The organism is Sphingomonas sp. TREG-RG-20F-R18-01 (genome assembly GCF_022662475.1).
Lineage (GTDB): Bacteria > Pseudomonadota > Alphaproteobacteria > Sphingomonadales > Sphingomonadaceae > Sphingomonas.
On sequence record NZ_JAKNQQ010000001.1, the window covers coordinates 731738 to 844584 of the forward strand.

At 66.9% G+C, this 112847-nt stretch carries 110 protein-coding genes and 2 tRNA genes (2 of these 112 running past the window's edge); 56 read left to right on the forward strand and 56 right to left on the reverse strand.

Annotated features, from left to right (window positions below):
- From L8K25_RS03765 to petA, 5 genes are all read right to left on the reverse strand, one after another.
- Positions 1-210 carry the start of a hypothetical protein gene (locus L8K25_RS03765; RefSeq protein WP_242137554.1) on the reverse strand. 249 nt of this gene lie to the left of the window's left edge, so 210 of the gene's 459 nt are visible here — the first part of the coding sequence; its start codon is at positions 208-210; its stop codon lies off the left edge, out of view.
- 82 nt (positions 211-292) lie between these two features.
- Positions 293-823 (reverse strand): adenine phosphoribosyltransferase, encoded by a 531-nt coding sequence (locus tag L8K25_RS03770; protein ID WP_242137555.1) that lies wholly within the window; start codon positions 821-823, stop codon positions 293-295.
- 164 nt (positions 824-987) lie between these two features.
- On the reverse strand, positions 988-1806 hold the full coding sequence (locus L8K25_RS03775) for a cytochrome c1 (protein ID WP_242137556.1): 819 nt from the start codon (positions 1804-1806) through the stop codon (positions 988-990).
- Positions 1807-1820: 14 nt separating this feature from the next.
- A complete protein-coding gene (locus tag L8K25_RS03780) occupies positions 1821-3125 on the reverse strand; it encodes a cytochrome b N-terminal domain-containing protein (RefSeq protein WP_242137557.1) in 1305 nt (434 codons plus the stop codon).
- Positions 3126-3135: 10 nt separating this feature from the next.
- Positions 3136-3711 carry a ubiquinol-cytochrome c reductase iron-sulfur subunit gene (gene petA / locus L8K25_RS03785; RefSeq protein WP_242137558.1) on the reverse strand — a complete coding sequence of 192 codons (576 nt, stop codon included), beginning with the start codon at positions 3709-3711 and terminating at the stop codon, positions 3136-3138.
- Positions 3712-3900: 189 nt separating this feature from the next.
- On the opposite strand from petA, the gene L8K25_RS03790 reads away from it, so the two are divergent.
- The 3 genes from L8K25_RS03790 (at position 3901) to L8K25_RS03800 (ending at position 6043) form a co-directional block, all read left to right on the forward strand.
- Positions 3901-4356 carry a tRNA (cytidine(34)-2'-O)-methyltransferase gene (locus tag L8K25_RS03790; RefSeq protein WP_242137559.1) on the forward strand — a complete coding sequence of 152 codons (456 nt, stop codon included), beginning with the start codon at positions 3901-3903 and terminating at the stop codon, positions 4354-4356.
- Between the two features lie 236 nt (positions 4357-4592).
- A complete protein-coding gene (gene hemF, locus L8K25_RS03795) occupies positions 4593-5438 on the forward strand; it encodes an oxygen-dependent coproporphyrinogen oxidase (RefSeq protein ID WP_242137560.1) in 846 nt (281 codons plus the stop codon).
- A 14-nt stretch (positions 5439-5452) separates the two neighbouring features.
- A complete protein-coding gene (locus L8K25_RS03800) occupies positions 5453-6043 on the forward strand; it encodes a GNAT family N-acetyltransferase (RefSeq protein WP_242137561.1) in 591 nt (196 codons plus the stop codon).
- Here L8K25_RS03800 and L8K25_RS03805 read toward each other — a convergent pair.
- Positions 6016-6753 (reverse strand): hypothetical protein, encoded by a 738-nt coding sequence (locus tag L8K25_RS03805; RefSeq protein WP_242137562.1) that lies wholly within the window; start codon positions 6751-6753, stop codon positions 6016-6018. The two genes, L8K25_RS03800 and L8K25_RS03805, sit on opposite strands and share 28 nt — an antisense overlap.
- 8 nt (positions 6754-6761) lie before the next feature.
- Entirely contained in the window at positions 6762-7598 is an 837-nt protein-coding gene (locus L8K25_RS03810) for a hypothetical protein (RefSeq protein ID WP_242137563.1), read from the reverse strand.
- Positions 7599-7733: 135 nt separating this feature from the next.
- Here L8K25_RS03810 and lipB point away from each other — a divergent pair, with 135 nt between their 5' ends.
- The 3 genes from lipB to L8K25_RS03825 all read left to right on the forward strand — a co-directional run bounded on the left by lipB (position 7734) and on the right by L8K25_RS03825 (position 9622).
- Positions 7734-8420 carry a lipoyl(octanoyl) transferase LipB gene (gene lipB / locus L8K25_RS03815; protein WP_242137891.1) on the forward strand — a complete coding sequence of 229 codons (687 nt, stop codon included), beginning with the start codon at positions 7734-7736 and terminating at the stop codon, positions 8418-8420.
- Between the two features lie 89 nt (positions 8421-8509).
- A complete protein-coding gene (locus tag L8K25_RS03820) occupies positions 8510-8776 on the forward strand; it encodes a hypothetical protein (protein ID WP_242137564.1) in 267 nt (88 codons plus the stop codon).
- Positions 8777-8947: 171 nt separating this feature from the next.
- Positions 8948-9622: a hypothetical protein gene (locus tag L8K25_RS03825; protein ID WP_242137565.1), complete on the forward strand. Its 675-nt coding sequence runs from the start codon at positions 8948-8950 to the stop codon at positions 9620-9622.
- 138 nt (positions 9623-9760) lie between these two features.
- Here L8K25_RS03825 and queE read toward each other — a convergent pair whose 3' ends face one another.
- From queE to L8K25_RS03860, 7 genes are all read right to left on the reverse strand, one after another.
- Positions 9761-10393 (reverse strand): 7-carboxy-7-deazaguanine synthase, encoded by a 633-nt coding sequence (gene queE / locus L8K25_RS03830; RefSeq protein WP_242137566.1) that lies wholly within the window; start codon positions 10391-10393, stop codon positions 9761-9763.
- Positions 10394-10397: 4 nt separating this feature from the next.
- Complete coding sequence (gene queC / locus L8K25_RS03835; RefSeq protein WP_242137567.1) at positions 10398-11096, reverse strand: 7-cyano-7-deazaguanine synthase QueC; 699 nt, start codon at positions 11094-11096, stop codon at positions 10398-10400.
- Positions 11097-11310: 214 nt separating this feature from the next.
- Entirely contained in the window at positions 11311-11745 is a 435-nt protein-coding gene (locus L8K25_RS03840; RefSeq protein WP_242137568.1) for a hypothetical protein, read from the reverse strand.
- A gap of 83 nt (positions 11746-11828) precedes the next feature.
- Complete coding sequence (locus L8K25_RS03845) at positions 11829-12776, reverse strand: Hsp33 family molecular chaperone HslO (protein WP_242137569.1); 948 nt, start codon at positions 12774-12776, stop codon at positions 11829-11831.
- Positions 12777-12929: 153 nt separating this feature from the next.
- Positions 12930-13847: an ornithine carbamoyltransferase gene (gene argF / locus L8K25_RS03850; RefSeq protein WP_242137570.1), complete on the reverse strand. Its 918-nt coding sequence runs from the start codon at positions 13845-13847 to the stop codon at positions 12930-12932.
- Between the two features lie 159 nt (positions 13848-14006).
- The gene (locus L8K25_RS03855; protein ID WP_242137571.1) at positions 14007-15206 is read right to left on the reverse strand and encodes an aspartate aminotransferase family protein; all 1200 of its coding nucleotides are present in this window, start codon (positions 15204-15206) and stop codon (positions 14007-14009) included.
- A 288-nt stretch (positions 15207-15494) separates the two neighbouring features.
- Positions 15495-16349 (reverse strand): ABC transporter permease, encoded by an 855-nt coding sequence (locus tag L8K25_RS03860; protein WP_242137572.1) that lies wholly within the window; start codon positions 16347-16349, stop codon positions 15495-15497.
- Positions 16350-16432: 83 nt separating this feature from the next.
- On the opposite strand from L8K25_RS03860, the gene L8K25_RS03865 reads away from it, so the two are divergent.
- From L8K25_RS03865 to L8K25_RS03875, 3 genes are all read left to right on the forward strand, one after another.
- Positions 16433-17173: a GcrA family cell cycle regulator gene (locus tag L8K25_RS03865; RefSeq protein WP_242137573.1), complete on the forward strand. Its 741-nt coding sequence runs from the start codon at positions 16433-16435 to the stop codon at positions 17171-17173.
- A gap of 417 nt (positions 17174-17590) precedes the next feature.
- The gene (gene parE / locus L8K25_RS03870; RefSeq protein WP_242137574.1) at positions 17591-19573 is read left to right on the forward strand and encodes a DNA topoisomerase IV subunit B; all 1983 of its coding nucleotides are present in this window, start codon (positions 17591-17593) and stop codon (positions 19571-19573) included.
- 29 nt (positions 19574-19602) lie between these two features.
- Entirely contained in the window at positions 19603-20826 is a 1224-nt protein-coding gene (locus L8K25_RS03875; protein ID WP_242137575.1) for a hypothetical protein, read from the forward strand.
- Positions 20827-21047: 221 nt separating this feature from the next.
- On the opposite strand, the gene L8K25_RS03880 is transcribed toward L8K25_RS03875, so the two are convergent.
- Together L8K25_RS03880 and L8K25_RS03885 are read right to left on the reverse strand one after the other, a co-directional pair.
- Positions 21048-21122 (reverse strand) — tRNA-Val (locus L8K25_RS03880).
- A gap of 78 nt (positions 21123-21200) precedes the next feature.
- Positions 21201-21578: a response regulator gene (locus L8K25_RS03885; RefSeq protein ID WP_242137576.1), complete on the reverse strand. Its 378-nt coding sequence runs from the start codon at positions 21576-21578 to the stop codon at positions 21201-21203.
- A gap of 110 nt (positions 21579-21688) precedes the next feature.
- Here L8K25_RS03885 and L8K25_RS03890 point away from each other — a divergent pair, with 110 nt between their 5' ends.
- Positions 21689-22546 carry an N-formylglutamate amidohydrolase gene (locus tag L8K25_RS03890; RefSeq protein ID WP_242137577.1) on the forward strand — a complete coding sequence of 286 codons (858 nt, stop codon included), beginning with the start codon at positions 21689-21691 and terminating at the stop codon, positions 22544-22546.
- A gap of 391 nt (positions 22547-22937) precedes the next feature.
- Here the strand turns inward: L8K25_RS03890 and L8K25_RS03895 are convergent, their stop codons facing one another.
- The gene (locus tag L8K25_RS03895; protein ID WP_242137578.1) at positions 22938-23708 is read right to left on the reverse strand and encodes a SapC family protein; all 771 of its coding nucleotides are present in this window, start codon (positions 23706-23708) and stop codon (positions 22938-22940) included.
- Between the two features lie 57 nt (positions 23709-23765).
- Positions 23766-25229, reverse strand: coding sequence for an FAD-binding oxidoreductase (locus L8K25_RS03900; protein ID WP_242137579.1), 1464 nt, complete (start codon positions 25227-25229; stop codon positions 23766-23768).
- 271 nt (positions 25230-25500) lie between these two features.
- Here L8K25_RS03900 and L8K25_RS03905 point away from each other — a divergent pair, with 271 nt between their 5' ends.
- On the forward strand, positions 25501-28686 hold the full coding sequence (locus tag L8K25_RS03905; RefSeq protein WP_242137580.1) for a TonB-dependent receptor: 3186 nt from the start codon (positions 25501-25503) through the stop codon (positions 28684-28686).
- Between the two features lie 88 nt (positions 28687-28774).
- Here L8K25_RS03905 and L8K25_RS03910 read toward each other — a convergent pair whose 3' ends face one another.
- Positions 28775-29539, reverse strand: a complete 765-nt coding sequence (locus L8K25_RS03910; RefSeq protein ID WP_242137581.1) for a hypothetical protein — start codon at positions 29537-29539, stop codon at positions 28775-28777.
- 289 nt (positions 29540-29828) lie between these two features.
- On the opposite strand from L8K25_RS03910, the gene cobA reads away from it, so the two are divergent.
- From cobA to L8K25_RS03935, 5 genes are all read left to right on the forward strand, one after another.
- Positions 29829-30629 carry a uroporphyrinogen-III C-methyltransferase gene (gene cobA, locus L8K25_RS03915; RefSeq protein ID WP_242137582.1) on the forward strand — a complete coding sequence of 267 codons (801 nt, stop codon included), beginning with the start codon at positions 29829-29831 and terminating at the stop codon, positions 30627-30629.
- Positions 30626-30922, forward strand: coding sequence for a DUF2849 domain-containing protein (locus L8K25_RS03920; RefSeq protein WP_242137583.1), 297 nt, complete (start codon positions 30626-30628; stop codon positions 30920-30922). The genes cobA and L8K25_RS03920 overlap by 4 nt, the downstream gene beginning before the upstream one ends.
- A 159-nt stretch (positions 30923-31081) precedes the next feature.
- Positions 31082-32713: a nitrite/sulfite reductase gene (locus tag L8K25_RS03925; protein WP_242137584.1), complete on the forward strand. Its 1632-nt coding sequence runs from the start codon at positions 31082-31084 to the stop codon at positions 32711-32713.
- Positions 32706-33125 (forward strand): DUF934 domain-containing protein, encoded by a 420-nt coding sequence (locus L8K25_RS03930; RefSeq protein ID WP_242137585.1) that lies wholly within the window; start codon positions 32706-32708, stop codon positions 33123-33125. Before L8K25_RS03925 ends, L8K25_RS03930 begins: the two co-directional genes overlap by 8 nt.
- The gene (locus L8K25_RS03935; protein WP_242137586.1) at positions 33118-33873 is read left to right on the forward strand and encodes a phosphoadenylyl-sulfate reductase; all 756 of its coding nucleotides are present in this window, start codon (positions 33118-33120) and stop codon (positions 33871-33873) included. The genes L8K25_RS03930 and L8K25_RS03935 overlap by 8 nt, the downstream gene beginning before the upstream one ends.
- A gap of 101 nt (positions 33874-33974) precedes the next feature.
- Here the strand turns inward: L8K25_RS03935 and L8K25_RS03940 are convergent, their stop codons facing one another.
- Both L8K25_RS03940 and L8K25_RS03945 read right to left on the reverse strand, forming a co-directional pair.
- On the reverse strand, positions 33975-35357 hold the full coding sequence (locus L8K25_RS03940; protein WP_242137587.1) for an RNB domain-containing ribonuclease: 1383 nt from the start codon (positions 35355-35357) through the stop codon (positions 33975-33977).
- Positions 35358-35370: 13 nt separating this feature from the next.
- Positions 35371-36861, reverse strand: a complete 1491-nt coding sequence (locus L8K25_RS03945) for a replicative DNA helicase (protein ID WP_242137588.1) — start codon at positions 36859-36861, stop codon at positions 35371-35373.
- A gap of 438 nt (positions 36862-37299) precedes the next feature.
- Between L8K25_RS03945 and L8K25_RS03950 the strand changes: the two genes are divergently transcribed.
- From L8K25_RS03950 to L8K25_RS03960, 3 genes are read left to right on the forward strand one after another with little or no spacing between them, the layout of a single operon-like run.
- Positions 37300-37782, forward strand: coding sequence for a UPF0262 family protein (locus L8K25_RS03950; protein ID WP_242137589.1), 483 nt, complete (start codon positions 37300-37302; stop codon positions 37780-37782).
- Between the two features lie 16 nt (positions 37783-37798).
- Positions 37799-38488 (forward strand): GH25 family lysozyme, encoded by a 690-nt coding sequence (locus L8K25_RS03955; protein ID WP_242137590.1) that lies wholly within the window; start codon positions 37799-37801, stop codon positions 38486-38488.
- Positions 38485-38964, forward strand: coding sequence for a cytidine deaminase (locus L8K25_RS03960; RefSeq protein ID WP_242137591.1), 480 nt, complete (start codon positions 38485-38487; stop codon positions 38962-38964). The genes L8K25_RS03955 and L8K25_RS03960 overlap by 4 nt, the downstream gene beginning before the upstream one ends.
- Here L8K25_RS03960 and L8K25_RS03965 read toward each other — a convergent pair.
- Positions 38961-39659: a hypothetical protein gene (locus L8K25_RS03965; protein WP_242137592.1), complete on the reverse strand. Its 699-nt coding sequence runs from the start codon at positions 39657-39659 to the stop codon at positions 38961-38963. The two genes, L8K25_RS03960 and L8K25_RS03965, sit on opposite strands and share 4 nt — an antisense overlap.
- Before the next feature lie 95 nt (positions 39660-39754).
- Between L8K25_RS03965 and dcd the strand changes: the two genes are divergently transcribed.
- On the forward strand, positions 39755-40309 hold the full coding sequence (dcd, locus tag L8K25_RS03970; protein WP_242137593.1) for a dCTP deaminase: 555 nt from the start codon (positions 39755-39757) through the stop codon (positions 40307-40309).
- Between the two features lie 9 nt (positions 40310-40318).
- Here dcd and L8K25_RS03975 read toward each other — a convergent pair whose 3' ends face one another.
- The 5 genes from L8K25_RS03975 to L8K25_RS03995 all read right to left on the reverse strand — a co-directional run bounded on the left by L8K25_RS03975 (position 40319) and on the right by L8K25_RS03995 (position 43945).
- Entirely contained in the window at positions 40319-41215 is an 897-nt protein-coding gene (locus L8K25_RS03975; protein WP_242137594.1) for a hypothetical protein, read from the reverse strand.
- Positions 41216-41369: 154 nt separating this feature from the next.
- Positions 41370-41798, reverse strand: a complete 429-nt coding sequence (locus tag L8K25_RS03980; protein ID WP_242137595.1) for a biopolymer transporter ExbD — start codon at positions 41796-41798, stop codon at positions 41370-41372.
- A 29-nt stretch (positions 41799-41827) separates the two neighbouring features.
- Complete coding sequence (locus tag L8K25_RS03985) at positions 41828-42307, reverse strand: biopolymer transporter ExbD (RefSeq protein WP_242137596.1); 480 nt, start codon at positions 42305-42307, stop codon at positions 41828-41830.
- Between the two features lie 93 nt (positions 42308-42400).
- Positions 42401-43207: a MotA/TolQ/ExbB proton channel family protein gene (locus tag L8K25_RS03990; RefSeq protein WP_242137597.1), complete on the reverse strand. Its 807-nt coding sequence runs from the start codon at positions 43205-43207 to the stop codon at positions 42401-42403.
- A gap of 63 nt (positions 43208-43270) precedes the next feature.
- Complete coding sequence (locus L8K25_RS03995; RefSeq protein WP_029623784.1) at positions 43271-43945, reverse strand: energy transducer TonB; 675 nt, start codon at positions 43943-43945, stop codon at positions 43271-43273.
- 222 nt (positions 43946-44167) lie between these two features.
- Here L8K25_RS03995 and L8K25_RS04000 point away from each other — a divergent pair, with 222 nt between their 5' ends.
- A complete protein-coding gene (locus L8K25_RS04000) occupies positions 44168-45040 on the forward strand; it encodes a hypothetical protein (RefSeq protein WP_242137598.1) in 873 nt (290 codons plus the stop codon).
- Positions 45041-45126: 86 nt separating this feature from the next.
- Here the strand turns inward: L8K25_RS04000 and L8K25_RS04005 are convergent, their stop codons facing one another.
- The 3 genes from L8K25_RS04005 to L8K25_RS04015 all read right to left on the reverse strand — a co-directional run bounded on the left by L8K25_RS04005 (position 45127) and on the right by L8K25_RS04015 (position 46528).
- Positions 45127-45453, reverse strand: a complete 327-nt coding sequence (locus L8K25_RS04005; RefSeq protein ID WP_242137599.1) for a Rossmann fold domain-containing protein — start codon at positions 45451-45453, stop codon at positions 45127-45129.
- Positions 45454-45460: 7 nt separating this feature from the next.
- Positions 45461-45832 carry a dihydroneopterin aldolase gene (locus L8K25_RS04010; protein ID WP_242137600.1) on the reverse strand — a complete coding sequence of 124 codons (372 nt, stop codon included), beginning with the start codon at positions 45830-45832 and terminating at the stop codon, positions 45461-45463.
- Between the two features lie 63 nt (positions 45833-45895).
- Positions 45896-46528 carry a glutathione S-transferase gene (locus L8K25_RS04015; RefSeq protein WP_242137601.1) on the reverse strand — a complete coding sequence of 211 codons (633 nt, stop codon included), beginning with the start codon at positions 46526-46528 and terminating at the stop codon, positions 45896-45898.
- Positions 46529-46637: 109 nt separating this feature from the next.
- Between L8K25_RS04015 and L8K25_RS04020 the strand changes: the two genes are divergently transcribed.
- The 4 genes from L8K25_RS04020 to L8K25_RS04035 all read left to right on the forward strand — a co-directional run bounded on the left by L8K25_RS04020 (position 46638) and on the right by L8K25_RS04035 (position 49586).
- Positions 46638-47150 carry an N-acetyltransferase gene (locus L8K25_RS04020; RefSeq protein WP_242137892.1) on the forward strand — a complete coding sequence of 171 codons (513 nt, stop codon included), beginning with the start codon at positions 46638-46640 and terminating at the stop codon, positions 47148-47150.
- Between the two features lie 74 nt (positions 47151-47224).
- Positions 47225-47785, forward strand: coding sequence for a DUF1285 domain-containing protein (locus L8K25_RS04025; RefSeq protein ID WP_242137602.1), 561 nt, complete (start codon positions 47225-47227; stop codon positions 47783-47785).
- Positions 47782-48381 carry a CoA pyrophosphatase gene (locus L8K25_RS04030; protein WP_242137603.1) on the forward strand — a complete coding sequence of 200 codons (600 nt, stop codon included), beginning with the start codon at positions 47782-47784 and terminating at the stop codon, positions 48379-48381. The genes L8K25_RS04025 and L8K25_RS04030 overlap by 4 nt, the downstream gene beginning before the upstream one ends.
- Positions 48369-49586: a CCA tRNA nucleotidyltransferase gene (locus L8K25_RS04035; protein ID WP_242137604.1), complete on the forward strand. Its 1218-nt coding sequence runs from the start codon at positions 48369-48371 to the stop codon at positions 49584-49586. Before L8K25_RS04030 ends, L8K25_RS04035 begins: the two co-directional genes overlap by 13 nt.
- On the opposite strand, the gene L8K25_RS04040 is transcribed toward L8K25_RS04035, so the two are convergent.
- Both L8K25_RS04040 and parC read right to left on the reverse strand, forming a co-directional pair.
- The gene (locus tag L8K25_RS04040; RefSeq protein WP_242137605.1) at positions 49556-51247 is read right to left on the reverse strand and encodes a bifunctional diguanylate cyclase/phosphodiesterase; all 1692 of its coding nucleotides are present in this window, start codon (positions 51245-51247) and stop codon (positions 49556-49558) included. The two genes, L8K25_RS04035 and L8K25_RS04040, sit on opposite strands and share 31 nt — an antisense overlap.
- Before the next feature lie 186 nt (positions 51248-51433).
- The gene (gene parC / locus L8K25_RS04045; RefSeq protein WP_242137606.1) at positions 51434-53695 is read right to left on the reverse strand and encodes a DNA topoisomerase IV subunit A; all 2262 of its coding nucleotides are present in this window, start codon (positions 53693-53695) and stop codon (positions 51434-51436) included.
- Positions 53696-53781: 86 nt separating this feature from the next.
- Between parC and L8K25_RS04050 the strand changes: the two genes are divergently transcribed.
- The 5 genes from L8K25_RS04050 to purQ all read left to right on the forward strand — a co-directional run bounded on the left by L8K25_RS04050 (position 53782) and on the right by purQ (position 58096).
- Positions 53782-54684 (forward strand): alpha/beta hydrolase, encoded by a 903-nt coding sequence (locus L8K25_RS04050; RefSeq protein ID WP_242137607.1) that lies wholly within the window; start codon positions 53782-53784, stop codon positions 54682-54684.
- A 163-nt stretch (positions 54685-54847) separates the two neighbouring features.
- A complete protein-coding gene (gene kynU / locus L8K25_RS04055) occupies positions 54848-56062 on the forward strand; it encodes a kynureninase (protein ID WP_242137608.1) in 1215 nt (404 codons plus the stop codon).
- Positions 56063-56178: 116 nt separating this feature from the next.
- A complete protein-coding gene (gene purC, locus L8K25_RS04060) occupies positions 56179-56958 on the forward strand; it encodes a phosphoribosylaminoimidazolesuccinocarboxamide synthase (RefSeq protein ID WP_010162803.1) in 780 nt (259 codons plus the stop codon).
- A 239-nt stretch (positions 56959-57197) separates the two neighbouring features.
- Entirely contained in the window at positions 57198-57428 is a 231-nt protein-coding gene (purS, locus tag L8K25_RS04065) for a phosphoribosylformylglycinamidine synthase subunit PurS (protein ID WP_242137609.1), read from the forward strand.
- Positions 57425-58096 (forward strand): phosphoribosylformylglycinamidine synthase subunit PurQ, encoded by a 672-nt coding sequence (purQ, locus tag L8K25_RS04070; RefSeq protein WP_242137610.1) that lies wholly within the window; start codon positions 57425-57427, stop codon positions 58094-58096. The genes purS and purQ overlap by 4 nt, the downstream gene beginning before the upstream one ends.
- Positions 58097-58136: 40 nt before the next feature.
- Here purQ and L8K25_RS04075 read toward each other — a convergent pair whose 3' ends face one another.
- The 3 genes from L8K25_RS04075 to L8K25_RS04085 form a co-directional block, all read right to left on the reverse strand.
- Entirely contained in the window at positions 58137-58463 is a 327-nt protein-coding gene (locus L8K25_RS04075) for a Rap1a/Tai family immunity protein (protein WP_242137611.1), read from the reverse strand.
- 313 nt (positions 58464-58776) lie between these two features.
- The gene (locus L8K25_RS04080) at positions 58777-59088 is read right to left on the reverse strand and encodes a hypothetical protein (RefSeq protein ID WP_242137612.1); all 312 of its coding nucleotides are present in this window, start codon (positions 59086-59088) and stop codon (positions 58777-58779) included.
- Positions 59089-59256: 168 nt separating this feature from the next.
- Positions 59257-60021, reverse strand: a complete 765-nt coding sequence (locus L8K25_RS04085; protein ID WP_242137613.1) for a queuosine precursor transporter — start codon at positions 60019-60021, stop codon at positions 59257-59259.
- Positions 60022-60099: 78 nt separating this feature from the next.
- Between L8K25_RS04085 and L8K25_RS04090 the strand changes: the two genes are divergently transcribed.
- A tRNA-Arg gene (locus L8K25_RS04090) sits at positions 60100-60176 on the forward strand.
- 56 nt (positions 60177-60232) lie between these two features.
- Here L8K25_RS04090 and L8K25_RS04095 read toward each other — a convergent pair.
- From L8K25_RS04095 to L8K25_RS04115, 5 genes are all read right to left on the reverse strand, one after another.
- Complete coding sequence (locus L8K25_RS04095; protein WP_242137614.1) at positions 60233-61894, reverse strand: DUF5597 domain-containing protein; 1662 nt, start codon at positions 61892-61894, stop codon at positions 60233-60235.
- A 44-nt stretch (positions 61895-61938) separates the two neighbouring features.
- Positions 61939-63510 (reverse strand): beta-xylosidase, encoded by a 1572-nt coding sequence (locus L8K25_RS04100; protein ID WP_242137615.1) that lies wholly within the window; start codon positions 63508-63510, stop codon positions 61939-61941.
- 38 nt (positions 63511-63548) lie between these two features.
- Positions 63549-66068 (reverse strand): beta-galactosidase GalA, encoded by a 2520-nt coding sequence (gene galA / locus L8K25_RS04105; RefSeq protein ID WP_242137616.1) that lies wholly within the window; start codon positions 66066-66068, stop codon positions 63549-63551.
- Positions 66065-67579, reverse strand: coding sequence for a tryptophan halogenase family protein (locus tag L8K25_RS04110; protein WP_242137617.1), 1515 nt, complete (start codon positions 67577-67579; stop codon positions 66065-66067). The genes galA and L8K25_RS04110 overlap by 4 nt, the downstream gene beginning before the upstream one ends.
- Positions 67580-67710: 131 nt before the next feature.
- Positions 67711-70575 (reverse strand): TonB-dependent receptor, encoded by a 2865-nt coding sequence (locus L8K25_RS04115; protein WP_242137618.1) that lies wholly within the window; start codon positions 70573-70575, stop codon positions 67711-67713.
- 402 nt (positions 70576-70977) lie between these two features.
- On the opposite strand from L8K25_RS04115, the gene L8K25_RS04120 reads away from it, so the two are divergent.
- The 14 genes from L8K25_RS04120 to L8K25_RS04185 all read left to right on the forward strand — a co-directional run bounded on the left by L8K25_RS04120 (position 70978) and on the right by L8K25_RS04185 (position 83772).
- The gene (locus L8K25_RS04120; RefSeq protein ID WP_242137619.1) at positions 70978-72528 is read left to right on the forward strand and encodes an alpha-L-fucosidase; all 1551 of its coding nucleotides are present in this window, start codon (positions 70978-70980) and stop codon (positions 72526-72528) included.
- 42 nt (positions 72529-72570) lie between these two features.
- A complete protein-coding gene (locus L8K25_RS04125) occupies positions 72571-74649 on the forward strand; it encodes a beta-galactosidase (RefSeq protein ID WP_242137620.1) in 2079 nt (692 codons plus the stop codon).
- Positions 74650-74859: 210 nt separating this feature from the next.
- Positions 74860-75681, forward strand: coding sequence for a hypothetical protein (locus tag L8K25_RS04130; protein ID WP_242137621.1), 822 nt, complete (start codon positions 74860-74862; stop codon positions 75679-75681).
- Positions 75678-76547, forward strand: a complete 870-nt coding sequence (locus tag L8K25_RS04135) for a metallophosphoesterase family protein (protein ID WP_242137622.1) — start codon at positions 75678-75680, stop codon at positions 76545-76547. The genes L8K25_RS04130 and L8K25_RS04135 overlap by 4 nt, the downstream gene beginning before the upstream one ends.
- Positions 76547-76915 carry a hypothetical protein gene (locus tag L8K25_RS04140; protein ID WP_242137623.1) on the forward strand — a complete coding sequence of 123 codons (369 nt, stop codon included), beginning with the start codon at positions 76547-76549 and terminating at the stop codon, positions 76913-76915. Before L8K25_RS04135 ends, L8K25_RS04140 begins: the two co-directional genes overlap by 1 nt.
- Before the next feature lie 167 nt (positions 76916-77082).
- A complete protein-coding gene (locus L8K25_RS04145) occupies positions 77083-78576 on the forward strand; it encodes a helix-turn-helix transcriptional regulator (protein WP_242137624.1) in 1494 nt (497 codons plus the stop codon).
- A gap of 119 nt (positions 78577-78695) precedes the next feature.
- The gene (locus tag L8K25_RS04150) at positions 78696-78953 is read left to right on the forward strand and encodes a GlsB/YeaQ/YmgE family stress response membrane protein (protein ID WP_242137625.1); all 258 of its coding nucleotides are present in this window, start codon (positions 78696-78698) and stop codon (positions 78951-78953) included.
- A gap of 64 nt (positions 78954-79017) precedes the next feature.
- Positions 79018-79635, forward strand: coding sequence for a general stress protein (locus tag L8K25_RS04155; protein ID WP_242137626.1), 618 nt, complete (start codon positions 79018-79020; stop codon positions 79633-79635).
- 25 nt (positions 79636-79660) lie between these two features.
- Positions 79661-79969 carry a hypothetical protein gene (locus L8K25_RS04160; protein WP_242137627.1) on the forward strand — a complete coding sequence of 103 codons (309 nt, stop codon included), beginning with the start codon at positions 79661-79663 and terminating at the stop codon, positions 79967-79969.
- A 143-nt stretch (positions 79970-80112) separates the two neighbouring features.
- Positions 80113-80493 carry a low affinity iron permease family protein gene (locus tag L8K25_RS04165; RefSeq protein WP_242137628.1) on the forward strand — a complete coding sequence of 127 codons (381 nt, stop codon included), beginning with the start codon at positions 80113-80115 and terminating at the stop codon, positions 80491-80493.
- Positions 80494-80623: 130 nt separating this feature from the next.
- Positions 80624-82114, forward strand: coding sequence for a PAS domain S-box protein (locus L8K25_RS04170; RefSeq protein WP_242137629.1), 1491 nt, complete (start codon positions 80624-80626; stop codon positions 82112-82114).
- A gap of 128 nt (positions 82115-82242) precedes the next feature.
- On the forward strand, positions 82243-82422 hold the full coding sequence (locus tag L8K25_RS04175; RefSeq protein ID WP_242137630.1) for a CsbD family protein: 180 nt from the start codon (positions 82243-82245) through the stop codon (positions 82420-82422).
- A gap of 56 nt (positions 82423-82478) precedes the next feature.
- Positions 82479-83378 (forward strand): hypothetical protein, encoded by a 900-nt coding sequence (locus L8K25_RS04180; RefSeq protein WP_242137631.1) that lies wholly within the window; start codon positions 82479-82481, stop codon positions 83376-83378.
- Between the two features lie 127 nt (positions 83379-83505).
- Entirely contained in the window at positions 83506-83772 is a 267-nt protein-coding gene (locus L8K25_RS04185) for a CsbD family protein (RefSeq protein ID WP_242137632.1), read from the forward strand.
- Between the two features lie 64 nt (positions 83773-83836).
- Here L8K25_RS04185 and L8K25_RS04190 read toward each other — a convergent pair whose 3' ends face one another.
- The 6 genes from L8K25_RS04190 to L8K25_RS04215 form a co-directional block, all read right to left on the reverse strand.
- Positions 83837-84709, reverse strand: coding sequence for an RDD family protein (locus L8K25_RS04190; protein ID WP_242137633.1), 873 nt, complete (start codon positions 84707-84709; stop codon positions 83837-83839).
- Positions 84690-85721 carry a stage II sporulation protein M gene (locus L8K25_RS04195; protein ID WP_242137634.1) on the reverse strand — a complete coding sequence of 344 codons (1032 nt, stop codon included), beginning with the start codon at positions 85719-85721 and terminating at the stop codon, positions 84690-84692. Before L8K25_RS04195 ends, L8K25_RS04190 begins: the two co-directional genes overlap by 20 nt.
- The gene (locus L8K25_RS04200; protein WP_242137635.1) at positions 85721-87031 is read right to left on the reverse strand and encodes a DUF58 domain-containing protein; all 1311 of its coding nucleotides are present in this window, start codon (positions 87029-87031) and stop codon (positions 85721-85723) included. Before L8K25_RS04200 ends, L8K25_RS04195 begins: the two co-directional genes overlap by 1 nt.
- Positions 87032-87107: 76 nt before the next feature.
- Complete coding sequence (locus L8K25_RS04205; RefSeq protein ID WP_242137893.1) at positions 87108-88064, reverse strand: MoxR family ATPase; 957 nt, start codon at positions 88062-88064, stop codon at positions 87108-87110.
- Positions 88061-89272, reverse strand: a complete 1212-nt coding sequence (locus tag L8K25_RS04210; protein WP_242137636.1) for a hypothetical protein — start codon at positions 89270-89272, stop codon at positions 88061-88063. The genes L8K25_RS04205 and L8K25_RS04210 overlap by 4 nt, the downstream gene beginning before the upstream one ends.
- Positions 89269-89973, reverse strand: a complete 705-nt coding sequence (locus tag L8K25_RS04215; RefSeq protein WP_242137637.1) for a DUF4129 domain-containing protein — start codon at positions 89971-89973, stop codon at positions 89269-89271. The genes L8K25_RS04210 and L8K25_RS04215 overlap by 4 nt, the downstream gene beginning before the upstream one ends.
- 135 nt (positions 89974-90108) lie before the next feature.
- On the opposite strand from L8K25_RS04215, the gene L8K25_RS04220 reads away from it, so the two are divergent.
- The 3 genes from L8K25_RS04220 to L8K25_RS04230 all read left to right on the forward strand — a co-directional run bounded on the left by L8K25_RS04220 (position 90109) and on the right by L8K25_RS04230 (position 94050).
- Positions 90109-90891, forward strand: a complete 783-nt coding sequence (locus L8K25_RS04220; RefSeq protein ID WP_242137638.1) for a hypothetical protein — start codon at positions 90109-90111, stop codon at positions 90889-90891.
- Positions 90892-90971: 80 nt separating this feature from the next.
- On the forward strand, positions 90972-91454 hold the full coding sequence (locus L8K25_RS04225; RefSeq protein WP_242137639.1) for a DUF2141 domain-containing protein: 483 nt from the start codon (positions 90972-90974) through the stop codon (positions 91452-91454).
- 7 nt (positions 91455-91461) lie between these two features.
- Entirely contained in the window at positions 91462-94050 is a 2589-nt protein-coding gene (locus L8K25_RS04230) for an MMPL family transporter (RefSeq protein ID WP_242137640.1), read from the forward strand.
- 191 nt (positions 94051-94241) lie between these two features.
- Here the strand turns inward: L8K25_RS04230 and L8K25_RS22675 are convergent, their stop codons facing one another.
- A complete protein-coding gene (locus L8K25_RS22675; RefSeq protein WP_347341137.1) occupies positions 94242-95288 on the reverse strand; it encodes a VacJ family lipoprotein in 1047 nt (348 codons plus the stop codon).
- A gap of 29 nt (positions 95289-95317) precedes the next feature.
- Entirely contained in the window at positions 95318-95923 is a 606-nt protein-coding gene (locus tag L8K25_RS04240; protein WP_242137641.1) for an ABC transporter substrate-binding protein, read from the reverse strand.
- 295 nt (positions 95924-96218) lie between these two features.
- Here L8K25_RS04240 and ispH point away from each other — a divergent pair, with 295 nt between their 5' ends.
- From ispH to L8K25_RS04255, 3 genes are read left to right on the forward strand one after another with little or no spacing between them, the layout of a single operon-like run.
- Complete coding sequence (gene ispH, locus L8K25_RS04245; protein ID WP_242137642.1) at positions 96219-97178, forward strand: 4-hydroxy-3-methylbut-2-enyl diphosphate reductase; 960 nt, start codon at positions 96219-96221, stop codon at positions 97176-97178.
- Positions 97179-97186: 8 nt separating this feature from the next.
- Complete coding sequence (hpnH, locus tag L8K25_RS04250; RefSeq protein ID WP_242137643.1) at positions 97187-98332, forward strand: adenosyl-hopene transferase HpnH; 1146 nt, start codon at positions 97187-97189, stop codon at positions 98330-98332.
- 53 nt (positions 98333-98385) lie between these two features.
- Positions 98386-98703, forward strand: a complete 318-nt coding sequence (locus L8K25_RS04255) for a hypothetical protein (RefSeq protein ID WP_242137644.1) — start codon at positions 98386-98388, stop codon at positions 98701-98703.
- 8 nt (positions 98704-98711) lie between these two features.
- On the opposite strand, the gene L8K25_RS04260 is transcribed toward L8K25_RS04255, so the two are convergent.
- The 7 genes from L8K25_RS04260 to hpnA form a co-directional block, all read right to left on the reverse strand.
- Positions 98712-99482, reverse strand: coding sequence for a phosphorylase (locus L8K25_RS04260; RefSeq protein ID WP_242137645.1), 771 nt, complete (start codon positions 99480-99482; stop codon positions 98712-98714).
- On the reverse strand, positions 99479-101575 hold the full coding sequence (locus tag L8K25_RS04265) for a terpene cyclase/mutase family protein (protein ID WP_242137646.1): 2097 nt from the start codon (positions 101573-101575) through the stop codon (positions 99479-99481). Before L8K25_RS04265 ends, L8K25_RS04260 begins: the two co-directional genes overlap by 4 nt.
- A 10-nt stretch (positions 101576-101585) precedes the next feature.
- Positions 101586-102854 carry a hydroxysqualene dehydroxylase HpnE gene (gene hpnE, locus L8K25_RS04270; protein WP_277923439.1) on the reverse strand — a complete coding sequence of 423 codons (1269 nt, stop codon included), beginning with the start codon at positions 102852-102854 and terminating at the stop codon, positions 101586-101588.
- Positions 102851-103690 carry a presqualene diphosphate synthase HpnD gene (gene hpnD, locus L8K25_RS04275; RefSeq protein ID WP_242137647.1) on the reverse strand — a complete coding sequence of 280 codons (840 nt, stop codon included), beginning with the start codon at positions 103688-103690 and terminating at the stop codon, positions 102851-102853. The genes hpnE and hpnD overlap by 4 nt, the downstream gene beginning before the upstream one ends.
- Complete coding sequence (gene hpnC, locus L8K25_RS04280) at positions 103687-104526, reverse strand: squalene synthase HpnC (protein WP_242137648.1); 840 nt, start codon at positions 104524-104526, stop codon at positions 103687-103689. Before hpnC ends, hpnD begins: the two co-directional genes overlap by 4 nt.
- Complete coding sequence (locus L8K25_RS04285) at positions 104523-105770, reverse strand: glycosyltransferase (RefSeq protein ID WP_242137649.1); 1248 nt, start codon at positions 105768-105770, stop codon at positions 104523-104525. The genes hpnC and L8K25_RS04285 overlap by 4 nt, the downstream gene beginning before the upstream one ends.
- Before the next feature lie 364 nt (positions 105771-106134).
- Positions 106135-107133 (reverse strand): hopanoid-associated sugar epimerase, encoded by a 999-nt coding sequence (gene hpnA / locus L8K25_RS04290; RefSeq protein ID WP_242137650.1) that lies wholly within the window; start codon positions 107131-107133, stop codon positions 106135-106137.
- Between the two features lie 160 nt (positions 107134-107293).
- Here hpnA and hpnI point away from each other — a divergent pair, with 160 nt between their 5' ends.
- From hpnI to L8K25_RS04315, 5 genes are read left to right on the forward strand one after another with little or no spacing between them, the layout of a single operon-like run.
- A complete protein-coding gene (gene hpnI / locus L8K25_RS04295) occupies positions 107294-108472 on the forward strand; it encodes a bacteriohopanetetrol glucosamine biosynthesis glycosyltransferase HpnI (protein ID WP_242137651.1) in 1179 nt (392 codons plus the stop codon).
- Positions 108469-109914: a hopanoid biosynthesis associated radical SAM protein HpnJ gene (hpnJ, locus tag L8K25_RS04300; RefSeq protein WP_242137652.1), complete on the forward strand. Its 1446-nt coding sequence runs from the start codon at positions 108469-108471 to the stop codon at positions 109912-109914. Before hpnI ends, hpnJ begins: the two co-directional genes overlap by 4 nt.
- 24 nt (positions 109915-109938) lie before the next feature.
- Positions 109939-110136: a hypothetical protein gene (locus L8K25_RS04305; protein WP_010162765.1), complete on the forward strand. Its 198-nt coding sequence runs from the start codon at positions 109939-109941 to the stop codon at positions 110134-110136.
- Positions 110133-110957 (forward strand): hopanoid biosynthesis-associated protein HpnK, encoded by an 825-nt coding sequence (gene hpnK / locus L8K25_RS04310; RefSeq protein ID WP_242137653.1) that lies wholly within the window; start codon positions 110133-110135, stop codon positions 110955-110957. Before L8K25_RS04305 ends, hpnK begins: the two co-directional genes overlap by 4 nt.
- A 15-nt stretch (positions 110958-110972) precedes the next feature.
- Positions 110973-111869: a ferritin-like domain-containing protein gene (locus tag L8K25_RS04315; RefSeq protein WP_242137654.1), complete on the forward strand. Its 897-nt coding sequence runs from the start codon at positions 110973-110975 to the stop codon at positions 111867-111869.
- Between the two features lie 39 nt (positions 111870-111908).
- Here L8K25_RS04315 and L8K25_RS04320 read toward each other — a convergent pair whose 3' ends face one another.
- Positions 111909-112847 carry the 3' portion of an alpha/beta hydrolase gene (locus L8K25_RS04320; protein ID WP_242137655.1) on the reverse strand. 174 nt of this gene lie beyond the right edge of the window, so 939 of the gene's 1113 nt are visible here — the last part of the coding sequence; the start codon falls outside the window, past its right edge; it ends in the stop codon at positions 111909-111911.

The following is a 112847-nucleotide window of genomic DNA, read 5'->3' on the forward strand; positions in this document are numbered from 1 at the left end:
ATAATAATAGTCGTTGTTCCAGCCCCAATACGGGTCCCCGGTATACCCGCCGTAATAGGGATCCCAGCCGGCGCTGGCATAACCGACGCTCACGCCCGAATAGCCATAGCCCTCGTTGCAGGCGGACAGGCCGACGGTTGCGGTCAGGGCCGCCGCAGCCAGCGCGAGCTTGCCGAGCGGACGGGCGGAAAGAGCGTGGAGAAACGACATGGCGGGGCTTTCGATGGGCCCGGCATTGGTCGAGCTTCACCTGGGATAACCCCTGGATCAAGGCGTCGTTCCGCCGCCCCGCTCAGTGGCCCGCGAAGGCAACCAGCGAATCGACCGTGATCCCGTCGCCGCGCAATGCCGCCGCGCCGCCCAGATCGGGGAGGTCGACGAGGAACTGCGCCTGCTCGACCACGGCCCCCGCCTTGCGGAGCAGCCGTACCGCCGCGCGCGCGGTGCCACCGGTGGCGATCAGGTCGTCGACCAGCAGCACGCGCTTGCCGGGCGCAAAGGCATCCGCATGGATCGCGATCCGGTCGGTGCCATATTCGAGGGCGTAATCCTCCGCGATGGTCACGCCGGGCAGCTTGCCGTCCTTGCGGATCAGCAACACGCCTGCCCCGAGCGGGGCCGCCAGCGCCGCGGCGAACAGGAACCCGCGTGCCTCGATCCCCGCGACGAGATCGACCGGGCCGGCGGTGGCCGCCGCCATGCGGTCGATCGATGCGGCAAAACCCGCGGCGTCGAGCAACAGCGTCGTGATGTCGCGGAACATGATTCCCGGCTTGGGGAAATCCGGAATGGTGCGGATCAGGGCCTTCAGGTCATCGTTCACGGTCGGACATCCCTCGTCACGTCGGCCAGGGCCGGGGCCGCCTCGTACCCGGAAGCCAGCGCGCTTTCACGCAAAAACGCGCCACGCAAAAACGGGCGGCCCGGACCCTGTCCGCGCCGCCCGTCCCTACCCGCGATCGGCCGGCGCCGATCGGCGGCTGCCGATCAGTGTTTGATGTCGCGCCAGATGTTCTGGTACGCGCCGTAGGCGAGCGCACAGAAGACCAACAGGAACAGCAGGACCGCGATCCCCGCGCCATGCCGCGCGGGCAGGTTCGGTTCCGCCGCCCAGGTCAGGAACGCCGCGACGTCCTTGGCATTCTGGTCGACCGTCGACTTCGTCCCATCGAGATAGGTCACCTGGCCGTCCTGCGTCAGCGGGGGCGGCATCGCGATGTTGAGGTTCGCGAAATACGGGTTGTAGTACAGCCCGTCGGGCGTCTTCGCGTCGGGGAACTTCTTGAGCAGCTCGGCCGGCTGCGGCGCATAGCCGGTCAGCAGCGAATAGACATAGGGCGTGCCCTCATGCCGCGCCTTGGTGATCAGCGACAGGTCTGGCGGGTTGCCGAGGCCGGGATAATAGACCGTCGGGAACGGATCGGCGGGCGTGTTCGGCCGCTCGGTCTTGTCGCCCGTCTTGGGGTCGAACACTTGCGCCTTGGTCCCCCAGTCGGCCGCGAACTTCTTCACCTGACCCGCCGAATAGCCGAGCTGGGTGAGGTCGCGGAACGCGACGTGCTTGAGCGAATGGCAGTTCGAGCAGACTTCCTTGTAGACCTGCAGCCCCCGCTGGAGCTGCCGCTGGTCATACGTCCCGAAGAAGCCGCTCGAGGCGAGCTCGAGCTCCTTGGGATGCTTGTGGAAGACGTCGGTCGCGGTGGCGGCGACCGGGTCGGTGATCAGTCCCGATACGGAGCTGAACAGGGCCAGCCCGAGGACGAAGACGAAGGCAGCCCCGACGGCCCAGGAAATATAGCGGATCATGCTCGAATTGCCCCTTATTCGGCCGGAAGCGGGCTACCGCTCACCGCACTGTGCGTCGGGCTGGTGCCCCCCTTGCCCGCCAGGACCGCCTCGGTGATCGAGTTCGGCAGCGGCCGCGGCCGCTCGGTCCGCGCGACGATCGGCAGGATGATCAGGAAATGCGCGAAATAATAGGCGCCGCAGATCTGGCTGAGGATCACGTAGATCGGCTCCGCCGGCGATCCCCCGCAATAGCCGAGGACGAGCACGTCGGCGACCAGCACCCAGAAGAAGGTGCGATACACCGGCCGGTAATTTGCCGAGCGCACCGGCGAGCTGTCGAGCCATGGCAGGAAAAACAGCAGCAGGATCGACCCGAACATCGCGAGCACCCCCCACAGCTTGGCCGGAAGGATGAAATCGACGGTGAACGCGCGGAGAATCGCGTAGAACGGCCAGAAATACCATTCCGGCACGATGTGCGCGGGCGTCTGCAGCGGGTTGGCCGGAACGTAATTGTCCGGATGGCCGAGATAGTTCGGCGCGAAGAAGATCAACCCTGCGAAGATCAGCAGGAACACGCCGAGCCCGAAGCCGTCCTTCGCGGTGTAATAGGGATGGAACGGCACGGTGTCCTGCTCGCCCTTGACGTCCACCCCGGTCGGATTGTTCGACCCCGGGATGTGCAGCGCCCAGATGTGCATGATGATGACGCCCGCGATCACGAACGGCAGCAGGTAATGCAGCGAGAAGAAGCGGTTGAGCGCGGCATCGTCCGGCGCGTATCCGCCCAGCAGCCAGACCCGGATCGTCTCGCCGACCACGGGGATCGCCGAGAAGAAGCCGGTAATGACCTGCGCACCCCAGAAGCTCATCTGCCCCCACGGAAGCACATAGCCCATGAAGGCGGTCGCCATCATCAGCAGGAAGATGGTCACGCCGAGCAGCCAGATCATCTCACGCGGGGCCTTGTACGACCCGTAGAACAGTCCCCGGAAGATATGGATGTAGACGACGATGAAGAACATCGAAGCGCCGTTCGCGTGTGCATAGCGCAGGAACCAGCCGCCGTTGACGTCACGCATGATGTGCTCGACCGAATCGAACGCCACGCCACCGTTGGCGGCATAATGCATGGCGAGGACGATGCCGGTGATGATCTGGATGCCGAGCGCGGCGCCCGCGAGCACCCCGAAGTTCCAGAAGTAATTGAGGTTGCGCGGCACGGGATAGCCCGCGCCGACCGCGCCATAGACGAGGCGCGGGAGCGGCAGGCGCTCGTCGATCCACTTGGTGAACCCGCTTTGCGGTGCGTAATGCTTGGCCCAGGGAAAACTCATCGTTCTATCCTCAACCCACCGTGACCGTCGTTGCCGACGTGAACTTATAGTCCGGGACCGCGAGATTCTTCGGGGCCGGGCCTTTGCGGATGCGCGCCGCGGTATCGTATTGCGAACCGTGGCACGGACAGAAATAGCCGCCATACTGGCCGCGATTCTCGCTCGCCACGATCCCCTGCGGGATGCAGCCGAGATGCGTGCAGACGCCCAGCGTGATCAGCCAGTTCTTCTTGCCCTTGGTCCGCTGCTCCAGCGTCTGCGGATCGCGCAGCTCGGATAGCGCGACCTTGTCGGCGGCGGCGATCTCGGCCGGGGTCAGGTTGCGGACGAACAGCGGCTGTTTGCGGAAGGACGTAATGATGCCGGAACCCGCCTCGATCTTCGACAGGTCGACTTCGGTGGTCGACAGCGCGAGCACGTCGGCGGACGGGTTCATCTGGTTGATCAGGGGGATGATGGCGACGACGCCGCCTACCCCGGCTACCGAGATCGCGGCGATGTTGAGGAAATCGCGACGACGCGGCACTTCCTCATGAAATGGAGCGGGATCTTCCCCAAGTGGCACGGCGGAATCGACTGTTGCCATTGATTAGCCCTTGTACCTCTGCCCTCGCCCATCTGCTCACGGCGACGGTCGTTCGTTTCATATTGGGAAAGCCAGAGGCGTATGCCTCCGCCGTCCGATCGTCCTTTGGACGCTGCCATAAGGACATGGCTTGTTAGACGGCGCAACGTCGTTTTGCCAACAGCAATTTAAGCGTGGTAGCGGGCATGAATGCGCATTGCCCTGTACCAGCCCGATATCGCCGGAAACGTCGGCGCCATTCTTCGTCTTGGCGCGTGCCTCGGCGTCCCCGTCGATGTGATTGAACCGACCGGCTTTACCTGGAGCGACAAGGCGCTCGCGCGGTCGGGGATGGATTATGCCGACGTGGTGCAGGTCCAGCGGCATGCCGATTGGGACGCGTTCCTGGCGACGGTGCCGGGACGGATCGTCCTTTTGACCACGCGCGGCGGGACCGGGCTGAATGCCGCGACATTCTCGCCCGGCGACACGCTGCTGCTCGGGTCGGAGGGGAGCGGCGTGCCGGAGTCGGTCCATGCCCGCGCGGATCTGGCCGTGCGGATTCCGCTGGTCGCGGGGATGCGCTCGCTCAACATCGCGGTGGCGGCCGGGATCGGCATCGCCGAGGCACTGCGACAGACCGGCGGGTGGCCGGAGACGGCGTGACGTTTCCTAGTCCGCCCTCCCCGCTCCGTCATTCCCGCGGAGGCGGGAATCCATTAGCGCAACCTTTGATCTCAGCAGGCCTGGGCAGCCAGTATGGATCCCCGCCTTCGCGGGGATGACGTCGGAAGAAAATGGAATGATCGAACGAGCCGCCCCCTAAGCACTTCTACCAATGGCCCGCCGCCGACGCCGTGACGAGTACACCGCCCTTCCCACCACAACAGGACAAGCCACCCGTGGACATCGCCCTCGACCCCGAACAAGCCCGCGCCCGCCACTGGTTCGAGGACCTGCGCGACCAGATCTGCGCCGAATTCGTCAGCATCGAACGCGAGACGGGATCGGACGCGGACTTCGACTACACGGCGTGGGACCGCACCGATCCCGACGGCTCGCCAGGCGGCGGAGGCGTGCGCGGGGTGATGAAGGGCAAGGTGTTCGAAAAGGTCGGCGTCAACGTCTCGACCGTCGGCGGCACGTTCGAAGGCGAGTTCGCCAAGTCGATCCACGGCGCCGCCGAGCACCCGCAATTCTTCGCCACCGGGATCAGCTTGGTCGCGCACATGGCGAACCCGCACGTCCCCGCGGTCCACATGAACACGCGCTTCCTCGTCACGACCAAGCGCTGGTTCGGCGGCGGCGCGGATCTCAACCCGCCGCTGCCCTATGCCGAGGATACCGAGGAATTCCATGCGGTGCTCAAGGCCGCCTGCGATCCCCACGGCGCGGACTATTACGACCGCTATGCCAAATGGGCGGACGACTATTTCTACATTCCCCACCGCAAGGTCCATCGCGGCGTCGGCGGGATCTTCTGCGATCACCTGGAGGGCGCGTTCGACGCCAATTTCGCGCTCATCCAGGACATCGGCCGGGCCTTCCTCGACGTCTATCCGCGGATCGTGCGCCGCCGGATGGACCTTCCCTTCACGTCCGCCGACACCGCGCAGATGCTCGAATGGCGCGGGCGTTACGCCGAGTTCAACCTGGTCTATGATCGCGGCACCTTGTTCGGGCTCAAGACCGGCGGCAACATCGACGCGATCCTGATGAGCCTGCCCCCGCTCGCCACCTGGTCGTAACGGAACCACCGCGCATGGCGCTGATCCCGGTCCGCGAGAATGAAGTCGCCACCGTCGTGACGACGCTCGAGATGCGCAAGCGGCCGCCGCTGCGTCCGCTTCCCGCCGCCCCGCTGCGACTGGTCCATTGGCCCGCGCCCGATCCGGACAGATATCGCACGCTGTTCCGCCGGGTCGGGGCGCCGTGGCTATGGTTCTCGCGGCTGGTGATCGAGCAGGCGGCGTTGCTGCGGATCATCCACGACCCCGCCGTACAGGTCTTCGCCGCGATCGATGCGGCGGGGATCGAAGTCGGGATGGTCGAGCTCGATTTCCGCGAACACGGCGCGTGCGAGATCTCCTATTTCGCGCTGATTCCCGAACTTGCCGGACGCGGGCTGGGGCGCTGGCTGATGGCGGAGGCGCTCGCGCGTGCCTGGAACCAGGACGTCACCCGGGTATGGCTCCACACCTGCTCGCTGGACCATCCCTCCGCGCTCAACTTCTATCGCAAACAGGGGTTCGAGCCGGTCCGCCGCACGGTCGAGACCTTCGTCGACCCGCGCCTGAGCGGACATCTCCCGCCCGAGGCGGCGCCTCACGTCCCCGTGTTGAGACGCCGGTAGAGCGCGACCTGGATCAGCAGCGTCGCGACCATGCCGATCGTCACGCCGGCGGCCGCGCCGACCTCCAGCATCGCGGCGACGACCGGATTGGCGAGCGGCGCGCCCTGCAGCGCCGCGCCGACGCTGCGGAACGGCAACGCCAGAATATCCCCCAGCAACACGGTGATGCACGCCACCCCCAGCAGGATCAGGCCATGCCCCCGGGTCAGCGCGAAGCTGCGCGTGAAGGCCGCGATCACCCCGATCGACGGGGTATCGATCAGCAGCGGCAACGCCAGCAGCAACCGCCCCTGCAGATACAGGCCCGGCAGGAACAGCAGCAGCGTGCCCACGCTGACCGGAAACGACATCAACAGCGACAGCAGCACGACCCGCGGCAACAAGCTGAGCGCGCGCAACACAGCCGCCTGCACCGTCGGGTGCGACCGGTCGAGGTAGAGCGACAGCACCGTCGCGCTCCCCAGCAGCAGCACGATCGACAGGACGATCACGGGCAGGCTGTAGAGTTGCGACCAGGCCTGCACCGCGGCGAGCCAGGCGGTCATCTCTTCCGCCGCCCCCGGGAGTGCCGGCGGCCGCGCAACGAACATCGCGAGCGCCACCTGCGGCACCAGCAGCAACAGCCCGCAGACCCCCAGCAGCACGTCGCGGTCGCGCTTCGCCATCGCCCAGGCGTCGCGCAGCACGGCGCCGATATCGAGTCTCGTCATACCCTGTTTCATGCAGCCTCGAGGATCGGCGCGCGCGCATCGCGCAGCGCCAGGTAGAGTTTGGCGAGGAACACCACCGCCAGAACCGAAAAGAGCGTCGATACCATGGCGACGACCAGCGCGGTGAGGATCGCGGATGCCGACAGCGGCCCCACGCCGCCAAGCAGCAGCCCGAACACCGCCCCCGCCACCATCCGCGCCGCCAGCCCGGCAATCTGCGAGACGACGAGATACAGCAGCAGCACGCCCATGATCTTGAGCGTGGTCCCGCGCGTCAGGGCAAAGGAGCGGCCGAACACCCCCGGCCCGCGCCGTTCCGCGACCATCGTCGCGTTCAGCACCGACAGGCGCGCCACCAGCCACAGCAGCACCGGCAGCAGCACCAGCGTGTAGAGCGTCGCGAACAACACCATCGGTCCATTGATCGCATCGAGCGAGGGCTGTTCGCCGGTCATCTGGGTCACCGGGATGCCGCTCAGCGAGAAACCGACCATTCCCGGCAGGAACAGGACGAACAGCGCGATCAGCGCGAGGACGTTCACGCCGACGACGGGCAGGAAGCGGTGATTCGTTGTGTGGATCGCCCCGCTGCGTCCGGCTGCGGGATCGAGCGCAAGCGCGGTCACCGCGATCGCCCCCCAGTTGCTGGCGAGCGACAGCAGCACGATCACCACGCCGACGACCCAACCGCCGGTCAGCCCGACCGCGCCCATCACCGCGACGAGATTGCCGATCAGCGCCAGCGGGACGAACATGCCGAACACGACGATCGGCGCCAGCGCGGCCAGATGATCCGCGACGAACGCGCTCGTGCGATCCCACACGGTACTCATCGTCGCCATCATGTCGCGTCTCCCCGTCGCTAGATCCCGGAGCCTATACGCTCCCCCCGGGCGAAGGCCATGCCGCGCTGTTAGCCTATGGCCAGACAGCTTGCCAATGACTTGCGCAGCGCGCGCGACTGGCGCAATCGCTGCTGCGTGGACCATCTCCCCGACGCTATCGAGTGGCGCATCGCCACCGCCCCCATCGCCTACGAGGCCGCCGTCGCCGAGATGGAGGCGCGCGCCGTCGCCGTTGCCGAGGGAACCGCGCGCGAGTTGATCTGGCTGCTCGAGCATCCGCCGGTCTATACCGGCGGCACCAGCGCCGACCCCGCCGAATTGCGCGACCCGCAGTTCCCGGTGATCGATACCGGTCGCGGCGGGCGCTATACCTATCACGGACCGGGGCAGCGGATCGGCTATGTCGTGCTCGACCTGACGCGGCGCGGACGCGACGTGCGGCAGTTCGTCCATGCGCTGGAAGGCTGGGTGATCGATACGCTCGGCGATCTCGGCATTGCCGCGTTTCGGGCGCCCGGCCGGATCGGGATCTGGACGATGGCGCCGGACGCTTTGTCCCCAAGTGGTACGGCCGAGGCCAAGATCGGCGCGATCGGGGTGCGTGTCCGGCGGTGGGTGACGCTGCACGGCTTCTCCGTCAACCTGTCCCCGGACCTCGCGCATTTCGGCGGGATCGTGCCGTGCGGGCTCGCGGACTTCGCGGTAACCAGCGCCGCCGCCCTCGGTGCGCCGACCGATTTTGCAACTTTTGACACCGCCCTCGCGTTGCGCCTTCCAGCCTTCCTAGAAACTCATTCTTTGGGGCGGCAAAACATGGCTTGAGGGCCAGACGTAATACGACTAATGTCCACCACGGTTTGGGTATTAAAGGTCTCGAGGCCTACCAATCCATATATCTAGGGAGCTTTCCAATGCGTGCATTCATTTCCAAGGTCGCTGCTGGTTCGATGATCGCTGTTGCAGCGATCGCGATTTCGGCTTGCACCCCGAAGACCGAGACGACGACGACCGACAACACGATGGTCACCGACATGAACTCGACCGACACGATGTCGACGACGACTGCCAACGACACGATGACGTCGACCGACGGCGCGATGGCGAACGACGGTGGCATGATGGCGAACGACACCACGATGACGTCGAACACCACGACCACGACCACGAACGCGATGTAATCCTTCCTTCGGGAATGATGATATCCAGGGCCGTCCGGGAAACCGGGCGGCCCTTTCGATTCCGGCACGGGCTCGAATTGTGGGTTGGTTTGCGACGAAATGATTGGTTAAAAGAGTTGGGCTGCACCGCAAAAGGCCGTAGGCGCCAAAGCGGGATATGAGAGGGAATGAATGACCGTGTTGCGTATTCTGGCCGCGCTGGCCGCCACTTGCGGCGCCGCGCTGGCAACCCCGGCTTCGGCGCAATTCTTTTTCCAGTCGCATGACATGACGGCACCGCCGATTACCGGCGATGAGCCCGGCCAGCTCGCGCTGCCCGACGCGACCCCGGCGGAGGTCCGCGCCAACCTGGTGTGGAACCTGCGCTCGGCGCTGAACGTGGCGGCGTTGCAATGCCAGTTCGAGCCGACGCTGCTCAACGTCGAGAATTACAATGTGATGATCAACAATCACAAGGACGAGCTGAAGTCGGCGTTCGATACGCTCGTCAAATATTTCAACCGCACCAACAAGGGTCTCAAGGCCGGCCAGGCCGCGCTCGATCGGTTCGGCACGCGGACCTATTCGTCGTTCACGACGGTGGGCGCGCAATATGGCTTCTGCCAGACCGCCTCGCAGATCGCGACCAACGCCGCCTATGCGCCGCGCGGCGAGCTCTACAAGGTCGCGATCAACGACATGGGCACGCTGCGCAATTCGCTCACCCCCTGGGGCGAACAGCGGTTCGCGCGCCGCCCGCGGATCGAGAACCGCGTCTCGGTCCCGCGCCTCGACGAGATGTGCTGGACCAAGCGTGGCGAATGGGTCGAACGCAAGTGCGGCGCGTACACGCTGACGCCGCGCTGATCCGGTCCTGATGGGTCTGGCCGGGGGGCTTTCGGTCTCCCCGGCGCAGGCCGGCGCCGCCACGTTCCCGCAATGCAACCGTCGCCGGCCCGACGGCCTCGCCCTTCGCCAGGGTGCCGCTTCGTCCCGGCAGCGCGCTTACCGCAGCCCCAGCGCCTTGTGCGCCTGCAGCGTCAGCCGCCACTTCGGCCGCTCCATCACGAGATCGATCGCCGCGGCGTGATTTTCCGCCGCCGCTGCGCTGTCGAGCGGCTGGATCAGGTGATGCGCGAAATCCCACGTCTCCAGCGCGACGACGTCGCTTCCCGGCTGCGGCCATACCAGCTTGAGCTCGTCCCCGCTGCGCTGAACGACCACGCTGCCCGCCTTGGGACTGATGCAGACCCAGTCGATCCCCGGATGCGCCGCGAGCGTACCGTTGCTTTCCATCGCGATCTCGAACCCGGCCGCATGCAGCGCATCGACCAGCGCATCGTCGATCTGGAGCATCGGTTCGCCGCCCGTCAGCACGACGAAGCGTTCGACCACGCCCTCCCCCCAGAAGGCCACCGCGGCGGCCGCCAGCGCTGCCGCGTCGGCGAAGCGCCCGCCGCCCGCGCCGTCGGTTCCCACGAAATCGGTATCGCAGAACTGGCAGATCGCGCTGGCGCGGTCCTGTTCGCGCCCCGACCACAGATTGCATCCGGCAAAACGCACGAACACCGCGCGCCGTCCCGCCTGGACGCCCTCTCCCTGGAGCGTCAGGAACATCTCCTTGACCGCATAGCTCATCCGATCAGACCGCGTAGCGCGTCGGGTCGGGCAGGCCGGCGTCCTCGAACCCCTTCTTGCGCAGGCGGCAGCTGTCGCACGTCCCGCAATGCAGGCCCTCCGGCGTCGGATCGTAGCACGACCAGCTCATCCCCGCATCGAGGCCGAGCGCCGCGCACTCGCGCACGATGTCGGCCTTGGTCATGTGTTGCAGCGGGGCGTGGATCCTGAACGGCTCGCCCTCGACCCCGGCCTTGGTGGCAAGCTCGGCCAGTCCCTCGAACGCGGCGATGAATTCGGGGCGGCAATCGGGATAGCCGGAATAATCCAGCGCATTGACGCCGATGAACAGGTCGCGAGCGCCCGCCGCCTCGGCCCAGCCCAGCGCGAGGCTCAGGAAGATCGTGTTGCGCGCGGGGACATACGTGACCGGTATCCCGGGTTCGACGCCCTGTTTGGGAACGGCGATATCGGCGGTGAGCGCGGATCCGCCGAAGGCAGACAGGTCCAGCGGCAGGACGATATGCCGCTCGGCCCCGAGATGCTCGGCGATCCGCGCGGCGGACTCGAGTTCCAGCCGGTGCCGCTGGTTGTAATCCACCGAAAGCGCGAAGAGCCGGTATCCATCGGCCCGCGCGCGCGCTGCCGATACCATGGAGTCTAGACCGCCCGACACCAGCACGACGGCTGCCGGGGCGACCTGCGGGGTCGTTTCATCTGTCATGATGCGCCGGTAGGTAAGCGCCACCCTCCCGAAGCGCAAGCGCCGCCCCGCCTGCGGGATCCTCCCCCGGCAGATGGCCAAAAAAAATGGGCCGCCCGTAAGCGACCCAGGGGATGCCCGATTGGGGGGGCGTATCAGGAGGAAAGCCTTCCATCACGGAATGCAGTCTCTGCTCTACGCGCGAATCGTAAACTTACTCTTAACGATGCGCGGCTCAATGTGCCTTTGGGTCACCCGCACACACGCCGACGTAGCGCGCCTCGTACGATTCCTCGAACGGCGCGCCGTTGATGATGCCCTGCGTATCCATGTTGAAGGACCGTGGCGTGGCGACCTTCACGCTCGTCTGGCCATGGCTGTTGTGACAGATGAAATGGACCGTGGTGGTGTCGATGTCGTTCTTGACCACGGCATGCTGGCACTGCTCCATCGGATGCTCGTAATGGATCAGCGTGCGCGGATCGGCGAGGCACAGGGTGCGCGACACGCCGTCGTCGACGGTCTTCAGCTGCCATTGGCCCCGCTCGACCCGCGCCAGGGCGGTCAATGCGGGCTTGGCGCCGGGCGCAGCGACGGCGAACCCGGTTCCCAACGCCAGCGCGATCCCGCTGGCGCATACCAGCGTCGTTCCCCGTCTCGTCCATCTCATCGCGTCGACCCCGATCGGCCCGCCATACGCCCGCTGCGTCGTGGCAATGGCCCCAGTCCCTTATCTGGGGACCTCCGCCCGACTTACAATGACGGAGACGTAACAATCTCCAGCGCTGCCGGCACCGGGAACTTGCGCGCGCAGAAGGCGCAGTCGACCACGATCATCCCGTCGTCGTCCGCCATGTCGCGCTGTTCCTCCGGCGGGAATTTCGCGAGCACCGACGCAATGTAGTCGGGCGAGCAACGGCAGCCGCGGACGAACCGCGTCTCGCCCTGCACGCGGACCTCGGTCTCCTCGTTGAACAGCCGCCACACGAGCATCTCCAGCGACAGCGCGGGGTCGGCGAGTTCCCCGGGCTTCATCGTGCCGCCCAGAATCGCGACATGCTCCCACTCCGGATGGTCGAGCCGGGTATGGATCCGGTCGCGCCCGTCCTCGCCCTCGGGGAGATGCTGGAGCAGCAGCCCGCCCGCCACGCGCCCGTCTTGCCCGAGCGCACCGGTGCCGACGCGGATCAGCGTCGGGATCTGTTCGGACTGGAGGAAATAATGCTCCGCCGCCGCGCTCAGCGATTCGCCGTCGAGCGGGACGATTCCCTGATAGCGTTCGCCGGTGTCCGCCTGGTCGAAGGTGATCGCGAGATAGCCCTTGCCGAACAAGGCAAACAACGTCGGGTCCTTGGGGGCCTCGGCGAGGCGGTCCGCGTCGAAATCGACATAGCCGCGCAGTTCGCCGCCGCGATAGTCGCACACCAGCAGCTTGACGATCCCGCCCTCGGTCTGCGCCTGCATCGTGAGCTGGCCGCCCGCGTCCTTGAGCGTCGAGCCGATCAGCGCGGCAAGCGTCAGCGCCTCGGTCAGCAACGCCTCGATCGGCGCGGGATAGGCGTGCGCGGCGAGGATCGTGTCGAGTACGGGCGCGAGCCGCACGATCCGGCCGCGCGCATGGCGCGCGGGGATGGTGAAACCGATCGCGCGGTCGGTGTCGGCGGGGGTCGTGGGAACGGGGCTGGCGGGAACGGGGGTCATGATTTTCTCGCGGCGATTACGTCACCTAACCGTTCGCCCTGAGCGAAGTCGAAGGGCCCGCGCCACGCATGGGGCTTCGACTTCGCTCAGCCCGAACGGTGGGGAACTAAACGGGACAACAGAACCAAAGAGATAGGAACCCCCAGCCCCCAATCAACCGATCTGCCCGAAGCACCACCGCAGCACCGATTTCTGCGCGTGCAGCCGGTTCTCCGCCTCGGGCCAGATCAGCGACTGCGGCCCGTCGATCACCTCCGCGGTCACTTCCTCGCCGCGGTGCGCGGGGAGGCAGTGAAGGAACTTCGCGTCGGGCTTGGCGGTCGCCATCAGCGCGGCGTCGACCTGATAGGGCCACATCGCCTTCAGCTTGGTCTCGGCATGGTCCTGCCCCATCGAGATCCACGTATCGGTGACGATCACATCCGCGCCCTCGACGGCTTCCTTGGCGGTGCCGACGATGCGCGCGCGGCCCTTGCCGAGCGCGACGTCGCTGTCGGCGGGTATGAACCCCTGCGGGCAGGCGGCGACCACGTCGAACTGCATCAGCCCGGCGGCTTCCATGATCGACGCGAGCACGTTGTTGCCGTCGCCGAGCCATGCGACCTTGAGGCCGGGGAGCGGCTTGCCCGCCTCCATCAGCGTCAGCAGGTCGGCCATGATCTGGCACGGGTGCGAATTGTCGGTCAGGCCGTTGATCACCGGAATGGTCGCATGGCGCGCCATCTCTTCGAGCTTCTCATGGTCGTCGGTGCGCAGCATGATCGCATCGCAATAGCCCGACAGGACGCGCGCGGTATCCGCGACGGTCTCGCCGCGCCCGAGCTGGGTCGTGCCCGCGTCGAGAATGATGCTGCTGCCGCCCAACTGGCGGATCGCCATGTCGAAGCTGACGCGTGTGCGGGTCGAGTTCTTCTCGAACACCATCGCGAGCGTGTGCCCGGCAAGCGGCGCGTCCGCATCCGCCTTGCCCTTGGGCCAGCCCGCGCGCGCGGCCTTGCGGTCGAGCGCATCGGCGAGCATCGCGGCGACGCCGTCGGGGCCCGCGTCGGACAGGCTGAGGAAATGGCGCATGTTACATTCTCCCCCGGGCACCGGGGGAGGTGGCGAGCGCAGCGAGACGGAGGGGGTAAGGGCTGGGCGCAACAATTGCCGTCGCGACCCCTCCACCGTTCGCTGAATGCTCACGGTCCCCCTCCCCCGCTGCGCGGGGGAGGATTTCCGAGAACCCGCTCACGCCGCCGCCGCCATCGACGTGAACGCCCGCGCGCCGTCGGTCAGCTTCTGGACGAACTCGGCGATATGCGCTTCCTCGATCACCAGCGGTGGGAGCACGCGGACGACATTCTCCCCCGCCGCAACCGTCAGCAGCCCGTGATGATCGCGCAGATGCGCGACGAAATCGCGCGCGACCGCGGCGTCCTTGAGCTTGATGCCGAACATCAGCCCCTTGCCGCGGACGCCCTCGAAAAGCTGGTCGTGATTGGGGATCATCTGCTCGACCGACGTGCGCAGCCGCTCGCCCATGGCCGTCACATGCTCGAGGAAGCCGGGTTCGAGCATCACGTCGAGGATCGCCTCGCCCGCCGCCATCGCGAGCGGGTTGCCGCCATAGGTCGAGCCATGCGTGCCGAACACCATGCCCTTGGCCGCTTCCTCGGTCGCGAGACACGCGCCGAGCGGGAAGCCGCCGCCGATGCCCTTGGCCGAGGACAGGATGTCGGGGGTGATGCCGTAATGCTCATAGGCCCACATCTTGCCGGTCCGGCCATAGCCACACTGGACTTCGTCGAGCACCAGCAGCAGGCCGTGCTCGTCGCACGCCTTGCGCAGACCCTGAAGGAACTCGGTCGTCGCGGCGGAGACACCGCCCTCACCCTGGACCGTCTCGACCATGAAGCCAGCGGTCGTGTCGTCGATCAGCGCGAGTGCCGCTTCGAGATCGTTGAACGGCGCATAGGCGAAGCCCGGCAGCAACGGCTCGAACCCGTCGCGCATCTTGGGCTGGTTGGTCGCCGAGATCGCGCCCATCGTGCGCCCGTGGAACGCATTGTTGAAGGTGATCAACGTGGTGCGCTGCGGATTGCCGGTGACGAAGTGATAACGCCGCGCGGCCTTGATCGCGCATTCGACCGCCTCGGTGCCCGAATTGGTGAAGAACACGGTGTCGGCAAACGAGCTCTCGACGATCCGCTGCGCGAGATGCTCGCCCTGCGGGCTACCGTAGAGGTTGGAGACGTGCATCAGCGTTGCGGCCTGGTCGGCGATCGCCTTGACCAATTTGGGGTGGCCGTGGCCGAGCGCGTTGACCGCGATCCCGGCGGCGAAGTCGAGATATTGCGCGCCATCCTCGCCGTAGAGATAGACGCCCTCGCCGCGCACCGGACGCACGCCACACCGTGGGTAAACGGGCATCAGGGCTGGGGTCGACACGACGCGTCTCCTTCAAAAAGCAAAAGGGCGACCTGTACGGTCGCCCGATCACGGTTTTTACGGAGATTGGGGGCGGAGCGCAACACCGTGTGTTGGGCGCTTTTGCTCGGGTCGATGCAGGAAGGGATGATCGCACAAAGCCACAAAGACACGAAGGGTAAAGAAGGCAGATATGATGCTGCCGCAGGCAAAATCGACCGGCAGGCGCGCCACGCAGCCTCGTCAGCCTTCCTCTTCGTGTCTTTGTGCCTTTGTGCGATCAAACCCTTCTAAGACCGCCAAAAAACGTCAGTTCTTCAACCGCCACCCGCTCCGCAGCAGCAGATAGCACAGCAGCCCGAGCACGATGTCGATCGCCAGAATGATCACCGACCCCAGCAGCACCGGCGCATCCGCCGTCCCGAGGAACCCGTAGCGGAACCCCGAGATGATGTAGAAGAACGGGTTGGCATGGCTGAACGCACGAAACGCCGGCGCGAGCTTGTCGACCGAGTAGAACGTCCCCGACAACAACGCCAAAGGCGTGATCACGAAGTTGGTCACCGCCGCCGCATGATCGAACTTATCCGCCCAGATCGACGTCAGCACGCCCAGGAACGACAGGAACGCCGCCCCCAGGAACCCGAACCACAGGATCGCGAGCGGATGCCGCGGCGTGACATGCACGTCCGGATAAATCGCCATCGCCAACCACACCACGAATCCGACGATGAACGCCCGCGTCATCGCGCCACCGACCAGCGCGGTCAGCAATTCCATCGTCGACAAGGGCGGCTGGAGATAATCGACGATCGTCCCCTGGATCTTGCCGACCATCAGCGAGAAGCTCGCATTGGCAAAGGCGGGCCCCATCATCCCCTGGCTGATGATCAGCCCGGGCGCGATGAAATCGGCGAACGGGATCTCGACCCCGCCGACCAGAACCGGGCGTTTCGCGCCGGTTGCGATGGTAAACACGACCAGAAACAGCAGCGTCGTGATGGCTGGCGCCCACACGGTTTGCAACTGCACCTTGAAGAAGCGGCGAACCTCCTTGATATAGAGCGTTCGCAGACCGCCCCAATTGACGCTCCGGATGACCGGGACGCCGGGGGCGTTCATCGCCGTTGTACGAATTTCGCCGATTGGGGGCTGGCTGCTCATGGCATCGTCGCTAAAGACTGCCGCCGCCGCCCGCAACCCGGATTAGAGGTTCGGCGACCCGAGACGATTGGAAACGAGAGCAGATGAGCTGGACCGACGAACGCATCGATACGCTGCGCAAGATGTGGGAAGCAGGGCAGACCGCGAGCCAGATCGCCGAGGAACTCGGTGGCGTCAGCCGTAACGCGGTGATCGGCAAGGCGCATCGCCTGGGTCTCCAGTCGCGCCCGTCGCCGGTCAAGCCCAACGACGGCTCGGCCAAGGCCGCCGCTGCCGCCGCCGCGCCCGCCGCTGCCGCGCCGTCCGCGCCGGCCGAACCCAAGCCCGCCCCCGCCCCGCGCGCGCCGGTCGAGCGAGTCGCGCCGCCGGTCGCCGCGGCACCGCCGCCCCCGCCGCCCGCACCGCGCCCGGCGGTACAGGACGAGATCGAGGACGAGACCGACGACGAGGAGGCCGAGGCGCCCGCCGCACCGGTTCGCCCCGCGCCGCCGATCCTCCGGTCGGTCGGTCCCGGCGGCTTCCTGCGTCAGGCACCCGGCGAGCAGCAGGCCCCGATCACGCCGGCGCCGCCGCGTCGGCTGGTTCCGGCCAAGCCGTCCGCCGACATGGCGGGCAAGACCACGCTGCTCGATCTCAACGACAAGATCTGCAAGTGGCCGATCGGTCATCCGGGTGAGCCCGACTTTCACTTCTGTGGCGAGAAGGTGAACCCGGGCTTCCCTTATTGCGTCGGGCATTGCGGCCACGCCTATCAGGCGCAGCTCCCGCGCCGCGACCGTCGCCCCGCGCCGCCGCTGCCGTTCGGCGGTCCGCGCGCGCGCTGAGCCACGACGGGACGTACGAAAAAGGGGCCGCGCACCATCCGGTTGCGCGGCCCCTTTTTTTGGGTTGCCGCATGGGCGCACCGTTCCCCGAGCAGGCGGGAGCCCAGGGTTCCAGACGCTCCGCCTGTAACCCTGGGTCCCCGCCTGCGCGGGGAAACGGAGACGCCCGACTGTGCTCAGAAGCGGAACGTGTCGTCGCTGCGACGGACGTCGGTGCCCGCCGTATTGGGCTGCGAGCACGAACGTGTTACGCATTGAAAACGCCCGGTTGTGCTGCGTCAGCGCCCCAGGAAACGTCCCCGTTGCAGATGGCTGCACCAAACAGGAATTAATCCCGATGTGGTGCCATCGGGCCGCCACGGACCTTTTCCGCGATGCCGCTTGGCAGTTTCGCCCTGCCCGCCGTATAGCGTTCGCATGTCCGACGACCTGTTCGCAGCCAGCCCCAAGCACGTCCCCACCGATTACGATGCAGCGTCGATCGAAGTCCTCGAAGGGCTGGAGCCGGTGCGGCGGCGGCCGGGCATGTATATCGGCGGCACCGACGAGCGCGCCTATCACCATCTCGCCGCCGAAGTGCTCGACAATGCGATGGACGAGGCGGTCGCGGGCCATGCCACGCGGATCGAGATCGAGCTCGCGCCGGGCAACCGGCTGACCGTCTCGGACAATGGCCGCGGTATCCCGGTCGATCCGCACCCGAAGTTCCCCGGCAAGTCCGCGCTCGAGGTGATCCTGTCGACGCTCCATTCGGGCGGCAAGTTCGATGGCAAGGCTTATGCCACCAGCGGCGGTCTCCACGGCGTCGGGGTCAGCGTCGTCAATGCGCTGTCGTCCGACACGGTGGTCGAGGTCGCGCGCGGGCGCGAGCTGTATCGGCAGAAGTTCGCGCGCGGCGAGACGCTCGGCCCGCTCGAACATGTCGGCGCGGCGCCCAACCGGCGCGGGACGACCGTCGCCTTCACCCCCGATACCGAAATTTTCGGCCCCGACATGGGGTTCAAGCCCGCGCGGCTCCACCGCCTCGCGCGGTCCAAGGCGTATCTGTTCGCCGGCGTCGAGATCCGCTGGAAATGCGCCCCCGAGCTGATCAGCGACGACACGCCCGCCGAAGCGGTGTTCCAGTTCCCCGGCGGCCTCGCGGATCATCTGCGCGAGCAACTCGGCACCCGCGAATGCGCGACGACCGAGCTGTTCGTCGCGCGGCAGGATTTCCCCGGCACCGCGGGCCGCGTCGAATGCGCGGTCGCCTGGCCGCTGTGGAGCGACGGGTCGTACAGCTGGTATTGCAACACCATCCCCACCCCTGACGGCGGCACGCACGAGCAGGGCCTGCGCGCCGCACTGGTCAAGGGGATCCGCGCGTTCGGCGATCTGGTCGGCAACAAGAAGGCCAAGGACATTTCCGCCGAGGACGTGATGACGGGGAGCGAGCTGATGCTCAGCGTCTTCATCCGCGATCCGCAATTCCAGAGCCAGACCAAGGACCGCCTCACCTCGCCCGAAGCGGCGACCTTGGTCGAGCGCGCGGTGCGCGACCATTTCGACCATTTCCTCAGCGACAATATGGACCGCGGCAAGGCGCTGCTAAGCTATGTCGTCGAGCGGATGGACGACCGCCTCGCGCGAAAAGCCGAGCGCGAGGTCAAGCGCAAGACCGCGACGTCCGCGCGCAAGCTGCGGCTGCCGGGCAAGCTGACCGATTGCTCGTCCAACGGGCCCGAGGGCACCGAGATCTTCATCGTCGAGGGCGATTCGGCAGGCGGATCGGCCAAGCAAGCGCGCGATCGCAAGACGCAGGCGATCCTGCCGATCCGCGGCAAGATCCTCAACGTTGCGTCGGCGACCTCGGCCAAGATCCACGCCAATCAGGAAATCGCCGATCTGATCCTCGCGTTGGGGTGCGGGACACGCAAGGACTGCAACCCGGATCATCTGCGCTACCAGCGCGTCGTCATCATGACCGACGCAGACGTCGACGGCGCGCATATCGCGACGCTGCTGATGACCTTCTTCTTCCAGGAAATGCCCGAGATCGTCCGCGCCGGGAACGTCTTCCTCGCACAGCCGCCGCTGTACCGGCTGACCGCGGGGACGAAGAGCCTCTACGCGATGGACGACGCGCACCGCGCGCAGCTCGAGGCGACCGAGTTCAAGGGCAAGAAGGTCGAGATCGGGCGATTCAAGGGCCTCGGCGAGATGAACCCGATGCAGCTGCGCGAAACCACGATGGACCCCAAGACCCGCTCGATGCTGCGCATCACGCTGCCGCAGGAATATGAGGCGCGCGCGGGGGTGAAGGATCTGGTCGACAGGCTGATGGGGACCAATCCGGCGCATCGCTATGCGTTCATTCAGGAAAACGCTGCCCGGATGGACGAGGACGCGATCGACGCATAGTCTTGCCCGACGAATCGGGAGTCCGGGCGATGGCAGCGACGTGGTGGTCGGTTTTCAGTGCGCTGCTCGTATCGGCCCCGCTCGCGGCGCAGACCCTGCCGCCCCCCGCCGCTGCCGATCGCGACATCGTCGTCGTCGGGAGCCGCGCACCGGACCTGCGCAAGCGTCTGGACGATTGCCTCGCCGCCAGCTGCAAGCCCGACCGCGATATTGCGATCACGCTGGACCTTGCGCAGGCGCAGTTCGAGGCGGGGCATTATGAGGAGGCGCAGGCCGCGCTGCTCGCCGCGCGCCACCGAACCGCGCGGTTCGCCCGGGAATATCCGGTCGCAGTGGCCAATCTGTTCCATGCCAGCAGCGTGATTGCCGCGCATCTCGGCGATCAGGGTCGCGAATGGTCGAACGCGCTCGATACGGTCAGCGCGATGAAGGCCGGCATGCCCGAGACGGATCCGCGCGTCTTGATGGAGCGGATCGGGCTTGGCGACGCTTATGCCAGTGCCGGGCTGTTCAGCGAAGCCGAGGTGCAATATCGCGCGGTCGCGGGCCGCGCGCGCAAACTCGGACTGGTCGAGACCGAAGGGCTGGCGCTGCTTCGGTACGCAACGCTCAACACCCGACTCGCCGCGCAGGTCTATGCCTTTTACGGTCCGATCGCCCGCAGGGCGATCGGCGCATTGCTCGAACGGCGCGAACCGGCGCTGCAGCCCATCGTCGCGTGCGCTGACCAGTTGAACATCCAGTTGGCCGCCCTGACCGCGAGCGACGCCGAGCTCGACCGACTGATCGCGCGCTATCCTCGGCAGCCCGCCGGCGCGCCCTCGGTTCTGCTGCACGCCCCACCGGTCCTGATGACCGCGACCGGGCAACGCCGCCCCAATGGCACGGCGGCGGACAGCTACGCGCTGTTCAAGGAGATCCCGCCGCCGGTCTTCTCGGCCAACCTGGATTATATGTGGATCGACGTCGCCTACACGATCGGCACGGACGGCCGGGTCCACGATGCGCATGTCGCGGCGCGCGGCAATCGGGTGTCCGGCACCGGCGATTGGCCCGAACAGATCGTCCAGGCGATCGCGGCGCGGCGCTATGCGACCCAGACGACGCCCGGAAGGGGACGCGAGCGCTTTACCTTCACGTCGAACATGACGATCAAGACCGGGTCCCGCATCCCAATCCACAGCGGTATCCCGCGGCTGGTCCACGCGGACCTGGATCCCGACGCCGTTACCCCGCCGCCCGCCTCGTCCTGAGCGAGCACCCAGACCGTAGCGCCGGAGAGCCGCGGGCCTGGGTTGGGCCAGACAACGGCGACGCGCACCCCGCTTACGTCGCCATATGCGCAGCACGGGCCGACCGCGAAGACCCAGCTCGCCCCGGCGCGGCGGACGCACAGGCTCGCCAGCCCCTCCGCGCACATGTCGTCAGCGAAAACAAAAAGCCCCGCCGATCCAGAGGATCCGCGGGGCTTTAATGGTGGGCGTGGCAAGGATTGAACTTGCGACCCCTGCGATGTCAACACAGTGCTCTACCACTGAGCTACACGCCCACTTCGCTGCGGCAGTGCCGGGCGAGGGGTGGCCTTTAGCGAAGGCTTTCTGCCCACGCAAGCACCACGTGCGCCGATTCAGAAATTTCCGCCGACCCGTTCCAGTTCGAACATGCGGTCCACCTCCAGCACGAGGTCCCGCAGGTGGAAGGGCTTGGACAGGACGCGCGCCTGCGGCATCGACTTGCCCGCCTTCAGCGTCACCGCGGCAAAGCCGGTGATGAACATCACCCGCAGGCTCGGCGCAATTTCGCTCGCCTTTTGCGCGAGTTCGATGCCATCCATCTCGGGCATGACGATGTCGGTCAGCAACAGGTCGAAATGCTCGTCTTCCAGCAACGGGATCGCCGCCGTCCCGCGATCAACCGCTGCGACCGCATAGCCGGAGCGCTCAAGCGCGCGCGTAAGATATTCGCGCATCACCTGATCGTCTTCCGCCAATAAAATCCGAATCATGCCATTCCGTCCTGACGGGCCAAGGCGCCCGCATTTGCGGTAATGTATGCGCGAAGGGCTTAAGATTTTCCAGCCGGATCGGCGGAGCGGCTGTGCTACGATGGGGCGATATGACGCCGCCCCTGCCCTCGTTCGACCTTTTCGGCGATCCCACGCCAGCGAGCCCGGTCGTCCTGTCCGTGCCGCATGCGGGTCGCGACTATCCGATCGCGCTCCAGGCGGCACTGCGGGTCCCGCTCGCCGCGACGACCGTGCTCGAGGACCGTTATGTCGACGCGGTGGCGCGGATCGCGCACGGTCGCGAGACGATGCTCATCCAGCGCCGCGCGCGCGCCTGGATCGACCTCAACCGCAGCGAGCAGGAACGGGATCCCGCGATCGACGAAGGCGCCCGGGCGGCGGCGATGCCGATCGCGTCGGCCAAGGTGCGCGGCGGGTTGGGTCTGGTGCCGCGCCGCGTCGCCGGCGCAGGGGAATTATGGCGCGGACGGTTTGCCGCGAACGACATCGCCGCGCGCATCGCAGCGGACTACCGGCCCTATCACGATACGCTGGAGGCCGCGCTGCAGGCGGCACGCGCGCGCTTCGGAGTCGCCGTGCTGCTCGACATCCATTCGATGCCCAGCCTCGGCGCGGGCGCGCCGCGTATCGTGATCGGTGACCGATTCGGCCGTAGCGCCGATGCCCGCTTCGTTGCCGCGCTGGAACGCGTCGCGAGCGCCGCCGGCATCCCCTGCGCGCGCAATACGCCTTATGCCGGGGCGCACGTGCTCGACCGGCATGCCCGTGGCGGCGTGGTCCATGCCATCCAGCTGGAGTTCGATCGCACGCTGTATCTCGACCCGGCCGGCGACCTCCCCGGCGATGGGCTCGCCTCGACCGCTTCGACGCTTCGCGCAATGATCGACGCACTCGCCGAAGAGGCCATGGGCTGGCGCGGGCAGACGCTGCCGATCGCCGCCGAGTAACCCGCCGCGCACAAAAAAACCACCGCATGCAGAGCACGCGGTGGCCAAGGTTCAGGGAGGAGACACTCCCGGAGGAGCGTCGCGCGGTCCCGCGAAAGGGGGGAACACGAAACCGCGTGAGAACGATATAGGTAAGCGGTTTTCGGGGTTCAAGGGCGAAATTCAACGCCGTTCCGGACTTTTCCTCGATCGCGTCCTGCCCGTACGAGGACGGGCAATTCCGGCGACCGTTGCCGCGCAAAGGCTCCGCGCCGAGCCCCTTCCCCTGACGAAGGCAACACGGTGCCGGCAGCCCGCTGCCGCCGCAATTTTTGAGCGGCGCGGTCCGGTCCGGGACTGCCGTTCCGTCGAGGCGCAGGGGCGGGCCGGCATCGCGCCGGCCCGGGATCGCTCAGTTGATCAGCTGCGGCGCGGGGACCTTGCCGAGCTTGACCTGGCGGTCGAAGATCTGCGGCAGCGTCGTCAACGAGAAGAGATGCGCATAGACGAGCGGCAGCAGGCCCGACTTCTGGATCTTGCGCAGCTGGTCGCCGCGCAGGTCGTTGAGCTTTTCCTCGTTCACGATCTGGAAGCCACGGTAGATGAACGGCTGGTCATTGCCCGCCATGTTGAGCGTGAACTCTCCATCCATCAACAGGTCGAGCTCGCGCAGCTCGGTCATGAAATTCGCCGTGCGCGCGCCGGCCTGCTCGAACTGTTCGTTGAAGCCCAGGATGTTCTGGACGAGCTCGGTCGGCTTGCCCTCGGCAAACAGCGCCTCGCCTTCGTCGAACGCGCCGATCGTGTTGCTGGTCGGATCGAAGCAGAGCGACAGGTCCTGCGCATCCGGGCGAAGGCGCGCGAGCATGAACGGATACCGGCGGATGTAGGCCGGGACGTACACCTTGTCCTCGATCAGCTTGCCATCGTCGCCGACGAACACGTTGACGCCCTCGTTCAGGCCCATCAGCGCGATCGGGATCGCGTCCGTCCCCAGGGTGAACACGATCGGCAGCCACGGCTGGGTCGCGACGAATTCGTCGACGGTGACCGGGATGGCATGCTGGTTGACGAGGAACGGTGCCGCGTCGGCGGCATTGAAGCGGAAATTGGCATGCGCCTCGCTCGAAAGCGGCTCGAGCGCATTGTAGAACAGGGGAAGGGCTTGCGGCGCGCTGGCCATGATCGTCTCCATGATGAATGTAGCGCGCAGGTCCCCCACGCCTTACGGACGCTGGCTCTATGGCGCGCGCGCACTTTCCGCAAGGCCGAGGAGCTTGCCCGGGTTCATCAGCCCCTGCGGATCGAGCCCCGCCTTGATCGCGTGCAGCGCGGCCAGCCGAGCCGGCGAGGACAGCCGCGCGAGCTCGTCGCGCTTCATCTGGCCGATACCGTGTTCCGCCGAGATCGATCCGCCCGCCGCGACGACGAGATCATAGACCATCCGGCTCGCGGGCGCGCCGACGTCCTGCCGCCAGCGTTCGGCGGCAGCGCGGTCGTGCTGCAGCCCGGCGGGCGCGTTGACGTGGAAATGGACGTTGCCGTCGCCGAGATGGCCGAAGCCGGTCGCATGGACGCCGGGATAGGCCGCCTCGACCGCGGCGGCGGCGCTGACCATGAAGTCGGGCATCGCATCGACCGGGACCGAGATGTCGTGCGCGATGGTCGGCCCCTCGGCGCGTTCCGCTTCCGAGATCGAGTCCCGCAACCGCCAGAAGGCGATCGCCTGCGCCTCGCTGGCAGCCACCACCGCATCGCGCGCCAGACCATCCGACAAGGCCGGGCCGAGCAAGGTTTCCAGCGAGTCGCGCGCGGGCGGCTGGCCCTGCGCCGTCGCATATTCGATCAGCACCAGCCACGGATACCGGCCGTCGAGCGGTGCGCGGGTCGCGGGGATGTGTTTCAGCACGAGGTCCATGATCTCGCCGGGCACGAGCTCGAAGCTCTCGATCGCATCCCCCGACCGTCGCTCCAGCACGCGCAGCAGCGCCAGCGCCGCATGCGGGCTGTCGACTGCGATCCATCCGGTCGCCCGGTCCGCCGCAATCGGGACCAGTCGCAGCGTCGCCGCCGTCACCACGCCAAGCGTCCCCTCGGCACCGATCAACAGCTGGGTCAGGTCATAGCCGCGATTGTCTTTCCGAAGCGGTGCCAGGCCATCCTGGACCTGCCCGTCCGGCAACACGATCTCGAGCCCCGCGACGAGCGCGCGCATCGTTCCGAAGCGCAAGACCTGTGTCCCGCCGGCATTGGTCGAGACCAGCCCGCCCACCGTCGCACTGCCGCGTGCCCCGAGCGTGAGCGGAAAGCGCATACCCTCCGCCTCGGCGGCGGCATGCAGGTCGGCGAGGATCACCCCCGCCTCGGCCACGACCAGCGCGGCATTCGCATCCATCCGCCGCAACCGGTTCATCCGCCGCAGCGACAGGATCACCGCCGAGCCATCGGCGGGCGGGGTCGCCCCGCCGACCATCGACGTGTTCCCGCCCTGCGGCACCAGCGACACGCCGAGGTCGCCCGCAAGCCGGACGATGCCGGCGACGCCAGCCGTGCTGTCGGGCGACAGGATCGCCGCGCTCGCGCCATGATAGCGACCGCGCCAATCATCGAGCCACGGCGCGATATCGGTCGGATCGGTAATCACCGCCTTGGGGCCAAGCAAGGCACGAACGGCATCGACGAGACGGGTCTGGGGAGATGTCACGCCACCGATCTAGGGCGGATCACCGGACGTTGCCAGCGCGTCCTGTCGGCTGAAGGTATTCGGGCTGACGAAAGGAACCGCTCGTTGCGCACGGCCTGACACAGCTTTCGGGTGGTAGCGGTACCTCATACACGAACATTGTGTCGTTTATGCAACATGTATTTGCAAAAGTTACTGTATGCGTTGCGAGACTGTCACACTCGCTTGCATCGCCTTCATGAAACGTCCGATTATCCTCCCAATCACAGGGCAAGATAACAAGGGGACCATCATGAAACTCAACCGTTTTCTGCAGGCCACAGCGCTAGTTAGCGTTCTGTCGGCACTTCCTGCAGCGAGCTTCGCGCAGACCGCGACCAGCGGCGACGGACGCGCATCCACCCAGACGACGACGACCGTGGGGGCCTCCACGGACGGCACCGACACCGCAGCGCCCCAATCTGCGCCGCAAGACATCGTGATCACCGGCTCGCGCATCAGCAGCCCGAACGCGACGTCGACCAGCCCGATCACGACGATCACGCCGACCCAGTTGCTCGCAACGTCGCGCGTTTCGATCGGCGACACGCTCAACACCCTGCCGCAGTTGCAGAGCACGTTCAGCCAAGCGAACTCGACCCGCTTCCTCGGCACCGCCGGCCTCAACCTGCTCGATCTGCGCGGCCTCGGCACGCAGCGCACGCTCGTTCTCGTCAACGGCCGCCGTCACGTCGGCGCGGACATTCTCAACAACGCCGTCTCGGTCGACATCAACACGATCCCGTCGGACCTGATCGAGAGCATCGACATCACCACCGGCGGCGATTCGGCAGTGTACGGGTCGGACGCGATCGCGGGTATCGTCAACTTCCGTCTGAAGGACCATTTCCAGGGCCTGGAAGCGCGCGTGCAGGGCGGCATCAGCCAGCATGGCGATGCCGGTTCGTATTTCGGCAGCATCCTGGGCGGCAAGAACTTCGCCGATGGTCGCGGCAACATCGCGGTCGATCTGGAATATGCGCGGCAGAATAGCCTGTACGCCTCCGACCGTTCGCGCCTGCAGCAGGTAGACGGCTTCGTCACGACGCAGGTCGACGCTCCGGGTATCGCCACCGGGCAGACATTGCCGAATTTCAACGGCGTTCCGGACAACATCTTCTTCCGCAACATCCACTCCGCGACGATCGCATCGGGCGGCCTGGTGACCTTCGCAAGCCCGACCGGCGCGTGCGGGACGGATAACACTGCGAAGCGCTTCTCGTGCAACTATCTGTTCCAGGGTGACGGCTCGCTTGTCCAGGAGAATGGCGCACGCGTCGGGATCGGCACCAACACCAGCTCGCCGAGCGGCTCTTCGTTTATCGGCGGCAACGGCGATACCAATCGTGAAGGCCAGCTTCTTCAGATCCAGCCGGCACTCGATCGCTACTCGGCCAACCTCGTCGGCCACTTCGAGATTTCGGATGCGATCGTCCCGTTCGTCGAGGCATCCTATTCGCGGACCGAGACTTATGGCCAGGGCAGTTCCGGCCCGGCGTTCATCACCGGCGGAACGCTCGCCGGGTACGATACGTCGACGTTTGAGCGTCCGCGCCTCGACAACCCGTATCTGAGCACGGCCGCCCGCACGACGATCACCAACGCGCTGATCGCCGGTGGCACGGATCCCGCGACGATCACGGGTGCGACCCGCTTCACGCTCCGCAAGAACCTCGTCGACCTGGGGGTCCGCTCGGAACAGTCCAAGCGCCAGACCTACCGGATCGTCGGCGGCGTGCGCGGCACGTTCAACGGCGACTGGAAGTATGAAGTCGCCGCCAACTACGGCGAGTTCATCGAAGATACGCGCGTTCTCGGCAACCTCAACGTCCAGCGTTTCCTGCTGGGCATGGATGCGCAGCGCAATGCCGCCGGCAACATCGTTTGCGGCTCGCAGATCACCCCGTCGCGTGGTGGCACCGACATCGGCGGCAATCCGGCAATCCTTGCCGCGGACATCGCCGCCTGCCAGCCGATCAACCTGTTCGGCAACGGCAACATCTCCGATGCGGCAAAGCGTTATGTCCTGCAGGACACGGTCTCGCACGGGAAGATCACGCAGCTTGACGTCTCCGCGTTCGTCAACGGCGACACCAGTGGCTTCTTCAACCTGCCGGGCGGTCCGCTCCGCTTCGCAGTAGGCGGGGAATATCGTCGGGAAACCAACTTCTTCAAGCCGGATCCCTTGGTCGAACAGGGATACACCTTCTACAACGCGCTGCCGACCTTCGCCCCGCAGGCTTTCGAGGTGAAGGAAGCCTATGGCGAAATCCAGATCCCGGTCTTCAAGGGGATGCGGTTCGCAGAGGATCTGAGCTTCACCGCCTCTGGTCGCGTTTCGGACTATAACAGCAACGCAGGCACGGTTTACACCTACAACTTCGGTGGCAACTACTCGCCCGTTCCGGACATCAGCTTCCGCGCTTCTTATGCCCGCGCGGTCCGTGCCCCGAACCTGTCCGAGCTTTATTCCTCGCAGAGCCAGAACTTCGCGTCGGTCAACGACCCGTGCTCGGCCAACTTCATCGCAACCGGCACACAGTATCGCGCCGCAAACTGCGCTGCGGCCGGCATCCCGACCAACTACAACTACCTGTATCAGCAGACGCTCGGCATTCTCAGCGGGGGCAACCCCAACCTGAACGTCGAAAAGTCGGACTCCTACACCTACGGGATCGTCCTGAAGCCCCGCTTCACGCGTGGCCTGACGCTGTCGGTCGACTATTACAACATCAAGGTGGCCAACGTGATCACCGCGCCTTCGGCGCAGCAGATCCTCAACAGCTGCTATGATTCGCCTACCGGCAACAACCAGTTCTGCGGCCTGTTCCAGCGCGTCGCGGCTGGCCAGACCGGACCGAGCGGGGAAGAGCAGTATCGCGTAATCGAAGGCAGCCTGCAGCAGACGCTGCTCAACTACGCCAGCCTGCGCGTCCGCGGCCTCGACGTGAACCTCAGCTACCAGCACGACTTCGGTTTCGTGAAGGCGAGTTCGGTGCTGGTCTATACCCACCAGTTCGAGAATGCGCAGTTCATCGATCCGAGCCAGCCGAACTTCGGCGACAATCTGCTCGGCGAACTTGGCAGCCCCAAGGACAAGGTGTACTGGAACCTCAACGGCGCGTTCGGGCCGTTCGAAGTCAACTACCAGCTCAACTATCTGGGGAAGATGGCGGCCGGCTTCATCGAGGATGTCCAGTCCTACCAGGGGCGTCCGCCGCAGAATGCGGACCGCTACAGCATTCCCTACTATCCTGAAGTGTTCTACATGAACGCGCGTTTCGGGATCAACATCCAGGGCGGGTCGCAGTTCTACTTCGGCATCGACAACCTGACCGACCGCGTTCCGCCGCTGGGCTCGACCGGCATCGGTGGTGGCACCGGCATCTACGAGCCGATCGGCCGCCGCTTCTATGCGGGGTTCAAGGCCAAGTTCTGATCGCCTGATCAGGCTGATACGACCGGGGGAGCGATCGCAAGATCGCTCCCCCTTTTTTGTCATCGTTGCAGATCGGCGCGGTGGCCGGTCACATCGGGGGCGTAAGGCCGTCCTTGCCGATCGCGACGAACTTCGCGCCGGGTGCATCGGCGGTCTTTACGACAAACACCTTCTGCCCCTTGGCGAGCATCGAGCGCTGCGTCGGTTCGAAGCGCACGATCGGCGTCCCGGCCGGCACCAGCACCTTCGCGGTCCCGCCCTTGTACGAAATCGTCAAGCTGGTTTCACCCGACGTCCCCGCGGTGGAGGAGACCGTGCCGTTGGTCATCCCGCTCTGTTCTTGAACGGTGCCGTTGGTCATGCCGCTCTGTTCTTGCACGGTGCCGTTGGTCATCCCGCTCTGCTGCTGCACGGTGCCGTTGGTCATGCCGCTCGCACCGCCGCCACCGTTACCGCCGCTCGCCGCGACGACACCCGGAACGTCCCAGCCGTAATGGCCCTCGCCCGACCCGCGCATCGCCTCGGGGAAGATCACCAGCTCGACCGCGCGCAGCGCACTGTCCGGGCCGGACGTCGCGGTGCCGATGAAGTCACCGGTCTTGAGCGTCGACAGGCTCGACCCGACGACCCAGGCGAAGCCTGTCTTGCCGTCGATCGGCACCGTCGTCGTCTTGCCGTCATAGCCCTGAATCGTCACGCCATTGGTATCGACCGACTGGACCACGCCGCGCACCCGCGTCGCCGCGGGGGTTGCGCTGCTGGTGGTGGTGGCGGTGTCGGTCGTCGTCTTGCTGCCGCAACCGGCGAGCAACACGGTCGCTCCGGTCAACAGCATGAGCGTTTTCTTGATCATCGGATGGAATCCTCGACTGGGGGGTACACGCAAGTCAGACACTTTGCCGTATCGGGCTAGGCGCTTGGGCGGTACGTCACAAGCGACGTGCTGCGTATCGCCTGCTTCCCGGCCATCATCACGCGGAATGGGGCGGTCCCGCGCCGGCCGAGCGTTGTCAGGCGGACACGCGGATGAACCCGGCATGACGACGGAGACGCCAGACCGAGCCGGACAATGAAAGATTGCCTACCTCGCCCCAAAGCATCCTTGAATTGCCGTGGCGCCTGGTCCAGCCCATCTGACAGCGATGGCAACCCTTCTCGATCCCACCGCCCGCGGGCGAGTCATCCTCGTCGGCGCGGGGCCCGGCGACCCGGGCTTGCTCACCGTCCGCGCGGTCGAGGCGCTCCGGCAGGCGGATGTCGTCGTGCATGACGGGCTGATCGACCCGCGCGTGCTAGATCTCGCGCCGGCCGACGCGCAACGCATTTCGGTCGCCAAGAAGCGCGCGCGACATACGCTGCCGCAGGAGGCGATCAACGCGCTGATCATCGCGCATGTGAAGACCGGGAGCGTCGTCGTGCGGTTGAAGGGCGGCGATCCGTTCATCTTCGGGCGCGGCGGCGAAGAGGTCGAGGAAGTCCGGGCGGCTGGCCTGCCGGTCGAGGTGATCCCCGGCGTATCGGCGGCGCTCGGTTGTGCGGCGGAAGCGATGCTCCCCCTCACCCACCGGGACTATTCGAGCGCGGTCAGCTTCGTCGCGGGCCAGTGCAAGGGGCTGACCGACCAGGACTGGTCGGGGCTCGCGGGCAAGGGCCGGACGCTGGTGATCTACATGGGCGTGGCGACCGCGACCGACATTGCCGACAAGCTGATGCGCGACGGCGTCGCGCCCGACATGCCGGTCGCGGTGCTCGAGCGTGGGACGCTGGACGGGCATCGCGCGATCAGGACGCTGCTCGCCGACCTCGGGCCGATGGTCTCGCGCGAGCAGGTCGCGTCGCCCGCGATCATCGTCGTCGGCGAGGTCGTCGAGCTGTCCGACGCGGAAGACAAATTGGGGTCCTGGGCGCGCATCGCCGGGACATTGGCGGAGACTGTCGCGTGAAACTGCTGACCGGAAACGACTTGCCCACGGGCGATGTGATCTGGTGGACCGGCAACGGCTGGTCGCGCCATATCGAGGACGCGGGTGACGTGACCGACCAGGGCGAGAGCATCGCGCGCGCGCAGGAAGGCGCACAGCGCGTCACCGGCCCCTATGTGATCGACGCGACGATGACGCCCGAGGGGCCCCGCCCCGCGCACATCAAGGACCGCGTCCGCGCGCTCGGGCCGACGGTGCGGCCGGACCTGACGCTCAAGCCCGCCGATCCGAATGCGGGGAGCTGGGTGATATGACGCTCAGCTTCCGTCACCCCGGCGAAGGCCGGGGCCGCCAGGTTACCGCGCGGAACCGCCGTCCGACGCCCAACATGACGGCCCCGGCCTACGCCGGGGTGACGGCGTTTCATCTTCCTCACCCAGCCTCGGCAACAACTGCGGCGACGGGAGTTTACCATGTATAAATATGACCAGTACGATCAGTCGATCGTCGATTCCCGCGTCGAGGAATTCCGTGACCAGGTGAAGCGCCGCCTCGCGGGGCAGATCACCGAGGACCAGTTCAAGCCGCTCCGGCTGATGAACGGCCTCTATCTCCAGTTGCACGCCTATATGCTGCGCGTCGCCATCCCCTATGGCACGCTCGACGGGCGACAGATGCGGATGCTCGGACACATTGCGCGCAAATACGACCGCGGATACGGTCATTTTACGACGCGTCAGAACATCCAGTACAACTGGATCAAGCTGTCCGAAGCACCCGACATCCTTGCCGAGCTGGCGACGGTCGAGATGCATGCGATCCAGACCAGCGGCAATTGCATCCGCAACATCTCGTCCGACCAGTTCGCCGGCGCCGCCGCGGACGAGGTCGCCGATCCGCGCGTGTGGGCCGAATTGCTCCGCCAGTGGAGCACCTTCCACCCCGAGTTCAGTTATCTGCCGCGCAAGTTCAAGATCGCGGTGATCGCCGCGGACGAAGACCGTGCGGCGATGCGGCTCCACGACATCGGCATCCAGCTGGTCGAGCGCGACGGCGTTCTCGGCGGGCGCATCTGCGTCGGCGGTGGCATGGGCCGTACCCCGATGATCGCGCCCGAAATCAAGGACTTCATCACCGCGGATGATCTGCTGAGCTATGTCGAGGCGTGTCTGCGCGTCTACAATCGCTACGGCCGCCGCGACAATATCTTTAAGGCGCGGATCAAGATTTTGATCCACGAGCTCGGCGCGGACGAATATCGCCGCCAGGTCGAGGAAGAGTTCGCGCACGTCAAGTCGCTCGGGCTCGATCCGCCCAAGGCCGAATTCGACCGCATCACCGAGATGTTCGCACCCCCCGCCTTCGCCGCGCTGGTTCCGCAGGCCGACACCGCGCCCAACCCCGCGTTCGACGCATGGCGCGCGCAGAACACCGTCGCGCACAAGCAGCCCGGCTATGCGATCGTGACAATCAGCCTGAAGCCCACCGGCGGCATCCCCGGCGATGCGTCGGCCGACCAGATCGACGTCATGGCCGACCTGGCAGAACGGTTCAGTTTCAATGAGTTGCGCGTGACTCATGCGCAGAACATCGTTCTGCCGCACGTCGCCGTAAGCGACCTTCACCATGTTTGGAGCGCGCTCGATGCGGCCGGTCTGGCGCCTGCCAACGTCGATCTGATCAGCGACATCATCGCCTGCCCCGGCCTCGATTACTGCAGCCTCGCCAACGCCCGCTCGATCCCGGTCGCGCAGAAGATCGCCACCCGCTTCGCCGACCCGGAGCGCCAGCGCGATCTGGGCGAGCTCAAGCTCAAGATCAGCGGCTGCATCAACGCCTGCGGGCATCATCATGCGGGCCATATCGGCATCCTCGGCGTCGACAAGAAGGGCACCGAGAATTACCAGCTCCTCCTCGGCGGTTCGGGCGCGGAGGACGCGAGCCTCGCGCGGATCACCGGCCCCGGCTTCAGCGAGGACGGCATCGTCGACGCGGTCGAGACCGTGACCAACGTCTATCTCGAGAAGCGGGAAGCGGGCGAGCGCTTCCTCGATACCTACCGCCGGCTCGGCATGGATCCGTTCAAGGAAGCGCTTTATGGATAAGTCCGCCATGTCGATCGGCTCCGACGAGCCAGCGGTCACGCTCGACGCGTTCCTCGAGGACCAGACCAACGCCACCGCGGTCCGCCTCGAGGCGGGCGAGGACGCACGCGCGCTGCTCCCGCACCTCGACCGGATCGCGTTGGTCGAGATTAGCTTCCCGAGCTTCCGTGACGGCCGCGGCTATTCCGCCGCGCGCATCCTGCGCGAGGCGGGTTACACGGGGGAGTTGCGCGCGCAGGGGGACGTGCTGGTCGACCAGATGCTGTTCATGAAGCGCTGCGGCTTCGACAGCTTCGCGCCCGAGGCGGAGATTGACCCCGCGACGCTCGAGGCGGCGCTGACCCGCTACGACCATGTCTATCAGAAAGCCGCCGACGGTCAGGTCCCGGTGTGGAAACTGCGGCATGGCTAGCAGCGCGCGCCGCCTCGACCTGATCGACGTCGCGCCCTTCTCCCCCGACGATGCGGCGGCGATGGAGGCGCGCTATGCCGGCGTCGGCACCGGTGACCTGCTCGGGGAGTTGCTGACCGGCGAGCTCAAGGGGCGCATCGCTGCGGTCTCGTCGTTCGGGGCGGAGAGCGCGGTGCTGCTCCACCTGATCGCGCAGGTCGACCGCGACGTCCCGGTGATCTTCCTCAACACGCAGAAGATCTTCGGCGAAACGCTGGCGTATCGCGACCAGCTTTCAGAGATGCTCGGCTTCACCGATCTGCGCGTCTTCCGGCCCGACCCGCATCGGCTTGCTGAAAAGGATGCGACCGGGTTGCGCTGGAATTACGACCCCGATGGCTGCTGCGACCTGCGCAAGGTCGAGCCGCTGCGCCGCGCGCTCGCGCCGTTCGATTCGTGGATTTCGGGGCGCAAGGGCTTCCAGGCGGGGACGCGGATCGCGATGCCGCGGTTCGAGGAAGACGAGGGCCGGCTGAAGATCAACCCGCTCGCCGACTGGGACAAGGACCGCCTGGAGGCCTATTTCGCCGAGCACCGGCTGCCGCGCCATCCGCTCGAAGCGCAGGGCTATCCGTCAATCGGCTGCGCGCCCTGCACGTCCAAGGTCCAGCCGGGCGAAGACCCGCGCGCCGGACGCTGGCGCGGGTGGGACAAGGTCGAATGCGGGATCCACGTGCCCGAAAAACCGGGCGAGGAACCGGTTTTCTGATCCGCAACGTGCTCCTGCGCAGGCAGGAGCCCAGGGTAACTGAGCGCTGAGCGTGCAACTCCGGGTTCCGGCTTGCGCGGGAAAACGGCGCCAGGCCTCCCTCACCCCCGCTCGAACGTCAGCACCCGCTTCTCCGCATCCGCCGCGCGCAGCACCACGTCGATCCGCTCCCCCGGCACCACCCCCGTCGCCGCCACGCGCGCCACCACGGGCTCGTCGCACAACTGGATCCGCGCGGCGCGTGCCTCGACATCGGTGACGACCGCCGCGAACGTCTCGCCGACCGAGCCCGCCAGCATCACTGCCTCGGCCAGATCGATCACCGCGCGGTCGATCCGCCCGCCGATCGCATCGGCGCGCGCCATCACCGTCGGCAGCGTCTCGAACGCCGCGGTCACCGCCTCCGGCACCGGCTGCCCGCTGGCGATCGCAAGAGTAGCGCGGATCACATAGCGGTCCGCCAGCCGCCGGAGCGGCGCGGTCGCGTGCGCATAGGTCGCCGCCATTGCCGCGTGCCATGGCACGACGCCGTCGCGATAGGGTGCGTAGCTCGCGCCGCCGCCGTTGCGCCGGATCGCGGTCATGAACGCGGCCTGCTTCGGATCGTGCCCGTCGAGCCGCCGCTCGATCGCATCGAGCGGCACGTCGGCCGCCCAGTCGATCCCGAGCGCCGCCGCGGTGATCCGCAACCGCGCGACCGCATGATCGTCGGGCGCGGCCATCACGCGGAACAGCCCGGTCTGGTGCGCGAGCAGCAGGTCCGCGACCGCCATGTTGGTGGCGAGCGACAGCGCCGCGTTGCGCGCCTCGGACTCCAGCCGCGGCGCGAACCGCAAATCGAATCCACCGTCGGGCAAGGCGCTGACTTCCTGTTCGGGCGGATCGACCCGCGATGCCCCGCGCCGCGCCTCGGCGGCCTGCACCCGCGCCGACAGCTCGGCGAACCCGTCGGGCAGATCGGTATCGCGGACACTGTCATAGGCGAGTTTCGCGCCGCTCCGGATGATCGCGCGCTCGGCCCCGTCGAGCTTGACCGCACCATCGGGCGCGACCCGGACGGTGAAGATCACCGCGGGCCGTGGCCCATCGGGCAAGAGGCTCGCCGCCTCCTCCGCGAGCACCGGCGGATACAGCCCGGCCTTGCCATCGGGGAGGTACAAGGTTGTCCCGCGCTTCCACGCCTCGACGTCGACCGGGTCGCCATCCGCCACGAACCACGCGACGTCCGCGATCGCATAATGGAGCAGCATGTCGTGCCCGCTCCGTTCGATCGCGAACGCCTGGTCGAGGTCGGTCGACGTCGCCGGGTCGAGCGTGACGAAACGCATCGCGGTGCGATCGACATGCTCGGTCGGCGCGCGCTGTGCCGCCGCAGCCGCCGCCGCCTCGACCTGTGGCGGAAAGCCGTCCGGCACGGCGAATTCGCGCCGGATCGCAAGCAGCCCCCGCTGCAGCGCATGGCCCGAATCGATCAGCGTCTTCACGAAGCCCGCAGCCTCAGTAGCCGACGTAATCGCTGAAGCGCGTGACGCTCGGCTCGAACTTGAGGATCACCTTGCCGGTCGCGCCGTGACGCTGCTTGGCGACGATCAGCTCGGCGAGGCCGAAGACGCGCTCCATCTCGAGCGCCCATTGCGCATGGTCCTCGAACACCTTGGGATTGTCGCCCTCGACCGGACGCTTGGGCTCACGCGCGGCGACGTAATAATCCTCGCGAAACACGAAGAACACGATGTCGGCGTCCTGCTCGATCGACCCCGATTCACGCAGATCCGAAAGCATCGGGCGCTTGTCCTCGCGGCTTTCGACCGCGCGGCTAAGCTGCGACAGCGCCATCACCGGAACGTTCATGTCCTTGGCAAGTGTCTTCAGCCCGCGCGAGATCTCCGAGATTTCCTGCACACGGTTGCCGTCCGAGCTCTTGCCCGATCCGGTCAGCAGCTGGAGATAGTCGACGACGACCAGCCCGATCTCGTTATTGTGCCGCCGCTGGAGACGCCGCATCCGGGTGTGGAGTGCGCCGATCGTCAGTCCGGCGGTATCGTCGATATAAAGCGGCAGGTTCTCGAGGTCCGCCGCCGCCGCCGCGAGCTGGTTGAATTCGTTGCGGCTGATCTTGCCCATGCGCAGCGCTTCGGAGCTGATCCGCGCCTGCTCGGACAGGATACGCGTCGCGAGCTGGTCGGCGGACATTTCGAGGCTGAAGAACGCGACCTTCGCGCCGACCGACTCGCTTGGCTTCAACCCGTCCTGCATGTCGCGCATCCAGCGCGCGGCGGCGTTGAACGCGATGTTGGTGGCAAGCGAGGTCTTCCCCATGCCCGGACGCCCGGCAAGGATCATCAAGTCGGAATGATGCATGCCGCCGATCTTGGCGTTGACGCTGTCGAGCCCGGTCGTGATGCCCGACAGGCCACCGCCGCTGTTGAGCGCCTTTTCCGCATTTTTGACCGCGAGCGTCGTCGCTTGCGCGAAACTCTTGATCGCGGTCTCGCTGCCGCCGTCGGCCGCAACCTTGAACAGCTCTTCTTCCGCCGCCTCGATCTGCGCGCGCGGGTTGACCTCCTCGGAGGTGTCCATCGCGCGGTCGACCAGCCCGCGGCCGACCGTCACCAGCGTCCGCAGCATCGCGAGATCGTAGATCTGCTGCGCGAACTGGCGCGCGCCGATCAGCCCGGCGCCGCTGCCGGTCAGCTGCGCGAGATAGGACGGGCCGCCCAGCTCGCGCATCCCGGCATCCTGTTCGAACATCGGCCGCAGCGTGACCGGGGTCACCAGCATGTCGTTGCCGCGCAACACCTTGATCGCGCTGAAGATGCGGCCGTGGAGCGGTTCGAAGAAATGTTCGGGCTGGAGCTTGTCGACGAGATCGTCGGCGAGCCGGTTGTCGATCATCATCGCGCCGAGCATCGCGGCTTCGGCTTCGACGTTCTGCGGGAGCGAAACGGCTTCGGGGACGACGGGCGGAGGAGCGAATGCGGTGGCCATGCGCGCGGTTTGGACCTGTCGGACCGTCGGCTCAAGCATGTTGCGCCGGGCCGCACGTCGCAGCTGTGGATAAGTCGGGGATAACCACGGGACGATCGGTGCGTTTCGTGGGGATGACTGGTGGATAAGCAGGCCTGGCAGCAGACGCGTTTCTCGGAACGCGCACCCTGGTCGCTGCCCATCGCCCGGCTTGTCCCCGGGCCACCTTGGCCTGCGCGTCCACCCCCAGAAAAACAGCAAGATGCCTTCCGGCGCGCGGCCGCGATACGGTGGTGGGGAAGTCCGGCAAAAGCCCTGCATAAGTCCGGCATAACGTGGTCACAAACCTGTGGATAAGTCCGGGATAACCCAAGCCGTACGCCGCTCGTGGTTCGCACCGTCCGCGACCCGCGCTAGAATGCGTTGATTCTCCCCACCCTTCCCCTCTACGGCTGGTGCATGGCCGATCCGCGCATCATCGCCGTCACGCTCGACGAACGCACGATCCTGTGGCGGTCGGCCGATATCGAGCAGGAACGGCGGATCGCGATCTTCGATCTGATCGAGGGCAACCACTTCGCACCGCAACGCGAGTATCCCGACGGCTATGCCGGGCCATACCGGATCGCGCTCGCGGTCGAGGAAGGGCGGCTCGCCATCGCGATCCACCGCGCGGACGAATCGCTGCTCGAGACCTATGTCCTCGCGATGGGCCGGTTCCGCCGTCCGATCCGGGATTACTTCGCGATTTGCGATAGTTACTACCAGGCGATCCGCAATGCGACGCCCGCGCAGATCGAAACGGTGGACATGGCGCGCCGCGGCATCCACAATGAAGCGGCGGAATTGCTGCGCGAACGGCTGGCCGGAAAGATCGAAATCGATTTCGACACCGCCCGGCGCCTCTTCACGCTGATCTGCGTCCTCCACATCAAAGCATAATATTAGGGGTAAAGTGTTGACCGTTCGCCGTTTGGGCAGACTGGTCGCGCTGTTCGCAGGTGTCGCCGTGGCACTCGGACTGGGCGCGATCGGGGCATGGGTGTATGCCATGGGCTGGAAGCCGGGCGCACCGTACACATTCCAGGGGATCGACGTCTCCGCGGTCAACGGCCCGGTCGACTGGTGGGCGGTCAAGCGCAGCGGCGCGGACTTCGCCTACCTCCGCGCAACCGTCGGCGCCGACCGGCGCGACACCCGGTTCGAGGAGAATTGGGCCGCAGTCGCCGAGACCGGGATGCGGCGCGGGGCACTGCATCGCTACTCCCTGTGCAAGCCGGCGGTCGACCAGGCGAACAACTTCAACACGACCGTGCCGCGCGCCGACGATGCGCTGCCCGCGGCGGTGGTGCTCGATTTCGCGGCCGATTGCACCGCGCGACCGGCGCCGGCGGCGGTGCTCGCGGGGCTCCGCCAATATCTCGAGATGGTCGAGGCGCACACCGGCAAGCCGGTGCTGATCAAGGTGACCAGGCCGTTCGAGTCCGCTTATGGCGTGACGGCGGCGCTGCCGCGTGGAGTCTGGGCGGTGCAGAATTACCTCGCCCCCGATTATCCGGCGCGATCATGGCGGATGTGGCAGGCCAATGCCGAACGGCGTATCGAGGGCGTCGAAACGCCAGTACATTGGGATGTCGTACGACCATGACGCAGCACGCCTCGACTGACAGCGCTACCGGCGCCGCGCTGATTGCCGCCGCTCGCGGCGCGGCGCTGAACGCGCATGCGCCCTATTCGCGCTTCGCCGTCGGCGCCGCGGTGCTGCTGGCCGATGGCCGCACGGTGACCGCCGCGAATTTCGAGAATGCCAGCTATGGCCTGTCGCTCTGCGCCGAGACGGTCGCGCTGGCGATGGTCAGCAGCGCGGGGGATCTCGCGCAAGTCATCGCGATCGGCGTGATTGGCGGAGCGATGGACGCCGCCGGACGCCCGATCGGGACGGCCCCGGTCGGCCCCTGCGGCCGGTGTCGGCAGGTCATCAACGAGGCGGCGCAGATCGGTGGGCATGACGTGACCGTCTGGTGCGGTGCGGCCGAAGGCGACGCGATCGAATGCTATCCGCTATCGGTGCTGCTGCCGCATGCCTTTGGTCCCGCTGATCTCGGCCTGGGCCCGACTCGCTAACGCACGGCTTCGGCAAACACGCGATCGACGTCGCCATGCGCGGCGCGAAGCAGGGCGTCGACCCGCTTGCGGCCGTAATAATAGAGCAATGCCGGATGCGCGCGATGCTCGGCTTCGAGCGCTGCGGCCTGCGCATCCGACAGGCTGCCGCCGCCGCTGACGACATCGCAATAGCCCTCGCGCAGCCAGGCGGGGTAGCGCAGGTCCGCCAGCAGGCCGTAGCGCGCACGGATCAGTGCATGGGTACGCTCGTGCGCAAGAACGTCCGAAAACGCGCGACGGCCGCCGATCGCCTGCCCGTTGAAGACGAGGTCGTGCGTCGGATCGCTTCGATTGACGACGATCACGTCGCCGAACGGACGCGAAAAGGCAAACGCGCCGGACGAGCCCAACGCCAGCAACCGCCACCGCCACCCCCCGTCGGTCAGGAAGATGCGCCGACCATACCCCGACTGGTACAGCGCACTGTGGCGCAGCATCGCATCGCTCCGCGTGAGCAGCGCCGGCATGGTGGCGGGTAGCGGCTGTTCGGTATAAAAGATGGTATCGCCAATCGCCTGCCGATGGGGGAATGCCAGGACCTCGGGCACGAGCGCGACCGTTGCGAGCACGGCCGCTGCAATCGCGATGCCTCCCTGAACCCGTCTCCACCAGCGCCGCATCGCTGCCCCCTGCCCTGCCCCGAGGCTATCCATGGTTGGCACGCCCCGCAACAACGTGCCTTGCCCACACCGTCTTTTCCGGCGAAACGCCACCACGGCCATCGCGCCCTATCGAAGGAAAGAGACGCATGTCGATCATGTCCGACCGCTGGATTCGCACGCAAGCGCTTGAGCATGGCATGATCGAGCCGTTCGTCGACGGCCAGAAGCGTGACGGGTGTATCTCCTACGGCCTGTCCTCCTACGGCTATGACGCGCGCGTTTCGGACGAGTTCAAGATCTTCACCAACATCGACAGCGTGATCGTCGACCCAAAGGACTTCGCCGCGAACAGCTTCGTCGACCGCAAGACCGATTGCTGCATCATCCCGCCCAACAGCTTCGCCCTTGCGCGGACGGTCGAATATTTCCGCGTGCCGCGCGACGTGCTGGTGATCTGCCTCGGGAAGTCGACCTATGCGCGCTGCGGGATCATCGTCAACGTCACCCCGCTCGAGCCCGGGTGGGAGGGGCATGTGACGCTGGAATTCTCGAATACCACGCCCTTGCCCGCGAAGATCTACGCCAACGAGGGCGCTTGCCAGTTCCTGTTCCTCGAAGGGAACGAGCCGTGCGAGACCAGCTATGCCGACCGGGCGGGCAAATATATGGGGCAACGCGGGGTAACCCTTCCGCGCTTGTGAGCGGCAGCCCTAGCGGATCGGGGTCGGCTCTGCGGGCGCTGCTTGCACGAGTCGCGTCAGCATCGCGGGCAGCGACCGGCGCGCGGCAAGCTGCAGGGGTACCCAGGTCGCGGCGCTGACGAACTGCAGCGCGTAGCCGGGTGGCGCGGAGACGGCATAGGTCTTGCCTACCGTCCCGGGCGAATTCGGGACCTGCGTCAACGGCTTGCTCCGTTGCGCGTCGAGGCCCGCCCGAATCTCGTCCATGCCGCCGCGGCACAAGACGTCGTCGTTCGCGCGCACTGCCGTGGTTGCGGCTTCGATGTTCAGCGACGTGTTCGCAATGGTCGCGCGAGCGGCCATCGGCAGTCCGCGCAGATAGGCCAGGATCGCGCCATTCTGAGCGAACACTTGGTCAACCCGTCGCCCCGGCGCGGTCCGGTCTGCACATTTCACGCCATCCACGACGGCGAGATCCAAACCGTAGAGCATCACCATCGCCGCGCTCTGCTTCAATCCATCGCCCGGTGCACCGGGCACCGCGCTGCCGAGTCGCCACAAGTCGTTCATATACGCATAGGCGATGACGAAGCCCGCGCCGCCGTGAAGGTGCGCCTGCGCCCAGTTCATATCCAGGACGATCTCCGGCGCGGCCTGCGTAGCGCGCAACCTGGCGGTCAGCGCCTGCCAGTCATGCTTGCCGAGCATCGCGTCGAGCGCGGCGGCGTCCGCGGGCATGGCGCGCCCCGGGGGTGCCATTACCGGGGCGAGTTGCGCTCGCAGCGTCGCACCGTCCGTCCGCGGCGGCAGGATCGCCTGGGCCGATGCGAAGGCTGGCACGATGCCGGACCCGAACGCCAATGCTACGACTGTCCGGATACTCCAGAGCGGGACGACCCGTGCGCCGTTGGCGGTTCTGCGCTGCATTGCCACGCGATCCTTCCCCGTGATCCGTTCGTCGAGATGTTTACCGAGCATAGGGCATGGCTGCGCTGCGTGCGATACGAGCCGCGGCCGATCGCGACAAAAAAAGGGCGGCCCCGAAGGACCGCCCCGATTCGTTCGCCGTGGCGACGTTTGATCAGAATTCGCCGCGATACTGCTCGTTGCCGATGAAGCCGAGCTTCGACACGTTCGACCGCTTGATGATCGCCAGAACCTGGTCGACCTTCTCGTAGCGGGCCGCCGGATCCGGCTGGAAGTGCAGTTCCGGCTCCGGGTTCAGCTGGGTCGTCTGCGTCAGATACTGCTGCAGCGTTGCCCCGTCGGTCGGTGCGCCGTTCCACAGGACCACGCCGTCCGGCGTGATGACGATCTTGTTCTTCTGCGGGTCCACCGGCGGCTTGACCTGGTTCGGGTCGTTGATCGGAAGATCGACCTTCACCGCATGCGTCTGGATCGGGATCGTGATGATGAACATGATGAGCAGCACGAGCATGACGTCGATCAACGGCGTCGTGTTCATGTCCATCATGGGCTCGCCTTCGGCGCCGCCTGCACTGATTGCCATGCTAATTACTCCTCGGTGCTAGCGCACGCTTACGATGACGGACCGCCGGTGGGAGGCGGTTCGGAGATGAAGCCAACCTTGGCGAAGCCGGCCGACTGCATCGTGTAGATCGCGCCGCCGATGCACCGGTACGGCGTTTCCACGTCACCACGGATATGCGCCTCGGGCAGGTCCTCGGTCGTCAAGTTGGCGGCACCGCCGGCCTTGTCGACGATTTCCTTCAGCTTGTCGGTCGCGCGCTTGAGCAGCTCTTCGTGGCTCACGCGGGTCAGGCCCCAATAGACGGCACACGCGCCGCTGGGATCGCGCGTGATCGAGAGCGAGACGTTCTCGGGCTTGGTCACGGTCGGGTCGTACCGCACGTCGGGCAGCTTCAGCTTGACGCTCTGCACAATCGCCGGAACCGTGATGAGGAAGATGATCAGCAACACCAACATGACGTCCACGAGCGGGGTCGTGTTGATGTCGGACATCGGGGCGTCTTCTGCACCACCAGTACTAATCGCCATGAAAGGCCATCCTATCCGTATCAGTCAGGCCACCCGGCACGTCCGGGCGGCGAGAAAATCGGGGCCGTCCGGATGGACGGCCCCGGGTCGTCCTTAGACGCGCGTCTGAACGCCACCAGCCTGGCCGGCGGTCGTCGTTGCCGGAGCAGCCGCCTTGGTGCCACCGACCGGCGGGGTACCCTTGACGGGTGCCGCGCGCGACGCTGCCGGGCGGACCGCGCCGTCCGAAGCGAGGTAGCCCAGAACGTCGGTCGAGAACGCGCTCAGATGCTCTGCGATCGCCTTGTTGCGGCGCTGCAGGAAGTTGAACGCGAGCACTGCCGGAACCGCGACCACCAGACCGAAGGCGGTCATGATCAGCGACTCACCGACCGGGCCTGCGACCTTGTCGATCGATGCCTGGCCAGCCTGGCCGATGCCGATCAGCGCGCGGTAAATACCGAGCACCGTACCGAACAGACCGACGAACGGTGCGGTTGCGCCGACCGTCGCGAGGAAGGCGAGACCGCCGCCGAGCTGCGAGTTGATCGCAGCTTCCGACCGCATCAGCGAACCGTGCAGCCAGTCATGCGCCTCGACCGGATCGGTCAGGCGGCCGTGCTGCTCCTGAGCGGCCAGGCCGTCGTCGACGATCTGCTTGTAGGCCGAGTTCTTCTCGAGCTTGGCAGCGCCCTCACGCAGCGAGTTCGAGTTCCAGAAGGTCGCGCGAACGCGACGGCCCTGGTTGATGATCTTCTGCTGCTCGAAGATCTTGGTGAACAAGATGTAGAGCGTGAAGAACAGGAAGATGGTGAGGATGGCGGCCGTCGTCCACGTGACGGGGCCGCCCTGCTTCATTGCGTTCATGAAGCCGAAATTGTCTGCGGCCGATGCTCCGGCGGCGAGGATGGTGGTCGACATTGAGGGTACTTCCTTCTCGATTATGAAGCCATGCGACCCGCCGGGAGCCGCACGGCCGGATGATTATTCGGGCAGACGCCAGACGACGTTGCGCGATTGGCCACTGGTCCGCATCGGCGCACCGTTCTGATCCAGCGCAGGCGTGTACCGCCCACGCCGCGTCAACGCGCTGCAGGCGGCGCGATCGAGCGACGAATTGCCGCTGGACGCGACGATCGTGCAATTCTCGACACGGCCTGCCGGGCTGATGTCCCACCGAATCTTCGTCGTACCCTGGGCCTCGGCGCTCAGCGCGTCGGACGGATAGTCGTCGTTGGTGATCCAGTCGGCCGGGTTCCCCTTCGGACCAGCAGCCTTGCTGACCGTCGGCGCAGCGGGCGGCGCCGGAACGGGAACAGGCGCAGGCGCTGCAGCCCGCACCGTGATCGGTGCGGCCGGGGGCGGCGTGATGACGGTTGTGACCGGCGGCGGCGGAGCCTGCACGCGCACGATCGGCGGCGGCGACACGACCGGCGGGGTCTGCAGCTGCGGCTGTTCGGGCGGCGGGGGCGGCGGCTTGTCAGGCGGCGGGGGTGGCGGTTCGACGACGTCGAACGTGTTTAGCTTCTCGGTAACCTTCTTGATATATTTGAAGGTCAACCCGTTCACGAAGCCCCACGCAAACAGTGCGACGATGACCGAAACGATCACGATCGACACGGCGCGGCTGCCACTTGTATTGCGATCAGCGTAAGCCATTCAGAAACGAAACTCCTCTATTCCGGCACGACGGTCCAAGCCCGATCCGTAACGTCCGCTCGTTATCCGGCCTGTCATGGGTTAATGTATCCTGGACAGGCCGTAACCTCTATCGCGCCGAAAACGACGACGCAAACGCTTTGTCTCACGCAACAAACGTACAACCACTGCGTGGCAGAATTATTTCTGTTTAAAACTGGTACGGTCAGGTAACGCATCCGCATGACGAATGCTCCGAAATGGCTCATCGCCGCCACTGTCCTGACCACCGCTCCGCTCCTTGGTGCAACGCAGCAAACGCCTCTGAAACCGCTGGATTCTGCCGTTTTGCCGCAGGCCCCCGCCATACCCTATGCGGACTATGCGGACCTTGTCGTGGCGGCACCGGTGATCGTCGACGCGACCATTCGGAGCGACGTGCGGCTCAAACCCGCCGAAGCGCCGGACGTGCCACAAAACGCCGCGCGGCTGTATGTCGAGGCCGATGTCACCGCGCTGATTCGCGGAACCGGCGCCGTGCCGCCGAGAATCGGGTATACGATCGATGTGCCCCTGGATGCCCACGGTCGCCCGCCGCGCTATCGCAAGACGCGGGTCCTTCTGTTCGCGCGGGGCGTCGCCAACAACCAGGGCCAGATCCAGTTGGTCCGCTCGGATGCGCAGCGCAACTGGACCCCGGCCGCCGACGCACTGACCCGACAGATCGTCCGCGAGGTGCTCGCCCCCGACACGCCGCCGACGGTGACCGGGGTGGGCAACGCCTTCTTCACCGCGGGCGACTTGCCGGGCGACGGCGAGACTCAGATCTTCCTGACGACCGCCGACAGCCGCCCGATCTCGCTCAACGTGTTGCGGAAGGCCGGGCAGCCGCCCCGCTGGTCGGTGGCACTGACCGAAGTCGTCGACCAGGCAGCCCCGCCGCCTGCGGCCCGAACCTTGCTATGGTATCGCCTCGCCTGCAGCCTTCCCGCAACGCTGCCCGACACCGCGCTGCACGGCAGCGAGGGCGACAATGCGATCGTGCGCGAGGACTATGCCACCATCCTCAGCGGCCTGGGCGCCTGCGATCGGACCGCCGTGGCGGGGGCACGATAGCGCAGACGGGAGCCGGGAACGTCCTGACCACGTCCCAATCGGACGCCCCGGCCATGCTCAACGCCGATCGAACCGACCGCTGGCGCTCAAATGACCCGCAGGCACTGGCCCGTCGTCGACTGCGCGTCCGCAAGGTAGGACGCAGCGGCGACGACCCGTTCTTCCGCCGCCCCTTCCGCGACGTCGACCGCCGCGATCCGGACCGGGGCCAACGCGACCGCCAAGGGTCCCAGCGCAGCCAGCAGCATGGCCCGGTCGATGGCGGCGACGCCCGGCTCGATCAGCAGCACGACCGTATTGCCCTGCCCTGCCGCGCGGAGCGCCGCGATCACGTCGGTCGTGCGCGATGCCGCCGTCGCCACGACTAGAGCGGCGTGCGGACCGACCGCCGCGGCGACCGCCTTGCTCAGCATCCGCCGATCATCGCCGGTGTCGGGTCAGCGTGATCCCGATCGATTCCCCCGCCTCGGCAATCGCGAGCTTGACGATCGTCACCTCGACCCGCGTCACGCGCGTGTCCTGCAGGAACAGCGTCTCGCAGATGTGATCGGCCACGGCCTCGATCAGCGTGAAATGGACTCCTTCCGGCAAGGCCGTCGTCGCGGCATGCTTGAGGTCCAGATAATTCTTCGAAGCGCCGAGCGGGGTATCCGGCTCGTAGCGCTCGGGCACCGTCAGATCGACCGTCAGCGAGATCCGCAGCGGCTGCGGCAAATGGGTTTCCTCGGAATAAATGCCGGTCAGCACCTGCACTTCGAGGTCGTGCACATTCAGTGTCAGTCGGTCGTCCAAGGCGAGCCCTTCAATCGGTACAGGCGCGCGCCATAGCAGATCGGTGGCGCAGGGGAACCGCCCTCACGCCGTCGCGCTGGGCCGGGCCGACGCCGCCGCATGCCACCGCCGCAGGTGCGCCGCCCCATCCGGCACCGCCAGCTTCGCCGCCTTGGCGAAATCGACCGTCACCAGGGCCGTGATGTCCGCGAAGCTATAGGAATCGGTCGCGATCCAAGACCGCCCCGCGAGGTGCGCGTCGAGCGCGCGTACGAACGTATCCCACAGGATGTGCCCGCGCTCGGCCAGTTCCGGGATCTGCGGGATCGCCGGCCACTTCCCCGCCACACCCCGGTCGCGAAAGGCCTCCCGCTGGTTGCGCAGGACATAGACGACGCCGGCATAGCCCTCCGCCTCGATCCTTCGGGTCCAGCCCTCGATCCGCGCAACGTCGAGCGCCGTTTCGCCGAATAGCGCGGATAGCGCGCCGAGCGCTTCGAAATAGCGACAGATGGCCGCGGATTCGCACAGGATCTCGCCGTCGTCGAGTTGCAGCGCTGGAACCACGCCGCGCGGGTTGAGCTTCAGGTACGCCTCGCCCAGCTGTTCGTCGCGGCGCAAGTCGATGCGTTCCCGATCGACCGTAATCTGTTTCTCCGCCAAGTAGATGCGTACCCGCCGCGGGCTTGGCGCCCAATCCGCATCGAAGAGTTTCATCGTCGGGACTCCTTCTTTCTTGCGTTCGGCGGAGTGAAGGCTAAAGCGCGCAGCCCCGCCGGTCCATCCGGGACTGTGCGTCGGCGAGGACGTGCCCGTGGTCAACTCCGTGATCGACATCGTGCCGATTGCCGACATCGCGCCCGACCGGATCGAGCACCTGCTCGATCAGGCGTTCGGCCCGGCGCGTCACGGCCGCACCGCCTATCGCATCCGCGAAGGCATGGCGGCGATACCGACCCTCAGTTTCGCTGCGTGCGATCGCGGCGCGCTGATCGGCACGATCCAGTGCTGGCCGATCCGCTTCGTCGGGGACGACGGCGTTGACGTGGACATGGTACAGATCGGTCCGGTCGCGGTCGATCCCGCGCGCCAGCAAGCCGGCATCGGGCGGACGCTCACTGCGCACGCCCTGGACCGGGCAGCGCAATCCGGGCTGGCCGATGCGCTGACGCTGATCGGCGATCCCGAATATTATGGCCGGTTCTTCGGCTTTGATGCGCGCCGGACTGCCCTGTGGCGAGTCCCCGGCCCGGTCGAGCCGCATCGCCTGCTGGCGCGCGGCGCGGCCGTTCCGGCCCGTGCGGGGCTGCTTGGACCAAGGATTCCCGCGCTCGCCTGATCGGGGAATGCGGCGTGCCGTCCCGGCACCGCTTTACGCACCGGCTGCGCTGTCCTACCGCCTGCGCCATGCCCATGGAGCCGATCCCCGACCTCGCGTCCCTCTCGCTCGCCGACATCGCGCGGTTGGCCGAAGAGCACAAACTTCCGCCCGTCGACCGCTGGAACCCGACCCATTGCGGTGACAGCGAAATGCGCATCGCCCGCGATGGCACGTGGTTTCATCAGGGATCGCCGATCGGGCGGCCCGCGATGGTGCGGCTGTTCTCGACGATCCTGCGACGCGAACCGGATGGCGGCTACGTCCTCGTCACGCCGGTCGAGAAGCTCGACATCGTCGTCGAGGATGCGCCGTTCGTTGCCGTCGAGATGAAGGCCGAGCGTGCCGGCAAGGACGCCGTGCTCGCGTTCCGGCTCAACACTGGCGACATCGTCACCGCTGACGCCGAGCATCCGCTGCGCTTCGAACCCCGCGACGATGGGCCGCGCCCCTATTTGCGCGTGCGGGGCGACCTCGACGCCGTCGTCGCGCGTTCGGTCTATTATGATCTGGCGCAACGCGCGATCGACGGTGCCGACACCCCGCCCGGCGTTTGGAGCGCCGGCAGTTTCTTTCCAATCGAGCCTGAAGCATGACCCTTATCGATCGATTGCGCCACGCGCTTGAAACCGGCCCGGCCGAAGACGCCGTGCTGTTGACCGGTGATCATGTCGACACCGATCCGCTTCCCTCCGCCCTGTCGCAGGCGGCGGTGCTGGTTCCGGTCACCGATCGACCCGAACCCGGTGTCATCCTGACGCGACGCACCGATATGATGAGCCGCCACGCGGGCCAGGTCGCCTTTCCCGGCGGCAGGATCGATCCCGACGACACCGATGCGATCGCGGCCGCCCTGCGCGAAGCCGAGGAAGAGATCGCCTTGCCCCGCGACGCGGTTCATGTCGTCGGCGTGGCGGACCGGTATCGCACGGTGACGGGGTTCGAGGTGACCCCGGTGATCGGCGTCGTGCCGCCCGATCTGGTCTTCACCCCCAATGCCGCCGAAGTCGCCGCCGTGTTCGAGGTGCCGCTCGGCTTCCTGCTCGATTCGGGCAACCACATCGAGGCGAGCGTCGAGTGGCAGGGGCGCAACCGGCATTATTACGAGATTCTCTGGGGCGAGCACCGGATCTGGGGTGCGACCGCAGCAATGATCGTCAACCTGTCACGCCGGCTGCGATGGAACGCGTGATGCTGCCCGCCGCTGCCTGGCGGGAACGGGCGGACCTGATCGAACTCTGCCGCGTCCTCGGGGCCGACACCGGCACAACGCGGGTGGTCGGCGGGGCGGTGCGCGATACGTTGCTGGCCGGTGCGGTCTCCGACATCGACCTCGCGACGCGCCACGCCCCGGAAGACGTACTGTCGCTGCTGCAACGCGCACGGATCAAGGCGGTGCCGACCGGCCTCGCGCACGGTACGATCACCGCGGTGCTCGCCGATGGACCAGTCGAGGTGACGACGCTGCGCCGCGACCTGACGACCGATGGCCGGCACGCCGTGGTCGCCTTTACCGACGACTGGCGCGAGGACGCCGCGCGGCGCGACTTTACGATCAACGCGCTCTATGCCGATCCGATCACGGGCGAACTGTTCGATTATTTCGGCGGAATCGACGATCTCGCGGTCGGACGCGTGCGCTTCATCGGCGATCCGCTGCAGCGAATCGCGGAGGATCACCTGCGGATCCTGCGCTTCTTCCGCTTCCACGCGCGCTTCGGCGAGGTTGCCGACGCCGACGGGCTGGCCGCCTGCACGTCGCGCGCGAACGACCTGATGGCGTTGTCGCGCGAACGGATCGCGGCGGAACTGCTCAAGCTGCTGGTCGCCCCCGGCGCGGTCCCCACGCTGACCCTGATGATCGCGCACGGCATCCTGCTGCCGGTGTTGCCCGAGATCACGCAGGCCGGCGTTACCCGGCTTAACGAGGTGGCGGGCTATGAAACGGCGGCGGCGATCGCCCCCGATCCGTTGCGCCGGCTGGCGGCGCTGCTCCCGCGCGATCCCGCGCTGGGCGAAGCGATCGCGAATCGCCTCAAGCTGTCGAACGCGCAACGCAAGCGGATCATGTCTGCGCTCGGCGAACCGGGGGGCACCCCGCCCGCGCTGGCCTATCGCCTCGGGCGCGACGGTGCGCTCGACCGCTGGCTGCTGACGACGACCGGAAGCGCGGCGGTGACGGGCGCGCAGGCGATCGCCAAGTTCGCCATTCCGACCTTCCCGCTGACGGGCGGCGCCTTGGTTCAACGGGGAGTCGGCAAGGGGCCCGACGTGGCCCGGATGCTGCGGCAGGTTGAGGACGCGTGGATCGCGGCGGGATTTCCGGATGCGCATCGCACCGCGCAATTGGCCGACGCCGCGGTCGATCAGTGGCGGCGGTCGACCAGCATCGCATAGGCGGCATCCGCCTCCAGCGGACGCGCAAAGAAATATCCCTGGCCAAAGCTGCACCCCAGGGCCGCAAGCGTCTGGGACAGTTCGACCGTCTCGATCCCCTCGGCGGTGGTCTGCATCCCGAGGGCCTGGGCCAGGCTCAGGATGGCGCGGACGATCGCGATCTTGTCACGGTCGGCGAGCATCCCGGTCACGAAGCTGCGATCGATCTTGAGCACGTCGATCGGCAGTTTCTGAAGATAGGCGAGGTTTGAATAGCCCGTCCCGAAATCGTCCATCGCGATCGTGGTGCCGAGCGCCTTCAGCGCGTGCATGATCCCGGCGATCCGGTCCGGGTCGCTGACCAGCGCGCTTTCGGTGAGTTCCAGGGTGAACCGTTGCCCGCTCAAGCCGTTACAATCGAGCGCCGCCTGCACCACGGGCGCGATCGTATCGCGCTGCAACTGGATTGCCGACAGGTTGACCGCGAGCTTTACCCCGCAGTCGCCGCCGAGTCGCGCATCCCAGCCCGCCAGCGTCGCCGCCGCCTCCTGAATCGCCCACCGCCCGAGCGGCACGATCAGCCCGGATTCCTCGGCGACCGGGATGAAATCGTTCGGCGAATATTCCGTCCCCTGTTCGTCGCGCCAGCGTGCGAGCGATTCGAACGCGACCAGCCGCCCCGTCGCGAGATCGACGATCGGCTGATAGCACAAGCGCAGCTGGCCGCGCTCGATCGCGCGACGCAGCGCGGTCTCGATCCCGAACTGTTCGCGGGCGATGTCGAAGGCCTGGGTCTGATAGGCTTCCGATTTTCCCGTCACCTTGGATCGCTTGACCGCGAATTGCGCGTGGCGGATCAGTTCCTCGGCATCGTCGATCTCGGCCGCCCCAAAGGCGATGCCGATCGAGCAGGCGACACGGATCTCGAAGTCGGACAATCGGAACGGCGTGGCGAGCGCGCCGAAGATGCGTTTTGAAACCTGCTCCGCATCGATCGCGCCGTCCTCCAGCGTCAGCAGGATCGCGAATTCGTCGCCGCCGGTGCGGGCCAGCACGTCTTGCGCACGCAATGCTCCCTTGAGGCGGCGAGCGACGGTGATCAGCAGTTCATCCCCCGCCATCGATCCGAGGCAGGCGTTGACGCGGCTGAAGCGATCCAGGTCGATGACCAGCACCGCATAGCGGTCGCGCTTGAGCGGGTCCTCGATCAGCATTTCGAGCCGGTCGCTGAACCCGGCCCGGTTCGGCAGGCCGGTCAGGCTGTCCGTCAGCATCTCCCGGCGCAGATTGTGTTCGGTCCGCAGCTCGGCGGTCTGGTCCACCAGCGTCAGAATGCAGCGTTGTTCGGGGTTGCGGATCAGCCGCGCCAGCGTCGCCTGGTAATGACGACCGTCGACGACGTCGCCGAAGTCGATCCGGAATTCCGCACGCAGCGATTCGCCGCGGATGAACGCGACGATCTGCGGCTCGATCTGCGCGATCAGCGACGGGCGCCGTTCGGCCGGCCCCAGACCCGCGGCATCGAACGCGCTGTTGGATGCCTCGACCCGCACACCGCCGGGCCCGAGGACGACGAGCACCGCCGGAATCGGCAACAGATCGATCGCGCGCGACACCAGCATGACCGACAAGGCATTGTTGTCCATCGCGATCAGCGCACCGACCACGGGATCTTCCACCAAGACAGGATGAGTCCTGAGCGCCATTGGGATCGTGCTAGGGCCGAATAGTTAACAAGCCGCTGCAACGGCGCGTTTCAGCCATTTCGTCGGGGATACCGCTGGATAGAGCGCGTCACCCGTGCATGCACGTCCCACGACGTCGCTCGAACCGCGCGACGATGCCCGCCGCCCCCGGCAAACGCCCCTTCAGCCGAAGCGATTGTCCCGCGGGAACCCGTTCGGCGGCATCCGGCCGGCAGCCCCGCGCGCCGCGCGCCACGGGCCGAGGTCGGTCTCGGTCCGCACGCGGCCGCTGTCGCCGCCCATTCGCCAGCTCAGCCCGCTTGCAAAGACGAAGGTGATCGCATCCGACAGCCCGCCGTCGCGGAAACGCATCAACTGGACCCCCTGCCCGCGCGTCAGCTCGGGCAGTTCGGCGATCGGGAAGACCAGCAACCGGCGATTGTCACCGATCGCGCCGACATAATCGTCCTCTGCCGCAACCGGGCGCACGATCTTGAGCTTCGCGCCGAGCCGCGGGGTGACGACCGTCTTCCCCTTGCGGGTCTCGGCATGGATGTCAGCGGTGCGCACGATGAACCCGCGACCGTCGGTCGCCGCGACCAGCCAGCGATCGGACAGACTCGCGCGGAACACGCCAACGATGCCGATATCGCCATCGAGATCGATCATCAGCCGAAGCGGCTCGCCGAACCCGCGCCCGCCCGGCAACTTGTCCGCAGGGAGCGTAAAGAACCGTCCGTTCTCCGCCGCGACGACGACCTTGTCGGTGGTCTGCGCGTGGAAATCGAACAGCGGCGCGTCGCCGTCCTTGAACTTGACCGCGGCGACCCCGGCGGCATCGACATGCCCCTTCATCGCGCGAATCCAGCCGCGTTGCGACAGGATCACCGTGATCGGCTCGCGCTCGATCATCGCGTCTAGCGGAATGTCGCGCAGCGGGGCCGCCTGCTCGATCTTGGTCCGCCGCCGCCCGAGCGTCGTCTCGGGGCCGTAGCGGTCGCGCAGTTTGCCGAAGTCGCGCTTCAGCCGCGTCCGCTGCTTGGCCTCGCTTGCGAGCAGCCCCTCGAGCCCGGCGCGCTCGCGATCGAGCGTGTCGCGTTCCTTGCGCAGCTCCATTTCCTCGAGCCGGCGCAAGCTGCGCAGCCGCATGTTGAGGATCGCCTCGGCCTGACGGTCGTTGAGCTCGAACTCGGCGATCATCACCGGCTTGGGTTCGTCCTCAGTGCGGATGATCTCGATCACGCGGTCGAGATTGAGGTAAGCGACGATATAGCCGTCGAGCAGTTCGATCCGGTCCGCGATCTTGCGCAACCGATGCTCGGCGCGCCGCCGCAGCACGATGAACTGGTGCTGGACCCACTCGTTGAGCGCCTCCGCCAGGCTCATGACGCGCGGAGTCCGGCTCGCGTCGAGCACGTTGAGGTTGAGGCTAAAGCGGCTCTCGAGATCGGACAGCTTGAACAGGCTCTCCATCAACACGACCGGGTCGACCGTGCGGCTGCGCGGCTCGATCACGATGCGGATCACCGCGTCCGATTCGTCGCGGACGTCCGCCATAATCGGCAGCTTCTTGTCGTTGACGATCGCGGCGAGCTGCTCGATCAGCTTGCCCTTCTGCACGCCATAGGGGATTTCGGTGACGATCGCGGTCCACGTGCCGCGCCCGAGATCCTCGACCTGCCAGCGCGCGCGCACCCGAAAGCCCCCGCGCCCGGTCGCGTAGCTCTCGGCAATCGCGGCGGGCGAATCGACCACCAACCCGCCGGTCGGGAAATCGGGCCCGCGGACGTGATCGAGGATGTTGAACCCGGCGAGGTCGCCCGACCGGTCGATCAGCGCGATTGCGGCGTCGTAGAGTTCGGCGACATTGTGCGGTGGGATGTTGGTTGCCATCCCCACCGCGATCCCCGCCGCGCCATTGGCGAGCAAATTGGGGAAAGCGCCGGGGAACAGCTCGGGCTCCTGTTCCTCGTTATTGTACGTCGGCTTGAACGCGACCGCGTCTTCGTCGAGACCTTCCATCAGGTCGATCGCGACCTGCGTCAGCCGGGCTTCGGTGTAACGGAAGGCGGCGGCGTTATCCCCGTCGATATTGCCGAAATTCCCCTGCCCCTCGACCAGCGGATAGCGCACCGAGAAATCCTGCGCGAGCCGGACCATCGCGTCATAGACCGACTGATCGCCGTGCGGGTGGTATTTGCCGATCACTTCACCGACGACGCGCGCGGATTTCTTGAACGCGCTGCTCGGGTCCATCCGCAGCGCCCGCATCGCCCACAGCAAGCGGCGGTGCACCGGCTTCATCCCGTCGCGCAGATCCGGCAGCGACCGCGCGGTGATCGTCGACAGCGCATAAACGAGATAGCGATCCGACAGCGCGCTATCGAACGGCGCGTCGGCGATCGCGTTGAAGGGATCATTGGGGTCGATGATGTCGGTCGCCATCTGTTCCGGGTAGCAGGCCGGGGCCGTCCGCGTCCACTGCGACGCTCGGCCTTCGACAAGCGTCGGATGCCGTCGTATCGATGGCAATGATGCTGAGATTCGCTTTTGCCGCCGCCGCGCTGCTCACCGCCACCGCGCTCCCCGCGCAGGATGCCCCCAAACCACTGCTCAAATGGCCGGACCTGACCGAGCGCGCCAAGCCGCAGCCCGATGCGACGGTCGATTACGGCAGCGATCCTTATGAGAAGGTCGACGTCTGGGTGCCCAAGGGCAAAGGACCGTTCCCGACGGTGCTGATGGTCCACGGCGGCTGCTGGACGACCAGCATCGCGGATCGCACGCTGATGAACTGGATCGCGGACGACCTGCGCAAGAACGGGATCGCGGTGTGGAACGTCGATTATCGCGGCGTCGACCGGCCCGGCGGCGGCTATCCGGGGACGTTCGCCGATGCCGGCACCGCTGCGGATGCGCTGCGCACCAACGCCCGGAAATTCCATCTGGAGACCCGCCGCGTGGTCGCGGTGGGGCATTCGGCTGGCGGGCACCTGGCGCTGTGGCTCGCCGCGCGGGGGCGGATCGCGAAGACCAGCGCGCTGTACCAGCGGCACCCGCTGAAGATTGCGCACGTGATCAGCCTCGGCGGCCTGCCTGATCTGGAGGCGACCGCCGCCAGCCCGGACAATGGTTGCGGCGTCGCGGTCGTCGCCAGGCTGGTCGGTGCGCCCGGGGTGCGGCCTGATGTCTATGCCGACACCTCGGTCCCGCGGCTGCTGCCCGACGCGGTGAAGCAGGATCTCGTCAACGGTCGGGAGGACAAGATCATCCCGCTGCGGATGGGGACGGCGTATGTCGCGACGGCCCGCGCGAAGGGCGACCGGGCAGACCTGCACGTGATCGACCACACCGGCCACGTCGAACTGATCGCCCCCGAGACCGCCGCCTGGGCCGAGGCCAAGACGCTGATCCGCGCAGCCTTCCCGCAATGACCGCCCCCGCTACCCCGACGCACGGCCAAGCCGCATCCCCCCCGTCACCCCGGCGCACGCCGGGGCCGCCATGTCGGGCGCACATCCTGCGATCACGCGCGAACAGCCAGCCGGCCCCGGCCTTCGCCAAGGCGACGCGCTATTGCGACGGAAGGACTGAAACGTGACCCCCACCGAAGCGCGCGCTCGCGACGCCGCAGATCCCCTGCGCCCCTATCGCGACGCGTTCCACCTGCCCGACGGCGTGATCTACCTCGACGGCAACTCGCTCGGCCCGCTCCCGCGCGCGACTCCAGCGGCACTCGCCGACATCGCCGAGCGGCAATGGGGCGACCGGCTGATCCGCAGCTGGAACGAAGGCTGGATCGAGGCGCCCCGCCGCGTCGGCGCGAAGATCGCGAAGCTGATCGGTGCCGCCGAGGACGAGGTGATCGTCGCCGACTCGACCTCCGTCAATCTGTTCAAGCTGCTCGTTGCCGCGCTCCGGCACGCCGCGCCGCGCACGACGATCCTCAGCGAGACCGGCAATTTCCCGACCGATCTCCACATCGCCGAGGGCGCCGCCGGCTGCGTCCCCGGCGCGCGGCTGGAGGCGGTGGCCCGCGAAACCCTGGCGGATGCGCTCGGCCCGGATACCGCGGTGCAAATGCTCACCCACGTTCATTACAAGACATCCGAGTGTTTCGATATGTCCGCCTGGTCGGCACGCGCGCATCAAGCAGGTGCGCTGACCCTCTGGGATCTCAGCCATAGCGTTGGCGCAATCCCGATCGACCTGACCGGCGCCGGCGCGGACATGGCGGTCGGCTGCGGGTATAAATATCTCAACGGCGGTCCCGGCGCGCCCGCCTTCCTGTTCGTCTCGCGGCGCTTGCAGGACACGCTCGCCAGTCCGCTGTCCGGCTGGATGGGCCACGCAGCACCGTTCGGCTTCGCCGACGCCTATGCCCCGGCTCCCGGCATGACGCGCTGGCTTGCCGGCACGCCGCCGATGCTCGGGCTCGCCGCGCTCGAGGCGGGGCTCGACGTGTGGCACGGTATCGACCAGCAGCAGGTCGCGCAGAAGAGCGCCGCATTGTTCGATGTGTTGGCGGACATTGGCGGCAAGCTCGGCCTCGCGTGCGTCAGCCCTGCCGACCCGGCCCGCCGCGGCAGCCATATTTCGTTCCGGCACCCGGACGCCTATGCGCTCTGTCAGGCGCTGATCGCGCGCGGCGTAATCGGCGATTTCCGCGATCCCGACATCCTCCGCTTCGGACTGACGCCGTTGTACCTGGGTTTCGAGGACGTGGTCCGTGCCGGCGAGATCCTCGGCGACATCCTTTCCTCCGGCGCATACCGCGACCCGGACTTCCAGCAGCGCAACACCGTGACCTGAGCGGCCAAGCGATCGATTGCACCCCCGGCATCGATCCGGTATAGGCGTGGTCTTCCCGCCCCGGCCCGCGTGATCCGCGTTGCCGGGGCCGCTCATTTCCAAGGGTTAGCGCACATATGGCACGCCGCCGCCAGATCTACGAGGGCAAGGCCAAGATCCTGTACGAGGGTCCTGAGCCGGGTACGCTGATCCAGTATTTCAAGGATGACGCCACCGCTTTCAACGCCCAGAAAAAGGGCACGATCAGCGGCAAGGGCGTGCTCAACAACCGGATTTCCGAGCACATCTTCACGCTGCTCGGCGCGATCGGCGTGCCGACGCACTTCATCCGCCGCCTCAACATGCGCGAGCAGCTGATTCGCCAGGTCGAGATCATCCCGATCGAAGTCGTCGTGCGCAACGTCGCTGCGGGCTCGATCTCGACTCGCCTCGGGATCGAAGAAGGCACGCAGCTGCCGCGCACGATCATCGAATATTATTACAAGGACGATGCACTCGGCGATCCGATGATTACCGACGAGCATATCGCCGCGTTCGGCTGGGCCGGCCAAGAAGAGATGGCCGACATCGCCGACCTGGCGATTCGCGTGAACGACTTCCTGTGCGGCCTGTTCGCCGGGATCGGCATCCGCCTGATCGACTTCAAGCTCGAATTCGGGCGCGTATGGGACAATGACTATCCCCGCGTGATCCTCGCCGACGAGATCAGCCCCGACGGCTGCCGTCTGTGGGACATGACCACCAACGAGAAGCTCGACAAGGATCGTTTCCGGCGCGATCTCGGCGGCGAAGTCGAGGCTTATCAGGAGGTCGCGCGGCGGCTCGGGTTGCTGCCCGAGGAAGCCGATGGCGCGGTGCTCGACATGGAACAGCACCGGCTCAACAAGGGCAAGTAAGCCATAGGGCTGACTTGCTCCGTCTTTCTTCCCCGGCGGAGGCCGGGGCCCAGGCGGACAGGTTCTGGTAACGGGTACAGCGCCCGCCATAACCCGCCCCCGACTGGGCCCCGGCCTTCGCCGGGGAAGTGGCATTGAGGGTGCGCGACACGCGATCCCCGCGCATCCACCCCCTTGCGACCCGCGCCGCGGGCGAGCATAGCGACCCGCATCCCCTACCGTCGCAGCAGGACATATCTATGAAGCTCCGCATCTTCGTCACGCTGAAGCCCGGCGTGCTCGATCCGCAGGGTCGCGCGATCCACAAGGCACTCGGTGGCCTGGGGTTCGAGGGCGTCAACGACGTCCGCGCCGGCAAGCTGATCGAGCTCGAGGTCGAGGACAGCGTCGAGGACGCGCAGATCGACGCGATGTGCCGCAAGCTCCTCGCCAATACGGTGATCGAGAATTACCGGGTAGAGCGCGCATGAAGACCGCGGTCATCGTCTTTCCGGGCTCCAACTGCGACCGCGACGTCGCGGTTGCCTTGCGCGAGGTGAGCGGGACCGCGCCGACCATGGTGTGGCATGGCGACACCGCGCTCCCCGACGGAATCGACCTGGTCGCGCTGCCGGGCGGCTTTTCGTACGGCGACTATCTGCGCTCCGGCGCGATCGGCGCGCGGTCGCCGATCATGCAGGCGGTGACCGCAGCCGCCGAGCGCGGCGTGTCCGTGCTGGGCATTTGCAACGGCTTCCAGGTGCTGACCGAGGCCGGTTTGCTGCCCGGCGCCCTGATGCGCAATGCGGGCCTCGATTTCGTCTGCCGCGAAGTCCCACTGACGGTCGAAAACGCGCAGAGCGGCTTCACCAGCCGCTATGCCGCGGGCGAGCGGATCATCATCCCGGTGGCGCACCACGACGGCAATTATTCGGCCAATGCCGAAACGCTCGATCGTCTCGAAGGCGAAGGCCGGGTTGCCCTGCGCTATGCCGAGCCGGTCAACGGTTCCGCGCGGAACATTGCGGGCGTCCTGAACGCGGCGGGCAACGTGATGGGATTGATGCCACATCCGGAACGTCGCATCGACGGTGCTGCGCACGGTGGCGCCGAGGGTCGGCGGATGTTCGAAGGCCTGCTGGAAACCGTCGGCGCATAACCGGTCAACGTCGGAACTGCCGCTCCGACGCTGGCCGGGTTCATTTGCGCTTGCAGGGGAATTCCGCCTTCAGCGCCGTCCGGACCACGAAGGTCGGTGCACTATCCCAGACCTCGCGATGGGTCCGCAGGTACTTGCGCGCCACCGCGACGGCCCGGATCGTCGACGCGCGGGTTGGCGACGGACAGATTTGGTGCGACAGCGACAGCGCGTCGAATGCGCCGAGAATGTAGCCGGTGCAGAACGTCGCGGCCGGATCGGCGTCCTTGCCCTTGCAACGCTCCGCAAGGTCGGCGGTTTGCAGGGAACTGACCACCACCGGCGGCGGTGAAGACGCGGCCAGCGCCAGTACAAGCAACATCATCATCGTTCCTTCGCCTCGTCGAAGCGTCGCTTCCTAGCAGGACGGCGCCCATGGCGACAGCGGGCCGCCGTCATCCGCGGCGGCAAAGGCCGAATGCGCCACCCTGCGCGCGGGCGACGAGACGGCCCGGGTGACCGCAGGTCCTAGCCCCGCCAGACATCACGATACGGACGTCGATGCCGTCTCCGGCATCGGCGTCCGTATCGCCCCGACCGCGACGCTCGCAACGCGCGCAACGATCCGGCCGCCTTCATGACACGCGACTGGCGTGCCCGACGAAGCGACCGGTTACTGCAGGAGCGTTGCGATCATCGGCTCAACCGCGCGGCTTGCGCTGGCGCCGCTGCATCTGCTGCTGCATCTGCTGGTCGAGGCCATCGACCCGGCCGTTGATCTGGTCGATCCGCTGCGCATTCTGCTGCGCCTGGCCTGCCGCGGCCTGTGCCTGGCTGAGCGCCTGGCCGGACGTACCCTCGACCGTACGCACGCGACCGTCGATCCCGTCGATGCGCGAGTTCACGGTGGCGATCTCCCGGTTGACGTACCCTTTGGTGGCACAACCGCTAACACCGATCGATCCGACCAGGATCATCGCGACGACTGTAGCCTTTGGAAAATTCGGATGCATATACTCGTCTCTCCGTAATATTGGGGTGGCGATAACAAGCTCGGGCGCGACGGGCTTGGCAATCGTTAATGGTTAAGATGTGCGTCTTATACGGCAGGGAGCCTGCCGTAGCCCCTTGCGCGGGCTCCCTTCGGGATGCGGGACGCAGCCGAGCAGGCCCGCAGCCGGCTAGACCGAAGCCTTGAACGGCGAGAAATCCGTGCCCCGATCGTACACGTCGATCCCCTCGCGCCGCTTGAGGAAGCCGACCACCAGATACGTGAAGGGGGTCAACAGCACTTCCCACGACACTTTGAGCAGGAACTGGCTGAGCATCACCAGCAGCATGTCGTGAAACGGCCAGTCGGGCGCGCCGGCGAAGGCAAGCGGATAGAAGATCAGACTGTCGAACCCCTGCGCGACGATCGTGCTACCGATCGTGCGGGTCCACAGCATCCGTCCCGCCGTCAGGATCTTGAGCTTCGCCAGCACGAAGCTGTTCGCGATCTCGCCGACCCAGAAGGCGATGACCGACGCGACGATGATGCGCAGCCCGGTCGCGGCCGCCGGGTCCACGAAGATCGATCGACCGAAGACATATTCATAGGCGCCCTGCCCGCTCCAGCCCGACGCCGACGGCAATGCGACGACGATCTGCTCCATCAGCGCCAGGAAGATCAGCGCGCCGAACCCGGCCCAGACGCAGCGACGCGCGCGGGCGTAGCCATAAACCTCGGTCAGCACGTCGCCGATCACATAGCTGACCGGGAAGAACAGGATGCCCGCGCCAAAGGGCCACGGCCCGATCCACGGCAGGTCGACGACCGATCGCTTGCCCGCGCCCACCACGTTGGAGAGCAGCAGGATCACGACGAAGGCGACCATCACGAAATCATAATAGCGGAACGCACGGTCGCCGAGTTCGCGCGCAGTGATGCTCTTCGGTGCGTTCATCGGTCCCCATTCCTCCGCACGCCCGGTATGAAGACCGTTTCGCAGCCGCGCAATCCACGCTACAGGCGAAGCCAGTGCGCGCCCGTAGCTCAGTTGGATAGAGCAAGGAGCTTCTACCTCCTCGGTCGGGGGTTCGACTCCCTCCGGGCGCGCCAATCTCTTCCACGGCCGCGCCCGCCCGGATACCGCCGCTATCGTCAGCCGTCGCGGTTTAGCGATAGTGGCCCATCGTCACCTTCAAGACCTGCGGATGGCTGACGAAATTGAGCCCATAGTCGGTTTGGTCACCGTTCCACACCCGGCGCATCCGCCATTTGCCGTTGTCGAACGTGCCTTCCTCGACGCGGACGACAATCCCATTGGGACCGGTGCCCGGCGCCCCGGCAAGCGAGACGCGAACGTGGTCGCCCATCACGAGGAATTCGTTCGCCGACAATTGCGCGACCGCGACTCCGCCGACCGGCTCCTTGCCCCACGGCGCCTGGTCGCTCTTAAGCCATTCCCAGTCCTTCATGCCGAACTGCCATTCGCCCCAGGTCGCGGTGATCGTCCAGTCCCCCATGCGCGTGGATTGGACGGCACCATCGTCGGGCTTTGCGGCGCCCCAGGTCGGCTTTTCATAGGCGATGCGCGCCCAGTCGCGCATCATCGACCCGACCGCGGCGTACGGCAGCGCGAACGCGCCCACCGTGGTGGCCGAAAGATCGGCCGCGCCGAGCGGATAGTTGGCATAGCCGGTATCATCCATGCCGAACGGCGCGAAGCCGATCGCCCCCCGACCGAGCGCTGGCCAGAAGAACCGCGCGAAATCGCGCGTGTTGCCCATCTCGGGCACCATCAGCGGATTGTCGGCACGGGAATATTGATCGAGATATTTGATCACATTGGCGCTGGTCTTGTCATAGATATCGGGCGCCTGCAGATCGATCGCGGGCGCAGCCGCCTTCCAGATGTCGAGCACGTCCTGCTGGGGACCGCCGCTGGCCACGCCGTATGGGTCCGGAACGTTGGACGGTCCCGATAGCGAGGCGTTGACGTACATCGGCAGCGCCTTGATCGCCTTGCCCGCTGCCGCGATCGCGTTGACATAGCTGCCGACATACCAGGTGTTGAACGCCCGGTCGGCCTGCGCGCCGAACGCCGCGCTCCAGGTGCCCGACTTGTGCAGTCGTTGCGCCAGGCCGGTCGGAATCGGCTTGGCGAACAGCGCATCGGCGGTCGCGGAGAAATCGCGCGGGTTCTTGTAGCTGCCGGTCTCATTCTCGACCTGCACCATGATGACGGTGTTCTGCGGATCGTGATCGCGCAGATAGGTCATCAGCTGGACGAACGCCCGCTTGTCCGCCGCCAGCGTCGCCGCACCGTGCGCGCTGAGCACGCCGTGATCCTTGCCGTCCTTGGTCTTCATGCGCGGGAAGCGGCGATTGTCGAGCTTCACCCAGTCGGGCGTGTAGGAGAAAGACGTGTTCTTCCACGTCCCGAACCACAGCAGAACGACGCGCTTGTCGTGGGCGCGGGCCTGGTCGAGCAAGGTCTGCAGGAAGCTGAAATCGAACGAGCCCTCGCGAGCCTCGACCTGCTCCCAGGCGACCGGCACCTCTACGGTATTGGCGCCGAGCCGATCGAGCACCGGCCAGGCCGTGGCGAGCGGCGCCGGATAGTTGCTCGAATTATTGACCTGCGCACCGAGCATGAAGAAGGGAGCGCCATCGACGATCAACGCGTGATGCCCGTTGCGGCTCTCGATCCGCGGCAGCTCGTGCGAAGCCTGTGCCGAAGCGGTGCCGCCTGAAAGGAGCAATCCGGCGGACAGCAACGACGCCATCGCGGCGCGTCGGTGCCGCATGGTCCGGCCAGGGCGGGGGGTGTTCATCGGGATTCTCCACATATCTCTAAGGTCGGTCGCGCCAGGCCGGCTCAGCGCCGCGGGGTGGGCTCGAGCGTCATCAACACCACGTCGTTGGTGGCGAGCGGCACTGTGGCGGCATAGCGTCCGCCCGCGCCGATCCGCACGACACGGTCCTGCTCGGGCTGGTCCAGCGTCAGCGCCTGCAATCGCGCGATCTGCGCCGCGGTGAGCGCCTTCGGGAGGCCCATGTCGATATAGGCCGAATAAGCGTCGTTGTGACGATAGCCGGTGCGATAGGTCCGCAACCGATAGCTGCCGGGCGCGAGGCCGGCGAACTGCACCGCCGCCGGCGTCTGCGGCGTCGCCGGCACCAATCTGGTGTAGAACGGGTGGTTGCTGACCTTCTGGTCGGGCTGGTGCCAATCCCACAGGACGACGCTGGTGCGCCGCCCCTCGCTCGCCGCCCAACTGTGGGCATCGACCGTCGGCACGGCCTTGCCGCGCAATGCGTTGAGATATTTGTACGCGAACCAGGCCGGCTTGCGGATGCCCTGCGGGTTCATCAGGCCGAAGCCACCCTGAAACGGCGCGGTCGGTGGCCCCGGTTCCTCGAACAGATCGCTATAGGTCCAATAGCTCATCCCTTGGACGCTGCCCTGCACCGCCTTCAACTTGCTGAGGATGTAGGGCGCGCTGACATAGCTGTCGTGGACCGGGTCGCGCGGGGTGTAGCTGGTGCTCCACTCGGTGAAATAGAGCGGGAGCGTCGGGAAGCGCGAGGCGGCGATCTCGGCGCGGACCTTGCGCACGTCGGCGATGATTGCATCGGGCGCGGGCGACAGCTTGGTGTCGCTCTTGCCCTGCTCGTCGAGGAAGCCGCCCTCGACGCCATAGGTATGCGTCGTGACGAAATCGACCGGCGCGCCGCTCTTGGCGACATGGTCGAGAAATTCGGGGACCCACGCCGCACCGGCGGTCGACGGCCCGCCGACGCGCAGCGCCGGATCGACCGTCTTCAGCGCACGTGCGGTGACGTCGTAAAGCGCGAAGTACGCCTGCTTGTCGGCCTTCTCCCAGAAGCCGTCGAGATTGGGCTCGTTCCACACCTCGAAATACCAGCTCCGCACCTCGGCCGCACCGTAGCGCTGCTGCAGGTGGCGCGCGAAGGCATCGATCAGCGCCGCCCAGCCGTCGAGCCGCGGGTGCGAGGTGTTGCCCTTCCAGTAGAAGATCGATGCGTCCGACGTCTTGAGCGCCTGCGGGGTAAAGCCGAGCTCGACGAACGGCCGGATGTGCCGCCGCAGCATGTCGTCATACAGCCGATCGATCCCGCTCCAGTCGTACACCGTTCGCCCGTTCTCGATCCGGACCGTCTTGAGCACGTCGTGGAAGATCGCGTGGAAACGCAGGTAGCGAAAGCCGAGCTCGTCGGTCGCGATCTTGAGCTGTGCCTGGCTGTCCGCGCGCATCAAGGTGCCGGGATAATCCGAGCCGACCGACAGGTCGTAGAAGCGGTCGACCGGCCCCTCTGCCTGCGCAAGGTCCACCGTGACCACGCGCTGCGGCGCGGCGAACGCCGGTAGCGCTACCAGGGTCGCGGCCGCGACAGCGCCGCCTCCATACAAAGCGATCCGTCGCATAGTACCAACTCCCGTAGTTCTGCTGCGCGTTCGGCGCGTTATGACGTAGGCGCCTGGGCAGCGGTCAGCCTTACCGATGCGGGCAGGACCGGACTCCCTTGCCCGCTGGCGGCGACCGCGTCGACCATGATCGCACCCGGGCGACCGGTCGATTGCACGATCAACTGCGCAAGGCCGTTGAACAAGGCGCGTTGCGGCGCGGTATCGCTTTCCAGGCTGTTGGGATTGCCGTTGCCGACGCCAAGGAGCTTGCCTGCCCCGGTCACGCGGAACCGCAACGCGTCGTTTGCGGTCGGCACCGGGCGCCCACGGGCATCCAGCAGCTCGACCGTCAGCACCGCGACATCGCGCCCGTCCGCCGCAATCGTCATACGGTCGGCGGCCAGGCGGAGGCGGCGCCCCGGGCCGGTCGTTTCGCGACGTTCGCGCAACACGACCTGGCCGTTGCGCCGGCCGGTCGCCTCGATCACGCCGGGGACATACGGCACTTGCCACGCGACATGTTTGAGGCGCGGCATCGGCTTGCGACCGAGGCTCTGCCCGTTCAGCAACAGCTCGATGTCGTCCAGGTTGGAATAGACCCAGACCGAAACCGGCTTCCCCTCCTGCCCGGCCCAGTTCCAGTGTGGGAAGAGATGCAGGCTTGGCGCGGTGCTCCACCAGGCCTTGTAATAGTAATAATAGTCCTTCGGGAAACCACACAGGTCGACGATCCCGAATTGCGAGCTGTTGGATGGCCAGGCATAAGGTGTGGGTTCGCCGCGATAATCGAACCCGGTCCAGGCGAATCCGCCAGCGAGCCAGTCATGCGCGCCATACTGGCTCCACCACTGCTCGGGCGTCGTGCCCCAACCGACGACACCGTCATACGAACTCATGGTGTGTCGCGCGGCATCGGTGCGATATTCGCCGCGCGTAGCAATCGCGCTCGACGTTTCCGATCCGTAGATCGGCCGAGCCGGATGCGCCTTGTGGAACGGCTCCGGAAATTCCGGGTGGTAGTTGAATCCGACGATGTCGAGCGGTTCGGATGGCCCTGCCTCGTTGTTCCAGTTGACCGCCGCCGTGACGGGCCGGGTCGGATCGAGCGCATGGCAGCGATCGACCATCGCCTGCGCGATCCGCGTCCCCTGCGGCGCCAGCGCGCCCTGCTGGAGCAGAAATTCCTCGTTGCCGATCGACCAGCCGATGATCGACGGCGAATTGCGAAACCGCTTCACCATCCGCTCCAGCTCGGCCATCCCGCTCGGGTTCGAGCTCATCTGGCGCGTCTCGCACAGCATCATCACCCCCATCCGGTCGCACGCCTCGACCCATTCGGGCGTCGGCATGTTGTGCGACGTGCGGACGGCGTTGCAGCCCATGCCCTTGAGCACGCCCAGCCGAAACGTCTGCAGACGATCGGGCAAGGCCGCGCCGACGCCGGCATGATCCTGATGGTTGCACGTCCCCTGGATCTTGATCGGCGTGTCGTTGAGGAAGAAGCCGCGATCGGCGTCGAAGCGCGCGCTGCGAATGCCGAAGCTGACTGTCTCGGAATCGCGGACCGTGCCGTTCGCGACGACCTTTACCACCGCGGTATAGAGATTGGGCGTGTCCAGCGACCATAAGGCCGGGTTCGTCACGCGCGCGCTGGTGCGGTACATAGCCGATCCCGCTGGCGCGATCGTCTGGACCGGCGCCGTTGCCCGCGCGACCACGACACCGCGGGCGTCGACGATCGTCCAGTCCAGCGCAGCATCGGCGGGGATGCGCGCCATATTCTCGACGGTGGTGACGAGGTCGAGCATCGCTCCGCCCGCCCCGGGTACGGCCCGCACGACGGTCTCCCACGCGCCGAAATGGACCGGGTCGGTCTTGCTCAGCCAGACGTGGCGATACAGGCCCGCGCCTTCGTAGAACCAGCCGTCGCCGAAACTCGCATCGACGCGAACCGCGATGACGTTCGTCCCGCCATACTCGAGGAAGTCGGTGCAATCGAAACGGAACGGCGCGTATCCATTGTCGTTGCGACCGATGAAGCAGCCGTTGACGAACACCAGCACGTCGCGCATCGCACCGTCGAATTCGATCGTGATGCGCCGCCCGAGATCGCTTTTGGGAATATTGAAGCTGCGCCGATACCAGCCGACGCTGGTCGCCGGATAGCGCCGCCCGAGCGGGCGATAGCCATGCGAGCGCAATTGCGAATCCCCCGCGCCTGTGTCGTCCTGCACGAACGGCAGCTCGACCGCCCAGTCGTGTGGCAAATCGAGCGATCGCCACGCCTTGTCATCGAACGCCGCCGTCGCGATCTTGATGATCCCGGTCTTCGAGAAATCGGCCTGACCGATACCGAAATCGAAATCCTTCGACGGGTCGCTCCCGTGGCCGAGCGCAAAGCGCCAATCGCGATCGAACCGAATCCGCTCCCGCGGCGCCAGCGCTGCGGGACTGTCCGCGACGCGCGGCGCGCTGCCGTCGGGCTGCGCGGCGGCACGCCCGGGTGGCGATAGCGAAGCGACCGTCGGTAGCGCCAGTCCACCACCCACCAGCAGTCGGCGCGTTATCTGCGTCATGGCTTCGGCTCCCGGCCCATTGGCGCGACGCGAACGCCGCTGAGAAAATCGCGATGGGTTGGCAACACCGACACGCCCTGGCGTATCACCGTGCGCATGCGCTCCAGCTGCGCGCGGACGTGTGCCTCGGGCCATGCGTCCGCGAGCGGGTCATGCCCGCGCGGGACGAGGCCTTGGCCAAGCATCACCGAGAGCCAGCTCGTATCGCGGAACAGCTCGCCCGGATCGAGCAGGACCCGGCCCAGATTGGCGAACACCGCCATCCGCTCCGCCAGGCTGTCGGGGATCGCCATGGCGCGCGTGTGGCGCCAGAACGGCGTGTCGTCGCGGCGCGTCTGCTTGTAATGCAGGATGACGAAATCGCGCACCGCCTCGACCTCGGTCTGCATCAGGCGGTTGTAGAGGTCGATCTCCGGCTGCGCGAAGCCGTTGCCCGGAAAGAGCGACATCAGCGTGACGATGCCGCGCTGGATCAGGTGGATACTGGTCGATTCGAGCGGCTCGATGAAGCCCGCGGCCAGCCCGAGCGCGACGACGTTCTTGTTCCAGGACAGCCGGCGGCGCCCCGTCGTGAATTGCAGCTTGCGGGGTTCCGCGAGGGGCGCGGCATCGAGACCCGCGCGCAATTGCGCTTCGGCGGCATCGTCGTCGATGAACTCGCTGCAATAGACGTGGCCGTTGCCGACCCGGTGCTGCAGCGGAATGCGCCAGCGCCACCCTGCGCTCCCGGCGTGCGATCGGGTATAGGGCAGCGGAGCGCCTGTGACCGCGGTCGGCACGGCAAGCGCGCGGTTCATCGGCAACCAGTGCGACCAGTCGAGGTAACCGGTCCCGAGCGCCTGCTCGATCAACAGTCCACGGAAACCCGAGCAGTCGATGTAGAGATCCGCCGCGAGGCTCTGGCCATCGGCGAGCTGGACGCGATCGACGAAGCCGCTTTCGCCGTCGAGCGTCACATCGACGATCCGCCCCTCCACCGACGTCGCGCCATTGGCGATGGCGAGTTCGCGCAAGACACCCGCATACAGCACGGCGTCGAAGTGGAGCGCGTAGGACATTCGCGACAAGACGTTGCGGGGGTCATCGCTCGGACGGCCGAACTTGCCCGCATAGGCGGCAAGCGTGCACATCGAATAGTCGGGGAGCGCGCCCGCGCCGGTGCGCAGCCAGTGATGATGGAAGGCGACCCCGCCGAGATCGGCGCCATAACTGCCAAAGGGATGAAAGTAGCGCTCCCCGAGCGCCCCCCAATCGCGGAATTCGATCCCGAGCTTATAGGTCGCCTGCGTGCGCCGGACGAGTTCGTCCTCGTCTAGCCCCAACAGCGCGTTGAGTTGCAGGATCGGCGGGATCGTCGCCTCGCCGACGCCGACCGTGCCGATCTCGGCGGACTCGACGACCGTCACCGCCAGCGCCTCGGCCGGAAAGCTCTTGGCGAGCACCGCCGCCGCCATCCAGCCGGCAGTGCCGCCGCCCACGATCAACACGCGCTTTACCGGTTGGTGTCGCATCGGCCGCCCTGTTCCGTTCGCCCCGGTCTAAACGAAATCACGCGCACACCGCCAAAAACCTTGGCGGCCACGGATCCCGTGGCCGCCGAAGGAAGGAGAATGCCGGATCGTTGATCGATCTAGCAAGCGCATTACAGCCCGACACGCAACCGGACCGATACGCGCCGATCGTTGATCTGGTAGTTGCGCAGATATTGCGGCTGGCCCTGGTAACTGTAGTTGACGGTGTCCGTGAGGTTCTGACCGTCGAGCGTCAGCGATATCCGCTTCGAGAAATCATAACTGATCGACGCATCGAGCGACCCATAAGATTTGAAGTAGATCGGGATGTTCGCGGCGCCGTTCTCGCTGATCGAATCGAGGAACTTGTCGCGCCAGTTATAGGCCACGCGGGCGTTGATCCCGTATTTGTCGTACAGCGCGATGAGGTTGTAGCTGTTGCGCGACAGGTTGATCAGGGGGATCGACTTGCCGAGCAGCTCGGCGGAGGTGGCGCTATCGGCCAGCGTATAGTTCGCCGAGACACCGAACCCGGACAAGGCACCCGGCAGGAAATCGAAGAACTTCTGACCGGCGATTTCAAAGCCCTGGACATACCCCGTCGCGATGTTCGCCACCGACGATACGTTGAACTGCACGGCCCCCACGCTGGGGATCGTCTGCGTTTGCAGGTAGTTGGTGTTGGCAATGACGTTGCGCAGGTTCTTCTTGAACCCCGTCAGCGAAATATAGCCGTCCTTCTGGAAATACCATTCGAGCGACGCATCGAACGACGTGACCTGTTCCGGTTTCAGGTTGGGATTGCCTGATACCGACCCGGTTCCCTGATAGGGGTTGGTCGTCGCATTGTAGGGTTGATTGGAGTTCACCGTCAGCGGCGTCGCATCCGAAGCGTTGTAGGTCTGCGACAGCGTAAAGCTGGGGTTGAGCTGGTTAAAGGTCGGACGGAAGATGTTCTTCGAGAAAGCCAGCCGTGCCTGCAGCTTGGGCGCGACATGGAAACGCACGTTGAGGCTCGGCAGCCAGAAAGCGTATTCCCGGCCGCCGCTATAGGGCGCTACGATCGACGTGCTGGTCGGGGTCGCCCCGCCTGCCGTGCGATAGCTCAGCACCTGGAAGCCCTGGCCGCTCTCGCTCGTGCGCACATAGCGCAAACCGGCATTGCCGTCGAAATCGACCCCCGCGAGCGTCGTTCCGAACGCCGCACGGAAATACGCCGCGTAGTCGTCCTCCTTCACGGTGCTGGTCGTCGATTGCGTCGGATCATCCAGCGATCCGAAGCCGATGGTCTGGCCGCTGATCTGCTTGATATGTGCGAATGCCGACTCGGGATGCTGCGCGTCGTACAGGTTCCATTGCAGGATCGGCCCGAACACCGAGCTCGTGCCGGCACCGCGGAACAGCGTTGCCTGGCCGGGATTGTTCTCGACGAATTCGGGATGCGCCGACACGGGATGGCAATTGGCCGCGCTCGACCAGTTGGCGCAAGTCCCGCCGATCGTCTGCCAGTTGTTGATGTTGGTGTCGCGATTGATCGCGGTCTTGCCGCTGTAGCGCGCGCCGGCGGTCAGGCTGTGCAGGAACCCGCCGTCGTCGAAGTCCCAGGTCAGGTCGGCACGGACGCTGTCGCCCGTGGCGGTGTTCCTGGTGCGATCGGGCTGAACCGCGGTGAAGCCGTAGTTCGCCGGGTCGGCGAAGAAGGTCGAGGCCTTGCCGGTCGCCGGGTCCGTCGCGAGCTGCGTGGGAAAGGCACCCCGATTGTCGAACGTATAATTGTAGGTCGCGTTGAACACCCCGGCGACCCCGTTGGTGCTGGTGTAGGGGTTGATCGTCAGGTTGAGCGAATCCTGATCGACCTTGGCGTCGATGTGCTGATAATCGACGCCCAGATGCAGCCGCCGGGTGATCGCCCATTTGGCGCCCGTGCTGTAATCAGTGGTGCGCGTCTTGCGGGTCGACCCGTAGGTAACCGACGATCCGCCTGGATTGGCCAGCGAGCCCGACGTCGCGACACCGTTCACGACGGTGTACGTCCCGGTCGGAGCGGCACCCTGGTCGGTCGCGAAATACGACACGCCGGTATCGCGGAACCGATAGTCGCTGGTCAGTACCTGCGCGTAGATGTCGAGATTGCTGGCCGGTCGCCATTGCAGGACGGCCGACCCGCTGATCCGCCGCCGATCGCCCTGCGCGACGTTGAAGCCGCCGCCCTGCTGCACCTGGATATCCTGGTTGAGATAGCCCGGCACCGCCGAGGATTGCTGCGGCGAGCTGTCGGGGCTGGGGTTCGGCCCATGGTAGATGTACGGCTCGACCTGATCGAGATCCTGCCGGAACGACGTGGTCTGGAACGACCCGTTCAACAGGAAGCCGATCTCCCCGATGCCGGTATGCCAGCGATTGCTGTACAAGGCCGAGAAGCCGTAGCCGTTCTTCTTGGCGAGATCGTAGCGCGTCGCCGATCCGGTCGCCGAGACGATCTGGCCCGACGCATCGAACGGCATGCGCGTGCGCAGATCGATCGTGCCGCCGAGCGACCCTTCGATCATCTCGGCCGAGGGGTTCTTGTAGACGTCGAGGCGCGACAGCAAGTCCGGGCCGACATCCTCGAACGACAGCCCGACGCCGCCATTGGCCGAGAAGATATCGTGGCCGTTGAGTTCGGTGCGGACTTCGCTCAGCCCGCGGATCGCGACGGCGCTGCCTTCGCCGAGATTGCGCTGGATCTGGATTCCGGGGATTCGCTGCAACGCCTCTGCGACGTTGCTGTCGGGAAACTTGCCGATGTCCTGGGCCGTGATCGAATCAATGATCTGCTCGGAATTCTGCTTGATCGCCTGCGCGGAGGCGAGGCTGCCGCGCAACCCGGTCACGACGATATCGACCGGCGCGGAAGCATCGTCGGCCTGCCCCGCGGGCGCGGCGGCGGTCGTCACGGTTCCGCTCGGCTGCGGATCGGGCGCCGCCTGGGCCTGCGCCTGGGCAAGCGTCGACATGCTGCAGATGCTGACGGCCAGCCCCGAAACCCCAGCAAGAATGCGTATCGTATCCCTCATCGATCCCCTCCCCATGTCCCTGTCCGGGCTCGCGAGCTGCATACCGCACATCATCACATATGAAAACAGGAATTTATAAGTGCTATCCCAAGCGTGTTTTCGACAGGTCGTGGCTTGCATCCAAGAGAGTTATATTGCACCCATGAAAGCGTTCCTGGGCTCCGTTGCGAGCATGGACCGGGAATGGAATGACGGAGCTGCGCCGACAGGGTCGCAACGTGGCGTTCCGTGGGTTGCTGCGGCTGCGCGTGGCAACGCCGCGACGGCGCGGGGGAAAAACCGGGCGGCAACGGCCGCTCGGGCGATCCAACTGGATGGCACGTCCATCCGCGGGAGAGAGAGATGACGACCTTTAGCAAGCGCGAGATCCTGTGCGGACCGCTCGCCGCCCTCGGCGCCGGTGCGCTAGGCCGCGCCGCGCCCGCGCTGGCCGCACCGCGCGCAATGGCGCCCGGGGCGATTGCCAACGGCCGGTTCAATGCGACGCATGCATCGCTCGCGACGTACAGCACGCCCGAATGGTTCAAGGATGCGAAGTTCGGGATCTGGGCGCATTGGGGGCCGCAGGCCGTTCCGGGCCGCGGCGACTGGTACGCGCGCTGGATGTACGTCCCGGGCCACCCGCATTACGACCATCATCTCAAGACCTACGGTCATCCCTCGGAAAGAGGGTATAAGGACATCATCCCGCTATGGCGGGCCGAGCGCTGGGATCCCGAAGCGCTGATGGCGCGCTACGCCAGCGCCGGCGCGAAATACTTCGTGTCGATGGGCGTCCACCACGACAATTTCGACTTGTGGGCGTCGAAGCACAACCGCTGGAACGCGGCCGCAATGGGGCCGAAGCGCGACGTCGTCGGCGCCTGGCAAACCGCCGCGAAGCGGCAGGGCCTTCGCTTCGGCGTTTCCGAACACCTCGGCGCGAGCCACAATTGGTGGTATCCCAATCATCTGTATGACCAGTTCTGGCCGAAGCTCGGCATTCCCTATGACGGCGCCAATCCGGCCTATGCCGATCTGTATCACGACAATCGCACCGAGCCGTTCATCGACACCAAGGCGAGCTGGTACACCACCAACCCCGCGTATCATCAGTTGTGGCTCAGGCGGATCCGCGACCTGGTCGACGGGTATCAGCCCGATCTGCTCTATTCCGATGGCGGATTACCATTCGGCGCGGTCGGCCGCAGCCTGGTCGCGCACCTGTACAACAGCAGCATCGCGCGGACCGGGCAGCTGGAAGCGGTGTACAACTGCAAGGATTCCGGCACCGGAGAGTTTTTCAAGGAAGGCATGGTGCAGGACGTCGAGCGCGGCGTGCTCAAGGGGATCAACCCGCTTCCCTGGCAGACCGACACGTCCAACGGCGACTGGTTCTACAGCGACGACGTCAAGTACAAGACGTCGAACGAGATCGTCACGATGCTCGCCGACATCGTCAGCAAGAACGGCAACATGCTGCTGAACGTCGTCCTGCGCGCCGACGGGTCCCTGCCGCCCGAATCCGACCGCCTGTTGAGCGACCTCGCCGCGTGGATGGCCGTGAATGGCGAGGCGATCCACGGCACGCGCCCCTGGACGCAATTCGGCGAGGGGCCGACCGAGGCCGCGGAGGGCATGTTTAAGGAAAAGGCTGACTATTCCCCGCGGGACATCCGCTTCACGACCAAGGGCAACCTGCTCTACGCGATCACGCTGGGGGAACCACGGGGCGTCACCGAGATCACCGCGCTGCGCAGCGGCGCGGCGCATTCGCAGGGGCGCGTGGTCGGGGTCGACGTGCTCGGTGCCGGGCCGGTGCCCTTCCGCCAGACCGCCAGCGCGCTGTCGATCGACGTCCCCGCGCGGCTGCCGACCCGCCATGCCAGCGTCTTCCGCATCCACCGGGCCTGACGCCACCCCCCGATACGCGATACGCGATACGAAGGACCTGCCATGAATCGTCGCCCTGCTCGCCTAGCCGGAATTGCGCTCGCGCTCGCGCTCTCCAGCGGCCTTGTGCCGAACGCGTTCACCCCGTCGGCACGCGCGCAGAGCGCGGTCGGCCATCCCGACTGGCCCGGCATGGGAACGCTGTTCGTCGGCACCTGCTATCAGCCGATCGATCGCAGCCCCGAACAGATCCGCCAGGACATTGCGATCATGAAGCGCGCCGGCATGACGATGGTGCGCATGGGGGACTTGTCGTGGGACTCGTTCGAGCCGGAGGAGGGCCGCTTCGACTTCAAGTGGTTCGACGACGTGATCGCGCAGATGCACGCCGCCGGGATCCGCGTGATCGTCGACATTCCCGGGCAGCCCGCACCGATCTGGCTGCACAAACACTATCCCGGCGTCGATATCGTCAACCAGGACGGCGTGCGCCTCAACGCCGCGAGCCGCTATTGGGACAATATCAGCGACCCCGACTATCGCCGCCTGGCGGCGCGCCTCGCGCAGAAGATGATGGCGCGCTACGCGCACAATCCGGCGGTGATCGCGCTCGGCTATGACAATGAGATCGGCAATGGACACATGTCCTATTCGCCCGCCGATCGGACGCGCTTCGTCGCGTGGCTGAAACGCCGCTACGGTACGATCGCGGCGCTCAACACGGCCTGGGCAACGCAGCGCTGGTCACGCCGGATCAACAGCTGGGACCAGGTCGACCTGCCCTATGAACGCGGCCCCGGCCCGAACGAACGCTATCTCGACCTCCACCGCTTCTGGTCCGACGACACGGTCGGCGCGCTCGAGGAGCTGGAGGCGGTGCGCAAGCAATTCGCCCCCAATTTGCCCGTCGCCTCGAACTTCTGGCCGAACGCAGGATCCAAGGGATTCGACTATCTGCGCGCCTGGGACAAGATCTCGACCTATGGCGCGCAGGGCTTCTATCCAGGTGATCCGGTCGGCGCCGCGTTCGACGTGATGTCCAACCGCGCGGGCCATGACACACCGATGTGGTTCAACGAATTCACCGCCGGCGGCGGCGGCTATTACGGCACGCCCGGCCGGTCGCGGATGTGGGCCTATTTCGGGCTGATCTATTATACGCAGAGTTTCCTCGCCTGGACCTTCAACTCGCACAGCGGTGGCGAGGAGCAGGCACTGTTCGGGCTGGTCGATCATGACGGCCGGCCATCCTGGAAGGTCGACGAGTTCGCGCAGCTCGCGCGCGAGTTCAAGACGCTGAAGACGCTCGGCTTCCCACGCTACGATCCGCCGCAAGTGGCGGTGAACTTCACGTACCAGAGCTATTGGCTGACCAGCCCGCCCCCCGGCCCCAATACGATGCAGGAATATTTCAAGGGTGATTACAGCAAGTTCGAACAGGCGGCCTATCGCCCGCTGTTCGAGGACAATATCGACGCCGCGGTGATCGATTTCGGTCACGATTCGCTCGCCAGATACAAGCTCGCGATCCTGCCGAGCGCCTATGTCATGGACGCTCCGACAGCCGCCGCCGTGCGGAAATATGTCGCGAATGGCGGAACGGTGATCATGACCGGCTATTCGGCGAAGGTCGATGAGACCGGCAAATGGTTCGAGACGCCCCTGCCCGGTCGCCTTGGCGATGTGTTCGGCGTCCGGACCAACGCCTTTTACCGGTCCGAGCAACCGCTGAAGGTTTCGTTCAAGGGCCAGACGCTGACCGGCAGCGACCCCTATTACGAAATCCTCGAGCCCAGCACCGCGACACCGCTCGCGACGTTCGACAATACGCCGCAGAAGAGCCCTGCAATCACGATCAACCATTACGGCAAAGGCCAGGCGATCTACGTCGCCACCGCGCCGCAGTCCGAACTGCTCGGCCCGCTGGTTCGCTCGTTATATCCCGCGCTGGGGATCAAGCGTGGTCCCGACACCCCCGCCGGTGTCATCGCTCGTGACGTCGATGGGCGTACGCTCTACGTCAATACGACACAGGCTCCGGTCACCGTATCGTTCACCGGCACGAAGCGGGGCATATTGTCGAAACAGTCCCACGCCGGCACGCTCGCGCTCCCGCCATATGGGGTGGAGCTCGTTCAGTAGGACCCGGCCGCCGATCCGCTACCTAGGGAAAGCCGCGCGTCGTCCGGGGAGCGTTCCCGACCATCCGTCGCGCGTTGCAAGTTCTTCGCATCCTCGTCCGCGCGCGCTGCCCACCCGAATGGACCCTTGGTGCCCCCGGCGTGTTCCTGATACCGGTTAAGCCGAAGTACAGGCGTTCACCGCAAGGGTCGCGCGGCAAGGAACAGGGCGATGGCGATCAATCCTCCCACGAAATCCGTGGCTGCCGACATGGATCGGATTTTCCGGCCGCTGAACGATCGAAGCGTGCCGGCAATCCCGCTGACGGACCGCCCGGTACCTGCGCGCCGGTGGCGGAGGGGACGCGCCGTGACGTTCGCGGCGCCCGCGCTCGTGCTGCTCGCGACGACCGCGCTTGCGATCGGCTATGTCCGCCATGCGCAAACGCCCCCGTCCAGGGCCGCCGCCACGCCCCCGGCAAAGGCTTATGCGGCAGTCGTACCGACGTCCCCCACGCCACCGCGGCCGATGCCGTCCGATATGCCGACCGGATCGGACGATGCGTCACCGATGCCCCAAGAAAATGGCGGCGGGGACGTGACCATGGCGAACGCGGCTGCAGCCGCCGGATCGGTGCCGCTCGCGAGAATGCCGGCAGCCGTTTCGCCACGGCCGAGACCGGCCGTACGACCGGCCTATGCCGCCACCAGAACCCGCTCCGCGACGCCTGCGGCATCGGCGCCCGGCAACCGCGTTTCACCGTCTTTCCGCGCGCGCACCGATGCGGAGGATGCCGCGAGCGCCGGCCGATGCCCACCCGGAAGCAACGAGGATCGCTGCATCTATCAGGACGTCCTGGCGGCCGACGCGCGGCTTCGGCGTGCCTATCGCCAGGCGCGGCAAGGCGGCGTGCCGACGTGGCAACTCACCGAGATCAACCAGCGCTGGCGGCGCGCGCGCGACCTGGCGCAGGATGATCCGGACGGGACGATCCAGCGGTATGACCGGCTCGCCGATCAGCTCGATCGGGCGCGCCAGGGGAACGGTGAGTGACGATCGACGCCGCAATGCCAGCGAGCGGTGTACGGATCTTGCGATCGCCGCATGGGTCCCCCGCGGCCCGCGCACGGTCGACCGACGGCCGGGTCATTTTCGCGATTGGCGATATCCACGGCTGCTATAGACAGCTGTCCGCGTTGCTCGAGGCGATCGTCGCGGACCTTGCGACGCTTGCGAGCGCAGCGCCTCCGTTGTTGGTCTTTTGCGGGGATTACGTCGACCGTGGCCCGGAAACATCGAATGTCCTAACCGCGCTGATCTGGCTTGCGCGCCACCCCGCGCTCGATGTCGTTTTCCTGCGTGGCAACCACGAGGAGATGCTGCTGGGTTTCCTGGAACAGCCTGGTGAAAGTCTCGCGTGGCTGCGGCGCGACGGCGCGCGGACGCTGATGTCGTACGGGGTCGCGGTTGCGGAATCGGACAGCGACACGCTGGAGGAAGACTGCGTCGCGCTACGCGATCAGTTGCTGGACCAGATGCCTGCGTCGCACCTCGAGTTCCTGCGCGCCCTGCCGATCCGGCGCGTGTGCGGCGATTACGTCTTCGTCCATGCCGGGCTGCGGCCCGGCGTATCGCTCGCGCGCCAGGAGGACGAGGATTGCCTGTGGATCGGCAAGGAGTTCCTGCGGTCCGACCACCGCTTCGAAAAGGTCGTCGTCCACGGTCACAGTTGGAACTCGGACGCACCGGTGGTCACGGCGAATCGGATCGGGATCGACACCGGCGCCTATGCGACCGGCGTCTTGACCGCCGTCCGGCTGGACGGATCCAGCATCGCGTTCATACAGGCGCGCGTCCCCGCCGCCGAATCCTTTGAGGTGCGGCCCCGCCCAATCGAGGATGGTCGAGGAGAATCATAATGTTACGACTGCGCCTCTGCGCCGCCATCGTGTCGATCCTGACGCTGGCAACGATCATCATCGCCATCATGTCGGAGGCCGGGATCGGCGTCACGGTCGCGTTGCTCGCGGCGGCCGCGTGCCTGGCGATCGTCGCACCGTTCGATGCCCCGACGCCCCAGCGACGCAACCGGGTGCTGGCTGCCTGCGTGGGCTATCTGGTGGCGACCTTCGCCGCGCTGGCGTTCGCGCGCGGGGCCGTGGCTGCGAGCATCCTGATGATCGCGCTGGTCGTTCTGCTGCAACTCGGCGTGGGGCTGACCTGCTGGGCCTTCGCCACGAGAAAGCGGCGCCGCATGCCGCAATCGCGCCGGTATTTCGACAATTGAGGAAGCGTCGCGTTAGGATGGGGCACGCCGTGCGACGCCCCGGTTCGGACGGCCCGCGGATCGACCGTGACCAACCGCACGCCCACGCCGGACATGCCGCGACCGTCGCGGGCGCGGTCCGCGCGGCGCCGGCCCGCCGGGCCGTTTGACAGGGAAGATCCAGCCGCATGACCACGACCGCAGCACCACGCGACGAACAGCCCGACCGGGAGCAGCTACATCGCATCGTCGAGGACCTCAGCGACGGCGTGATCCTGATCGAGCCCGACGGCCGGATCGTCTGGGCGAACGCCGCCGCGCTTTCGATGCACGGCTGTACCGCCCTGTCCGAGCTGGGCGGTACTGCCGACGCATATCGACACCGGTTCGACCTGCGCCTGCGCAGCGGCCAACCCGTCCCCCCCGCCGCCTATCCGATCGCGCGGCTGTGCCGCGGCGAGGCGTTTCACGATGTCGTGGTAAATGTCCGCCAGGCGCACCAGGCGGAACCCGACTGGGTGCACCGGGAGCGCGGTTTCGTGCTCGATCGCGCGGGCCAGCCGGATTGCCTGGTGCTGATCATCTGCGACGCGACCGAAGCGTTCGAGGCGGAGGAACGCTTCGAAAGCATGTTCAACGCGAACCCCGCGCCGGCGGTGATCGTGCGGCTGGCGGACCTGCGCTACGTGCGGGTCAACGAGGGGTTCCTGGACCTGTCCGGCTGGGAGCGGGACCAGATCGTCGGCCGCTCGCTCTACGATTTCGACATCCTCGACCAGGCGGCCGAGAAGGACAAGGCAAAGGCCCGGCTTGCCGAAGGGGATATCATCCCGCAGATGGAAGCAGACCTGCCGCTCCCCAATGGCGACACGAAGCTCGTCCTGCTCGCCGGCCACCCGGCGGAAATGCCCAACAACGAGCCGTGCATGATCTTCACCTTCGCCGATCTCGAGCCACGCCGACGTGCCGAAATGGCGCTGCGCCAGAGCGAGGAGCGATTCGCCACCGCGTTCCGCTTCGCGCCGGTGCCGATGCTGCTGACCAGCCTGGACGGGCATCGCATCCTCAACGTCAATCACGCCTTCCTCGCGCTGACCGACTGGGGCCACGACAGCGTGGTAGGCCGCAAGCCCGCCGAAATCGAACTGTTCGAAAGCTCGGCCACGCGGCGCGAGATTGAAAGGAAGGTCTCCGAAAGCGGGTCGTTCCGCGGCTATGAGCTGCAGGTCAAGACGCGGACCGGATCGCTGGTGACGTGCATCGCGTCGGCCGAGACGGTGTCGATCAACGGCCAGTTCTGCATCCTCGCCGCGTTTCAGGACATCAGCGACCGCAAGCGCACCGAGCTCGACCTGATCGCCGCGATCGAGGGCGCCATGCAGGATTCGAGCTGGCTGAGCCAGAAGATCATGGACCGGATGGCAGCCCTGCGGGGTAAAGCCGCCAAGGGCGCTTCGGGCAGCCCGACCGTCGATCTCACCGCGCGCGAACGCGAGGTGCTGGCCCTGATCACCAAGGGCAAGACGGACGATGCGATCGCCAGCGCGCTGTCGCTGAAACGCAATACCGTGCGCAACCACGTGGCGCGCCTGTACGCGAAGATCGGCGCGCACAGCCGCGCCGAGGCGATCATCTGGGCGCGCGACCGCGGGCATCAGCTGGAGTTCGAGACGACCAACTAATCGACGCGATTGGTGTCGAGGCACCCATCGAACGGGTGCCCGCGCATCTTTGGCCAACCCTGCCGCCGCCTTAACTTCTCCTCATCCGGGCAGTCGCCCGGCTTGAGAGGAGAACGTCAATGTCCATTCTTGCATGGATCATCCTTGGCCTCGTCGCCGGCTTCATCGGCAGCAAGGTCGTCAACAAGAGCGGTGAAGGACTGCTGCTCGACATCGTCCTCGGTGTCGTGGGCGCCGTGGTCGGCGGGTTCCTGTTCAACCAGTTCGGCGCAGCCGGCGTCACCGGTCTGAACGTCTACAGCCTCGTGGTCGCCGTCATCGGCGCGATCGTCGTGCTCATCCTCTATCACCTGGTGGTCCGCGGCACCGCCCGCTGAACCCTTGCCACGCAACGACACATACGCCCGGACGACTATCGTCCGGGTTTGGGAGAGACATATCATGACACAGACCATCACAGGCTTGTTCGACCGCTACGACGACGCGCGCCGCGCGGTGCAGGATCTCGAAGCCGCCGGCGTCGCCCATCGCGACATCAGCATCGTCGCGCATGACAAGCACGACGACGCGGGTACCGACCGTGCCTCCAACATGGCCGAGCCTGCCGCAGAGGATGCCGGCGCTGGAGCCGGGATCGGGGCCACGATCGGTGGCGTCGGCGGGCTGCTCGCGGGTCTCGGCCTGCTGGCGATCCCGGGCATCGGCCCGGTCGTGGCGGCCGGTTGGCTGGCGGCGACGGCCGCAGGTGCAGCCGGCGGTGCGCTGGTCGGCGCAGCCGCAGGCGGCCTGGTCGGCGCGCTGACGCATGCCGGCGTTCCCGAGGACGACGCGCATGTTTATGCCGAGGGTGTCCGCCGCGGCGGCACGCTGGTCACCGCAAAGGTCGACGAGCCGATGGCAGCCACTGCCCGCACGATCCTCAGCGACGACCGCACGGTACAGGTCGCCGAGCGTCGCCAGGCATATCAGTCGCAGGGCTGGAACGCATTCGACGACACCGCGCCGGCTTACTCGGACAGCGAGATTGCTGCCGAACGGGCGCGCTACACGCGCACCTGATCCCCGCATCGAAGGAGTATAAGACATGCGTATCACGACACCGATCCTGCTCGCCGCGGCACTCGCCGCCGGCCCCGCGCTCGCCCAGACGTCCCCCGCCAAGAACAATGTGGCGATCAAGGACGCGCATACCGTCGACGACGGTGCGTCGCGCAGCGGCGCCAACTCGTTCACCCAGGCGCAGGCACGCGAGCACATTGCCAAGTCGGGCTTCACCAATGTCTCGGGGTTGACCAAGGACGCGCACGGCGTCTGGCGCGGCACTGCCAAGAAGGGCGCGCGTACCCTTCATGTCGGGCTGGACTTCAAGGGCAACGTCTCGACCGGCAAGTAACCTGAAGACCGCGGCAGCGCGGCGTTGACGCGCCGCGCTGCCGCTCTAATCCGATGCGACGCGGCGTCGCGCGGGTGGCGGTCTGCGAAACGCCATCGGGTGCAACCGAGGATGGTCTCATGGGCGATCGGACGAAACCTGCCATGCTGAAGCGTCTCTATAATTTCGGATGCAAGCTCTCCGCCTGGGGTTCGACGCTGGCGGGCCATCCGATGGCGATCCTGATCGTCGCGCTCGGATGTGCGACCTGGTTCATCGTCGGCGGTGCGGCCGCCGAGAATACCCTGACGCTCGTCCTGTCGGTGCTGGCGATCACGCTGACGCAGATGGTGCTCAACCAGCAGCGGCTGAGCGAACGCGCGCTCCACATGAAGATCGACGAGTTGGTCTTCGCGATGAAGGGCGCGCGGAACGAGATCGCCGGCATCGAGGGCAAGACCGAGGAAGAGCTCGAGGCGCTGCGTCGCACCGGCGACGTGGCCGAACACGAGCTCGCGGCGCGTCACCTCGGCCAACCCGGCTGACCGACGGTCCAGGCTCGCGCCATCCCGCGACGATGGTGATGCAGCGGGATCGGAAGCCCTTGGTACCCACATCGCCGGTCCCGCGTTATCCGCCGATCCGCATCCCGCGGCCCGCATGGAAGACGTCGCAATGCCTGCCTTACATCGTACCGGTGTCGATCTCCGCCGGCTCCAGCAGATCGTGTCCGGACTGACCGAAGGCGTCGTGATCGTGTCGCCGGAGCAGGACATCGTATGGGCGAACGAAGCGGGTCTGCGGATGCACGGTGTCGAACGCATCCCCGACCTCGGCAGGACGGTCGACGACTATCGCCAGCGGTTCCGTCTGCGGTATCGCAACAACCACTGGCTCGATCCGGCCGACTATCCGATCGAACGCGCGGTCGCCGGGGAAGCGTTCAGCGAAGTCGTCGTCGAGGTCGTCCGGGAGGGGGAGGACGAAGCGCGCTGGATCCACCAGATCCGCAGCCTGGTCCTGACCGACGGCGACGACCGGCCGGACCTGCTGGTCCTCGTCATCCAGGACGTCTCGCTGCGGTTCGAGGCCGAGGAACGGTTCGAGCAGACCTTCAAGGCCAATCCCGCGCCCGCCGTCATCTGTCGCCTGTCCGACCAGCGCTTCGTCAAGGTCAATGCGGGCTTTCTGGAAATGACCGGCTGGGAACGGGACGACGTCCTCGGGCACACGGTCTATGAACTCGACGTGCTCGCCGACGTCACCGATCCCGGTCTCGCCAAGCAGCGCCTGCGCGAGGGGCGGACGATCCCGCAGATGCAGGCCGACCTGCACCTGCCCGGCGGTGGCCGCAAGCTGGTGATCGTCGGTGGCCAGCCGATCGACCTCAACGAACAGCCGTGCATGCTGTTCACCTTCGCGGATCTCGAGCCGCGCCGCCGGATCGAAGGCGAATTGCGGGAGAGCGAGGCGAGATCGCACCGCATGTTCGAGCTCGCGCCGATCGGGCTCGGCGTCGCCACGCTCGACGATCACCGCTTCCTGCAGGGGAACGCCGCGCTGCTGGACCTCACCGGATATACGGCGGACGAATTGCAGCAGCAAACCGCCGGATCGCTCAAACTCTGGGAAAACGCCGCCGCGCGGGCGGACATCGAGCAGGCGATGCGCCAGGACGGCGGGTTCCAGGCACGCGACGCGTGCCTGCAACGCAAGGACGGCGCGCGGATCGACGTGCTGATCTCCACCGGGATCTTTCCGATGCATGGCAGCGACTGCGTGTTGTGGGTGGTCCAGGACATCGCCGAGCGGCGCCAGTCCGAACGCGAGCTGATCGGGGCGATCGAGACGGTGATGCGCGATACCAACTGGTTCAGCCGCACGATCGTCGAGAAGCTCGCCAATCTGCGTGCGCCCAGTGCGCAGCAGCATGTCGCCGAGGTGTCCTCGCTGACCGGGCGCGAGCGCGAAACGCTTAGCCTGATGTGCGAAGGGCTGGACGATCCCGCCATTGCGACGGCGATGGGCGTGTCGCGCAACACGGTTCGCAACAACGTGGCCCGCATCTACGGCAAGCTCGGCGTCAATCGACGCGGCGCGGCCATCATCTGGGCGCGCGAGCGCGGTTTCCCGCTCCCCTCCACCCGCCGCCCGGCGTCGCGCTAACGGATACGGCATGGTAAATCTGCACCAGACGATTTGGTGCAGGCGGCTCTAGGGCGCGCCCGTTCCGGTACTATTTCTCTCCCTCAACGACGGCGCGTGGGCGCGGCCGGAATGGAAGGGACGGCACGATGGACGACCACATCGAAGGCGCTGCCAAGCAGGCGATCGGCTCGATCAAGGAAGCGATCGGCAAGATCACCGGTGACCGGGCAAGGCAAGCTGCGGGCGCCGCCGAAAAAGCGGCCGGCCAAGCGCAGGCCGCCATCGGCAAGGCCAACGCCGCCTCGCACGACCTCCAGAAAAATTAACCGTCCCGTTGGCGTCTTCCGCTGAACGGCGACGTCAACCCAACAAGGAATATCGAATGGCACAATCCTACGTCGATCCGGTCCATGCTGCGGACCACGGGCACGCCCCCGGCGCTGCCGTCCTCCATCGCTCGCGCATGTCTTGGCAGGCGGTGTTCGCGGGCGTGACCATCGCGATCGCCATCCAGATCGTTCTCGGGCTGCTCGGGACCGGGATCGGCATGAGCCTGGTGGATCCGGTCAACGGCTCGACCCCGAGCGCGAGCGGCTTCGGCATCGGTGCCGCGCTGTGGTGGGTGGTCAGCACGATCGTCGCGCTGGGTGCCGGCAGTTACGCCGCATCCCGCCTTGCTGGCCTGAACGAACAGTTCGACGGCTTCGTCCACGGTCTGGTCATCTGGGGCGTGACGCTGATCATCACGCTGTACCTGCTGACCTCGGCGGTCGGGTCGATCATCGGCGGCACGTTCCGCACGATCGGCGGCGTCGCGAGCGCCGCCGGGACCAGCATCGGCGCGTCCGCGCCGACCGTCGCCAAGGCGGCCGGCATCGATGTCCAGGACCAGGCCGCGGCCTATCTCGACACGGCCCCGGCCGACCCGGCCCAGATGACGCCGCAGGAAGCGCAGAAGGAAGTCGCCAAGCAGTTGCCGGCAATGGCGCGTGGCGGTGCCGAAGGGAATCAGGCCGAAGCGCGGATCGTCGACATCGTCGCCGCGCAGCGCAAGATTCCCCGTGCCGAGGCCGCGGCGCAGGTAGCGCGCGCCAAGCAGCAGTTCGTCCAGGCCAAGGACAATACGGTCGCCACCGCCAAGACCGCAGCCGATGCCGGCGCAAGCGCGGCAGCCGGGACGTCCTTCACCGCGGTCATCGCGCTGTTGCTCGGTGCAGGCGCAGCCGGTTTTGCCGGGGCCGCCGCGACGCGCCGCCGCGGTCATGAGGTCCGCCGCGCCTAACCGGCGCCGGCAAGGACGCGCGCCTGCCCCCCGGGCGCGCAGGGAATGGCGGTCACCGCCTGTAGCGTAGCCTTTGCGGCGGCCGTCATTCCCCAAATTACACTGCCCCCCCTCACAGGAGACGATCATGGACACGCATCAGGTTACCGGCGAAATCAAGCACACCGCAGGCGCACTCGAAGAAGGCTTCGGCCGACTGACCGGCGATCGCACGACCGAAGTATCGGGCGCCGCGCGCAAGGTCGCAGGGCAGCTCGAGGGCGCTTACGGGGATGCCGTCAGCGCAACGCGCGCAACCGTCGAGCACAGCCCGCTGCTCGCGCTCGGGATCACGGCTGCCGCAGGCTTCCTGCTCGGCGCGCTCGTCACCGGCCTCAGCGCCAGCAAGGGCTAAAGCCCGGCGCTCCGACACCCGATCGGCACCGGCGCGCCCCCCGCGCCGGTGCCGGTCTTGCAGGTCAGCGCGGCGCGTTGGCGATGAACTTGTCGGGGCGGCGCTTGCCGATCAGCAGCCCGCGTTCCAACCGGACGCACAGGGCCGCGTAATATTCCGTCAGGAACCCGCGATCGTCGCCATCATCCGGCAGATCGGCCTTGCGGCGAATCGTCGCGGCCACCGTCGCCACCGCCGCATCGCTGCCGCTGCGCAGGACGGTCTCCAGCGTCTGCAACTCGAATTCGCCGTATAGCCCCAGCGCCGCTTCGGAAAAGACCCGGCGGGCCGGCACCTCCGGTTGCGCGAGGTCGGACTCGAGCCGTTCCGTCGCGGTTCGCACGACCCATGTTCCCGCGAGCAGATCGCCGACCCGCAGCCGGTCGCGATTGAACAGCGGGAAAAACAGGAAAATGCCGCTCCAGCCGAGCGAAAAGAGCGTCAGCGCCGCATCGGCCTGCCCCTCCAGGGATCGCTGGCCGAGGAAGGTCAGCGGCAGGAACAGTTCGATCTCGCGCATCGCGTTGCGCGCGATCACCGCACCGCCGGTCAGCCGCGCGCCATCGCGCGCGACCACCCGCAGCCCCATGATCCGCTTGCCCGGCGTAGCCCCGCGCCCGCCCATTTCGAACAGCGTGAACCAGCCGTTGCGCAGGACGAAGCACCCGAGCAGCCAGATGATCGCCAGGCCGCTGGCGTGGGCCGAAAAGAACAGCAGCAACAGCACGATCGTCGCCGCGACGAGCAGGGCGATGATGGCGACCGCGTCGATCAGGAACGCGGTCGCGCGCGCCCCGGCCGTCCCCAGTTCGAGCCGCAGATCGACTCCTTCCGGCGTCACGAAGCTGCGCCGCAGCGACGTCGGGCGCGCCGCGCGGTCAGGCCGGGGCGGTCGCATCGGCGCTCCTCGGCAGGTAGAAATACAGCAGCCAGGCGACCAGCATGCCGGTTCCGATCGCATAGCGCGTCAGGTCGTCGGTCAGCACCTGCCGCCCGATCCCTTCCAGAATCCCGGCGATCGACAGCATTACGACGGTTCCCGCCATGGCGATCGCGCCCGTCCGCCCCGCCGCCACCGCCGCATCGTTGCGCGTCCTTCGCCCGGGGAAGGCGATCGCGGTGCCGATCCGGAAACCGGCGGCGCCCGACAGGATGATCGCGAACAATTCGGTCGTGCCGTGGATCATGATCCACCCGGTAAAGCCGACACCCAGCCCCTTCGGCACGAACACCGCCATGAACGCCCCCAACATCAGGCCGTTATAGGTGATGAGCAAGGCGGTCGGCACCGCGAAGGCGAACCCCAGCGCAAAGGACAGGATCGCGATCTGCGCATTATGGGTGAACAGGAACGCCGCGAAGGTCGCCAGCATCTCGCGGTGCTCGGTCGTGTAGATCGTCTTGCGGAGCGTCTCGACCGAGGCGGACGGATCGCGGCCGCCCGCCATGCCATCGCCGACGATCGCGAAGAACCAGGCGGAGTCGCCGCGCACGAGCAGATAGCCGACCACCGCCCCCGCCACCGTCAGCAGGAACGAAACCAGCGTCTCGCGCCAGAGCGATTGGACCGCCATCGGCCAGCCATGCGTGAAGAACCGCCCGAGTTGCCCGAGTGCCGACGTCTGGACGCCGTAGATCTGGAAATAGGCGCGGGTGCACAGCTGCTCGAGATACCCGACCAGCGCGCGGTCCAGCGAGGTTTCGCGCGCGACCGACAGGGACGACAGCGTCGTGCGGTACAGCAGCGGCAGCGCGAGCAGATCCTCCTGCGACACGGCGCGGATCGACCGTTTCTCGATTCGACGGATGATCGCGTCCAGCCGCTCCCATTCGGCGGCATGCGCCGCGCGAAAGCGGGTGGCGTTGACCAGCACCGGCTGGCCGAGCGACGGGGCGGCGGCAGTCGCCATCAGAGCAGGTTCCTCCGTTTGAGCGCTACATAGCCCGCCACGAGCCGTTCGCCGACCCGGTCGTGTTCGGCCTCGATCACATGCACCCCGACATGCTCCAGGCGCGCGAGCACCAGGCGGCGGTCGCGCAGCAGCGCCGCCGCGGTCACCGCGCGCGTCACGTCATCCGCGGTCGCGGGCGCGCGGTCCGCGATCGCCTCGACGTCTTCGTCGCGCAGCACGACGACCAGCAGCAGATGCGTCTTCACGATCCGCATCGCCGCCCGCACCAGAAAGTCCGCGCTCGTCAGGTCGGTGAATTCGGTGAACACGACGATCATCGAGCGCCGCGTCAGCCGCGTGCCGAGCGTCGTCAGCGCAAAGGTGTAATTGGTTTCCTCGCCGCTGTAGTCGATCTCCGCGGCGAGCCGCTGAAGGTTGGCGAAGGCGGGCATGCCCGACACCAGACCGCTCGCGATCCGCGGGCGCGAATCGAACGCATGGAGCGCAACCCGGTCGCCGAGCTTCAGCGCCACCCACGCCGTCAGCAACATCGCCGACACCGCGCGATCGACGCGCGGCAGTCCCGCCACCGGTTCCGACATCTGCCGTCCCGAATCGATCGCGAAGACGATCTGGTTGTTGCGTTCGGTGCGGAATTCCTTCGCGTGCAGCTTGCGATGCCGCGCCGACTGTTTCCAGTCGATCGCGCGCCGGTCCATGCCCGAACGAAACTCGACGAGCGCATCGAAGTCGGTCCCGTCGCCGCGATCGACCTGCGTCAGCAGGCCCTCCAGCGCGTGGCGGCGAAAGATCTCCGCACCCTTGTCCTTCAGCGCGCGAATATCGGGCAGCACGACGATCCGCGTTGCGGTCGCGATGCTGCGCTGATGCCACACCAGCCCCCATCCCCCGCGCCAGCGCAGCCAGACCCGCTCGATCCGACCCGTTCCGCGGCGCAAGGCGGTCAGCGCGACCAGCACCGCCCCCGTTCCGCCCCGCAGCGCGACCCAGGCGCGCGCATCGTCCGCCGTTTCGAACACCAGGCCGACCGCCAGGGCAATTTCGACGCTCCGCGGGGGGGACGCGCCGGCAAGCACCACGGTTACGGTCGCGTCGATGGTCTCGCCGACCGATGCGGTCGCTGGCGCGTCGATCCGCGCCGTGGCGGTACGTGCGCCCGTCACCGCGTCGACCGCCGCCAGCAGCAGCACCGCCAGCGGCCACGCCAGCCCGGCATACCAGCGCTCCGGCATCAGCACGCCGATCACCAGCGCAACCGGCGCCCCCGCCGCCGCTGCCAGCACCGCCATGCGCGTCGGATAGATCACGCGCGCCGTCTCGCGCGCGTCGTGCCGCCGCGCCGGCAGCGAAGACGCACGATGCGCCTGACCTCGGCCGCCAGGCTCACCGCGGCGCTTCGATCGTTTCGATGATCGTCGCGACGACGTCCTCGATCGCGCGCCCGTCGATTTCGGCGGCGGGCGAGAGGATCAGCCGGTGCCGCAGCAACGCCGGCGCCAGCGCCTTCACGTCGTCGGGGATCACGAAATCGCGTCCATCGATCGCGGCCCGCGCGCGCGCCGCGCCCGCCAGCATCGCCCCCGCGCGCGGCGATGCGCCGCTTTCCAGATCGGCGACCCCGCGCGTACCCCGTACCAGCGCCGCGATATAGTCGATCACCTCATCGACCAGCCGCACGCTCGCGACCGTGTCGATCGCCGCGCCGATTGTGGCTGCATCGGTGCGCGGTTCCACGCCCCATTCCTCCGGCGCCATCGCCTGCTGCTGCGCGCCGTGCGTCGCGATGATCCGGCGCTCCTCGGCGGCGGAGGGATAGTCGACGGTCTGCTTGAACAGGAACCGGTCGAGCTGGGCCTCGGGCAAGGGATAGACGCCCTGCTGCTCGATCGGGTTTTGCGTCGCCACCACCATGAAGCGCGCGCCCAGCGGCAGGCTCTCGCCGTCTATCGTGACCGTGCGCTCCTGCATCGCCTCCAGCAGCGCGGCCTGGGTCTTGGGCGGGGTGCGGTTGATCTCGTCGGCGAGCAGCAGATCGGTGAAGATCGGACCACGCGTCAGCGTGAAGGTGCTGGTCTGGAAATTGAACAGGTTCGCGCCGATGATGTCGCCCGGCATCAGGTCGGGCGTGAACTGGATCCGCCCGAAATCGAGACCGACGACGCGGGCGAAGGTCCGCGCCAGCAGGGTCTTGGCGGTTCCAGGTGGTCCCTCCAGCAGCACATGGCCGCCAGCGAACAGCGCGACCAGCAGGATGTCGACGCTTGCCTCCTGCCCGACCACGGCCTTGCCGATCTCCCGCCGGATCGTCTGCGCGAGGTCGCGCACGTCTTCTACCGTCACCGTGTCTTCTCCCATAACCATTGGTGCAGCGCCTGCGCCGCCGCCAGCATGTCGCGCGGATGCCGCGCCGCCCGGGCGTCCTCGGCCAGCGCGGTGAACCGCGCACGCCCTGCCAGGGCGTCGAGATACCCGTCGAGCGCGCCGTCGCGCAGCCGGGCGGGCACGCCAAACACGCCGACCGCCCGCTCGCGCACGACATCGGCATAGCGGTCGCCCAATCCCCCCTGCCGCCCCGCCTTGCGCACCAGCGCGGCGGCATTGTCGATCAGCGCGGCCTTGCCGAACGCAATCGCGCGGGCGCGCCGGCGCGGCGCGGCGAACGAGGCGGTCGCCTGGATCCCAGCAAGCAGCAGCGCGGCCGCAAGCGCAAGCGTCATCGCGAGGAACGGCGGCTCCAGCGCTAGCTTGAGCGGACTGGGGGAACGGCCGAAACCGTTGAGCGTGACGTCGAACACGATCGAAGTCGCGCCGGTCGAATTGAGCCAGTCGAGCAGCGCGAGCGCCGCCCGTGCCTGTCGGGCGTCGCGCATCCCGAGGTTGGACAACAGGTCGGGATCAGCGAGAACATAGAGCGGGCGGCTGCCGACCTGCGCGAGCACGACATGCCCGGCCTGATCGCTCAGCACCGGGCGCATCCCCGGCCCGGTGATCGTCTGCATCGCGCGCGGTGCGGTGAAGCGCAGCGTCGCGGGCATCCACCCCAACGTCTTCAGCGGCTGCCCGCCACCGCGATAGTGCCGTACCCGCAGCGGATATTGCGGGGCGAGCACGCCCTCCGGCTGCGCGGCGGGCAGGACGGCGATGTAATCGGCCCAGCCGTCATGCCGCTGATCCTTCACCGTCAGCCATTTCGGCAGGACGACGAGCGTCGGCTTGACCGCGCGCTGCGCCAGGACGGCGGTCATGTCGGTGGCGGCGCTTTCGGGGGTCAGCACGACCAGATCCTCGGTCCCCAGCGCATGCGGGTTGCGGACGATCTGTGGATTGCGGCCGGTCGCCGCGGCCAGACGGACGAGCCCACTGAACCCCACGGCCGCGTTGGACAGCGCGTGCGCCCCGCCGTTGCGACCCGACCGCCAATCGGGCGCATAGGCGCCCAGCACCACCATCCCGACGAATGCGGCGATACCGACGACCAGGAGGATGGCGACGGTGCGAACCCCGAACGCCCCCTGCTCCGCAGTCCGCGCGATGGCGATATCGCTCATGCGCGCCAGGTCCCGGGCAAGGCGAAATCGGCGTAAGCGGCGCGCGCGCGCGCCCAGTCCGTGGCATCGACCGGGCGGTTGCCGAACAGGCTGCGTTCCACCAGCGCCGCAATGCCGGCGAACAACCCCCGCGCCGCGGGCGGAACCGCATCGGCCGCGCCCAGTTCGCGGCTGGTCAGCGCGGGACGGACGAGGCGGGGCCGGCGGCGCGCGATGTCGTCGACCGACCGGATCAGCAGCAGATGCACCGCCTCGGCGAAGCGCCCTTCGTCGGCCAGCGCATCGGCCTCGCGCAACCACGCGCGGGCCGGGCCGGACTCGGGTTGCCAGTCGGGTGCCTGGTCGAGCGGGGCCGCCTGGCGGGCGCGGGGGCGGTACGGCCAGCGCCATTCGCCATGCCGGATGCGTTGATAAGCCATCCACGCCACCACCAGCGCCAGCGCGACGATCACCGTCCACAGGAAGATCCTGGCATAAGGCGCGGCCGGCATCTGGCGCGTGATCCAGCCGAGCAGCCGCCCGAGCGGTTCGAGCACGCGTCCGAGCCAATGCAGGAATTGCGACACCCACTGCGGCGGCTGTGGCGGCGGAGTCGGCTGTCCAAGCACGAACTGGACGTTCGGGTCAGCCCTGAGCGCCGCATGGGCGGCAGCGAACCGGTCGCCATCGGCGGCCGCCTGTTGCGCTGTTCCCCCGCTCACTCGGCTTCCCCTGGCAGCACCCGTCGCTACGCCCCGAGCCTAAACCAACACGCGGGGCGCGCAATCGCCAAATTGCGCTTTACAGCAATCCGTGGCCGCCTAGGTTCGGTGGCGCATCGTGCGCAGAGGGGTTCCATGGCCACCGTCCCATCCGTTTCCGACCGTCGCGTGTCGCTTGGCCGGGTGCTGAACCGCGCGTTCGCCGCTCTGGGCGCCAATGCGGTCACGATGTTCGGCATTGCCTTCCTGTTCAGCGCGCTGCCGATCGCGCTGCTCAGCCTGTGGCAGTCGGGCATGGGGCCAACCCGCGATTTCGGCACGAACGCCGTGATGATGGGCGCCATCTATCTCGCCAGTTTCGTCCTGACGCAACTGGCGCAGGGCGGCCTGGTCCGCGCGACGATCGCGCATAGCGATCAGCGCCGGGTCTCGTTCGGCGATTGCATCGCCACCGGCGCCCGCTTCGCCCTGCCGCTGCTCGGGCTTGGTTTGCTGCTGGGCCTGGCATTGCTGGTCGGCTTCGCCTTCTTCATCGTCCCGGGCGTCATGCTCTATCTCGCCTGGGCGGTTGCGGTTCCGTCGCTGGTGGTCGACCGGTCGGGCGTATTCGCGGCGTTCGGGCGCAGCGCGTTCCTCACCCGCGGGGCACGCTGGAACATCTTCGGTCTGGGGCTGCTGCTGCTCGTGCTCTATTACGTGCTGATCGCGGCGGTCGGGGTCATCACGCTCGCCGTCACGGGGCTGCCCACGGTCGCGCGGGGGATCGAAGGCTTCACGACCCTGTCGACGCTGCTGACCGCCGTATCGACCACGATCACCACCGCCACGGTCGCCGCGATCCAAACGTCGCTCTACGTCGAGCTGCGCGACTGGAAGGACGGACCGCAGGTCGATCAACTCTCGGAAATCTTCGCCTGACGCCGCCGCCGTGGCGGGTCGAGACCGTGCGCAAGCAATGCGGTCTTAATCTTGGCCGAAATTCCGGCTAGAGGCGCCGCATGACGTCCCTTGCCGCTCCGCGCCGTGCGCGATCCCGCTCCCTGCTGTGTCTTCCCGCGGCCGCCCTGCTTACGGTCGGCGCTGCGCCATCCGGCGGCGTGCTGCACGTCCAGGTCGACAATGTCCGCGCGCGGACGGGCCGGGTCCATGTCGACCTGTGCACCCAGGCCCAGTTCCTCAAGGATTGCCCCATCGCCGCGGACAGCGCCGCGCAGGTCGGAATGACGACCGTGACGCTGCGCGATCTCAAGCCCGGCCGCTATGCCGCGCAGGTCTATTACGACCAGAATGGCAACGGGAAGGTCGACCGCGCGCTGTTCGGCATCCCCAAGGAAGGCGTCGGCTTTTCGAACGATGCCAAGATCCGCATGTCGCCCCCGAAATGGGAGGAGGCCGTGTTCGACTATGACGGGCGCGAACGAACGATCCGGTTGAAGCTGCGCTATTTCCTGGGCCCGAACGCCCCCGCGGCACAGCAGTAGCCGCGGCATGATCGCCCGCCTGCTCCAGCGGCTCGTCGCGCTCGGCGTGCGAACGCCGTTCGCGGTCCTCGGCCTGTGCCTTGCCCTCGTCACGGGGGCGATTCTCTACGCCGCGGGGCATTTCGCGATGACGACCGATACCGCGGCGCTGATCTCGCCCACGATCGGCTGGCGGCAGCAGGAGAAAGCGGTCGAACAGGCGTTCCCGCAGCTCAAGGACGTATTGCTCGTCGTCGTCGACGGCAAGACGCCCGAACTGGCCGAAGCCGCGACCGCCAGGCTCAGCGCCGCGCTCACCGCCGACACGAAGCATTTCCGCACCGTCCAGCGGCCCGATGGCGGCGCGTATTTCGACCGCGAGGGGCTGTTGTTCGGTTCGGTCGACGACGTGCGGAGCTCGACCAAGGCCTTGATCGATGCGCAACCGCTCCTCGGCCCGCTCGCGAGCGACCCGTCGTTGCGCGGGATCGCGGGAGCGTTCTCGACGATGCTGACCGGCGTCGAGCGCGGCGACATCCCGCTCGCGCGGATCGCGCGCCCGATGCGGACGATGGCGGACGCGCTCGATGCCTCGGCGGCAGGGAAGCCCGCCTATTTCTCGTGGCAGGACCTGTTCGCGGGCACCGGCCAGACCGCCCCGCCCCGCCGCCGCCTGATCCTCGCGCAGCCACGGCTCGACTATGGCGCGCTCCAACCCGGCGAGGACGCGGTCGGCGCGATCGTCGCGCAGGCGGCCGGGCTCGGGCTCGATCCGGCGCATGGCGTCACCGTCCGCACCACCGGCGAGGTCCCGCTCGCGGACGAGGAGTTCGCGACGCTCGAGGAGAATATCGGCTGGGTCGGTGCGGTGATGGCGCTGGCGATGGTAGTGACCCTGTGGTTCGCGGTGCGCTCGGCCAAGATCGTCGCGGCGATCCTGCTGACGATCGTCGCGGGACTGATCGTCACGACCGCGCTCGGGCTGCTCGCGGTCGGCGCGCTCAACCTCATCTCGGTCGCGTTCATCCCGTTGTTCGTCGGGCTTGGGGTCGATTTCGGGATCCAGATCGCGGTGCGCTTCAACGCGGAACGGCTGGAGGGTGCGGGCACTGGCCCCGCGCTCGAACGCGCGGCCAGTGCGCTCGGCGCGCCGCTGGCGTTGGCGGCGGGGGCGGTGTTCCTCGGGTTCGGGGCGTTCCTGCCGACCGACTATGTCGGGATCGCGGAGTTGGGGATCATCGCGGGGCTCGGCATGCTGGTCGCGCTCGCGGCGAGCGTCACGCTGCTTCCGGCGTTGCTCATGCTGTTCAAGCCCGGAGCACCACGCCGCGAGGTCGGGTTCGCCGAGGCAGCACCGCTCGACCGCTGGTTGCACGCGCATCGCAAGACGGTGCTGTGGGCGTTCGCGCTCTCGATGGCGGGGAGCATCGCGCTCCTGCCGTTCGTCCAGTTCGACTTCAACCCGCTGCATCTGCGTGCCAAGGACGGCCCGGCGATGCGCGCGCTGGCGGACCTGATGCGCGACCCTCTGCGCACCCCCAATACGATCAACGTGCTCGCCCCCAATGCGCAGGTGGCCAAGGCGCTCGCCGCAAAGCTGTCCGCGCTGCCCGAGGTCGCCGAGGCGGTGTCGATCGACGGTTACGTCCCGCAGGATCAGGATGCGAAACTCGCGCTGGTGCAGGATGCATCCTTGTTGCTGGATGCGACGATCAATCCGTTCGACCTCGCGTCCGCGCCGGGCGATGCCGACAACGCCGCCGCCTTGCGCAAGACCGCGAGCGATCTCCGCACCGCCGCTGCCGCGCATCCGGGCGCCGCCGCTGCCGATGCGACCCGACTCGCGACCGCGTTCGAGCGGCTTGCGGCGGGTGCGCCCCGGCTCCGCGTCGCCGCGACGGCGCTGCTCGTCCCGCCGCTCGGGACGATGCTCGACCAGATCCGCGCGGCGCTCCAGGCGGAGCCGGTAACGCGCGAGACGCTCCCACCCGAGATCGCGGGCAATTGGGTGGCGAAGGATGGGCGCGCGCTGGTGCAGGTCTTCCCCAAGGGCGACAGCAACGACAATGCCGTGCTCCGCCGCTTCACCGCCGCGGTCCGCACGGTCGCGCCGACCGCGAGCGGCCTGCCCGTCGCGACGCAGGAGGCCGCCCGGACGGTCGCCTGGGCATTCGTCGAGGCGGGGATCCTTGCGCTCGCGCTGGTCAGCGTGTTGCTCTTCGTGGTGCTGCGCGACGTTCGCGAGGTCGCGTTCACGCTCGCGCCCGTGGTGCTGTCGGGGTTCCTGACGCTCGGGAGTTGCGTATTGATCGGGCAGCCGATCAATTTTGCCAACATCATCGCCTTCCCGCTGCTGTTCGGGGTGGGCGTCGCATTCCACATCTACTTCGTGATGGCGTGGCGCGGCGGCGCGACCGACCTGCTCCAGTCGAGCCTTGCACGCGCTGTGCTGTTCAGCGCGCTCGCGACCGGGAGTGCGTTCGGGAGCCTGTGGCTGTCGCATCATCCGGGGACCGCGAGCATGGGGAAGATCCTGATGATCTCGCTCGCGTGGACCTTGGTGTGCGCGCTGATCTTCGAGCCGGCGTTGCTGGGGCCGCCGCGCAAGAAGGCGTGAAGGCTCAGCGACGCGGAGCCCGGGCGTTCATCGCGCCACGGTCGTCATTTCCGCGAAGGTAGGAATCCATTCCCTATGTCGCTCGGTAACAGGCACGGTCTGCCAGTATGGATCCCCGCCTCCGCGGGGATGACGGAAAAGGGCGGAAGACGTTGCCGGTTCCAGACGGGCAATTTCAACCATAAGTCCGCTTACCGGGATGGAGCGACCGGTGCCGGTGTCGCCGCCGGGTCCTGCAACGGATCGGCCAGCGGATCCGCCGCCCGCGGAGTCGCGGGCGCAGGCGTCGGCGGTTCGGCAACCCGCGCGGGCGCCGCCGGATCGGCCAAAGGATCCGCCAACGGATCGGTCGCCGCCGCCCCGGGCGTCGGCACCGCTACCGGTGCCCCACCCGCCGGATCGGCCAACGGGTCCGCCAGCGGATCCGACAGCGTACCCGCCGCCGCGCCCTGTCTGCCATGCGTCTCCGCGATCCGCCCCGCCCGGTCCTGCAGATAGGACGAGCGCAGCGTCGCGTACGGATCGACCGCACCCGCGACCAGCGCGTTCAACTCGCCATCCGCCTCGACCCGCAGATCCAGCCCGGTCAGCACGCCTTCCGAAATACGATATTCCGCGCGGTCGAACGGCGTGCCGATCGTGAACGCGAGCGTCTGGCTCTCCGCGATCCCGGCACCCAGGTCGCGGAAGTCGCTCGGCCCGAAGAACGGCAGGAAGATGTACGGCCCCGGTCCGACGCCATAATGGCCGAGCGTGTCGCCGAAGCTGTTGTCGCGGTGCGGAAGCCGGAAATCCTGCGTCTTGGCGACGTCGAGCAGACCGCCAAGGCCCACCGTCGTGTTCACCACGAACCGTCCGAGAGTCTTCACCGCGCGCTTTGGCTTGAGTTGCAGCACGTCGTTGGCAAAGACCAGCGGCTCGCCGACGTTGGAGAAGAAGTGCCGGATGCCCTCGCGCGCGACCTTGGGGACGACCGTCTTGTAGAGCATCGCGACCGGGCGGAACAGGATCCGGTCGAACAGCTGGTTCACGGAGAACATCCGGCGGTTGAACCCCTCGAGCGGATCGCCCTTGGTGCGGTGATGCCGCGCGCGTCCCGTGTCCGGGGCCTGCGCCGCCCCCGCGCGCACCGCGGTTGCCGCCCCGGGGCGCGGTGCCGACGTGTCCGCAGCCGCCTGGACCGGCATTCCCTGTGCCGCGAGCGGTGTCGCGATCAGCGCCGCCGCGACCGCAAGCACGCTGCATTCCCCCCGGAGTCCCACGATGCTTAGCGACCGCTCTTGGTGGCGAGAACGTCGAGATGCGCGATCAGCGCCTTGGCGCCACCCTTGGCGAACACGCTAGCGAAATCAGCGCGGCGGGTCGCGAGTTGGCTGATCGCGTTACGATAATAAACGTCGATCACGCGCCACTTGCCGCCGCTCTGGCGCAGGCGATAGGCGATCGGCACGGCATCGTCCTTGGGCGCCGACAGCGTCGTGCGCACCAGCTTGTCCGCACCGCGCGTCTCGATCCGCGGGTCGATCGTGATCGTATGGCCGGACCAGCTGCTGAAGTTGGTGGCATATTGCGACACCGTCATCCGCCGCATCGCCGAGACGAGCGCGGTCTGGTCGGCGGGCGCGACCTTGACCCAGTCCGGCCCGACCGACAGCCGGGTGATCAGCGGGATGTCGAACGTCTGGTCGACCACCGGGCCGATCTTGCTCGCGCGCCCCTGCAGACCGAGGCTGCTGCCGCCCTTCATGATCGCGAGCAGGCCGTCGTCGAGCGTCTGCACCTGTGCGCGCGCCGGATCTGCGGTCTGCGCCAGCGCTGGGGCGGCGACCGAACACAGCACGCCGGCCACGACGGAACGGATAGCAAAAGTCATGCAAGAACTCCTTGGGGAGACGGAACGACCGCACCCCGCTGTGGGCCGCGCGGTATCATTCCATGTGCGCTAGCACAAACCGCTGTAGCCCCGATGAACGACCAGAATCGGCCACGGATCCGGCGCGAAACTGGCCGCGGATGCCAACATGGTGATAAATGAAGGAGATTTCATGCTTTCGCATATGTTGCAGCGCGACTAGAATATCTATCTGGGGCGTGCGTGACGAACCAGCCCGGTCCTTCTATGGCGGGCATCCGGTTTCAGCACGAGAGCGGACGGAAAGGTTTTTTGCTTGCAAGTGATTCTCGCCAACCCGCGCGGGTTCTGCGCCGGCGTTGTTCGCGCGATCGAGATCGTCGAACGGGCGCTCGATCGTTATGGTGCCCCGGTCTATGTCCGGCACGAGATCGTCCATAACCGCCACGTCGTCGACACGCTGCGTGGCAAGGGCGCGGTGTTCGTCGAGGATCTGGACGAAGTGCCCGAGGGCGCGATGACGGTCTTCAGCGCGCACGGCGTCGCCCGCACGGTCGAGGAAGAGGCCAAGCGCCGCAACCTGCCCGTATTCGACGCGACCTGCCCGCTCGTCACGAAGGTCCATCTGCAGGGCCGCCGCTATGCCAAGGCCGGACGGACGCTCGTGATGATCGGGCATGAAGGCCATGCCGAGGTGATCGGCACGCGCGGACAGGTCGACGTCCACGTCCACCTCGTCTCGACCGAGGAAGACGTCGCCGCGCTCGACCTGCCGCTCGATACGCCGCTCGCGTACATCACGCAGACCACGCTCAGCGTCGACGATACGCGTGGCGTGATCGCGGCGCTCGGCAACCGCTTCAGCGACCTGATCGGCCCGGACGTTTCCGAAATCTGCTACGCGACGCAGAACCGCCAGAGCGCGGTGCGCGACCTGTGCAAGGTCGCGGACCTGATCCTCGTCGTGGGGTCCGAAAACAGTTCCAACTCGAGTCGCCTGCGCGATCTCGGCGCGGACGAGGGGCTGCCGAGCTATCTCGTCGCGGATGGCAGCGCGATCGATCCTGCCTGGTTCGAGGGGATCGAACGCGTCGGCCTGACCGCGGGTGCCTCCGCCCCCGACGAGCTGGTCGACAGCGTGATCGCCGCGTTGCGCAAGCTCGGCCCGGTCGAGGTCAGCCAGCTCGCCGGCGTCGACGAATCGATCCAGTTCGGCCTGCCGCGCGAGTTGCGCGACGTGCCTACCCCTACCCAAGCCGCTGTAATAAGCGCATAGGAGCCGACATGAGCCTCCCCATCGCCCCGCTGGCGCGCATCGGCGCCTATACCCTCAAGAACCACATCAAGGGCGGCAAATACCCGCTCGTGCTGATGCTCGAGCCGCTGCTGCGCTGCAATCTGGCGTGCCCCGGTTGCGGCAAGATCGACTATCCCGACGCGATCCTCAACCAGCGCCTGTCGTTCGACCAGTGCATGGACGCGATCGACGAATGCGGCGCGCCTGCGGTCTCGATCGCGGGTGGCGAGCCTTTGCTCCACCGCGACATGCCCAGGATCGTCGAAGGCTATATCGCCAAGAAGAAGTTCGTCATCCTGTGCACCAACGCGCTGCTGATGAAGAAGAAGATCGACGACTATAAGCCGTCGTCCTACTTCACCTGGTCGATCCATCTCGATGGCGACAAGGGCATGCACGACCATGCGGTCGATCAGGCGGGCACCTATGAGGTCGCGATCGAGGCGATCGAGATGGCCAAGGCCAAGGGCTTCCGCGTCCAGGTCAATTGCACCGTGTTCGACGGGGCGGATTCGACCCGCCTCGCCGGCTTCTTCGACGAGATGCAGAAGCGCGGCGTCGAGATCACCATCTCGCCGGGCTATTCGTACGAGCGCGCCGCCGACCAGGAGCATTTCCTGACGCGCGAGCGCACCAAGAACTTCTTCCGCGACGTGTTCCGCAAGGGCGATGGCGGCAAGGCGTGGACCTTCACCAACTCGCCGCTGTTCCTCGATTTCCTCGCGGGCAACCAGACCTATGAGTGCACCCCCTGGTCGATGCCGCTGCGCACCGTCTTCGGCTGGCAGAAGCCGTGCTACCTCGTCGGCGAAGGCTATGTCGACACGTTCGCCGAACTGATGGAAGGCACCGACTGGGACCAATATGGCGTCGGCAAGTACGAGAAGTGCTCGAACTGCATGGTCCATTGCGGGTTCGAGGGTACGGCCGCCAGCGACTCGATCCGCCATCCGCTCAAGATGTTCACGATCGGGCGGAAGGGCGTGCGCACAGAAGGGCCGATGGCGCCCGACATCGACCTGAGCCACGCGCGCAAGTCGACCGACGTCCACTCGCTCCATGTCGAGCGTGAGCTCGCCAAGATCAAGGCGGCGGATCCCGAGGGCTTCAAGCGCACCCAGCGCGCCGCCTGAGGGAACGCGCGCCGCCCGATGGAGCGATCCGCGGGCGGCGGCGTTGGGCCGTGATGCCACACGCCAGCGACATCGTATATTGCGACGGGCCGGACAGCCCGCACGCCTTCGACATCATCCCGCTCCAGCAGCGCAACGGCATGCTCGATGCGCATTGTCCGATCTGCCACGGCTACGGCCAGTGGAATACCGAGATCGATCTCGTCAGCTTCCGCTGCAAGCGCGCGATCTGCGATCATTGCCACGGTGCGGGCTGGGTCGAGACCGGGAACGACCCGATCGAGGTGCCCGACATCGTGCTGGCCCCCGAGGGCTATCCCAAATGGATCATGCGGCTTGTCCCGCGCGAGGAAGCGGGACCGCAGCGGTAGGAAGGGATTTACGTGGGCATTTGCGCAACGAACTGCGCAAACCCCTTCGCCTCCATCAGATCAAACGTCCGGCCGAGCGCCTTGAATGCCGCCCCTGCATCCCGCCCGGTGCGGATCAGCGCGGGCAGCTGCGCGGGGTTGCGCGCAAGCGATGCGAGAATCGACCCGAGCGCCACGCCGCCGTCGGGTTTCATCCCCACCAGCGCGGCGGGGGGAAGCGCTTGGTCGGCGCTGTCGGAAATGGTGCGGATGATGGCGAACGGAAGATCGTGTCGCGCGGCGACGCGGGCGGCGATGTGGGATTCCATGTCGACTGCGATTGCACCGGTATTGGCGTAGAGCGCAGCTTTTTCGGCGACGGAGGCGATGATGGTGTCCGCGCCGACTACGGTGCCGAAATGAGCGTCGGGCAAGCTCTGAAGGAGCCACTCAACCAACGCCCCCCCCACTCCGCTTCCCCGGCGGAGGCCGGGGCCCAGTCGCGAAGGTGGTTGTAAATGAACGCCACGCGAGATGCTCTTCTGTTCCTCGACTGGGCCCCGGCCTTCGCCGGGGAAGAAGGTAGGGTGAAGCACCCCCACCACCACATCCCCCGCGCACAACGCCGGATCGAGCGCCCCCGCCACCCCGCACGACAACACCAGCGAAGCACCTCCAACCGCCGCCTCGAGCTCGCGCTCCAGCCGCGCAGAATCCCCGCCGCCCGCCACGACCACGAACCCCGGCCGCGCGAGGATCGCCGCCTCGCGCACCAGCCCGCAGGCGACGAGCACGCTCACATCCCGAACGCCGGCCGCGCGCTGTTCGAGCGTTTCAAATTGCGATACCGCGCCACCGCCCAAAGCGGGAAATACGCCGGATAGCCATGATAGCGCAGATAGAACACGCGCGGGAATCCGCCGCCGGTGTACATCTCCTGCCCCCACAGCCCCTCGTCGTCCTGCGTCGCGATCAAGTGGCGCACGCCGCGCTCGACCGCGGGATGATCCACCTTCCCCGCCGCCATCAGCGCGAGCAGCGCCCAGCCGGTCTGCGACGCGGTCGACGGCGCGGGCGTGTAGCCCTTGTAGTCGAGCGCATAGCTGTCGCAGTCCTCGCCCCAGCCGCCGTCGAGGTTCTGGATGTGAAGCAACCAGTCCGACGCCTTGCGCACCATCGGATGCCGCCCGTCGAGCCCGGCGGCATTGAGCGCGCACAGCACCGACCAGGTGCCATAGATGTAATTCACCCCCCAGCGCCCGAACCAGCTGCCATCGGGCATCTGTTCCTTCTCGAGGAAGCCCATTGCCGCTGCCATGCGGGGACTGTCGATCGGCTCGCCGAGTTGCGCGAGCATCGACACGACGCGCGCGGTGACGTCGCTGGTCGGCGGGTCGAGCAGCGCGCCGTGATCGGCGAAGGGGATGTTGTTGAGGTAGTGATAACTGTTGTCCGCATCGAACGCGCCCCAGCCGCCGTCCTTGCTTTGCAGGCCGACGGTCCATTCGACGCCGCGGAAGATGGCGTGGTCGTAGTTTTCGTCCGTTCCCCTCAGGGAAAGAGCTGCACTCCCTTCTCCCCTCCCCTTCAGGGGAGGGGTTGGGGGTGGGGCCGTCTCACCTTGCCCCGGCGTCGAGTTGGCTGCACGGCCCCACCCCAACCCCTCCCCTAAAGGGGAGGGGCTAAAGGGAACCGCACGGTCCATCGCCATCACCACCACGGCAGTGTCGTCAAGATCCGGATAATGCGCGTTATTATACTGGAACGCCCACCCCCCAGGCCGGACATCGGGCTTCTCGTCCGCCCAGTCGCCTTTCACGTCGAGCACCTGCAACGGCTTCAGCCACGCCAGCCCCGCAGCCGCGCGCGCCTCGGCCTCCTCGCCCCCCGCCTCGAGCATCGCATGCGCCGCAAGAGCTGTATCCCACACCGGCGAAACGCACGGCTGGCAATAGGCCTCGTCGTCCTTGACCACGAGCAGCTTCTCGACCGACCGCCGCGCCACCGCGCGCGCCGGATGGTCCTCGGGATACCCCAGACAGTCGAACATCATCACGCTGTTCGCCATCGCCGGATAGATCGCGCCGAGCCCGTCCTCGCCGTTGAGCCGCTCGGTCACGAAGGTGACGCACGCCTCGATCGCACGCGCCCGCGTACCCTTGGGCCACAGCGGCTCGACGCCCTTGAGGACCACGTCGAGCCCGTTGAAGAAGGTCGTCCAGCCCGGCTTGGTCCCTGCGGCCTTGCTCGTCAGCTTCGCACGTTTCGCGGTGTACAATTCATCGACCCGCACGCCCGACGGATTGCGCGCGACCGGCTTCTTCGCCGCGAGCACCAGCAACGGCACGATCACGGTGCGCGCCCAATAGGACATCTTGGAGAGATGCACCGGGAACCAGCGCGGCAGCAGGATCAGCTCGACCGGCAAGGTCGGCACCGAACTCCACGGCGCGCAATCGAACAGCGCGAGCTGGATCCGCGTGAACACGTTGACCGCCGCCGCGCCGCCCGCCTTGTGGATCGCCGCGCGCGCGCGCGCCATGTGCGGCGCGTCCACGTCGTCGCCGATCATCTTGAGCGCGAAATACGCCTTCACGCTCGCGCTCACGTCGAACGCGCCGCCGTGAAACAGCCCCCAGCCATGATGCGCCGCCGACTGGATCCGCCGCAGGTACACGCCGATCTTGCGCTCGATCTCGGCATCGCGCGGTTCGCCGAGATAATGCCGCAGCAGCACATATTCCGCCGGAATCGTCGCATCGGCCTCGAGCTCGAACACCCAATGCCCGTCGTCCTTCTGGCGCCCCGCCAGCGCGGCGGCGGCACGCGACGCGGTCGCGTCGGCGGCGGCGACGAGATCGTCGCGGTCAAGGTTCAGCGTCTGTAGTCCCATGTGCGTGGCCTTAGCCGAGCGTCGCGGTCCGCGCCAAGCGGGCAGCGGCCTCGCCCGAACGAATCGCACCCTCGATCGTCGCGGGCAAGCCGGTCTGCGTCCAGTCCCCTGCGAGGAACAGGTTGCCGAACCGAGTCCGCGTTCCCGGGCGGCGCGCGTCCTGTTCGGGCGTCGCCGCGAACGTCGCGCGCTTTTCCTTGACGATCTGCCACGCGGGCATTTCGGCGGGGCCACCGTGGACCGCGCGGATATCCGACCAGAACGCGCGCGCCAGCGCGGTCCGGTCGCGGTCGACCAGGTGATCCGCCGCGCTGACCGTGATCGAGATGCGGTCAGGGAAGGCGAAGATCCACTCGGCGGTCCCGCCGAGGATGCCGACCATCGTCTGCACGCCGGGCGGCGGAGCGATCGCGAAATGCGCGTTGACGATCGCGCGGAAATCGTCGGGAACGGTCAGCTCGGGGACGAGGTCGGCCGCGACCCAGGGCGGCACCGCGAGAATGATCGTCTCGTCCGGCGCGACCGCTTCCTCGCCCCGGCCATAGTCGAGCGCGACGACCCGGTCGCCGTCACACCGCAGCGCGCGCAGGCGTGTCCCCAGCGACAGCGACGTGCCCTTCCCCGCCAGCCACGCCAGCGCCGGATCGACAAACGCCGCCGCCAGCGTCGGCTCGGCGATCTGCGGCCGCATTGCGCGCCCGCCGCGCCCCAGCGTTTCGCGGATCACACGCGATGTCAGCACGGCCGATCCGCTCGCCGACGCGGTGTTGAGCGCGGCGAGCAACACCGGATCGATCAATTTGTCCCACACCGGCCCGCTCGGATCGACCCGGTCCGCGACGATCTGCCCGGGCTTCCCCCCGGCGAGCCCCGCGAGACGCAGATAGTCGCGCACCGTCGTCCCCGGCACGCGGCGTCCGTCGCGGCAGATCCACCACGGCACCGGCCCGTCGTTGATCCGCACCGACCAGCGCGACCCCGTCCTGATGTCGGCAAAGGCGAAATCGGCATGTTTCGGCCCGCTCAACCGATCGCGGGCGCCGATCGTGTCGAGATAGCGATGGACCGCCTTGTTCCCCGACAGGACGAGGTGATTGCCATTGTCGATCGTCCGCCCGAGCTGCGGGTCGTGATAGCTGCGACACCGCCCGCCCGCCTGCGCCGCGCCGTCGACGAGCGTGGCCGCGATGCCCTCACGCGCGAGCTCGACCGCGGCCGAAAGCCCGGCCATGCCCGCGCCGATGATCCGGACGCGCTTCGGAACCGACTCGCGCTTCAACGGAACAGGCTGAGCCGCAGCACAGTCAGCAGCAAAGCTGGCTTGTTGACCCGGATGCGCGTGCGCGGCGCCCCCCAACCGGCCGCCTCCATCCGCCGCAGCAGGGGCGCATAGACCGCCGCCATCAACCGCGGCGCCAGCAGATGCCCGCGCGGTCTTGCCGCCAGGATCGTCTGGGCCGCCGCGAAATGCTCGTGCGCTTTTGCCGCGAGCATCCGGCACGCACCCTCGATCCGCGGATCCGCCACGAGAATCAGCGGTTCATCGAGCGCGACCCCCGCCGCCACCAGCGGTTCGCGCGGGAGATAGACCCGGCCGATCGTCGCATCCTCGTCGATGTCGCGAAGAATGTTGGTGAATTGCAGCGCGCGCCCGAGATGATAGGCCAGTTCGATTCCGGGGCGCTCGTCCATCCCGAAGATCTTGACCGACAGCCGCCCGACCGCCGATGCGACCCGGTCGCAATACAGATCGAGCGTATCGAACGCGGGCCAGCGGATGTCGCGCTCGACATCCATCGCCATGCCGTCGATCACCGCGAGGAAATCCACCTTCTCCAGCTTGAAGCGATCGACCGCCGCGACGAGCAGCGCCGCCTGGCCGGGGTCACGCCCGGCATAGAGCGACTCGATGTCCGCCCGCCACGCATCGAGCGCAACCGCGCGGTCTGCCCGGTCGCCGCCCTCGTCGTCCGCAATGTCATCGACTTGCCGGCAGAAGGCATAGACCGCGTACATCGCCTCGCGCTCCGCCTTGGGGAGCACGCGCATGCCCGCATAGAAGGAGCTGCCCGAGACTTGCGCCTGCAACTGGGCGGGGGTGGCCTTTGGGTTCATGCCCGACCCTTAACCATTTGCGTGACCGCCGCCAACGCCGCAAGACCAAGCGCCTCGGGCGCACGGTGGTGAACCCGCTGCGACAGCGGATCCCGCCGTTTCAGCCGCGCGTTCAGGCTGACCGCGAGCCGGTGGATGATCGCGACCTCCGCCGCGAGCCGCCGGTCGCGGATCTGCCGCGCGAACCCGGTCGACTGCGCGAGCAGCGCATCGGTGCGCGTCGCCATGTCGACGATCACCGCGCGGAGCGCCGGCGTCGCCGCAGCGCCACCGAGATCCTCGACGCGCGCGCCATGCTGCGCAAGGATATCGCGCGGCAGATAGACCCGCTGGATCGCGCGATAATCCTTGCCGCAATCCTGGACGTGGTTGATCACCTGAAGCGCCGCGCACAGCGCGTCCGACGCCGCCCAGGTGGCATGATCCTCGCCGTGGACGTCGAGCACGTAGCGCCCGACCGGCATCGCCGAATAGCGGCAATATTCCATCAGCCCGGGCCAGTCGTCATAACGGTCGACCGTGCAATCGCGCGCGAAGGCGACCAGCAGGTCGGTCGCGTGTTGCGACGACAGGTCGTGCGCGGTCATCGTCCGCCGCATCGCCAGCGCGGTCGCCTCCGCGTCGCTGTGCCCGAGGATCGTCGCGCGCATCGTGCCGAGCAGCGCGAGCTTCTCGTTCGCCGACGCCGCCGGATTGTCCGCCACATCGTCCGCCGCGCGCGCGAAATGGTAGAAGGCCATCACCGGCGCGCGGTGCGCTTTCTTGAGCAGCACCGAGGCGACCGGGAAGTTCTCGTCCTTATGCCCCTTGCCTGAGGCGAGTGTCGCTGCGGTCATGACGGCAAGCCTTCTTCATGGCGCGCCGCCTGGACGCGCCCCTTCCACAGTCCGCCGCGGCCGCGACCGTGCTGCCACGCCGACAGCAGGGTACACCCGGCATAAAAGGTCGCGATCGCCGGCAAAGCCGGTCCCCAGAGCGGCGAGCGTCGGTAGAAGCGCAGCATCGGCTGGAACGCCAGCGCCATCAACGCCCAGGCGGCGATCGCGGTCATCCGCGTTTCGCCCTGTCCGAAGATCGCGAGAAGCGGCGGCGCAAGATAGGTGATCGCAAGGCCGATCGTCGTCCCCGCCAGCAATACCGGCGAATAGCTGAGTTGCGCATAGGCCGAGCGCGCGATCATCTGCGCGACCGAGTCCCAGCTGTCGTAGCGACGGATGCTGACGGCGCGGTCGGTCAGGCCGAGCCAGATCGCTCCTTGCGTCTTCATCAGCGCGCCGAACGCGCAATCGTCGATCAGCGCGGAGCGCACCGCCGCGATCCCGCCCGCAGCGTCGAGCGCCGTACGCTCGACCAGCATCACGCCGCCGGCCGCCGCAGCGCGGCCCGAGGCGCGCCGGTTCACCGCCGCGAAGGGATAGAGCATCTGGAAAAACCACACGAACGCGGGGATCAGCGCGCGTTCGGCCAGGCTCTCGCAGCGCAGCCGCGCCATCAGCGAGACGAGCACCCGCTCTTCCGCGACCGCGCGCGCGACGAGCGTGCGCAGCGTGTCGGGGGCGTGCGCGATGTCGGCGTCGGTAAGGAGGAGATAGTCGGGCGCGGTGCCAGCGGCGGCGATTCCTTGCGAGACCGCCCACAATTTGCCAGTCCAGCCGTTCGCCAATGCCGCGCCCGTCACGACCTGCAACCGGTCGCCACCCGCGGCGCGTGCGATGTCGGCGGTGCCGTCGCTGCTCGAATCATCGACCAGGATGATGCGGAAGTCGCCCGGATAATCCTGCGCAGCGAGACTGCCGATCGACCGCGCGATCACCTCGGCCTCATCGCGTGCGGGCACGATCGCGACGACGTAAGGCCACGGCCCGTCTTCTCCCCTCCCTGCAAGGGAGGGGTCGGGGGTGGGTGGGTATGGAGAGAGCGCATCCGCCGCCACGGGCCAACCCACCCCCGGCCCCTCCCTTCCCGGGAGGGGAGCAAGAGGGGACGTATCGCGCTCGCTGGTCTGCCAGAACCCGTCGCGCGCGAACACCAGCACCAGCCAGATCGCCAGCGACAGCAGCGCAATCCAGAACACGATCATCGCGCACATCCCGATTGCCAGGAGGAGCGTCGCCCTTCTCCTCCCCTCCCTGGAAGGGAGGGGTCGGGGGTGGGTCGGTGTGAAGAGCGCGCAGCCGCCGCCACGGGCCGACCCACCCCCAGCCCCTCCCTTCCAGGGAGGGGAGCCAGGTCCATCGTATCGCGCTCGCGCGTCTGCCAGAACCCGTCACGCGCGAACACGAGCACCAGCCAGATTCGCCCTCCTCCTCCCCTCCCGGGAAGGGAGAGGTCGGGGGTGGGTCGGTGTGAAGAGCGCGCAGCCGCCGCCACGGGCCGACCCACCCCCAGCCCCTCCCTTCCAGGGAGGGGAGTGCGCGCAGGTCGGTGCGGGCGCTTGAAGACAATCACGCGAGCATCCCCGCCTGCCGGAACCACGCCACCGCATCTTCCAGCGCCACTCGGTAAGGCCGCGCGCGGTAGCCGAGCTCGGCTTCCGCCCGCGCGCTCGAATAGTACATGTCGTGCGCCGCCATTCGCAGCGCATCCAGCGTCAGGAACGGTTCCTTCCCCGTCGCCCGTGCGATCTGCTCATTCGCCCACGCCAGCGGAAACAGCGGGCCGCGCGGAATCTGCACCGTCGGGGCCTTGCGCCCTACTACCGCGGCGACGGTCGCGAGCATCTCGCGCAGCGACACGTCCTGCCCGCCGAGCACGTAGCGTTCGCCGATCACCCCGTGCGTCATCGCCGCGATATGCCCGTCCGCGACGTCGTCGACGTGCACCAGGTTCAGCCCGCTTTCGACGAACGCGGGCATGCGGCCGGACGCCGCCTCGACGATGATCCGCCCGGTCGGCGTCGGTCGCGCATCGCGCGGGCCGATCGGGGTCGACGGGTTGACGATCACCGCGGGCAGCCCGCGTTCGCGCACCATCGCCTCGACCAGCCGCTCGGCGACGACCTTGCTCCGCTTGTACGCGCCGACCGCCTGCTCGGGGGTCGCGGGCCGAGTCTCGTCGGATGGCTTGCCGTGATCGGGCCGCAACGTCGCGACGCTGCTGGTATAGACGATCCGCCCCACCCCGGCGTCGAGCGCGGCCATCATCACGGTCTGCGTGCTCAGCCGGTTGTTGCGGACGATCTCCTTCATGTCCGGCGCCCAGATGCGATAGTCGGCGGCAACGTGGTACAGCGCCCCCACCCCCGCCATCGCCCGCGCCATCGCGCCCGCGTCGCGCGCATCGCCCTCGACCAGTTCTCCGGGGAAATCGATCAGGTTGGTCCGCGCGCTGCTCGCGCGTGCCAGCCCCCGGACACGCACGCCCGACGCGGCCAGCCGCCGCGCGACCGCCGAGCCGACGAAGCCGGACACTCCGGTAACAAGCGTGATGGGTCGATCGGTCACTCAGCCTCCACTCTGCGCGCGCTGTAGAACGCCCGGCGACAAGCGCAAACACTCTCGCTCAATCCGCGTCAAACAAAGGCCGCCGTGGCCAGAACATGACAGCTTTTTCACACGTACGCGCCTATACCGGTCATTCCGGCGACGCTACGGGAGGGGCATCGTGATCCATATCCTGCATCTTTCAGGGCACGCGCTCGGCTGGCTGGCGATCGTCGTGGCCGCGCTCGGCGTCGTCTATTCATCGGCCGCCGCGATCGTCTTCAAACGCTATTTCGCGAGCGCCACGCCCGCCCCGGTGCGCCACGAGGCGGTCACGCTGCTCAAGCCGCTCTATGGCGACGAGCCACGGCTGTACGACAATCTGGCGAGCTTTCTCACGCAGGAGCATCACGGCCCGGTCCAGCTGCTGTGCGGGATCCAGCGCAAGGACGATCCGGCGATCCAGGTGGTCGCGGCGCTGAAGGCGGCCTATCCCGCCGCCGATATCGACCTGGTGCTCGACGGCACCGTCCACGGTGCGAGCGGCAAGCTTTCCAACCTCATCAACATGGAACCGTTCATCCGTCACGACACCGTCGTGCTGAGCGACAGCGACATCGCGGTGGCGCCCGATTATCTCGCGCAACTGCTCCGCGCGCTCGACGCGCCCGACATCGGACTCGTCACTTGCGTCTATGCCGGGCGCGGCGATACCGGCTTCTGGTCGCACTTCGGCGCGGCGGGGGTGAGCTACCAGTTCATGCTCGGCCTCGTCTTCGGAGTCGCGAACAAGCTGGCAGCACCCTGCATGGGATCGACGATCGCGATGACCCGCGAGACGCTCCGCCGGATCGGCGGGTTCACGCGCTTCGCCGACAAGCTGGCGGACGATTATGCGATGGGCGAAGCGGTCCGCGAGCTCGGGCTCGAGATCGCGGTACCCGCAATGCTGGTCGACCATGCCTTTGACGAAACGAGCTTCGCGGCGCTGTGGCGCCACGAACTCCGCTGGGGCGCGACCGTCCGCGACGTCGCCTTCTGGCCCTATGTCGGGATCATCATCGGCCTGCCGCTCCCGGTCGCGGTTCTCGCGGTGCTGTACTGGCCGACGGTCGGGCTGATCCTGTGTGCGCTTGCGGTCGTTGCACGGTTGGTGGTTGTGCGGAACGTGAATGCGACTGTAGGGAGGCGCATCGCTCCGTGGTGGATGGCGCTGGCGCATGATGGCATGAGTTTTGCCCTTTATATCGCGAGCTTCTTCGTCCGATCGGTTGATTGGCGCGGCGCGACCCTTACAATGAAGAATGACGGCCGCATTGTTGCGGCGCACAAGATTCAGAATGCGGAGCAACGGGCATGATGCGGGCGCTTTTTCTCCAGGCGCCGTCTTTTGACGGTTACGACGGTGGCGCGGGTGCGCGCTACCAGATGAAGCGGGAGGTCAAATCCTTCTGGTATCCGACCTGGCTCGCGCAGCCGGCGGCAATGGTCGAAGGCTCCAAGCTGATCGACGCGCCTGCGCACGACCAGTCGTGGGACGACATCGCGCATGAGTTCGACGATCGCGATCTCGTGATCCTCCACACCTCGACGCCGTCGTTCAACCAGGACATCCGCACCGCCGCGCTGATCAAGCAGCGCAACCCGCGGATCCTGATCGGCTTCGTCGGCGCAAAGGTCGCGGTCGAGCCCGACAAGAGCCTTGCCGCCACCCCCGACGTCGATTTCGTCGCGCGCGAGGAATATGACTTCACGATCCTCGAGATCGCGCAGGGCAAGCCCTTGCGTGAAGTCGACGGCATCACCTGGCGCGATTCGGACGGCGCGTTCATCCGCAACCGCGACCGCGCGATGATCGAGGATATGGACTCGCTGCCGATGGTCTCGCCGGTCTACAAGCGCGACCTGCAGATCGAAAAATATTTCGGCGGCTATCTGCTGCACCCGTACGTCAGCTTCTATACCGGACGCGGCTGCAAGAGCCGTTGCACCTTCTGCCTGTGGCCGCAGACGATCGGTGGGCACACCTACCGCTTCCGCTCGGTCGCCAAAGTGATCGAGGAAGTCGAGTACATCATCCGCGAGATCCCCGAGACCAAGGAGATCTTCTTCGACGACGACACGCTGACCGACAACCATGCGCGCGTCGAGGAACTTGCGATCGCGCTCGGCAAGCTTGGCTTCGGCAAGCCCGGCTTCAAGATGTCGTGGAGCTGCAACGCCAAGGCCAACGTCCCGCGCAAGACGCTCGAAGTGTTGAAAGCGAACGGCCTGCGCCTGCTGCTCGTTGGATACGAGAGCGGCAACCAGCAGATCCTGCACAACATCAAGAAGGGCCTGCGCACCGACGTCGCGCGGCAGTTCACCAAGGACTGCCATGAGCTTGGCGTGGTGATCCACGGCACCTTCATCCTGGGGCTCCCGGGGGAGACGCTCGAGACGATCGAGGAGACGATCAACTACGCCAAGGAGATCGATCCGCACACGATCCAGGTGTCGCTCGCGGCACCCTATCCCGGCACATTCCTGTACAAGCAGGCGACCGAGAACGGCTGGTTCGACAATTCGCATGAATTGCTGACCGACGGCGGCAACCAGATCGCGCAGCTCAGCTACCCGCATCTGTCCTCGACGGTGATTTTCGACAAGGTCGAGGAGTTCTACAAGCGCTTCTACTTCCGCCCGTCGAAGATCTGGGAAATCGTCCGCGAGATGCTGACCGACTGGGACATGATGAAGCGCCGCCTGCGCGAAGGCGTCGAGTTCTTCGATTTCCTGCGGCGTCGCAAAGAGGCCGTGTAAAGCAGCGCGTGTAAGGCTGGGGCAATGACGACGCTGGCGCGGATGACGGTCAACGAGCGGCTGGAAGCGATGGGCCGGCTCGAGGAATGGAACAGGGCGGTCGAGGCGCGCGACCTCGACGCCATGGTCCTGCTGTTGCGCCGCGTCGCCGCGCCCGACCCGCGCCGGGTCGCGCAAGGCGTCCTTGCCGACCCCGCGTTTTACGGATTTGCCCCGAAATGAAGACCGCGATCATCACTGCCGACGATTTCGGCGTCTCGCTCGAGGTCAACGCCGCGGTCGAGCAGGCGCACCGCGAGGGGATCCTGACCGTCACCAGCCTGATGGTCACGGGTGCCGCCGCAGAGGACGCCGTAATGCGCGCACGGCGGACCCCGACGCTTGGCATCGGCCTGCACATCGCGCTTGCGGAGACGCCCCCGGCGCTGTCGCCGGCACAGATCCCCGACCTGGTCGACGACGCGGGCCGGTTCCGCATCGAGTCGCTCCCCGTCGCGCTCGCGCTGGTCGGCAAGGCCTCGGTCCGTCGCCAGCTCGAGGCCGAGATCGACGCGCAATTCGCTTTGTTCGAGGCGACCGGCTTGCGGCTCGACCACGTCAATTCGCACAAGCACATGCATCTCCACCCTGTGATCGCCGCGACCGTGCTCAAGGTCGGCAAGCGCCACGGCATGACCACCGTCCGCGCGCCGGTCGAGCCGCGCAATGTGCTGGCAAAGTTCGAAAAGGCGACCGGGCTCCATATCGCCAAGCCGTTCGCGCGCAGCGTCCAGCGCCGGATGCGTGGCGGCGGCATGAAGGTGCCCGACCATACGTTCGGCCTCGCCTGGTCGGGCGCGATGCATACCGAACGGCTGCGCGGCGTGCTGCGGCATCTTCCCGATGGCGTCAGCGAAGTGTATCTTCACCCGGCGACCGGACACTATCCACTGTCCGCCCCCGGCTATCAATATGAAGCCGAGCTGGCGGCGCTGCTTGACCCGGTCGCTCGTGGCATCGTTACCGACACTCACATCCGACTGGCGCGTTTTGCCGATCTGTAAACCGGGAGAGCCCCGATGAATTTCATTCCCAAGTCGATCGCGCCTGCAGGCCCCGCGCCCGGCGTCCGCATCAAGCTCGGCAGCCCCGAACACAAGACGCTGTTCTGCCGCACGATGCTCGACACGCACGATCCCTATCGCCCCGCGCTGATCGACTGGCCGGTGCTCGAACCCGAAACGCGCAACAAGATCGTCTCGCTGCCGATCTGGGATATCGCCGTGGCCACGGAAGGCCGCGCGGGGATGAACGTCAAGACGTACGGCGAGCAGATCCACGATCCGCTGCTCCGCGACGCGATCGACATGAACGCGTATGAGGAAAGCCGCCACAAGATCGTGCTCGCGGACATGGTCACCTTCTACGGCATCGTCCTCCAGCCCGAGGAGGAATACAAACGCCCGCGCGACCCCGAATTCGCGTTCATGCGGACGGGTTTTTCCGAGTGCATCGACAGCTTCTTCGGATTCGGCCTGTTCAAGGTCGCCGCCGACACCGGCTTCTTCCCGGAGGAACTGATCGACACGTTCGAGCCGGTGATGCGCGAGGAAGGCCGCCACATCCTGTTCTTCGTCAACTGGGTCGCGTGGCACCGTCGCAACATGCCGCTGTGGCGTCGCCCGTGGTTCGAGCTCAAGGTCTGGGCGGTGTGGATCGCGCTGATCTGGGAACGGATCGACATGGCCAAGGGCATGGGCGACGACAATACCAAGGCACAGGAGAACAATTTCACGCTCAACGGCTCGAAGGAGCTCGGCGTCGAGATCGAATTCCCCGAACTGGCGGCGATCTGCCTCGCGGAGAACGACCGGCGGCTGGCGGTCTATGACCCGCGGCTGATCCGGCCGAAGTTCGTGCCGGGGATGATCCGGCTGGTGCTGCGCTTCATGGGGAAGAAACCCGTTCGCGTCTGAGCGTTGCGGCCGATCCAAACGGTCGTTTGCCGCCCCGGATCATCGTCGCAGCGTCTTCCCGAGCCATGCCGCCATGTCATCGAGCGGTTGGGCTGCGACCGGCGGCAGCGTATCGTTCTGCGCCGACGCCACCTCACCCAATGAATGGCCGAGCTTGGGATAAGCGATGAGCTTGACTCGCTGACGCACGGTCGGCTGGTGGACAAATGTAATCGCCGCGCCGGGATCGATCATCGAATCGTCCATGCCTTGAAGGATGAGGATCGGGGCATCGGTCGCCGGAAACGCGTCAGCGACACCTCGCAAGGCGCGCGCGGTCGATGACATGCCAAGCCCGCTGTTCGGCGAGTCGACATACCAGGATGCGATCACGGGATCGGCTTCGGCAAAGGTGACACGTCCGTCGGCATTGCCGTCGAGCAGCGGATTGACCCGCTCACCGGGTCGAAACCCCTTGAACATTCTCACAAAAACGTGCGCGAGATCGCCGCCGGGGCCAGCGTCGGCGCGCGCGATCGCATCGCCGTCCAGTGCGCCGTCGACCGCGAAGCGTTCGAGATACGGCTTTCCGATCCGTAGATATTGCGCCTGCGCGACACGCGCGGGCGACTCGACTACCGGCGCCATCAGGACCAGGCCGCGCACCGAACGGTCGCCTGCGGCAACCGCCATCGCCACCGTCGTCCCCTCGCTCCAGCCGACCAGGCCAAGCGGCAGATCGCGCAGATCGGAACGGCCGCGGACGAAGGCGATCGCAGCACGGCCGTCAGCCGCCAGATCGACGCCGTTCAGCTGATCGAATTTCGCTCGATCGACGGTCGTCGGGCCGGAGACGTAGCGCTTGTTGTAGCGGAAGGAAACGAAGCCGGCGCAGGCAAGACGATCGGCCACCTGCAACATCGGTCGCGAGACGATCGTCCCCCCGACGCCCGCGATGGCGCCGTCCATGTCGGCGACGTCGGAACCGGCGAACAGGAT

Bases quoted from the DNA above. Each gene is read 5' to 3' on its own strand.
- L8K25_RS03775 (WP_242137556.1), bottom strand. From the start codon at position 1,806: ATGATCCGCTATATTTCCTGGGCCGTCGGGGCTGCCTTCGTCTTCGTC.
- L8K25_RS03780 (WP_242137557.1), bottom strand. From the start codon at position 3,125: ATGAGTTTTCCCTGGGCCAAGCATTACGCACCGCAAAGCGGGTTCACC.
- petA (WP_242137558.1), bottom strand. From the start codon at position 3,711: ATGGCAACAGTCGATTCCGCCGTGCCACTTGGGGAAGATCCCGCTCCA.
- L8K25_RS03790 (WP_242137559.1), top strand. From the start codon at position 3,901: ATGCGCATTGCCCTGTACCAGCCCGATATCGCCGGAAACGTCGGCGCC.
- L8K25_RS03800 (WP_242137561.1), top strand. From the start codon at position 5,453: ATGGCGCTGATCCCGGTCCGCGAGAATGAAGTCGCCACCGTCGTGACG.
- L8K25_RS03805 (WP_242137562.1), bottom strand. From the start codon at position 6,753: ATGACGAGACTCGATATCGGCGCCGTGCTGCGCGACGCCTGGGCGATG.
- L8K25_RS03810 (WP_242137563.1), bottom strand. From the start codon at position 7,598: ATGATGGCGACGATGAGTACCGTGTGGGATCGCACGAGCGCGTTCGTC.
- L8K25_RS03820 (WP_242137564.1), top strand. From the start codon at position 8,510: ATGCGTGCATTCATTTCCAAGGTCGCTGCTGGTTCGATGATCGCTGTT.
- L8K25_RS03825 (WP_242137565.1), top strand. From the start codon at position 8,948: ATGACCGTGTTGCGTATTCTGGCCGCGCTGGCCGCCACTTGCGGCGCC.
- queE (WP_242137566.1), bottom strand. From the start codon at position 10,393: ATGAGCTATGCGGTCAAGGAGATGTTCCTGACGCTCCAGGGAGAGGGC.
- queC (WP_242137567.1), bottom strand. From the start codon at position 11,096: ATGACAGATGAAACGACCCCGCAGGTCGCCCCGGCAGCCGTCGTGCTG.
- L8K25_RS03840 (WP_242137568.1), bottom strand. From the start codon at position 11,745: ATGAGATGGACGAGACGGGGAACGACGCTGGTATGCGCCAGCGGGATC.
- L8K25_RS03845 (WP_242137569.1), bottom strand. From the start codon at position 12,776: ATGACCCCCGTTCCCGCCAGCCCCGTTCCCACGACCCCCGCCGACACC.
- argF (WP_242137570.1), bottom strand. From the start codon at position 13,847: ATGCGCCATTTCCTCAGCCTGTCCGACGCGGGCCCCGACGGCGTCGCC.
- L8K25_RS03860 (WP_242137572.1), bottom strand. From the start codon at position 16,349: ATGAGCAGCCAGCCCCCAATCGGCGAAATTCGTACAACGGCGATGAAC.
- L8K25_RS03865 (WP_242137573.1), top strand. From the start codon at position 16,433: ATGAGCTGGACCGACGAACGCATCGATACGCTGCGCAAGATGTGGGAA.
- parE (WP_242137574.1), top strand. From the start codon at position 17,591: ATGTCCGACGACCTGTTCGCAGCCAGCCCCAAGCACGTCCCCACCGAT.
- L8K25_RS03875 (WP_242137575.1), top strand. From the start codon at position 19,603: ATGGCAGCGACGTGGTGGTCGGTTTTCAGTGCGCTGCTCGTATCGGCC.
- L8K25_RS03885 (WP_242137576.1), bottom strand. From the start codon at position 21,578: ATGATTCGGATTTTATTGGCGGAAGACGATCAGGTGATGCGCGAATAT.
- L8K25_RS03890 (WP_242137577.1), top strand. From the start codon at position 21,689: ATGACGCCGCCCCTGCCCTCGTTCGACCTTTTCGGCGATCCCACGCCA.
- L8K25_RS03895 (WP_242137578.1), bottom strand. From the start codon at position 23,708: ATGGCCAGCGCGCCGCAAGCCCTTCCCCTGTTCTACAATGCGCTCGAG.
- L8K25_RS03905 (WP_242137580.1), top strand. From the start codon at position 25,501: ATGAAACTCAACCGTTTTCTGCAGGCCACAGCGCTAGTTAGCGTTCTG.
- L8K25_RS03910 (WP_242137581.1), bottom strand. From the start codon at position 29,539: ATGATCAAGAAAACGCTCATGCTGTTGACCGGAGCGACCGTGTTGCTC.
- cobA (WP_242137582.1), top strand. From the start codon at position 29,829: ATGGCAACCCTTCTCGATCCCACCGCCCGCGGGCGAGTCATCCTCGTC.
- L8K25_RS03925 (WP_242137584.1), top strand. From the start codon at position 31,082: ATGTATAAATATGACCAGTACGATCAGTCGATCGTCGATTCCCGCGTC.
- L8K25_RS03930 (WP_242137585.1), top strand. From the start codon at position 32,706: ATGGATAAGTCCGCCATGTCGATCGGCTCCGACGAGCCAGCGGTCACG.
- L8K25_RS03935 (WP_242137586.1), top strand. From the start codon at position 33,118: ATGGCTAGCAGCGCGCGCCGCCTCGACCTGATCGACGTCGCGCCCTTC.
- L8K25_RS03945 (WP_242137588.1), bottom strand. From the start codon at position 36,861: ATGGCCACCGCATTCGCTCCTCCGCCCGTCGTCCCCGAAGCCGTTTCG.
- L8K25_RS03950 (WP_242137589.1), top strand. From the start codon at position 37,300: ATGGCCGATCCGCGCATCATCGCCGTCACGCTCGACGAACGCACGATC.
- L8K25_RS03960 (WP_242137591.1), top strand. From the start codon at position 38,485: ATGACGCAGCACGCCTCGACTGACAGCGCTACCGGCGCCGCGCTGATT.
- L8K25_RS03965 (WP_242137592.1), bottom strand. From the start codon at position 39,659: ATGGATAGCCTCGGGGCAGGGCAGGGGGCAGCGATGCGGCGCTGGTGG.
- dcd (WP_242137593.1), top strand. From the start codon at position 39,755: ATGTCGATCATGTCCGACCGCTGGATTCGCACGCAAGCGCTTGAGCAT.
- L8K25_RS03975 (WP_242137594.1), bottom strand. From the start codon at position 41,215: ATGCAGCGCAGAACCGCCAACGGCGCACGGGTCGTCCCGCTCTGGAGT.
- L8K25_RS03980 (WP_242137595.1), bottom strand. From the start codon at position 41,798: ATGGCAATCAGTGCAGGCGGCGCCGAAGGCGAGCCCATGATGGACATG.
- L8K25_RS03985 (WP_242137596.1), bottom strand. From the start codon at position 42,307: ATGGCGATTAGTACTGGTGGTGCAGAAGACGCCCCGATGTCCGACATC.
- L8K25_RS03990 (WP_242137597.1), bottom strand. From the start codon at position 43,207: ATGTCGACCACCATCCTCGCCGCCGGAGCATCGGCCGCAGACAATTTC.
- L8K25_RS03995 (WP_029623784.1), bottom strand. From the start codon at position 43,945: ATGGCTTACGCTGATCGCAATACAAGTGGCAGCCGCGCCGTGTCGATC.
- L8K25_RS04000 (WP_242137598.1), top strand. From the start codon at position 44,168: ATGACGAATGCTCCGAAATGGCTCATCGCCGCCACTGTCCTGACCACC.
- L8K25_RS04005 (WP_242137599.1), bottom strand. From the start codon at position 45,453: ATGCTGAGCAAGGCGGTCGCCGCGGCGGTCGGTCCGCACGCCGCTCTA.
- L8K25_RS04015 (WP_242137601.1), bottom strand. From the start codon at position 46,528: ATGAAACTCTTCGATGCGGATTGGGCGCCAAGCCCGCGGCGGGTACGC.
- L8K25_RS04025 (WP_242137602.1), top strand. From the start codon at position 47,225: ATGGAGCCGATCCCCGACCTCGCGTCCCTCTCGCTCGCCGACATCGCG.
- L8K25_RS04030 (WP_242137603.1), top strand. From the start codon at position 47,782: ATGACCCTTATCGATCGATTGCGCCACGCGCTTGAAACCGGCCCGGCC.
- L8K25_RS04035 (WP_242137604.1), top strand. From the start codon at position 48,369: ATGGAACGCGTGATGCTGCCCGCCGCTGCCTGGCGGGAACGGGCGGAC.
- parC (WP_242137606.1), bottom strand. From the start codon at position 53,695: ATGGCGACCGACATCATCGACCCCAATGATCCCTTCAACGCGATCGCC.
- L8K25_RS04050 (WP_242137607.1), top strand. From the start codon at position 53,782: ATGATGCTGAGATTCGCTTTTGCCGCCGCCGCGCTGCTCACCGCCACC.
- purC (WP_010162803.1), top strand. From the start codon at position 56,179: ATGGCACGCCGCCGCCAGATCTACGAGGGCAAGGCCAAGATCCTGTAC.
- purS (WP_242137609.1), top strand. From the start codon at position 57,198: ATGAAGCTCCGCATCTTCGTCACGCTGAAGCCCGGCGTGCTCGATCCG.
- purQ (WP_242137610.1), top strand. From the start codon at position 57,425: ATGAAGACCGCGGTCATCGTCTTTCCGGGCTCCAACTGCGACCGCGAC.
- L8K25_RS04075 (WP_242137611.1), bottom strand. From the start codon at position 58,463: ATGATGATGTTGCTTGTACTGGCGCTGGCCGCGTCTTCACCGCCGCCG.
- L8K25_RS04080 (WP_242137612.1), bottom strand. From the start codon at position 59,088: ATGCATCCGAATTTTCCAAAGGCTACAGTCGTCGCGATGATCCTGGTC.
- L8K25_RS04085 (WP_242137613.1), bottom strand. From the start codon at position 60,021: ATGAACGCACCGAAGAGCATCACTGCGCGCGAACTCGGCGACCGTGCG.
- L8K25_RS04095 (WP_242137614.1), bottom strand. From the start codon at position 61,894: ATGAACACCCCCCGCCCTGGCCGGACCATGCGGCACCGACGCGCCGCG.
- L8K25_RS04100 (WP_242137615.1), bottom strand. From the start codon at position 63,510: ATGCGACGGATCGCTTTGTATGGAGGCGGCGCTGTCGCGGCCGCGACC.
- galA (WP_242137616.1), bottom strand. From the start codon at position 66,068: ATGACGCAGATAACGCGCCGACTGCTGGTGGGTGGTGGACTGGCGCTA.
- L8K25_RS04110 (WP_242137617.1), bottom strand. From the start codon at position 67,579: ATGCGACACCAACCGGTAAAGCGCGTGTTGATCGTGGGCGGCGGCACT.
- L8K25_RS04115 (WP_242137618.1), bottom strand. From the start codon at position 70,575: ATGTCGACGCTTGCCCAGGCGCAGGCCCAGGCGGCGCCCGATCCGCAG.
- L8K25_RS04120 (WP_242137619.1), top strand. From the start codon at position 70,978: ATGACGACCTTTAGCAAGCGCGAGATCCTGTGCGGACCGCTCGCCGCC.
- L8K25_RS04125 (WP_242137620.1), top strand. From the start codon at position 72,571: ATGAATCGTCGCCCTGCTCGCCTAGCCGGAATTGCGCTCGCGCTCGCG.
- L8K25_RS04130 (WP_242137621.1), top strand. From the start codon at position 74,860: ATGGCGATCAATCCTCCCACGAAATCCGTGGCTGCCGACATGGATCGG.
- L8K25_RS04140 (WP_242137623.1), top strand. From the start codon at position 76,547: ATGTTACGACTGCGCCTCTGCGCCGCCATCGTGTCGATCCTGACGCTG.
- L8K25_RS04145 (WP_242137624.1), top strand. From the start codon at position 77,083: ATGACCACGACCGCAGCACCACGCGACGAACAGCCCGACCGGGAGCAG.
- L8K25_RS04150 (WP_242137625.1), top strand. From the start codon at position 78,696: ATGTCCATTCTTGCATGGATCATCCTTGGCCTCGTCGCCGGCTTCATC.
- L8K25_RS04155 (WP_242137626.1), top strand. From the start codon at position 79,018: ATGACACAGACCATCACAGGCTTGTTCGACCGCTACGACGACGCGCGC.
- L8K25_RS04160 (WP_242137627.1), top strand. From the start codon at position 79,661: ATGCGTATCACGACACCGATCCTGCTCGCCGCGGCACTCGCCGCCGGC.
- L8K25_RS04165 (WP_242137628.1), top strand. From the start codon at position 80,113: ATGCTGAAGCGTCTCTATAATTTCGGATGCAAGCTCTCCGCCTGGGGT.
- L8K25_RS04170 (WP_242137629.1), top strand. From the start codon at position 80,624: ATGCCTGCCTTACATCGTACCGGTGTCGATCTCCGCCGGCTCCAGCAG.
- L8K25_RS04175 (WP_242137630.1), top strand. From the start codon at position 82,243: ATGGACGACCACATCGAAGGCGCTGCCAAGCAGGCGATCGGCTCGATC.
- L8K25_RS04180 (WP_242137631.1), top strand. From the start codon at position 82,479: ATGGCACAATCCTACGTCGATCCGGTCCATGCTGCGGACCACGGGCAC.
- L8K25_RS04185 (WP_242137632.1), top strand. From the start codon at position 83,506: ATGGACACGCATCAGGTTACCGGCGAAATCAAGCACACCGCAGGCGCA.
- L8K25_RS04190 (WP_242137633.1), bottom strand. From the start codon at position 84,709: ATGCGACCGCCCCGGCCTGACCGCGCGGCGCGCCCGACGTCGCTGCGG.
- L8K25_RS04195 (WP_242137634.1), bottom strand. From the start codon at position 85,721: ATGGCGACTGCCGCCGCCCCGTCGCTCGGCCAGCCGGTGCTGGTCAAC.
- L8K25_RS04210 (WP_242137636.1), bottom strand. From the start codon at position 89,272: ATGAGCGATATCGCCATCGCGCGGACTGCGGAGCAGGGGGCGTTCGGG.
- L8K25_RS04220 (WP_242137638.1), top strand. From the start codon at position 90,109: ATGGCCACCGTCCCATCCGTTTCCGACCGTCGCGTGTCGCTTGGCCGG.
- L8K25_RS04225 (WP_242137639.1), top strand. From the start codon at position 90,972: ATGACGTCCCTTGCCGCTCCGCGCCGTGCGCGATCCCGCTCCCTGCTG.
- L8K25_RS04230 (WP_242137640.1), top strand. From the start codon at position 91,462: ATGATCGCCCGCCTGCTCCAGCGGCTCGTCGCGCTCGGCGTGCGAACG.
- L8K25_RS04240 (WP_242137641.1), bottom strand. From the start codon at position 95,923: ATGACTTTTGCTATCCGTTCCGTCGTGGCCGGCGTGCTGTGTTCGGTC.
- hpnH (WP_242137643.1), top strand. From the start codon at position 97,187: ATGAGCCTCCCCATCGCCCCGCTGGCGCGCATCGGCGCCTATACCCTC.
- L8K25_RS04255 (WP_242137644.1), top strand. From the start codon at position 98,386: ATGCCACACGCCAGCGACATCGTATATTGCGACGGGCCGGACAGCCCG.
- L8K25_RS04265 (WP_242137646.1), bottom strand. From the start codon at position 101,575: ATGGGACTACAGACGCTGAACCTTGACCGCGACGATCTCGTCGCCGCC.
- hpnD (WP_242137647.1), bottom strand. From the start codon at position 103,690: ATGAACCCAAAGGCCACCCCCGCCCAGTTGCAGGCGCAAGTCTCGGGC.
- hpnC (WP_242137648.1), bottom strand. From the start codon at position 104,526: ATGACCGCAGCGACACTCGCCTCAGGCAAGGGGCATAAGGACGAGAAC.
- L8K25_RS04285 (WP_242137649.1), bottom strand. From the start codon at position 105,770: ATGATCGTGTTCTGGATTGCGCTGCTGTCGCTGGCGATCTGGCTGGTG.
- hpnJ (WP_242137652.1), top strand. From the start codon at position 108,469: ATGATGCGGGCGCTTTTTCTCCAGGCGCCGTCTTTTGACGGTTACGAC.
- L8K25_RS04305 (WP_010162765.1), top strand. From the start codon at position 109,939: ATGACGACGCTGGCGCGGATGACGGTCAACGAGCGGCTGGAAGCGATG.
- hpnK (WP_242137653.1), top strand. From the start codon at position 110,133: ATGAAGACCGCGATCATCACTGCCGACGATTTCGGCGTCTCGCTCGAG.
- L8K25_RS04315 (WP_242137654.1), top strand. From the start codon at position 110,973: ATGAATTTCATTCCCAAGTCGATCGCGCCTGCAGGCCCCGCGCCCGGC.